The following is a 115,343-nucleotide window of genomic DNA, read 5'->3' as shown; positions in this document are numbered from 1 at the left end:
ATACAAAAGCTCTGCTAAGGCGCTCAGGATGGATTTTACTGCTTTCCTGCCTGTCGGCCCAGGCACAAAACCAGGTAAAAAAGATCGGTAAAATAAATACGGTCAGCATCTCAGGGCAACAGATAAAAATCAGTGCGGAAAACGCGTTCGCGGAAATCACCGTGTACAGTCCTTCTGTGGTCCGTGTAAGAATGGATCAGCATCCGCTTGCGGCAGATTTTTCTTATGCGGTAATTGCCAAACCAACCACCACCCGGTTGCAGACTACACAAAACAACAATGAAATCAATGTAACCACGGATTCCCTTCAACTGCGTATTTCTAAAAATCCTTTTGCCATCCGCTTTCTTACCCTTTCGGGAGAAATGATTAATGAGGATGAAGAAGGATTGACTACTTCCTGGATCGGCGATGAAGTAACCACCTACAAGAAAATGCAGGAAGGGGAACGGTTTATTGGTCTTGGCGAAAAAACCGGTAACCTCGACCGTAAAGGAGAAGGCTATACGAACTGGAACTCTGATAAGTTTGGCTATGCTGCCAACCAGGATCCCATATACGCCACCATCCCTTTTTACGTGGGGATACATCATCATATCAATTACGGTATTTTCTTTGACAATACCTTCCAGAGCGATTTTAACTTCGGCGCCAGCAACAACCGCTTTTCTTCTTTTGGCGCAAGGGGAGGAGAGATGAATTACTATTTCATCTATCACCCACAAATGGCGGATATCATTACGTCTTATACCAATCTTACCGGCCGCATGCCCATGCCGCCGCTGTGGAGCCTCGGATACCAGCAGAACCGCTACAGTTACTACCCCGACACCGAAGTATTACGGATTGCGCAAACCCTGCGGGAGAAAAAAATCCCGGCAGATGGTATTACCCTCGACATCCATTACATGGACGCCTACAAACTGTTTACCTGGAACAAAAACCGTTTCCCCAATCCCCAACAACTCAGCAAACAGCTGAATGATATGGGATTTAAACTTACCGTAATTGTAGATCCAGGCATAAAAGTAGAAGAAGGTTATGCTGCTTACGAGAGTGGAAAAAAAGAAAACATCTTTATCAAATATAGCGACGGACAAAATTATACCGGGCAGGTATGGCCCGGCTGGTGCCACTTCCCGGACTTTACCAGTGGAAAGGGCCGCGACTGGTGGAAAGGCCAGATAAAATCGTATATGCGTGACGGTGTGCGTGGTATATGGAACGACATGAATGAAATTGCCACCTGGGGCCAAAAGATGCCTAACAACGTGATCTTTGATTACGAGGGGCATCCGGTAACCCACCAGCAGGCGCACAATGTATATGGTCTTGAAATGGTACGTGCCAGCTATGAAGGCTCCAGGGAGGAATTAAAGAAACGCCCGTTCCTGTTAACCAGGGCCGCTTACGCAGGCTCGCAGCGCTACAGTGCTATCTGGACCGGCGACAACCGCGCGGAAGAAGATCATATGTTGCTGGGAGTTCGCCTGATGAACAGTTTGGGTGTTAGCGGCATGCCTTTCTCAGGTATGGACATAGGCGGTTTTACCGGCAACGCTACCGTGAGTCTGTATGCCCGCTGGATGCAGATCGGCGCCTTCATTCCTTACTACCGTAACCACACAGGGGTAAATACCAAGTCGTCCGAACCATGGGCATATGGCGAAGAGGTGCTGGAAATTTCCCGCAATTATGTAAACCTGCGTTACCGCTTGCTTCCCTACCTCTACAGTTCGATGTTTGAAGCAACACGTACCGGCATGCCCGTTATGCGTACGCTGGCGCTCACCAATACCTTTGACGCCAATGTTTACGACACCCGTTTCCAGAACCAGTATGGGTACGGGAATGCCTTTATGGTGGCGCCCTTTGAAAGCACAAAAGAATTCGGCTCCATCTATTTCCCGGAGGGAAAATGGTATAACCTTTATAACGACACCATCACCGCCGGGAAGCAGGAAGTTGTTACGCCGCTGAATATAAAATCCCTGCCGGTATATGTAAAAGAAAGCAGTATCATCCCGATGCAATCGTTGATACAAAATACTTCCGAAAAGCCGTCAGATACGCTTTTCCTGCACATCTACAAAGGTGATAAACAAAATACCTTTGTTTATTATGAAGATGACGGAGAAACTTTTGATAACGAGAAAGGAGTGTATTATCAACGGACTATCGCTTATCATCCCGCGGATAAAAAAATTATCCTGGAAAAAGTAAGTGGCAGTTATGCATCGAAATTTCACCACATTAAATTATTACTCCACGGATTTGGGGACCAAAAAAGTATAACCGTTAATGGTAGTCCGCTATCGTTAGTGTCAACTGGTTATTCTTTCCTTTCACCTATATCACGCTTTGATCCGCAAGGATCCTCGATTCCCGCAGAGCGTTGCACTGTACAGCAGGCAACCTTTGATAATGGTAATCAGTTAATTAACGTGGATTTGTAATAATAAGAACGGCCTCCTGGATTTTCCGGGGGGTCTTCTTTATATTTGGGCATGAAATACTTGCCTTTTCTGCTGTTGCTGTTCTTTTCAGCCTGTATATATAGCGCCCGCCAACATAATACAACGGTTACGATCGCAGATGATACCATCCCTTCTGATATAGACTCTCTAATCCATCTTTACAAAGCATTTGAACAGGACACCCTGGAAATTTTACCCGGCGCTTTTGGTGATCCTGACACCTGGCATTTTAAAGGTACTGCCATCGATAGCCAGCTACAGCCGTTGCTGAGCGATCGCAGGTATAATGAAGATTATCTTTTTTACGCCTGCTATAAATTCAACCTGAATGCCAATACAATTGGCCTGGTTACCAGGTCTCCTTCTGAATACGAATCTTCTTCCGTTAAACTGTTTGCTTACCATAAGAAAACCAAAACCATCACCTTTGAAACTGAGCTGGCAGAAGAATTTGGCGACGCCGGTGATGTGCTGATAAAAAAGTCCTGGCTGTATCATTCTCCGGACAATGGCTGGCAGGCGATCCTGGAAAATTTCAGCTCCAGTCAGTATGGGGTTCCCGAAGATACCGTTGCCGTAGAATCCTATGATTACTATCATTTAACCTGGAATGGCAGCAAAATAGATACGCTCAGCACCGATAGTTCCGCCTTGGTGCAGGTATATAAACTGATGCCGGCAAATAAAAAATAGCGCTTGTTTGCTACCGCTTTTTACTATTATATTTGGGATGTCCTGCACCCTTACCTTCACTTTCACCTTAAAGCCGTCAATATGAACTTTAGTATTATCACTCCGGCAGATGGAGCATATGATCAGTGGAACGATCGTGGTGCGAACCTGAGATGGAAGGGGCATCCTTCCGGGATCATTCCTGTAACTACTGTCGATGAACTGAAAGACGCGCTGCAATATGCAGTGGACAATAGCAAGCGGGTAGTGGTACGCGGTGGCGGCCACTGTCTTGAAAATTTTGTAGGTGATCCTGCTGTAGAAATAGTGATTGATATTTCCAACATAAAGGGGATCCGCTATGATGAAGGAATGAATGCGATTGAGGTGATGGCAGGTGCAACATTGGGAGAGGTGTTTGAAACACTGGACCGCGAGTGGGGTGTTTTACTCCCGGCCGGACAGCATCCGGCCATCGGGATAGGAGGGCATATATCCGGAGGGGCTTTTGGCTTTCTGCATCGTCACCATGGGCTGGGAGCCGATTACCTGTATGCAGTAGAAGTGCTTTGGGTAAATAATGAGCGGCAGGTGGAAAAGGTGATTGCTACAAGGGAAGAAACAGATAGTAACCGTGAACTCTGGTGGGCGCATACAGGAGGTGGTACCGGCAATTTCGGGATTGTTACCCGTTATTGGTTCCGGGCACCCGGTGTAACAGCGCGTGATCCTTCCCTGTTACTACCCAAGTCGCCGGAAGTACTGGAAACAATGGAGATGGAATGGGACTGGGATCAGATAGATGAGCGGGTATTTAAACAATTGCTGGACAATTTCGGAGAGTGGGGTAAGATGCACAGCAGTACAGACACGGAGGCCGGCAGGCTGTTTGCCACGCTTTACCTCTCCAATAAGGTGACTGGTAAAATTATGTTGAAGGCTGTGTTATCCGATTGTCCGGAAGAAATAGCAGAAGAATTTGCAGCCGCAGTTTCCGCAGGCATGGGTATAACAGGAAGAGCTATACGAAAACCGATGCGTTGGGTGGAATTTGCGTTACAGCCTTTTCCGGATATTTTCATAGACATGCGGGTTGCTTTCAAAGTAAAAGATGCCTTGCTACGTGCACCCTATACAGCCGCACAAATCGGAACCATATACCGGCATCTGACGGAGCATAATGATGTGCCGGGAGGTTCTGTTGGCGTCGCTTTTTTTGGTGGCAAGATGAATGCTGTAGCGGCGGATGCTACTGCATTCCCACAGCGGGACTCGATTTTAGCCACTGCCTGTACATCCGGCTGGTTAGATGCGGCAGATGAAGCGAAGTCTGTTGCATGGACCCGTAATATTTATCAGGAGCTGTTTGCAGCAACAGGCGGAGCACCTGTACCCGGGGAGCAAACAGGCGGATGTTTGATTGCCCATCCCGATGCTGATATGGCGGATGAACAATTTAATAAATCAGGTGTGCCGTGGCATGTGTTTTACTACCAGGATAATTATGAGCGGCTTCAGCGTGTAAAAAGAAAGTGGGACCCGTGCGGAATATTCCGGCACAGGCTGGGTGTGGAAGGGATATAAGCATCTATTTAAAATTCCTGGCTTCAGAAAATAACGTCGCGGATATTTCATCCGTTTTTGATGGTGGTTGCATTAGCGGAGTTGTTGTTTTTGAAGGAAGTAGCTGACGCAAGAATTTAGACAAATCGTAACAACAGGATACAATAATGTGAACCACCTCGCCTTCGCGTTGCAGGGTACCTTCCACCATCAGCAACCTGGCCTGCAGGATTTCTTTACGATACTTATCAAACAGTTGTTGAAAGACCACCAGGTTACTGCAACCCGTTTCATCTTCGATAGTGATAAAGCAAACACCCTTAGCGGTGCCCGGTCGTTGGCGTACCAGTACAAGACCCGCTACCTTCACTGCTGCGCCATTTTTTACGCCATCCAGTTCTTTTGCGGAGAGGATATGCAGCAACTGTAATTTTTCCCGGACAAAGCTTACAGGATGTGCTTTCAAAGACAAGGTGGTGGTGCTGTAATCGTGTACAACATGTTCTGATACCGTCATTTCCGGTAGCTGCACATGGGTTTCTGCAGCGCTTTCAGATGGCTGGCCTGTGAAAATACCAACAGGTCGGTCGTGAAGTGCGGAGACCTCCCAGAGTGCCTGACGGCGATCAAGTCCCATCGACCGGAAGGCATCTGCATCTGCCAGTTTCTCCAGCGTGATCAATGTAACACCTGCATCCCGCAGTGCATGGATGGTGGTATAGCCTGTACCCCGGCGGTCAATTAATGACTGTACATCCTCCTGGCCGAGGCCTTTTATCTGTCGGAAGCCGAGGCGCAGCGCGCATAATTTCCCTGTTTTTTCTTCCAGTATATTATCCCAGAGAGAAAGATTTACATCTGCAGGTCTTACTTCCACACCATGTTTACGGGCATCAATAACAATTTGTGCCGGCTGATAAAAGCCCATGGGCAAACTGTTTAACAATGCGCAGGCAAAAACATCCGGGTAATGACATTTGAGCCAACTGGAAACGTACACCAGCAGGGCGAAGCTGGCGGCATGGCTTTCAGGGAAACCATAACTTCCAAACCCTTCCAGCTGCTTAAAAACACGTAGGGCAAAATCGGCGTCGTATCCATTTTTCACCATGCCTTTTACCAGTTTTTCCCGGAACCGGCTTACCTGTCCGGCTGCCTTGAAAGTGGCCATGCTTCTCCGGAGTTCATCTGCTTCCGATGGAGTAAAGCCAGCAGCTACTATAGCAATTTTCATCGCCTGTTCCTGGAACAGGGGAACTCCTAACGTTTTTTTTAAAATTTCTTTCAGTTCAGGAGAGGGGTAATCCGGCTTTTCCTCTCCATTGCGACGGCGCAGATAAGGATGCACCATATCGCCCTGGATGGGTCCAGGTCTTACAATCGCTACTTCAATAACCAGGTCATAAAAGCAGGTGGGCTTTAGCCGTGGTAGCATGGATTGTTGCGCACGGCTTTCGATCTGGAATACACCAATAGTATCGGCATGGCCTATCATTTCATACACATCAGGATCATCCTGCGGTACGCTTGCCAGGGTAAGAGGACGATTGTGATGCGTTTTTGCCAGGTCGAAAGCTTTGCGGATACAGGTAAGCATGCCGAGGGCGAGCACATCTATCTTAAGAAAGCCAAGAACATCGATATCATCTTTATTCCATTCAATACAGGTTCTGTTTTCCATGCGTGCATTCAGAATAGGACACAGATCAGAGAGGGCGCCTTGTGTGATAACAAAGCCACCGGTATGCTGCCCCAGCTGACGAGGAAAACCGATGAACTCCTGCGTGAGTTCCAGCATCTTCCGCAGATGCGCATCACTGGGATCAAATCCCTGTTCTGCAAGGCCTTCCCCTTCCAGCCATTTGGCGGTAAAATCCCATACGGAAGCAGAAAGACGATTGATAGTATCAACAGACAAGCCCATTGCTTTTCCTACATCGCGGATAGCCCCCTTTTGTCTTTGTTGGGTAACAGTGGCTACAATGGCGGCGCGGTGGCGACCATACTTTTCATAAATGTATTGAATCACTTCTTCCCTGCGTTCATGTTCGAAATCCACATCAATATCAGGGGGCTCGTTACGGGCGGAGGAAATAAACCGTTCAAACAGCAGGTCAATTTTTGTAGGATCTACAGCAGTAATGCCCAGGCAATAACAAACCGTTGAATTTGCTGCTGAACCGCGGCCCTGGCAAAGAATTCCCTGCTGCCTCGCAAAACGGACGATGTCATATACGGTGAGGAAATAAGATGCGTAATTCATCTCTTTTATAAAAGAGAGTTCATAGTGAATCGCAGTAGTAATTTTTTCAGGGATATCATCTCCGAAGTACTCCCTGGCGCCTTCCCATGCTAAATGTGTAAGTTCTTCCAGTGGTGCGCGGCCATTGCTGGTAATTTCTTCCGGGTATACATATTTAAGTGTATCAAGAGAAAAACAACAGCTTTCTGCAATCTCTTTTGTACGCAGGATCGCATCAGGATATTGCCGGAAGAGGCGTAACATTTCCTGTTGTGGCTTTAAGTATCTTTCTGCGTTTTCATGCAAACGATAACCCGCGGTATAAATGGTACATTTCTCCCTGATACAGGTTACAATATCCTGCAGCTGCCGACGTTCGGGGATATGATAATGTACATCGCCGGTAGCTACTAAAGGAATATTATATTGAGAAGATAACTGTGAAAGACGGTGTAACTTTTTAAAATCATCTCCCTGATAAGAGCGGGTGGCAGCAAGATAGAGGTTTGTTCCCAGTACCTCCCGGTACTCTTTCATAGCTACGCTGAAGGCGTCATCAAATTCAAATCTTTCATTCAGGGTTGCGGGTGGTAATGCAATAAATTTCATGCCGGCGGCATGTTCAAATACATCTGTTTTGTATAAGTGACATTGTCCTTTTTCTGCTCTCAGATTGCCTTTGGTGAGCAATGCAGAAAGGCGTCCGTATGCCTGTGTATCAGTGGGATAAGCAAGTAAGGAAGGTCCATCCAGCAGATCGATCCGGCAGGCGGGTATGATGCGTATCCCGCTGGTTTTTGCAGCTGCATGTCCGCGAACAATACCAGCAAGACTATTTCGGTCTGTAATCGCTATTTCTTTATAACCCAGTGCTGCAGCCTGTTCTACCAGTTCTCCCGGGTGTGACGCGCCTCTTAAAAAGCTAAAGTTGGTGGTGATCTGTAATTCTGTGTAGCTCATATCTCCTCTTTTTTCTCACGCAAAAAAACCATGAATAAACCAGGCATGGGGTTTATCACCGGTATAATGCCCCAGCCTGAACAGCCAGTAACGGCTGCCAGCATCATCTTCCACTACATAATAATCCCGGTGCTGTCCTTGTTGCAGCCACCATTCACTTTCAATCCGTTCAGGGCCATCCGCTTTCTTTACTTTATGTACTTTTCCTTTATAACGGAAATGCATCGGTGGATAATCGGGTATGGGCGCCGCTACTTCTATCGGTTCAGGTTTGGAAAGCAGTTGAATGGGACGGGGCCTGTCTGTTTTCCATGAAGTAGCTGTTTTTTCAATAAGACTGGTAACGGGTTTAACGGACCACTCCGGCCAGTGATGTTCAGCAGGCAGATAGCGGTGAACAGTTCCTTTGCCAGCCTTACCTTCCAGCCGGTCGATCAGCTCCGCGATACCCACATCTTCCAGTCCTCCTGCAGCATTCCAGAATGTTTCCTGCAAGGGCCGCACCTCTTCCACTTTAGGCGCTTCCAGTACAAATAATTCAATCCCCAGGTCTGGTTTGATCGTTGGTATTTTCGCCTCAAACAATTTGAACAGGTGGTTGATATTATGTGATGGATGCCCGGTACCGATCTCCAATTGTTCAATGGCCCCGTCTACCTTATAGCATTTCAGCACAGCGTTCCGGAGTCCTTTTTCCTCCTGGGAAAGGCGGTGGCAAAGGGCTTCCAGCAATCGCCTGAGCGCAATTTCAATACCGGTACCTGTTACAATAGGCTCCAGGCATGGCAGCCGTTCCTGGTAGGGTTCAACCGGCAGCAGGGGTTGAATTACTTCATCTTCCTGTCCGGTGAACTGATCAAGCCGGAGTAGCAGCTCCTGGCCAAAGCGCCGGCGGAGCACTGTTCTGGGCATTCCTATAAAGCTTCCTGCCTCGCGCAGGCCTAATTTCATTAACCTTTCGCAGATAGCGGGTTCCAGTCGTAATGCAGTCGGAGGCATGTCCATTAATGCAGCAGACTGCTCACCCGTGGGAATTACAGACAGTGTTTGACTGAACCGCGGCATGGCCCATGCTGCGCCAATCGTATCGGCCATGCCTGCACGCACCTGGTATCCAATATGCGTAAGTTTGGTCACTATATCTTTCAGATATAATTCTTCGCTGCCCCAAAGGTGTGCACAGCCGGTAACTTCCAGCAGCAGGCCATCGGGGGGATCTGTTGCGGTTACAGGTGTGAAGCGGATAGCCCATTCCCCTAGTGCGTTTAATATGCGGTTCGATTGCCCCGGCTTATCATCAATTACCTCCAGTGTGCCGATGAGCGCGCGTGCATCCGCCACGGCCATTCCCTTTGTGATGCCTTGCAACTGCGCGGCTCTGCTGGCTGCTGTTACAATCATCCGGCCGTGATCGGGAGTAGCCAGCACAAACGCTTCCTGTTGCAACGCCGGGCGGCAACGGATTAACCAATCGGTCATCAGATGAGGAAACCATATGGAAACAAAACGCCTGGCCATACTACCCGATTTTGCGGATCAGTTCCGGTGGTGCGGAAGACAATTGCTCATCCATCAACCTGAACCTGCCGGCTGACCATTCTATTTGCCAGGTGCCAGGCTTACCATTCCGGATCTTTAGCAGATCAACATTCCAGCGGGGATAGCCAACACCAGGCAACCCATCTTCCGGTTCGCTGGCTAATGGTGTAATGCGCCAGCGGGAAACACAGGCGGTGGGATTAACAGCAGTGGATTCCCGGCGAATAATAAACCCTGTTACCCTGCTTTGTTCTACTGCCAGTTGCAGGCGGCGGGAGGCGGTAAAACTGATATCCCTTACTTCCCCGATAACTGCGGCGAGTCCTTCACACTTCAATGCTTCTTCCATTGCCCAGAGTACATCCTTCTCCCGTTTCAGGTCTACAAAAATGATCCGTTCAGGCTCGATACCAAAGGTTTTCAGGGCAGGAGGAAAAAGCGTGCGGCAGGTGCTGATCCATATACAGGCGCCGCCGCCCTGCATTAACGCATTTAATAAACCACCGATAAACCCGGTGGCCGCAGCAGTATGTTCTGCTGCCGCACTCATAAACTCATGTATTGCTCCGGTTGGAAATGTTGCATTCGGAAAAGCAGCTGTAACCCGCCCAAGTCCCATATCCACACTCGTATTACTGGCTTGTTTAAAGCCCTGCAAATGGAGAATATCCCTTTGCAAGCCGGCAATAATAGCTGCTTTATCTGCGGGCATAGTTGACAGCTGGTTTAAATACTCATGACTAATTTATTTAGCAATAATACTAAATAAATTAGTATTTCATCAATATTCTTTCCGGATATATGTAACTTGTGGTCGGCATAATTTAAAGTGCATCGGCATGTTACAGAACAGAGTTGATCCATCCGGTAATATTATCAGGACAGAGGCCAGGGGACTATTTATGGGTAACCGGGGCGTTTTACACAACGACAACAAAGAAATTGTCAGGCCTTATAAGATCAAGATCTGGATTACTTGTATGTTGGCATTTAAAAACAGGAGAAGACCGGTAATGGCTCCTAACCGGTATACAGAACTCTTTTTTATGGATGAAGCAACTTCCTTTGCTGCCGGCCACCGGCCGTGTTTTGAATGCCGCAAAGCAGATGCGCATCAATTTAAATCCCTTTGGTTGAAAGGTAATCCGGATAAAGGGTTTAATGAAAAAACACTTATTAAAGAGATAGATAACATCCTTCATACAGAAAGGATAGATGAGCATAACCTAAAGATTACATTCGGGGAACATCCGGAAAACCTGCCCGACGGCACATTTGTACGCATAGGGGAGGAGCCTTATCTTCTTAATAAGGGGTTGCTGTATTTATGGTCGCCCGGTGGTTATTCAGAAGGCATCCCTTTGCCGGGGAGCGGGAAACTACCTGTTTTAACGCCGGCCTCTGTGGTGAATGCCTTCAGGGCAGGCTATGTTCCTCAAATGGCCATTTAATAGGATTAAGGGCAAGAAACGGGTTCTTTCAGATGGGTGTGGATGGTAAATTTGTATCATCATAAAAAAATAAAAAGATGACATACTATCATAAAAAAATGACTTCTCCCGTAGGGCAGCTTACGCTGATAGCGAGTGACAAAGGTTTGGCCGCAGTGCTGTGGGAAAATGAACTTGCAGACCGCGTACCCATAAGCGCCGGTGCAAACGATATACATCATCCTATCCTTTGCCAGGCAGAAGAACAACTCAATGAATACTTTGCCAAAAAGCGAACTTCTTTTACTGTAGAACTGGACTTTGTGGGAACGGAATTTCAAAAGAAGATATGGAAAGCACTGCTGACAATTCCTTTCGGTGAAACGAGGACCTATGGCCAGATCGCCAAACAAATTGGTGATCCGAAAGCAGTACGTGCTGTTGGTGGTGCAGCCAATAAAAATCCCATTTCTATTATTGCTCCCTGTCACCGGGTGATAGGCGCTTCCGGAAAATTAGTCGGATTTGCAGGTGGTATAGCCAACAAAAACCGCTTACTTCAACTAGAAAACAGTGTTAGTCCTACGTTGTTTTAGGCACTTGCTGACGTGGGGAGTTTATACTATCTTTCCACAAACCTGAAATAAGTGTTGCATACCTTTTCAACAGAAAACTTTCACTCCATCTGTGATCAACTATGTACCCAGGATCCGGAGTTAGCCTTCATTGTGAAAACATATGGCTATCCGCCGATGTGGACAAGACCCAATACATTTGAAAGCCTGATACACATTATCCTGGAACAGCAGGTATCACTGGCTTCCGCCTTAGCGGCGCTCAATAAATTAAGAGAGAAACTCACAAAAATTACACCCGCCAAACTGCTGGAACTCACGGACGAAGAATTAAAAGCCTGTTATTTCAGCCGGCAGAAGATGTCGTATGCCCGGTTTTTAGCCCAGGCCATTCAAAGCAAAGCATTCAACCCTAAAGCCATGGAAAAGCTGCCGGATGAAGAGGTAAGGAAAGCGCTGGTAGCGCTGAAAGGAATCGGCAACTGGACGGCGGATGTATACCTGATGTTTGTATTGCAACGCGCGGATATTTTCCCCATCGGAGACCTGGCCGCCGTAAATGCACTCAAGCAGGTGAAGAAATTACCTAAAGACACTCCTCCAGAGAAACTACTGGGAATATCGGCAGCATGGCAGCCCTACCGAACTGTTGCCACGATGATATTGTGGCATTATTACCTGTCGCTGCGGGTAAAAGATACCTCTGCAGAAACGGAGAAAATAAAGAAGGCGGTGACGCTTTAGGGACGGATCATACCGGGCTTAAGCACGGCTTAAAGGTGGACTTGATCAACATCACTTAGCAGGGCACATGGTAGCTATTTCATCAGCAGCTTTAATACTTCTTCTTTGCGTTGACGGGAAACAGGCACCTGGCTGCCATCTTCCATGGAAATGGCGCCACCTTCTGTTTTTATCCAGGCTGTAATTTTATGGCTGTTGACCAGGTGGGACTGGTGGGTGCGTATAAAATGTTTATCAGCCAGCAGGTCGTTGTATTCTTTCAGGGTTTTACAAACAATCAGTTTTTTTTGACCGGAGATGTATACATGCGTGTAGTTTCCTGCCGCTTCGAGGCGTACGATATCTTCCGGCAGGGCAAAAATAATTTTATCGGCCAGTGGGAATGCAATACGGTTTTCTGCCATGGGCTTGCCCATATTGGCTACCAGTTCCCGTAAACGGCTGTTTTCCTGCTGGGGTACAATCTGTGCGATCGCTTTTTCCACTGCGCCGGAAAGTTCCAGTACATCTATAGGTTTCAGCACATAGTCGATAGCGCAGGCTTTTACTGCCGCAATACCGTAGTGGTCATAGGCTGTAACAAAAATAACTTCAAAGCGCCTGTTGGCAGGAAGTGATTGCAGCAGCTGAAGCCCTGAGCCTCCGGGCATTTCAATGTCGAGGAAAAGAAGGTCTGGTTCCAGTTGCTTGATGAGCCTGAGCGCACTCGCCGCAGAATCGGCTTCCCCGACTATGTCAATAGCCTGACAGTATTCGCCCAGGAGTACGCGCAGGTTATCCCTGCTTTTTGCCTCATCATCTACAAGAATACTTTTTATCTTCATACACTTTCAATTGGAATAGTGAGTAATGCCGTTGTGCCGTTTCCGTTACTGATATGCAAACTGGCTGTTTGTCCGGCGATACTAAAAAGCTGCAGCCTTTCCTGTACCAGTTTTAATCCTACACTTTTATGCGTGCCGTTGCCGGCTTCCGGATGATATCCCTGGCCATTGTCGTACACTGCGATCAGTAATGCCGCGCCTTGTTTCCCCACCGTAATGCGGAGTAAGCCTGCTTTTCCTTTGGAAGAAATACCGTGCAGGATCGCATTTTCCACCAGCGGTTGTAAAATCATGCCGGGGATATCTACCAGGTCAGTAGCCAGTTCTTCAGGGATATCTATTTCAAAGGAGAAATCAAAACGCAGTTGTTCAAGCTCGCAGTAAAGGCGTATGGTAGCCAGTTCATCTGCCAGCGTGATCATATTCTTTTCCACATTATGCAATACACTTCTTAATAACAACGAAAATTTTACAAGATAGGTATTGGCAGCTTTATATTGGCTGGTGTTGATCAACGATTGAATGGAGTTCAGCGCATTAAAAATAAAATGCGGATTCATCTGCGAGCGAATGGCTTTAATTTCCAGCTCCCGGATCGCGGTTTTCATGGCCTCCGCCCGCTTGATCCGCTGAATGCGCACCCGGTAAATCCAGATGCCCACCAGCACAGTAAAGAGGATGGAGCCAAGGCTCCATCCAATAATATTCATCACGCCGGCTTTTTGCAGGACCGAAAAGCGCGGTGCTTTTGCGGCATCATCGATGGCCGTATTCAGGTCATCCCATAAGTTGTCGTCGGAATAGATATGATCTGATATTATTTTTCCCCATTGATCCAGTACAACAACATTTTTCTTGCCCATTTCGGATATCCCGTATACTTCATAGTTTTTATCTCCCTGGTTTTTTATTTCAATACTGTTAAAGTTGGGCAGTGTTGCGAGTTCCGGATCATGTCGGCGGTTAAGGCCAGGCTCATTGATCCATGCGAACACAAAGGTTACTTCGGGATGCTTTTTAACCATTTTAACCAACGCACTATCCTGAAAGTAGCTGGCATGGTCAAATATGAGACAGGTAGTTTTACCATGCTGAGTTTTCAAATCATACGTTTTGCCATTGGCTAGCGATAGGATTGGGTATGGCGCTGTATTACCCGGCGCCCAGTGTTCCATGAACTTCCAATCTTTTATAATGGGTTTAATGATGCTGCTGTCGTCGCAGTTACGAATAAAGTCTTCGAAATAAGGTTTCAGTCGCTGGTTTTTTGCAAAGCTATTTGCTTTCATGCTCTCGTTGATCCCTTTTGATAATTTATAGTACAACGGGTATCCCTTCAGCATAGAAAGCAGGACAAAGTAATTGCTGTAAAAGGAAGATTCTTCTGAACTGCCGCCAGCAGAGAGTCCGATGCGTGACTGCTGATAAATCAGGAGCCAATCGAGGTATTGATGATAGAAGGAGAAGTGATTGTCGTGATAAGAATTCATTGTCACCGGCATGGTATCAATACCGGTGGTAATCATTTCCGGTATGCCCTCAAATGGCCGTTTTTCCGGGGCTACCCGGTAGCCATGATTATACAGAAAAACCAGCCAGTCATCCGCAATACGGTATTGCCAGTTGGTTTTATAGTAGTCGATACTTTCGGGAGATGCTTTCCCCTCATAGCTTTGCAGCACTGCTTTGAATCTGGCATTTGCGCTTTCCTGTGCGGCCAGCACTTCCTGCAATGTTTTGTTTCTGTACATGGTATTCATGCCCTCGTCACCGTAAAAGACGTCATTCACCTCCTCTGCCAGCATGGAACTCCATTGGGCACTACCCGACAGCTTTCTGGGTTGCCGTCCCCGGGAAGTATCGGCATCCGCTTCAATGATCAGCGTATCGCCAGGTGCTAAGAAAACATACCCTCCGTTATTTTCCATAGCAATATACCGGCGTTCCGGTTTTGTTAACAGCAACGGGCAATAAAATTCTCCCCGGCTATTAACAGGAAAGCTGAGGGTGCTGTCTCCCAGTTCAATTTCCACTTGCTTTTTATGAGCGTGTGCCAACGTGCCTTTTATCAATGCATTGCCTGCAACCGGAAAGGACGCGCCGGTAAGCAACTGGGCGTATTGATATTCGGTTTTGGCGGGAATGAGGCCAGGTATGCCGTTATTGGCGCTGCGCCATTTCAGCATCGCTTCTATCGCGGGGCGCAGCTCCTCCGGCGGCATAGGTGAGAAAGTTGAACGGATGGATATGCCGACCTGCTTCTGAGGACTATAACTCGTCATCAGCACCGGCAACGGTGGTTGATCTTTGTCGGTGGTCAATGATACGATTTCGCCGTTGGCTGTAATTTCCAGCAGGAACATCCCTTTAGGCGGCTTTTTGTCTAACCCCTGTTTATAAGGCGGATAATAACTATCGTACCCCATCCAGCCAAACTTCTGATCATATGGAGTATACGCTACCACTCTTTCATGGGTGATGCTGTATTGTTGGTTGCCATTAGGCAGCTGGTTCTGCAACCGGTACCGCAGCACATACCGGCGTTGAAACTGTAATAACGGCTCCATTACCGGATAGTAATTATTATCCTTGTGCTTCGTGATCTGCATATCAAACCAGTCGCCCGGTTTCAGGGCAAAGTAGCCGGGCTTGTCCTGTGCGGGCAGCAGGTAGGGCAGGCAAAGCAGCAACCATAGATAAACTGTTCTTTTCATGATACAATAATTTTATTGTACCAAAGCTATCTTTATCAGACGCCTGGGTTTACATCCACTTAGCAAACGGTAAAGCTGACTGAATATCCGGTGAATATATGACTGAAACGGGTATTTTTTGGGTTCTTTTGGGGTGGGGGTGGTATTTCAGAGAAATGGGAGTAATTGTGATACATAATTTCAATCATTGTGATTGACCGATTCTTTTCCGTAGTATATGGCGAATAGTCAGGCGAAAGCTGAATTGCCTTCGCCTGACGTAATTCTATTCTGGTTAGATCATGTTTACAACTTTAGCCGTTACCCAAAAACCAGTGGAAATATTTCTAGCAAGCTGGATATTTCCATCAGATGTAACGCTGTAAGTATTCACGACACTTGTATAACTATTGTTATCATTGAGTAGTGATTTTATTTTCACGATTCCACTGGTCCTTGAACGGGATATTACCAGGTAGTCGATAAAATAAGAAGTGCCATCTATCTGTGAGAATCCTCTTACAGCAATCATACAGGAAGCGCGTGTAGTTGGCATGGTTAAAATTGTAACCGGAGCAGTACCTGTTACAGCAGTAACCAAACCATTTACTTCCAGAGAATCAAAATGAATACTGTTATAGTTCCTGTTCAACAGGTGAACCTGAGATGGCTGTATTGAATTGGATAAATTGATCTGGGATCTTTTATTGGTAACATCATCACCATCCAGCAAGTTGCTGAGTGTAATAATGTAAATGGGGGTATTGTCTACAGAACCGATGTTGTTGTTGTTGTAGGTTCCAAAGTTAAAAACGCCACCACCAAAGAAAAGGAACCAGGCACCGGCAGCCGTTGGACCTCCACAATTCATAAAGGAATCCAATATTACAACATTCTTGGTATCGAGAAATCCGGTACTGTTGATCCGGAACGGGGCTTGTGTATTATTGGCGTTTAGCGTATTTGTTAGGGCCTCACAGTGAAATCCATCGATATGAATATTTTTCGAGAAAATATCCATGATCTGGCCATTTTGATTCAGCTGGAGGGTTGCGCCCAGATAACCATCATAGGAAGAATCAACAATATAAACATCTGTAGAATAGTAAATTCTATATCCTCTATATCCAACACCTTTTGGAAAAACCGGTTCGTTATTACTGTTCAATCGGTTTACTATAAAGCTTTGAATGCAACATTTTGAAATCCTTATGGTGGTGCTGCCTCCCTGGTTAAAACCACTGGCAATATCAAATCCTATTGCCTGTATGGAGGAAACCCCTTCATAGATATCGAAGTAAATAGATTTAAAATCCAACTGCCAAATCAGGCCGGTATTTGGTGTCGATTTGATACCAGTATGAGCGCCAATAATAGTAAAACACTCAAAAGTGGTGTTGTTCACCTGGTCATTTACGGTGCTGCCACCTTTGTGGAGCCAGATAGCAACGCAGTTCTCGTTGATCTGATCATAGTGTAGGGACTCGAAACTAATATTCAATCCAGTGTAGGTAGATCGGCTAGCCTGTATATTAATGGCGGTAATGGCGCTATCAGGAGCAATTGTCGCACCTTCTCCGATAATCTGCCAAAAAATAGCATTGGTCATATTCAGGGTTTCGGAGATGCGATAACGGCCCCTAGGGAACACCAGTTTGCCTCCATTCGTAAATATCTGTTTGGCGTAGTCAAGACATTTATTGATTGCCGGAGAATCATTAATAGAATTATCACCTTTTGCACCGAACCATTTTACATTTAATTCGCCGTCATGTAGTCTTTTCCAACGACCTGTTGAAGCAATAAAAATTGTTCCTCCATTTTCAGGAGAAGTGGTGTCGCTGCTGTCCCAGTAGAATTCTCCGCCACCGCCATCGTTGGCAGTTGCATAGCCTAAAACGTGGTAAATAGTGTTTGCCTGGGGAGTACTCAGGCTTTTAAGGGCATTAATGGACGTAACTGTCATAAATAAGGGTTTGTGGTTAACAAAGATTTACTTGAAAATAGGCATAGGATATGTACCCTATTTGCGTAATAAAAACTTATTGAGAAATGTTACTGGGTTATAATTCAATAGGCTTCCTTATTGAGGGATGGGATTGGTAATTAAGCGTATTCTATAGAATAATATTAAAATGGGCAGTTAACATGTTTCAAAACATGTATCAAATGAAAAAAGGCTTTCCGCGTCAACCCGCTGAAAGCCTTTTCTGTCTTGTGGTCCCACCTGGGCATGATCCAGGGACCCCCTGATTATGAGTCAGGTGCTCTAACCAACTGAGCTATAGGACCTGTTCCGAAGAACTAATTTCCCCTTTTCAGGGGACGGCAAAATTAATTATTTTATTGAATTAACCTAAATTTTTTTTTAATCCCAACGCTTACGCATATACTTAATAAATTTGCGGCATGCAAGGCATAAAGAACATTATTTTCGACCTGGGTGGTGTTATTCTGAACATCAACTACCAGCTTACCAACGAGGCATTTATTGCTCTTGGCGTGAAGAACTTCAATGAGTTGTATTCACAGTTTCATGGTTCCAGCTTATTTAATGGCCTGGAAACGGGACATGTTTCCGAAGAAGAATTCCTGGCGGAAATGCAGCGTCATGTGCCGGAGGGGGTTACGGGTGAGCAGATAACAGCGGCCTGGAATGCGATGTTGCTCGATTTTCCTTTACAGCGGCTGCAGTTATTACAGCAGTTGCGGCAGCATTATAACCTGTATTTGCTGAGTAATACCAATGCGATACACCTGGAGGCTTTCAACCGGTTGTTGCAGGAAAGCAGGGGAATTCCTTCGCTGGGCAGCTTTTTCGACAGGGCCTACTATTCGCACCTGATGGGACATCGTAAGCCGGACAAGGAGTCGTACCTGATGGTGATGGAGGAAAACGGGTTATTGCCGGAGGAGACGTTGTTTATAGATGATACGTTGCCGAATATAGAAGGAGCGAAGGCGGTAGGGTTGGAAACCATTCATCTGCAGGCGCCCCGAACGATTATGGATATTTTTCAGCCTAAAAAGGTGTTATAAAAAAGGCCGGTGATGCACCGGCCTTTTTCTATTTAACATCTTCAAAATCGAGGTAATCTCCCTTATCCACATTTTTGGGTTGTGGGGTAGGAGGAGGCTGTGGACCTTTTGGTCCGCCGTTTTGCTGTTCATATTGCTGACGCATATGATCCTGCATATCGCTCATTTGTCTGCGCACTTGTTTGGTAACCCTGTAGCCTGGTATGATCAGGTCGAATACCAGTTTGTACAGCAGCCAGGCCAGAAATATAGAAAGAAAAAATTTTAGCATAATGACACGAAGGTAGCGGAATATCCTTTCCGACCTCCTGAAAACCACCTCATTTTAAGGTTTTTTTAACTTTCAGGGAGCGATTAAAGTCCGAGTAAAGCAGCTGATGCCAGGGATTCTTTTTTATTGAACTGCCAGGCCATTTTGCGGGCGTTGATGGCGTCTATAATGGTACCGATGCCGCAGAAACCAAGGGTAATAAAATATACAATTCCCATGGCGATCTGGTCTACCAGGAAGCGTTGCACACCGGCTACGCCTAGGAAACCTATGAGGCTGCAGATAAGGATTGTTTGCGGATCTTTGCGTCTGCCCTGGTATACGGCCAGGAACCGCTGCTTGTTTTCGGCAGAATAGCTCTTGGTCAGTTCCTGTAGCCACATCATTTCCTCGGCTTCAATTCCGGGGAGCATCGCAAATGAAAAGTCGTTCATAGTGTTGGGTTTATGATTGTTTGAAATCAGCATATTGATACCGGGCCAGTTGCACGGTGCGGTACAGCAGCACGGCTACTACCAGGGGAGCAAGCCAGTGGTGTTGGATGGAGGCAGTCCATTGTCCGTGTAAAAAATAGTGGATACCATGACCTAATCCGCAACCGGGGCAAATAGGGAGACCTATATTTTTAAAGAAACACAGGCTGCCGGCATTTTCGTCGGGCGGCATCATATACAGGAGGGTCAGGCCCAGGGGCCATGCCAGCAGTTCGATATTTATTTTTCGCCAGAAAGCGGTCGCCACGTCAGATATTTTAAAAACACATATGAATGATGGCAGAGCATCTTACATAAATATTTACATACAAGTTAAAGAAATAGTTTTTCAATCAAAATAAAATCCTAATTTTGTATAAGGAAAAATGATTCAAACGAAGGGGACGAGATATTGTCCCCTTCGCGCTTTTTGTATGGCAAACGAACACGTGATAAAAACTATCCGGGAAATGGCAGAAGGACTGCTGGCGAATAATCCCGACAATTTTTTGGTAGACATCAGAATTAAGCCCACTAACAATATCAAGCTCTTTCTGGACGGGGATAAAGGGGTGCCGGTGGCTACGCTGGTGTCATTCAACCGTCAGTTATATCCTTTGCTGGAAGCGGCTGAACTGTTCCCAAATAACGATTTCTCCCTGGAAGTTTCGTCCGCAGGCCTGGATGAACCGCTCAAACTGCACAGACAATACCTTAAAAATATTGGACGCAAAGTGGAAGTTACCCTGCTGGATGGCTCTGTAAAAGAGGGCACCCTGCAAACGGTAACCGAAGATGCTATTAACATCGAGGAACTGATTGGCAAGAAAAAAGAAAAGAAGTCAACTGATTTAAAACTTAATGAAATAAAGCACATAAAGGTGTGCATCGTGTTTTAAAATATAACAACTAAACATGGCTAGTATTAACTTGATTGAGTCATTTACCGAGTTCAAGGAGGCGGAAAACATTGACCGTCCTACATTGATGAAGGTCCTGGAGGATGTGTTCAAAACGCTTCTGCGGAAAAAGTATGGCTCAGATGAGAATTTTGACGTGATTGTAAATACCGAAAAAGGTGACCTTGAAATATTACGCCGTCGAACCATCGTAACGGATGGGGAAGTAGAAGATGATAATGCACAGATCGCATATTCCGAAGCTATTAAGGTAGAACCGGATTATCAGGTCGGTGAGGATTTATATGAAGAGGTAGAGATCATGGATTTCGGCCGCAGGGCTATTCTGGCGGCAAAACAAACTTTATCTGCCCGTATCGGCGATCTGAAAAAGAACATCCTGGTAAAGAAATATGCCGACAAAGCAGGTGAAATTGTAAACGGTGAAGTATACCAGGTTTGGAAAAAAGAAGTTTTATTGCTTGATGATGAAGGGAATGAGTTAATTTTGCCTAAGTCTGAACAAATCCCCACAGATTATTTCAAAAAAGGGGAGAACGTAAGAGCGGTGGTGAAGAAGGTAGAAATGAAAAACAATGCCCCACTCATCATTCTCTCCCGCACACATCCATCCTTCCTGGCTAAATTGCTGGAAATTGAGGTGCCTGAGATCTTTGACGGGCTTATAGTGATCAAGAAAATTGTTCGTGAACCGGGAGAAAGAGCCAAAGTGGCTGTTGAATCCTACGATGACCGTATAGATCCGGTAGGAGCCTGTGTGGGTATGAAAGGAAGCCGTATACATGGCATCGTGCGCGAATTGAGAAATGAAAATATAGATATCATTAACTTTACCACCAACATTCAATTGTTGATCCAGCGTTCTTTAACGCCCGCCAGGATCAGCCGCATGGAAGTGGATAACGAAAACAAATACGCTTCCGTTTACCTCAACCCTGACCAGGTATCACTGGCTATCGGTAAAAAAGGAGTAAACATTAAGCTGGCTTGTGAACTGACTGGTTTCGAGATTGATGTATTCCGTGATGAAGCGCAGGAACAGTCTGAATTTGATATCGATCTGGAAGAATTCTCGGATGAAATCGAAGAATGGATAATAGATGAGCTTAAACGAATAGGTTGTGACACTGCCCGCAGCGTATTGGAGCTGACCGTTGAAGAACTGGTTCGCCGTTCGGATCTGGAAGAAGAGACAGTGCAGGATGTAAGAAGAATATTACAGGAAGAGTTTGACAAAGAATAAAGCCGAGCCACAACCCTTCCCAGGTAAAGGCCTTATTAGAAAGGGAATTGATTTTTTCGAGTTATTGTTTAAACGTAAAAAAACATCCCGTTTTGAAGAAACGGGAAACAGGGGAGGCCCGAAATACGATATGCCTGAAACAACAAACAACACACCACGATTGCTGGCTGCAGCCAAAGAGTTTAATATTGGTAAGGAGACCCTCATCGATTTCCTTGGCAATAAAGGCTTTGATATGGACGGCTTTGGTTCTCCCAATGCCCGTCTTACGGCTGTTATGTACACAGCACTGCAGTCGGAGTTCCAGCAGGACAAGGCTAACAAGCGCAAAAGCGACCAGATAGCCCTGCCTAAAGGAAGCGTGTTAGAAACGATGAAGAAGAAAGAGAAGGAGGAAGCGGAAGCGGCGGCTAAAAAGAATACCACCAAAGAAAAAGAAGAGGCTGCTCCTGCTGCTAAACAGGAAGCAAAACCTGAACCTAAACCGGAACCAGTTAAGGAAACCCCTAAACCGGAACCGCAACCACAGGCGAATGTTGCCCAGGCAACTCCGCCTCCCGCAAAGGAAAAAGCTGAACCGAAGCCTGAACCACCCGTTGTTACAGCTCCCCCTGTTGCGGAAGTTCCCAAAGCACCGGCAACGCCTCCTCCGGCAGAACCAGACCCAGTGAAGAAAACGGATTCGCCGAAAATCAACGGCCCTAAAGTGATCACCACTATCGATCTGGACGCATTAAACCGCAATAAAAAACCAGTTGCTAAAAAAGCAGACCAGGAAGAAACTCCGGCTCCGCAACCAGAAGCAGTGAAACCACCGGTAAAAGAAGAAAAACCGGCTCCCGTTACACCCGCTCCCCCAGTTGCTGAAAAACCGGAACCTAAACCCGTTCCTGCCCCTCCCGTACAGGAAGCAACTACAGCACCAACTGAAAAACCAGTTGAGAAAGCTGATAAAGCTGAAAACGTGGAACAGGCCCCTAAAGCCGAAACCACTCCATCAGCAGAGAAAGTAGCGAAAACAGAAAAGACCGATACGACAGACAAAACGGAAAAAGCCGCACCGGTTGAAGATAAACCTGTAGTTAAAAAAGTGGAAGAAGTATTACAAGCCGCAAAACCGGCTGCAGTCAAAGAACCGGCGCACGTTCCTGTTAAACATGTCGTAAAAACGGAAAATCGCAAACCCTCTACTGCCGAAAACACCCCACCAACACCTCCCCCCGCTGCCCCACAGGCACAGGACGAGGCGGCTGGCTCTGCGGTGATCGAAAACATCCAGGCCGAAAAACTGACCGGCCCTAAAGTGATCGGCAAAATTGAGCTGCCAGTTCAGTCTGACAGACGCGATAATAATAAGAACAGCAACTTTAGCCGGGATGAGAAACGCAAACGCAAGCGTATCATCGTGGAAAAGAAACCTGAACCCGTTCAGCCTAAAGACTTTAAAGAAGGTGACCGCAAAGAAGGCGGCGCCCCAGGCGAACACCGCCCGCATCAGCATGGTGGACAAGGCGGCAATCGCCCTCACCACGATAACCGCGGAGGTGGCCATCAGGGCCAGGGCGGCGGAAATCGTCCGCAAGGCGATAACCGTACCCATAACCGTCCAGGTGGCACCAACACAGGTACCGGCGGCGGAGGTAACTACAACAGACCTGCCGGACAAGGCCAGGGTCAGGGCGGAGGCTATAACAGGCCCGCCGGACAAGGCGGTCCAGGCGGCGGAGGTAACAGACCAGCCGGACAAGGCGGCGGTTACAACCGTCCAGGCAGCGGACCAGGTGGTGGCGGCAACAGACCCGGACAAGGCGGTGGCTATAACAGGCCAGGCCAGGGTGGCGGCTACAACAGACCAGGTCAGCACCGCGGCGAGGATAAACGTACTACCGAAGAAAAAGAAATCGATAAGAACGAGATCCAGAATAAGATCAAGGAAACAATGGCCAAGCTCGGTGGCGGCGGTCGCGGTAAAAACGTGAAAGCTAAACACCGTAGAGAAAAACGTGAGGAAAGAGCCAACCAGAAAATTAACCAGGGCGACGGAGACAACAAACTCCAGGTAACAGAATTCGTTTCTGTATCCGAACTGGCTAACCTGATGGATGTAAGCTTCGCGGAAGTAATCTCTAAATGTATGGGCCTCGGTATCATGGTATCTATCAACCAACGCCTCGATGCGGAAGTAATAGAACTGGTGGCCGGCGAATTCGGATACGAAGTTGAATTCATTGGTCTGGAAGATGCAGAAGAAACCGATGATGAAGATGAAGTAGATGATCCTGCAGATCTGGTTCCGCGTGCACCGATCGTAACCATCATGGGTCACGTCGATCACGGTAAAACCTCCCTGCTCGATTACATCCGTAGTGCAAACGTGGTAGCCGGTGAAGCCGGCGGTATCACCCAACACATCGGTGCGTACCAGGTAACAACTGCCAGCGGCAAAAAGATCACCTTCCTCGATACCCCAGGTCACGAAGCGTTTACCGCGATGCGTGCCCGTGGCGCCAAAGCAGCGGATATCGCTGTAATCGTGATCGCTGCTGATGATGCTATCATGCCGCAAACAAAAGAAGCCATCTCCCACTCACAGGCAGCCGGACTACCAATGGTGTTCGCTATCAATAAAGTGGATAAAGAAGGCTCCAACCCTGAGAAAATCAAGGAACAACTGGCCGGCATGAACCTCCTGGTAGAAGACTGGGGCGGTAAATACCAGAGCCAGGAAATATCTGCCAAAAGCGGGTTAAATATTGATGTGCTCCTCGAAAAAATATTACTGGAAGCGGAACTGCTGGAATTGAAAGCCAATCCCGACCGCGAAGCCTCCGGAAGTATCGTGGAAGCTACCCTGGATAAAGGTCGCGGTTACGTTGCCTCCCTCCTGGTACAAAATGGTACCCTCCGTCAGGGCGATACCATCGTATCCGGCTCCTTCTTCGGAAAAATCAAAGCCATGTTCAACGAACGCGGCCAGAAAATGGAAGAAGCAGGACCATCCATGCCAGTACAGGTACTCGGCCTGAATGGTGCACCACAGGCAGGTGAGAAGTTCAAGATGTACTCCGAAGAATCTGAAGCCAAAGAAGTGGCTAACCGCAGAGCACAAATCGTTCGCGAACAAGGTATCCGTACCAAGAAACATATCACCCTGGATGAAATCGGCCGCCGTTTGGCACTGGGTAACTTTAAACAGCTGAACCTCATCATCAAAGCCGACTTTGATGGTTCCGTAGAAGCGTTGAGTGACTCCCTGCAGAAACTGTCTACCGAAGAAATCGTGATCAGCATCGTTCATAAAGCAGTAGGTCAGATTACAGAATCCGACGTATTGCTGGCAACCGCTTCTGACGCCATCATCCTCGGATTCCAGGTACGACCTTCCTCCCAGGCCGCCAAGCTCGCGGAGAAAGAGAATATCGAAATCCGTAACTACTCCATCATCTATGACGCGATCGACGAAATCAAGAGCGCTATGGAAGGTATGCTGGAACCAAAAATCGAGAAGAAAGTGGTGTGCAACGTTCAGGTGCGCGAAACTTACAAATTCGAGAAGGTTACCGTGGCAGGTTGCTTCGTTATCGATGGCAAGCTGACAAGAAACACCCGTATCAACGTGGTGCGCGACGGTATCGTGGTTCACACCGGCGAACTCGGCTCCCTGAAACGTTATAAAGATGACGTGAAAGAAGTGGCCGCTAACATGGAGTGTGGTTTGAGTGTCCGCGGATACAGCGATCTGAGACCTAACGATAACATCGAAGGGTTTGAAGAAGTAGAAGTGAAGAGAACTTTATAAGAAGCCTGTAGCCAAAAACTACCCGCTTTAAAATAACATACAGCGAAGAAAAGAACGATCCGTAGTGTAAAACCTATCATCGTTATTTTCTTCGCTGTTTTTTTGGCTAAGATGCTTATGGCTAAAAGGCGGCAGCTTATCTAAACTTTTGTTAAATCCATCGACATTCCCTATGCTACTGACTTTTAAATGGTTATTTTTGGTTTTTACCGCTTTTGTATGAAGAAACTTTTAGCATTATCCGCAGGCGCTTTGCTGCTATGGCAGGCTTCTACGGCCCAGAAACTGGTGGCAGACAAGATTATCGGCGTTGTAGGGGATAAAATTATCCTCAAATCCGATATGGACGGAGCACTCAGCGATCAGCAACACAACTCACCCGATGGCAATCTGGCGCCTGATGCTGCTTGCAAAACACTGGAAATGCTGATTTCCCAGAAAGTAATGGTGTTACAGGCGGAAAGAGACAGTTTACCGGTAAGTGACGGCGACGTGGAAGCCCAGATGGAAAACCGTATCCGCTACTTCGAATCCATGTACGGCAGTAAGGAGAAAATGAAAGAAGTTACCGGCTACTCCATTTACCAGCTTCGCGAACGCTTCCGTCAGCCTATCAAAGAAGGTTTGCTGGCCCAGGCAATGCGTAACAAAATCATTGAACCGGTAAAAGTAACGCCCTCAGAAGTAAAACGCTTCTTTGACGCTATCCCTAAAGATAGCCTCCATTTTTACGAGTCAGAACTGGAAATAGGTACCCTCGTGCTGCAGCCCAAAGCTACCCGCGAAATGGACCAATACGCCATTGACCGCCTCCTCGATTTCAAAAAACGCGTTCAGAATAAAGAATCAGATTTCGGCTCCCTCGCTATCCTGTACTCCGAAGATCCGGGCGTAAAGGATAACAAAGGTGTGTATACCCTGAACCGTAATGATAAAAATACCTGGGATCCCGACTTCCTGGCATCTGCCTTCCGTTTGAAAGAAGGGGAAATTTCTTCCCCGGTGAAGTCGCAACACGGATATCACCTGATCATGATGCTGAAACGCTCCGGCGATAACGTTACTGTACAACACATCCTCGTAAGAGCCGCAGTAACCAAATCCGACCTGGCCAGCAACACTGCCAAACTGGATTCCATCCGTAAAAGCATCGTAGCAGGCAAAATCACTTTCTCAGAAGCCGTAGCCAAATACAGCGACGCACCAAGCGCCAAATTTGACGGCGGTATGATGCAGTCCAAAACCGGCGACGGAAGCACCCTGATCACCATTGATCAGCTGGATGATCCAACCGAAAGGGATATCGTAATGATGCTCGATACCCTGAAAGCAGGTCAGATTTCCGCCCCTGTACAGTATACAGACGAAAACGGCCGTGCAGCAGTACGGATCGTATACCTGAAAACACGTACCCAGCCACACCGGGAGAACCTTACAGATGATTATTCCCGCATCCAGCAAAGAACACTGGATATCAAACGCGCGGAAGCCATCAACAAATGGCTCATCGAAAAGATCCCGACCTTCTACGTTCACGTAGATGATCAATACAAAGACTGTAACCATATCAGCCAGTGGATGGCTGCCCTGGCCAAGCAATAACAATACTATTTATATAAAGCGGAGATAGGAGCGGAAGCTCTTATCTCCGCTTTTTTATGCCCTGATACTGAATAGGCAAAGGCTGATAGCTTTACAATCGCTTTCTGGTTTTCTCCTTTTTTGGCGTACCTTTGCGACTTCAATTTTCTGCCATGAGTGATGCGATCAAACATGAATGCGGTCTGGCATTTATAAGATTAAGAAAGCCGTTTTCCTACTACCAACAAAAATATGGGAGCGTTTTCTATGGGCTGAACAAACTGTATCTGCTCATGGAAAAACAACACAACAGAGGCCAGGATGGCGCTGGTTTGGCTACTGTGAAACTGAATACCGAACCAGGCGTCCCCTTCATGCACCGTATCCGCAGTGCTGCTCCACAAGCCATCGGAGATATTTTCGCGAAAGTACGTGATGAGATACAGGAGATAGAAAAATATCAGCCGGAAATCACCAAATACCCCGGCCTGATGAAAGGCCATGTTCGTTTTCTCGGTGAACTCATGATGGGACATATCCGTTATGCCACCCAGGGTAAAAACAACGTGGAACTCTGCCATCCCTTCGTACGCTACAATACCATTCCTGCCCGCAACCTCGCCATGGCCGGTAACTTTAACCTGATTAACACGGACGAGCTGTTCGAGTTTTCCAAGGCACAACCCGGCGAAGTACACAAAAACAGTGACCTTGCCGCCATGCTCGAAGTTGTACACCATTTCCTCGCTAAAGAGGACAATGAAGGCAGCAACGACCTGGATATCAAAAAGATCCTGCAACAGGCATTTTCCATGTTTGATGGTGGTTACCATACCTGCGGCCTGATCGGCTCCGGCGATGCTTTCGTGATCCGCGATGCACATGGTATCCGTCCTTCTTACTACTATATTAATGAAGATGTGATTGTAGCCGCCTCCGAAAGGGCCGCTATCCGCACTACTTTCAATGTAGGCGAAAATGAAGTACTGGAACTCATGCCGGGTAATGCGCTGATCGTTAAAAACAACGGCGACTACTCCATCGAACAAATTCTCGAACCTAAAGAACGTAAGGCCTGCAGCTTTGAAAGGATTTACTTCTCCCGTGGTAACGACGAAAAAATATACAAGGAACGCACTGATCTTGGCCGTCATCTGTCCGGCACCGTATTAAAGGCGATCGACAATGACCTCCGCAATACCATCTTCTCTTTTATACCAAATACTGCTGAAGTAGCCTTCTATGGCCTGTTAAAAGGACTGGAAGAATATCTCAACAAAATAAAAGTAGAACGCATCCTTTCCTGGGGTAATGATTTTGATGAGGAAAAGCTCACCGAAATGGTGAACCGCCGTATCCGCATTGATAAAATAGCCACCAAGGACGTAAAAATGCGTACGTTCATCACCGAAGACTCCAGCCGTAATGAAATGGTACAACACGTGTACGATATCACCTACGGTAAGGTAAGACCCGGTATTGACTCGCTGGTGGTGATCGATGATTCAATTGTACGTGGTACCACCCTGAAAGAAAGTATCGTTAAAATGCTGGACCGCTTAGGACCCAAAAAGATCATCATCGTATCTTCTGCCCCGCAGATCCGCTACCCCGATTGCTATGGTATTGATATGAGCAAGATGGGCGATTTCGTAGCCTTCCAGGCCGCTATTGCCCTCCTGAAAGATCATGGCAAGGAACATATCCTGAACGAAGCCTACGGCCTCTGCAAGGAACTGCAACGCACTAATACCCTTCACGCACAAAACGTAGTGAAGAATATCTATAAGCCGTTTACCCCTGAACAGATCTCTGCCAAGATCGCAGAAATCCTCAACCCAGGCGGTATTAAAGCAGAAATAGAAGTCATTTATCAATCTATCGAAAGCCTCCATCTGGCTTGTCCGAACAACCTGGGCGACTGGTACTTTACCGGTAATTACCCTACTCCGGGCGGCAACCGTGTGGTGAATAAAGCATTCATGAACTATATGGAAGGCAAAAACGAAAGAGGATATTAATCGTATAAATAATCAGAGATCTGGTTATTTGGTTATCAGAAGAAATTCTTCTTTTGAGCTGAATAATCAGATCTCTGATTTTTTAAATGACTATTTGTTTTCATGTTAATTTTATCTTAAATAACCCCCTTCCTCCTGACTGTATAAGTCTAACAAGTTAACTTCCTGTAAAATCTGTATTTTCGTAATAGTTAATTATAGGTTTTCAGCCCATGAAAACATTACTACTTATACGTCATGCTAAATCCAGCTGGACCGATCCGGATATGGATGACTTTGACCGGCCCCTCAATAAACGGGGAAAAGCGAACGCGCCCGAAATGGCACAACGCCTTATTACCCGCGGCATGGTGCCGGAATTAATTATTTCCAGCCCGGCCAAAAGAGCCAGAACTACCGCTAAAATAATGGCGAATGAGTGGAGTTATCCCAAACAGGCGATCCTGCTGGAAGAAGAACTGTATCTCTGCTACGCTGCCACCTTTCTGAAGGTAATCACCAAAATTGATGACGATTTCGGCGCCGTGGCCATCTTTGCCCATAACCCAGGCATCACCGATTTTGCCAATTACCTCACCGAAGAAATCAGGATAGATAATGTACCCACTACCGGTATCTTTGGTATCCAGGCAGACACCGATAGTTGGAAAGATTTTGACCTGGCAAAGAAAAAGTTCCTCTTCTTCGAGTATCCCCGTAAAGATTAGTCTTTCACAATTTTATTGTAAGAAGCGGTAATTCCCTTGATCAGGGAAGAACTGAAGCCCTGGTGTTCCATTTCGTTAAGACCGGCAATAGTGCAGCCTTTCGGGGTAGTTACCTTATCGATTTCCTCTTCCGGATGGCGGTTTTCACGGATCAGCAGCTCTGCAGCCCCTTTTACCGTTTGAGCGGCAATTAAACTGGCCGTGCGCACATCAAATCCAATTTCAATACCGCCCTGGATATTTGCCCGGATATAACGCAGCGCAAAGGCGATACCACAGGCGCCCAGCACTGTGGCGGCATCCATCAGTTTCTCATCGATCGTTACGGTAGCTCCGAGCTGATCGAACATGGTTTTTACATACCGGATCTGCTCTTCGGTGGCGTGTTTATGAGAAATACAGGTAATAGACTCCTGTATGGCGATGGCTGTATTAGGCATGGCCCGTACCACCGGCATGCCGGGTACCACATGCTCCAGGTCGTCGATGCTTACGCCGGTAACCACGCTGATCAGTATATGTTTTGCCGGGTTAAAGGACCCTTTGAACTCCTGCAATACTTCCCGCACATTGTACGGTTTTAAAGCTACCACAATAATTTCCGCTTCGCGGATGGCAATATCATTGTCCGTTTCTATCCGCACACCTGCATCACGCAGATCCGTAAGGGTACTGGTGTTACGCTTGGTAACAATGATATCGCCGGCCTTTGAAAACCCGCTCTTCAACAATCCCTGGGCGATGGCCGATCCCAGATTTCCTCCACCTATAATGGCTATTTTTTTGGCTGACATAAAAAATGAAGATTACATTATAAATCGTAAGAAAGGTATAACAAATGCTGCATCCATGCAAACGGCAACGATTCATTAACTTGCGGATATGCAGGCATTACATACAGCAACTGCGTTTTACGCCAGAATAAAAGAAGCCCACAATATTCCTGATACGGAAGATAAAACCCGTCACTATAAACAGATACTGGAAATCCTTTTCCGGGAGCTGACCCGTAAAGAAACCCGCTCTTTCGGAAACCTGTTTGCACGCATGCAGTTTTATTTCGACCGGCAATCCGTGCCACCGGATATCCATCAGCAGTTGACGGCGCTCCGCATACTAACTAATAAGGCTACACGGGGAATGTTTCCCCTACATGACGCCGAACACCTCCTGTGCATCAAAGCCCTTACGGAATCTGTGGCCTGGTGCTACCAAATAGCACCGCCTGCAGAACTCACCGCACTATACGCCTCCGCAGGCTCACATAAACTGTCGCTTGCATGGCAACACCGCCCCGGCAGCCTCGCATTGCTGAAATGTATGGTTACCACAGTAGGCACGCTCACCACCACCACGCTCGGAAAATATACCCTGCTGCTGGATGTAAAAAATGACGAGCAGGGAGCTTTCCAGCTGCTGCTGGAACATATGGATCCCGAAGCGGTAATATCCCTGCATGGACTGCTGCGCCCTTACGACACCATTCACGTACTCCACTGCCGCCAGGGAACCAACGGACATGAATACACCACCACCAGTGAAAGCCAGGTAGTATTGGAGCCGGATCTGCTGATAGATATCAGCGACCTGGCAGAATGTTTCACCCATAAAGGACCCAACCGGTTATTATATCTTGTTAAAAAACTTACTCCCCAGCAATCCAGCCCGGCGGCATTTAAGGGAAACCTGGTAAATGCCCTCCTGGATGAAATGCTCCGCAACAGGGACATAGATTTCAAAAGTTCATTTGTGGAAGCCGTAGCAGAAAACGTGCTGCAGGCGGCCGCTTACGGCCGGGAAAAGATCAACGACATGTTTCGCGATATCCGGCAGCAACACTGGGGTAACCTGCATAATACCGTAAAAGAACTGCAGGATAAACCGGTGAAGATAGAACCCACCTTTTTGTCCGCCCAGTACGGTTTGCAGGGGCGACTGGATCTCATGGCAGAAGATGATACTGATGAATACCGGAAGGAGATTTTTGAGCTGAAAAGCGGGAAATGCCCCGACTTCAATACCTGGAAAAATCACGAAATGCAGGTAGTGGGGTATAATCTCCTGCTGCGCTCTGCTTTTGGCCGTCAACGAAAGGGAGGTTCCGCCATCCTGTACTCTGCCGCCGCCACCAATCCTCTGCGGAACGTGAGCAGTACACATCATACCGAAAATGATTTACTACTGCTGCGTAATGAAGTAGTAGGTATGTTGCTGCGGCTCGCGGGCGGGGAATTTGAAATACTGTCCTCTATCACTACCGCAGCTGCCCTGGGCCTGCCTTCTTTCAGTGCTGCGCATTTCACCACTTTTGAACAGGCCTGGCAAACGGCACCTCCTGTGGCAAAGGCCTATTATCACGAGTTCCTCGCCTTTATGCTGCGGGAATACCTGCAGGCGAAGTGCGGCATGTTTTCAGAAATTAACCGGGAGGAAGATGCAGACGGCTTTGCAGCGCTATGGCTGCAACAGGAAAAAGATAAGCTATCCCGCTTCAATATTATACCAGGGCTCCGCTTCCGGGAGTTTGATACCGTTAACAGCTCCGTGTTATTTGATATAGTCGTTCCCGTTAGCCATAATTTCCGCAAGGGGGATACCGCTATTATTTATCCGCGTACCAGCACTGAACTACAGCCGTTGCAGCAACAGTTGCTGAAAGGCAGGATAGAGGATCTCGGGAAAAATCAGTTAAGCTTTTCTCTGAATAACCGGCAGATGACGCTCGACTTTTTCCGGCAATTTGATGAGTGGATCATAGAGCATGATATTTATGAATCCAACTACTGGATAGCAACGGCGTCGCTTTTTCATGTGATTTCCCCGCTTTACCGTGAGCGTACCAATATGCTGTTGGGGCTTACTACACCCCGCTGGTATCCTTTACAGCACACTACTCCGGCCATGTTTAATCCTAACCAGGAACAGCTGGTAAAGCATGCCTTGGAGGCGCAGGATTATTACCTGTTACAGGGTCCGCCGGGCACCGGTAAAACATCTTCCATGCTTACTACTATAGTGGGGGAGATGGTAAAACAGGATCACCATGTGATCATTGTTGCGTTTACCAACAAGGCGGTGGAAGAAATATGTCATAAGCTGACGGCTAAAAATATTACGCATCTCCGTATGGGTGGGCGTAACTCCTCCGCTTCACTCACGCTCCGGCAATATTGCCTGGAAGGCTCCCTGGATGAGGCGCGGAATTATATTACCAGTCACCGTGTGTTTGTAGCCACAGTCGCTACTATGGCCACCCGGCTGGAGCAGCTTACAATGATGGGGATTCCTACCGATACTTTAGTTGTGGATGAAGCTTCCCAGTTAACCGAGCCACAGCTACTGGGGCTGCTGATGCCATTTCGTAAATTTATCCTGATAGGAGACCAGAACCAGTTGCCGCCGGTGGTGGCGCAGGAAGCGCATTTCTGCCAGGTGAAAGTGCCCTGTTTACAGGAACTGGGTATCGGGGATTTGCGGACCTCTATTTTCGAGCGGCTCATACAACGCTGTAAAACCAGCCAGTGGCGGCATGCCTGGGGCATGTTGAATACCCACTTCCGGATGCATGACAGTATTGCGGCATTGGTAAATCATTACTATGCAGGTCAGTTATCTTCCGGAAGAGAGGAGCAAAAAGCCGGTTTCGATTTATATGGCGGTCATGAGAATTTAGGCTGGGAGCGGGTTTTATCTTTAGGAAGAAAAGTATTTATTGGCAGCCCGTATGAGCCGAGTTCCAAGATGAACAGGACGGAGGCGGCGTGGGTAGTATCGCTGCTGCATCACCTGAAGAACCGTTATGGTGCGGGTTTCAGTAAAGATACCGTGGGGGTGGTAACGCCATGGCGAACGCAGATCAGCTTGATCAGAGAGTTGATTGCGGATGATGAAGCGTTGCAGGACATTAATATTGATACCGTGGAGCGGTTCCAGGGTTCTGAAAACGATATTATCATTGTGTCGCTGGCGGTATATCATGCGGCGCAGGTGCAAACCTTGCAGTGCCTGGGGCAGTTTAACTGGGAAGAAGAGGAGATAGAGGTAGACCGGAAGTTGCTGGTAACGTTGTCGCGTGCACGAAAACAGGTGATATTGCTGGGATACGAGCCAGTGTTGCAGGATAGCGCTCATTACCGTAAGGTATTGGGGGAGATGAGCAGAGGCGTACTCTAACGGCAGGTACTATACGTTGCGGCTCCAAGTAACAATGGCCATACGGTTAGTATGGCCATCGTCAGACAACATCATATATGATCAGTCCTGGTAAACCAGGCTTTAATCCAGTGTAACGTGCCCCCAGTTTTCGCCGCTTTTAATGCGGTAGAGCTGCATTTCACTGATATCGAACTGTTCAGCGATTTGCTTCATTGTTTTCTTGCCGGGCTTATTCAGCAGGCGTTTGATGCTCTTTACTTTGGTAACATTCAGTTTGAGTCCTTTCACGCGGTTGCGTTGCTTTTCTTTGTAGGCGAGCTTGGCGGGACTTTTTTGCTGATGTTCTTCCATTTCCTCCTTGGTGGCCCATTGGAGGTTGGAGGCTTTATTATTTTTTTTATCGTAGTCCAGGTGTATCACATATTTATGTGCCCGTCCTCCTTTTTTGCTGAAAAGTTTGGCCACTTCCCTGTGGAGGTACAGTGACTGGTAGCTGTCTGCGGGCTTTACGTTTAATACCGTATAGCCTTCTACGGTAGACCCCGTGAGCAGCTTACCATCTTCGGTACTTTCATGATAACTGATCACTCTCCCCATGTTTGAAACGGCGTATTTTTTACGCAGGGCAGATTTGTTTTTAATCTGTAAGTCTTTCCAGACTTCATTTTTCAGATTTTTAATTGTGGTCATGTGAAAGTATTTTTTTTTTTTTATATCCTGGGGTTTATCCGTTTATCCGTAAACGTTACAACCGGCCATTTCATTATCAGCCGGCAGAAAATCGTGTGCAGCTAATTGGGGAGCGGCCCGCTCGAATATATGGTCCTTGTATTGTAACACAACCGCGTCTAGTACTTCCTCAATCTCAGCTAATGTATTGTAAGTTACTAATTGTTGTCTGAATTCCTTGATATGCGGCAAACCTTTGAGGTAATTTGTATAATGCCTGCGCATTTCCAGTATGCCTACTACTTCACCTTTCCAGGAAACTGACTGGTGAAGGTGTTTTTTGCAAACTTCTACTCTTTCCAAAACAGTTGGCAGGGGTAAATGTTCGCCTGTCTTCATAAAATGCTTGATCTCCCTGAAAATCCATGGATAGCCGATTGCGGCTCTCCCGATCATAACGCCATCCACGCCATATTTCTGCCTGGCGGCGATTGCCTGTTCCGGCGTACATATATCACCGTTACCAAAGATAGGAATTTGTATGCGGGGATTGTTTTTTACTTTTCCGATGAGGGTCCAGTCAGCGCTGCCTTTATACATCTGTGTACGGGTGCGGCCATGAATAGTAAGGGCTTTGATGCCTACGTCCTGGAGCCTTTCCGCTACATCTTCAATATTTTTGGTGTCGTCGTCCCAACCCAGGCGGGTTTTAATGGTTACCGGCAACCTGGTTGCCTTTACAACGGCAGCCGTAAGTTTTACCATTTTAGGAATATCTTTCAGGATGCCCGCACCGGCGCCTTTACAGGCTACCTTTTTTACCGGGCAGCCGAAGTTAATATCCAGCAGATCGGGATTAGTGGCTTCCACAATTTGTGCGGCCAGCGACAGGGATTCTTCATCTCCGCCGAAAATCTGGATTCCTACCGGACGTTCGTAGTCGAAAATGTCCAGTTTTTTGCGGCTTTTGATGGCATCACGTATCAGTCCTTCCGAAGAAATGAACTCCGTATACATGAGATCGGCCCCATTATCCTTGCACACCGCACGAAAAGGCGGATCGCTCACATCTTCCATGGGCGCCAGTAATAAAGGGAATTCTCCCAATTCAATATTTCCTATCTTCACCATAATTTATATAACCACAGCAGCTTTTGCCGGAGTTATTATTTTAATATTTTATATACTATTTCTTTTACAAGCAGGATTTCTTTGCAGTAACGGCTATCGTTCAGCAGTTGCGGTAAGCGGTAAGCATCTGCAAAAACTTAATTTCGCGCTGTAAATTTACGCAAAAAAATACAGTATCTTCTTATGTCCGGTTATCTGAAGCAGTCTCCCGTTTCATTGCAGTTTGTCTCTTTCCTGGGCTTTTCCTTTGGGTTCTTTGCCCTGTACCTTTATGCGCTTCAGGCAATTACGCCAGGTGTTACCGGTCAAACGCTGGAAGCGCTTCAAACCGGCACGCTTACCGACCCTAACTCGATCGGCTATCTGAAAATAACACAATTCCTTTATACCGTGGTCGCCTTCTTTGTGCCGGCGGCAATTTTTGCCTACCTCTGGCAGCCTTATCCGATGAAATACCTGGGGCTTAAAACGCCCACCGGCTTACAGGTTATACTGGCGCTGCTGGCTATGTACGGCAGTTTACCATTGGCCAGCCTGCTGGGTGAGTGGAACGAAACCTGGCCTATTTCCCAATCGGCCCGCGACCTCCAGGATATGGCGGAAAAGCTGCTGGGCATTATGCTGAAGATGCCTACCCTGAAAGATCTTTTCATTAACATGATACTGGTAGCCATTGTACCGGCTATTGCGGAAGAACTGTTTTTCCGCGGCGTTTTACAGCGGCTCATTATTAAAGCTACCGGAAAGGTATGGCTGAGTGTATTTATCACGGCTATCTTATTCAGCGCCATCCATGGCGAAATGCTGGGGTTTCTGCCCCGCGTGTTAATGGGTTTTGCGCTGGGAGCTATCTACGTGATCAGTGGTAACCTGTGGTTAAGCATCTTTGCCCATATCCTGAACAACGGGCTGCAGGTAACGCTGCTGTACCTGTTCCAGCATGGCATGATAAAAGACGATCCGATGAAAAACACACCCGTGGAATGGTATTATATCGCTTTAAGCGTTCCCGTAACCATTGGACTGTTTTGGGCGTTACGTAAAAAATCCTCCCCCATGCTGATGACAGATCCCGTGGATAAAAAAGAAGGGGAAGAGGTGGATGAAATTGGAACAGACGAAAATTTTTAATCTTAATAAAAGACACTAAAACAATCATTATGGAAAAGGACTGGGTTAAAGTTTTTTCGAGCGACAGGCCATTTGAAGCCGAAATTGTAAAGGGTATGTTACTGGACAACGACATTGAGGCGGTTTTACTCAACCGTCAGTCGTCTTCCTACAATATCACGCTGCCGGGACAGGTGGAACTGTATGTACATGAATCAAAGGAACAATTAGCCAGGGATCTTGTACACAATCACAACAATCTGCCTACCGGCGATCCTAATGAGATAGATGGGGAAGAATAAGTGACAGCTCCCGTGGAATGGCGCCCTCCGGGCAGTTCCAGAACGGGATTTGCTCCGTAGGCTATTTTTATCCATTTTTGCGGGTAGAACTTAATCAACAGATACAACCATAATGAAGACATTTTTCACCCGCACTGCCTCTGCGCTTGTGTTTGTGGCAGTAATGCTGGGAGGGATCCTATGGGCCGACTACACCTTTTTCCTGCTTTTCTTTCTGATAGGCTGTTTTGCCCTGCAGGAGTACTTCAGGCTGCTGCGTGGGATCGATGCAGACTATGCCGGCGTTTCGCCCTGGCATAAATGGGGCGCTACCATCGCGGGAGCCGCCATCCTGCTTACTTTTACCGGAGATAATTTTCAAATAGGCGGCATGCCCACCGGGCTGATTGGCTGGTGGACAGCCGTTATTTTCCTGCTGGTAATGCCTTTGGGAGAAGTATTGATGAGTAAAGATTTTTCTTTAAAGAATATCGGGTATTCGGCTATCGGGCTATTGTATGTGATTATTCCGTTTGGGTTGCTGATCCATATCCGGATGAATGCCATCAACATTCACTATACACCCGAAAACGTAGGCACCGCTCCCGGCTGGCTCATTCCTTTGCTGCTGATCATATTCATCTGGATAAATGATACTATGGCTTATATAGTTGGGTCGCTGATTGGGCGTACCCCTTTTGCCCCGGCTATTTCTCCAAAAAAGACGATTGAAGGGACGGTAGGGGGGATGATCCTCGCGGTAGCTACTGCCGGCACTTATGGCCATTTGTGGGGCTACCAGTACCTGGCCTTACAACACTGGATAGCGCTGGCGCTCATCGCCGCCATATTTGGCACCATTGGCGACCTGATTGAATCGAAACTCAAAAGGATGGCCGGCGTGAAGGATTCCGGCCGGATCATGCCCGGCCATGGCGGCTTTATGGACCGGTTCGATTCGCTGCTGCTGGCGGCACCCTTCGCCTGGATCTATGTTCAGTTTTTTATGATGTAATACGTTAACAAAATATTCGTATTCTAAAAAAATTGAATTAAAGTAACTTTGCACCCAGATTAAACACATAAATCAAACATCTAATAAAAAAACAATGAAGATCCATCGTGAAGGATTTGCTACTATTTCCCTTGTATTCCTGGTACTGGCGTTAATAAACGGAGCAGTATTTTATTGGTTCGGTAACGCGCCGGCGCTATGCTGGACGGTATCCATTATCTCCCTTGCGTTCTTCCTGTTCATCGTTTCATTCTTCCGTATTCCCTCCCGTCAATATACAACAGGTGATTCGCTGGTTGTTTCTCCCTGCGATGGTAAAGTAGTGGTCATTGAAGAAGTATATGAGCCGGAATATTTCAAGGATAAGCGTTTGCAGGTGTCTATTTTTATGAGTCCTGCCAATGTGCATGTAAACCGGAACCCAATCAGGGGTACGGTAAAATTATCGCAATACCACGCCGGCAAATACCTGGTGGCCTGGCATCCAAAGTCTTCCACTGAAAACGAAAGGCATTCCGTAGTAATCGGTAACGGTAAAACGGATATCCTGGTAAAGACAAATTGCCGGTGCACTTGCCCGCAGGATTGTGAACTACCTGAAACCTGGCATGGAAGTAAATCAGAATGAAGAAATGGGCTTTATCAAGTTTGGCTCCCGTGTAGACCTTTACCTGCCTATCGGTACAGAAGTAGCGGTACAGCTGGAACAGGTAGTGCAGGGTGGCATTACGGTTATTGCTAAAATCTAGGTATCTTTAGTAGCTAAACGGCATTATTATGATAAAGAAAGCTTTTACCGGCCTGGCTGCCTTACTGCTGATAGCAGGCGTAGCGCTGGCACAGGAGAAAACCAAAACAGCCGCTAAATCTAAAAAGGATTGTTCGGCTGCCTCGTGTAAAACTACCGCAAAAGGTAAAAGCTGTTGTCAGCAGCCGTCTAAAACCGCCAGCCTGAGAATGGCTGCCGCTACCAAAACAAAAGCGAAAGCACAATAAAGAAAGAAGGAGATGTGGTTATCACATCTCCTTCTTTCTTACAGAATATTTCTCAGCTCCCCAAGGTGCCCGATCACATAGGTAGGTTGAAAGTCAACCGGTGGTTTAGCCGGATTAAAATATACCTGGTCCATTCCCACACCATGGGCACCCTTGATGTCCAGCTCCATGGCATCTCCGATCATAATACTCTCTGTAGCGCTGGTATTGGCTTTCCCGATGGCATAATCAAAAATTTCCCGGTAAGGCTTTAAGCTGCCCGCCACTTCCGATGTAACGATGTGCGTGAAATAGTGGTCGATCCCGGCATTCTTCATTTTCAGCAACTGTGTTTCCTCGAAACCGTTGGTGATCATATGCATAGGGTATTCCTTTGCTGCCAGGTATTCCAGCGTTTCCTTTGCTTCCGGGAATAATGCTTTTTTATATGGCAGTATTTCCAGGAATTCTTCGCTGATTTTCTGGGTCAGTTTTTCATCTCCTATTTTAAAGTCGATCAATGTAAGGCGGAAGCGCTTGTCGCGTAATTCCCGGCGGGTAATGAACCCTTTACGGAAGCGATCCCACAGGCGCTCGTTATGATCCACATAAGAAACGGAAAACGCCTCAAAAGATGGTATTCCCCTGCTCTCTAAACCATGCCTGTTATAAAGCTCCAGCAAGGTTTCCTGTTCATTTGTTTCAAAGTCCCAGAGGGTATGGTCCAGGTCAAAGAAAAGATGTTTGTATTTCATGACGGCGCAAAGGTACAAAATACCTCAGAGATGGGTGGAAGGCGCCGGTGTATTCAAAGTAAATTCCTTATTTTACTGCATCAATGAAAGAAACTATGAATGCAGTAATTACGGGCGCCAGCAAGGGGATTGGAAAGGCTATAGCGGAAAAACTGGCGCTGGAAGGATTTAATGTGGCTATTTGTGCAAGACATGCCGACACGCTGGCTTTGGCCAAAGCGGATATTCAGCGGAAAAACCCGGCAGTAACGGTGCTGGCGGAGGTGGTGGATATGGGAGATAAAGCACAGGTACTGGCTTTTGCAGATAAAATAAATGCGGCATTTCCGCAGGTGGATATCCTGGTGAACAATGCCGGTATTTTTGTACCTGGCGCCCTTCACCAGGAAGAAGAAGGGTTACTCGAAAAGATGATGGCGGTAAATGTATACAGTGCTTATCATCTTACCAGGGCATTATTACCCGCCATGATCACCCGGCGTAAAGGATATATTTTTAACATGTGTTCCACTGCCAGCTACCGCGCATACCCCAATGGCGGCGCTTACAGCATTACCAAATATGCCCTGCTTGGCTTCACCAAAAACCTGAGGGAGGAGCTAAAGGCACACTACATCGGGGTTTCGGCAGTAAGCCCGGGCCCTACCTTAACCGCTTCCTGGGAAGGCTTTGACGCCCCTCCCGACAGAATGATGCCCCCCGAAGATATAGCCAGCGTAATATGGGCCGCATGGACAATGGCCAAACAAACCGTTGTGGAGGAAATTGTACTGAGACCTATGTTGGGAGATATTTAAACATCTTATTATATTGGCTTTTTAGTGGATGGTAATCGTTCTTTCTCCGGATAACTAAATAAGAACATATTAAAAGGTTTTAACTAACTTTTAACGGGGCCTTACAGCGCTTCCGGCGCGGCTTTGGTTAAATTTGTTGACATAATTATGATGTACAGATTTTGCATAAGGAAGTGTATTTACGCCATTTTGATTTGTATAGGACTGGTAGCTTGTGCCCACGCCCAGGATTTCCGCTTTACTACCACTGTGAGCAATAATGCCGTGACGCAGGATGAACCATTCCAGATCCAGTTTATGCTGGAAAACGGCGTAAACGTCTCCAGCTTTACACCACCCAGTTTCAAGGATTTTGAAGTATTACAGGGCCCCTCTCAAATGCAGGGTCAATCTATTTTCAATGGAAAACGGTCTGAATACATTGCACTAAGCTACCTGCTGCAACCAAAGCATGTGGGCAGTTTTACCATCGCCGGCGCCCAGGCCCGTGTAAACGGGAATATCGTAAAATCAAACCCGGTTTTAATTGAAGTCAGAAAGGGCAATGCGCAACAACAGCAGCAGGCCGCACCTCCTTCTGCCGGCTACCCGCCGCATCGCGGCTCCCCCAGTGGTAACGAAGATATCCAGGAAGGTATTTTGAAGAAAGGAGAAGACATCAACGAAAAGCTGAAGAAAAATATTTTCCTGAAAGTAGAAGTAGATAAAACCAATTTATACGAAGGAGAACAACTAACGGCCACGTATAAACTTTTTACACGCCTTCCAACCAATTCCAGTGTAACTAAAGTCCCGGCATTCAAAGGATTTTCTGCCAAGGATATTGAGCTGCCTAACCCGCCACAGGCTACCGAGGAAAGGGTTAACGGCATTCCGTATAAAGTGTTTACCATCCGCAAAACATTGCTTTTCCCACTACAGTCGGGCACCCTGGAACTGGACCCTGTAGAAGTGGACAACCAGGTGCGCCTTGTAAAAATGGTGAGCAAAAAAGGTGGCAGCAGGGGTAGGGATCCCTTTGAAGATTTCTTCAACGATCCCGCATTCAGAGATCCTTTCTTTGATGATTTCTTTAACCGCCCGGAAGTGGAATACCAGGATGTTCCCTACAAAATCCAAAGCAATCCGATAAAGATCAATGTTAAACCGGTTCCGGTCGACGGGCGCCCACTCAGCTACAACGGCGCTGTGGGTAACTTTAACATGACAGCGGTAGTGGATAAGAAGAAGCTTACCACAGATGACGCCCTCACGCTGAAAGTAACCGTTAGCGGGCAAGGAAACGTAAACCTCCTGAACTCTCCAAAGGTGGAAACGCCTACCGGCTTTGAAAAATATGATCCAAAAGTAACAGACGACATTGAAAAGAACAGCAACCCGCTTTCCGGCAGCCGTACTTTTGAATATGTGCTGATGCCGCAGGAAGCCGGCGATCATACCATACCGGCAGTAGAATTCTCTTACTTTGACCCCGCCGCCAACAGCTATAAAACATTGCGTTCCCAACCTTTCGATATCCATATCGAACAGGGCAAACATATTAAGCAGGATAAACAGGATTATGGCGCCGGTAAAAATGAACTGGTGAAAAATGAAACCGGTATCCTCGACTGGACAAAAAATCACAGCTGGTTTATTCTCAGCCCATGGTTCTATATCCTGTTGTTATTGCCGCTGCTGATAGCTGCAGGTATTATTTTCTACAAACGCCGCAAAGACTACAACACCACCAACGCCGCAGTGCTGAAACACCGCTACGCCAATAAGGTAGCCCTGAAACGATTGGAACTGGCTGCGCGTTATCTGAAAGAAGGCAAGGACAAGGCATTTTATGAAGAAACTTCCCGCGCCGTTTGGGGTTATCTCAGTTCCAAACTGAAAATACCAATGGCCGATCTGAGTAAACAACTGATACAGGATAAGCTGAACGCCCGTCATATCAACGGCAGCAATACGCACGACCTGTTTAACCTGATCGATAATTGCGAAGTGGCTTTATATGCACCCGGACAGGATAACCGTAAAATGCAGGGTACATATGAACAGGCGGTGAGCATTATCACCAACCTGGAAGATGCGTTGAAGAACTAACTACTTAACGAAAGGCGAAATGCTGAACTACAGAAAAATGAAACCGGTATTATTGGCTGTTATATGCCTGCTCTCTTTCACCGGAAGCCGCGCACAAACGCCGCCACAGAATCAGCAACAACGGTTTGAAGAAGCGAACAAACTCTTTAACCAGAGCAAGTTTACAGAAGCTGCCAGGCTTTACCAGCAGTTGCTGGATGAAGGTCATACGCAGAAGGCACTTTACTTTAATGCCGGCAATGCCTGGTACAAAGCAGGTAAAACCGGGCAGGCTGTTTATAACTATGAGAAAGCATTGCAGTTGTCGCCCAATGACGCTGCGGTGAAACATAACCTCGCTATTGCCAATCAGAAAGTAAATGGTTTTGTGGAAGAGCTGCCGATGGTATTTTTCCAGCAATGGTGGTTACAATTGCAACATCTTCATAAAGCCAACGGCTGGGCTATTGGCACCATCCTGCTTTTCTGGTTGTTTATTGCCGCCATTATGCTCAATGTATATACCCCCGGATGGAGAAATAAATTTTTGCGCTGGGGCACTTATGTGTTGGGAGTATTGTGTGCCTTATACCTGATCATGTCTGTAGATACTTACCTGTGGTCCAACAACCATGAAGCGGGTGTTGTAATGAACGGTAACATCAGGGCCAAAACGTCGCCTGATGAAAACAGCAAGGATGCCTTTGAAGTGGGAGAGGGCATGAAAGTGCGTATCACCGATGCCACACGCGACTTCTGTAAGATTGAACTGGCCGATGGGAAAAACGGCTGGATCAGTTGTAACTATATCAGGCGGTTATAGTCTTTCGATCCTTTGCAGGAAGTCCTGTTTCTTGTCCCGTGCCAGCGGAACGCTGTAGCCATCGGACATAATGATCTCCCCGCCATCTCCTTTAATATATTTCTCCATAAAAGACAGGTTGATAAGGAAGCTGCTGTGTACGCGGAAAAATCCTTTATCTGCGAGCCATTGCTCCATTTCCACGAGCGTGCGGCATACCATTACGGGCTTTTCCGGCTCCTGTAAATGCAACCGGGTTTGCATGCCCGCACCTTTGCAATAAATAATGTTCTTTGCAACTACCATGCGCAGTCCGTCTGACGTGGGCAATGCCAGCCGTTCGTCCTGGTTGAGGTGCTGTTGCAGAAAGCGGAGAAGGTCTTCTACTTTTCCGGCGGTAATAACGGTGGATTGGGTGCTGGCTTTTTCCACTGCGTCTTTTAATTCCTGGCTATCGATGGGTTTGAGAAGATAATCTAACGCGCTGTGATGAATAGCCTGCAGGGCATACTGATCATAGGCAGTGATGAAAATAACGGCAAAGGAGTGATATTCACTGGCTTCCAGCACCTGAAAACCATCCATTCCCGGCATTTCGATATCCAGGAATACCAGTTCGGGATGTAGTTCATGAATGGCAGTCAGGGCTTCAGGACCACTGCTGCAAACGGCTTGTACAGAAACTTGCGGGCAATATCTCTCCAGCATCATGTGCAGCGCATCCCGACTATGCTTCTCGTCGTCCACGATAATGGTACGCATTTGAGATCAGATTAATGAAAGGTGGTTTCAGATTTACTGTTGTGGAAAGTATATGGTCATTGATTCTATTAATCCATGTAGAAATTAAGCAATTTGCCGGACATTTCCAATTCAGGCTATCCGGCCAGGGACTGCCGGGCGGCAACATGTTGCATGCTGATAATAAGGCGGTTACCGGAGGGTTCACGCTCTTCGTCATACATCTGCAGGGATTTGATGCTGGCCTGCATGTGATATTTCTCGCTCATCATGTACAGCCGTTCCGAAGCGATATCGATGCCGGAGGCCTGCCGTTCGCCGGTGCTGTCGAGCATTTCAGTGATCAGTATCCCATTATCTTCCAGCTGGATCTGGAGCCGGTCATTTTCTTTGGAGATGGTGATCCGGAGCAGTCCGCCTGATTTTTCGGGGCGCAGCAGGATCCTGTGCCAGATGGCATATTGCACATAGGGTTGGATGATCAGGGGAGGGATGAGGGTAAACTGCCGGTTTACTTCCGGCATTATGATGAGCTGGTAATCGAACTGTTCATCAAAGCGCAGCTGTTCCAGCTGGATATACAGTTCCAGGGCATCCAGTTCATCCTGCAGGGAAATCCATTCTTTATTGAAATTACCGATCATGAGGCGCATGAGGCGCGAAAAGCGGGTGAGATAAAGGGAGGCCATGTCCGTACTGGTGGTAAGGATGTAGTGGTGAATAGCATTGAGGCTATTAAAAATAAAATGAGGGTCCATCTGCGCCTGGAAAGCATGTAGCTCCAGGTTAATCAACGCATGGTTCTTGGTGATTTCTTTCGCTGAGGCTCTCCTGATTCTTCTTTCCCGCAGGGTAAAAAATACTATTAGGGTAACGAGACTTAACAAAAAAAACAGCCAGAAGGGCCACTCCGCAGCAAAGACGATATCGGTATAATGTGTCACTAACTAGGTTTATAGGAAGTACTTCTCTACGCTTATAAGCTCAATAAATATCGGCTAATTAATCTCCACTATAAAGTGGGATTTACTACGAGGTCGGATTTTAAAGGAAACTGGGGAGAATGAGGTGAAAAGTGGCTGTTTGCTACAGGTATTTAGCCTTTAGCAAATACAGCAAAGATGGTTATACTTATCTACTGCTGCATTTGCCAAACGGCTGGTATTTAGGCTTCCGTAAACTTATAGCCCACTCCTCTTACGGAGTGGAAATAGCGGGAATTCCGGCTATCTTCTTCAAAATACTTACGGAAATTGAGGATAAAGTTGTCGATGGTCCTGGTAGTAGGATATACGTTATAACCCCAAACCACCTGGAGGATTTTTTCGCGGGTAACTACTTCGCCCTTATTTTCGATGAGCAGTTTCAGCAGCATGGCTTCTTTCTTACTCAGTTCGTAGTGTTTTCCATCTTTACCAACGCATTCCTGCGCGGCAAAGTCGATTACATTATCGCCGAAGCGGTATACGTTGGGTACGCTGTCTTTGTCCTGGATCTTTTTATTTTTTACGATGAGTTTTTCCACCCTTAACAGGAGTTCTTCCAGGTTAAAGGGTTTAGTCATATAGTCATCGCCACCCTTTTTGAGGCCCAGCACGCGATCGGCGCTGCTGTTTTTGGCGCTCAGGAAAAGGATGGGGATTTCATTATTCTGAATACGGATGTTTTCGCATACCGCGATACCATCCATTTCAGGCAGCATAATGTCCAGTATAATGAGATCGAAATATTCGTTTTTTACTGCTTTGAGAGCAGCAGTGCCGTTGTCCACTGCGGTGACCTCGTAACCTTCCAGCTCCAGGTTCAGCTTCAGGGCTTCCTGGAGATTTTCTTCATCCTCCACCAGCAGTATTGATGCCTTTGTCGCTTCCTTCATGTGTTATTGTTTGATTTTACATCGAATCCGGATTCCGGTATTCATCAATCCGTCATCTAATTTACGCCGTTTGAACGGAATATTCAGGCCATGATATTTCAAAGCAGCTGCCGGCAGGTACATTGTCTTTTACTTCAATGCGTCCGTGGTGCTGTTCCACGATTTTAGCGGTCAGGAACAGGCCCAGTCCGGAGCCTTTAGCCTTGCGGGTATTTTCGTTACCCACACGGTAAAATTTCAGGAAGATCCTGCTTTTCTCTTCTTCCGGGATGCCCGGGCCTTCGTCGATCACCTGTAATTTCAGTTGCTGGTTACTTTCAAATAGTTTTACAGAGATGGTGGTATTTTTCGGGGCATATTTCGCGGCATTCTCCACCAGGTTGCTTAGTACAATTTGTAAAGTCAGCTTATCGCCGTCCATCCATACGTCCGGTAAAATATCCGCGATGATCTGATGGGTACCAATGCGGCCATCGAGGTCTTTGATACTGTTTTCTATCAGGGCTGAAAAATCCAGCGGTTCTTTAAACACCTCGTATTTATGTGTTTCCAGTTGCGCCGCCAGCAGGATGTTGTTGCACAGCTGGTCGAGGCGGTTGGTTTCACGGATCGTATTATTGATCAGCTTCAGTTGTTTTTCTTCTTCGAGTTTATGTTTACGGATGGTTTCGAGATTCAGTTTGGCGGCAGCGATGGGTGATTTCAGTTCATGTGTTACCGCCATCATAAAATTCTGTTGCTGCCTGCTGAGCTTCATATATTTCCATACAGCCCGGTATACAAAGAGTGCGCCGAGTAAAATGATCCCTAAAAAGATGAGGCCCTCGCCCAGGTATTTAAAAGAGCGCATACGCTCTTCTTTGTTGATCCGCTCCAGTTGCAGCTGATGTTCTGCCGGTTGTGCGAGGCTGTCTACCCGCAAAGAAAGGTTTTGTTGTTCAAAGCGGCGGATCTGTTCACTTTGCCTGAACAGCAAAATGCCCCACCAAACCAGTGCGGCAATTGTGTACGCCATTACTAAAAAATAAACGAAGGAAACGGATTTCCCTTCCTGCATTTTATTGGAAATTCTTTTCATCATGGCCTTGTGCCGGCTTTCTCAATCCGCAAGCCAACATTCATTACGTGGGGAAGCGGATTTTGCCGCATATTTTGTTCAAAGGTAAACTTATAGGTCCCTGGTTTATTAAAAACAGCCCGTTGCTGAATGAAGATACGATGTTCATAAATATCATCCAGTCCGGTACCGGACCATTTGCCCGTTACATCTGCGAGCGGCAGTTCCACCCGTTGTTCCTTTATGGTGCTGTCGCCTGGATACTGTGTACCTACCAGTAACCAGATATTACTGTATGGATAAGCATCCGTATGCCTTACGTTCACACAGATATTGTAAAGGTACGCAGTATCTTCCGGTTGTATTTTTACTTCAAAAGACGGTTTATAATCATATGCCCACTCATGCCTGGGGATCTCCAGGTTTTTCTCGTAAGTGTCCATTTTAGGCGGCATGCAGGCGGCAGCCAAAAGTAATAAGCCTGCTGTGGCCAGGAAAAGTTTGTTCATACGGTATTCGCCTTACTATAAAACGTTTAATACTTGTTCTTTGGCTTTTTCCAGTTCATCTTTCATCAGCACCACCCATTGCTGTATACCGGCATCATTGGCTTTGGAACCGGTAGTGTTGATTTCACGGCCTATTTCCTGTAACACAAACCCCAGTTTCTTGCCTTTGGCAGAGTCACTGTCTTTCAGTATTTCCGTGAAATAACGGAGGTGGTTTTCCAGGCGGGAGAGTTCTTCAGAGATATCCAGCTTTTCCAGATAGAAGATCAGTTCCTGTTCCAGGCGGTTGCCATCCACATTTTCTTTTCCTACATGCTCGGCCAGCAATCCTTCGAGGCGCTGACGGATACGGTCTTTACGGAGGGGGTCCAGTTCGCGGACCTTCTGCATATAGCTATCGATGTTTTCTATGCGTAGCTGCAGATCGGCTTCCAGCATGAGGCCTTCATCCTGGCGATGTGTATCCAGGTCGATCAGGGCTTCACGCAGTGTATCTTCCACATCTTTCCATTCTTCTTCGGTCATTTGCTCTGAAGCCGGACTTACCACTTCCGGTAATTTCATCAGCACGTTGAGCATATCTCCCTGGGGGAGTTCCAGCTGGTTGGCCAGCATGGTGATAGACTGGTAATAATATTTTGCAAGGTCTGTATTGATCACAACCGGGCGGGTGGCGCCATTCTGGCGGATATTGATCGTTGCATCAAGGGTGCCGCGCTGCAACGTTTGCTGCATTAGGGTACGGATGTCAAATTCATAGGGTCTTAACAAAGGAGAAAACTTCAGATTCACCTCAAACTGCTTTCCATTCAGCGATTTGATCTCCACTACGATACTAGTTTCGCCTCTTGCGCTTTCTGCCCTTCCGAAGCCGGTCATTGATTTCAGCATAATAGAAATTTGTAGGTGACAAACCTAGTTAAAAAAGCTGAAAGCATAAAGCTTAAAGCAAAAAGCGGGTGCAGGAGGACGGGAGCTGCAGCCCCACCTCAGAGGCGCGACTATGCCAATAGTGCGCTGAGAGCCGCCATCACTACTTTGCCCTTAGCTTTAACTTCCTGTAGATCTCTTCTTTGCTCATCTCCACCATCTCTCCTGATTGCATGCCTGCAATGGTGATATCTTCCATGCGGTAACGGACAAGCCTCAACGTAGGAAAGCCAACGGCGGCAGTCATCCGTCGCACCTGCCTGTTTTTGCCTTCCTGCAGCACCATCCTGATCCATGGTGCGGGAATACTTTTACGGAAACGGATGGGCGGGTTCCGTGGCGGCAACAACGGTTCTTCCTCAAATATTTCTGCCCGGCACCGTTTGGTGCGGTACATCTTACCATCTACATTGATCTGCACCCCTGCCGCCAACTGCTCCACCGCCTCCGCAGTTACAGCGCCATCCACCTGCACCCAGTACTCCCGTTCATGGGCATGCTGCGGCAATAGCAGTTGCTGGTTCAATGTCTTATCATTTGTAAGGATCAGCAGCCCTTCGCTGTCGTAATCCAGGCGCCCTACGGGATATACATCCGAAGGAACCTTAAAATAATCCGCCAGGCAGGCCTTGTTACCTTCCGGTGTAAACCGGGTTAACACTTCATATGGTTTATATATAATATAATAATAAAGAGACACGAATGCTTTTGCTTTGGTTAAGGAGCCGTAAATTAGTACTTTTGCAAATTGATTATGGCTACATCGTTCCACAATCCTTCATGTCATCATTGCAAGGATCGCTTCTCATCAATATTCTGCAAGGCGGAACAATGCAATCTCGATCAGATTGCAGAAGCCAAAGTATGCTCCGTATACAGGAAAGGACAGGTTATCTTCCATGAAGGAGCCTATCCCTTCGGTGTGTACTGCGTAAACGACGGTAAAATAAAGCTCTCGCACAGTGGTGATGACGGCCGGGAACAGATTATACGCCTGGTCAAAGACGGCGATATCATGGGCTACAAAGCCCTGCTGAGCAACGAAAGGTACACTGCTACCGCCACAGCCCTCGAAGATTCTTCTATCTGCTTTATACCTAAAGACCTGTTTCTCAATATTCTGCAGAAAGATGCATCCCTGTCATTTGAAATGATGCGCATCTTATCGAGCGAACTGCGCAAAGCCGAATTGAAAATAACCCACCTGGCACAAAAGCCGGTACGGGAACGCCTCGCAGAAACCCTGCTTTTTATCAAAGAAACTTACGGACTGGAAGCAGATGGCCACACCCTCAGCGTACGCCTCTCCCGTGAAGAAATTGCCAACCTCGTAGGCACAGCCACAGAATCCGCTATCAGGCTGCTTTCTGAATTCAAAAAAGATGGCATGATAGAACTGGAAGGCAAAAAGATCCGCCTGCTTGACCTGGCCGAAATTATCAGAACTGCAAACCTGCAGGAGTAGCCCCAATCCTGACAAATATCATATTCCCGCTTGACGCATATCATTGCGCCCTTCTGCCGCGACCGGTACTTTTGCAATAACACAACTATTGACTGATGGCCGTTTCTTCGCATGTTCAAACCAATACCACCTGCTATCACTGCGGGGAAAACTGTACTGACAACGATATCACCCTGCAGGATAAAGTATTCTGCTGTATGGGATGCAAAACGGTATACGAAATACTGAACCAATACGACCTTTGTGAATACTACCATCTTAACAGCAAACCTGGTATCAGTCAGCGGGTAGCCGTGCGAAGCGATAAGTTTGCTTTCCTCGATGACGAAAAAATAGCGCAACAACTCTATCTATTCAGGGATGATACCCACACGCATGTTTCCTTTTACATCCCGCAAATCCATTGCAGTTCCTGTTTATGGCTGCTGGAAAACCTGCACCGGCTGGAGAAAGAGGTACAGCGGGTCACCGTTAATTTTAGTAAGAAAGAGGTATTGATCATCTACTCACATACCGGCACCTCTTTAAGAAGGGTGGCAGAAATATTAACCGCTATCGGGTATGAACCGTACATCAGCCTGCAGGATCTGCAACGCAAAAAACCGGCGGTTAACCGGCAGCTGGTATACCAGCTGGGCGTGGCGGGTTTTTGCTTCGGCAATATCATGTTGCTGAGTTTTCCCGATTATTTTGCCAGCGCCGGTGGTCTTGATGAAATATTTAACCGCCTGTTCCGGTATATGAACCTGGTGCTGGCATTGCCGGTATTGCTTTACAGCGCACAGGCATTTTATAAACCGGCCCGGAACGGGTTAAAGCATGGATTCCTCAATATAGACGTGCCTATTGTGCTCGCCATCTTCGTTACTTTTATACGCAGCTTTGTGGAAGTAATTAACGGTCAGCCGGGGTATTTTGATTCCATGACAGGCATCGTATTTTTTATGCTGATAGGAAGAATATTACAGGATAAAACTTACCAGGGGCTTTCGTTTGACCGGGATTATACTGCCTATTTTCCTATAGCCGTAAGCGTTATAAGGGAAGATAAAGAAATTCCTACCACGCTTCCTGAGCTGAAAACCGGCGATACCATCCGTATTCACAACAATGAACTGGTACCGGCAGATGGCATTATTGTAAGAGGGAAAGCCCTGATAGATTACAGCTTTGTAACCGGAGAATCGGTGCCGGTCAGCAAATCGATCGGGGAAATTATTTATGCCGGCGGCAGACAGCTTAATGGTAACCTCGAAATACTTACCATTAAAGAGGTAGCGCAGAGTTACCTGACCAGCTTATGGAACCGTGATGAACTGAAAAATAAAGCGGAAAAACAAGTGTCTTTTGTTCACCTGCTCAGCCGCTATTTTACGTGGGCGGTGTTGTTGATTGCAGCTGCTACTGCCGCTTACTGGTGGGTGAATGAACCTGCGCGTGTATGGCCTGCTGTTACCGCCATCCTGATCATTGCCTGCCCCTGTGCCCTGCTGCTGGCATCTTCATTTACCAACGGACATATTTTAAGAATCCTCAGCCGGCACCGGTTTTACCTGCGTAATGCACAAGCCATTGAAAACATGGCCAACGCCACACATATTGTATTCGACAAAACCGGCACACTCACCGGCAAAACAGGCAGCTCCGTTATCTACTACGGCAATGCGCTTACACCTATACAGGAAGTGATGATAGCTACCCTTGCAGCGCAGTCCACCCATCCTTTAAGCCGGGCCATTGTTCAGTATTGCGGGGATCCCGCATCGCGGCATATCCACGACTTCCAGCACTTTACAGGCAAAGGTGTATGCGGATGGGTAGATGGATTTTTTATCCGGCTGGGCAATGCAGGCTTCACGGGCGCACACCACAAAAGTGAGCAGGAAGGAAGCGTGGTGTACGTATCTATCAACGAAAAACTGTACGGATTATTTACTATCCGCAGCAGCTACCGGAATGGTTTACGGCAACTGATGCAGCAGCTGCAAACTTCTTACCCATTATCTGTACTATCAGGAGATAATAATCATACGCTCCCGCAATTAGGTCGGTTGATGGGCAACGATGCCACCCTTCTTTTTGAGCAACAACCGGCAGATAAACTCGCTTACATTATCTCCCTCCAAAAAAAAGGAAAAAAGGTAATGATGATTGGTGATGGATTAAATGATGCCGGTGCGCTGAAACAAAGTGATATTGGTATTTCATTAACAGAAGACAGCAACAACTTTACGCCTGCCAGCGATGGTATACTGCATGCGGATCAACTGCCTTTGCTGTTTTCTTTCATCCGCTTATGCAAAGCCAACAAGCGTATTATCCTCTTTAGTTTTGTATTGTCGCTCCTCTATAACATCACCGGTTTATACTTTGCGGTGCAGGGAATTTTATCGCCGCTGGTAGCCGCTGTCCTGATGCCAGCCAGCTCTATCAGCATTATCCTGATCACTTTCGGTTGCAGCGAATGGCAGGGCAAAAAGCTTTACAGCAATGCACTACAGCAAATGAATGATAAAAGTCATATTCCTGATTGAGTAAAGTCATAGTAGTAAAGGTGCACTACTGTTACCTTTGCTATCACATGAAACATACACAATAAATCTAAGCCCAACCTCAGATAAGCCCGGATGAAATGGGCGTGTAAACAGCCGCTGAAAAGGCTGTTTACACGCAACGGGTGAGGCATGCCGGAAAAGAAGTATGGCATTACATCACAATACACCATCCATGAAAGGAATGAACGTAATGCAGATAGCGGGAAATGAAAAAGTGAAGAGTTGTGCTATCCTGAAAACAAAACGCTTTGATGCCACCCTGCTCATTATGCAGCAGGGGCACCAGATTCCGCCGCATACATCGCCGGCCCATGCCATGATCCTTATACTGGAAGGGAGGATCGCATTTATGCTCAACGAAGAAATAACCATCCTGGAATCCGGCGATGTTTTTTCCTTTGGCGCCAACGAAATACATGCCCTGCAGGCGTTGGAAACAGCCAGGTTTATTCTCATTAAATAAATAGCCATGAGCGTTATCATCATTTTACTCGGTGCTAGTTTACTGGTAGCCATAGGGTTCCTGGCAGCATTTATCTGGTCAGTAAAAAACGGGCAGTTTGAAGATGATTTTTCACCGGCGCACCGCATCCTCTTCGAGGACAAGCCAGATAACGTTAACGAATAAACGCATTTATCAACACCTTTAAATACCACTATGTCACTCGAAAAATTTTATTACGACAACCGCACGGTGAAATGGTTTGCCTACGCTTGTATGTTCTGGGGGCTGATAGGCATGCTGGCCGGTTTATGGGCAGCGCTGGAGCTGGTGATCCCCGGCCTTAACATGGGATTTGCCCCCATTACTTTTGGCAGGTTAAGACCCGTACATACCAATGCCGTCATCTTTGCATTTGTGGGCAATGGTATTTTCATGGGAGTATATTATTCCCTGCAACGGCTTTGTAAAGCCCGCATGTTCAGTGATCTGCTGAGTAAAATACATTTCTGGGGCTGGCAGGCCATCATCGCCGGCGGCGCCCTCACCCTGTTCCTGGGCTACACTACCGGCAAAGAATATGCAGAGCTGGAATGGCCCTTTGATATTGCCATCACCCTTATCTGGGTAGTGTTTGGCGCCAACATGCTGGGTACTATCCTGCGCAGGCGCGAATCACATTTATACGTAGCTATCTGGTTCTATATCGGCACCTGGGTAGCTATTGCCATGCTACATATTATTAACTCTTTCGAATTCCCTTTATCCCTGTTCAAGAGTTACAGCTGGTATGCGGGTGTACAGGATGCGCTGGTACAGTGGTGGTACGGACATAATGCGGTGGCGTTTTTTCTCACCACGCCTTACCTGGGGCTGATGTACTATTTTGTACCTAAGGCCGCCAACAGGCCGGTGTACTCGTATCGCTGGTCCATCATCCACTTCTGGTCGCTGATATTTATTTATATCTGGGCCGGCCCGCATCACCTGCTGTACACCGCTTTGCCCGAATGGGCCCAATCGTTGGGAACGGCTTTCAGCATTATGCTGATCGCTCCATCCTGGGGTGGTATGCTCAACGGCCTGCTGACCCTGCGCGGCGCCTGGGACCGGGTGAGGGAGGATGCTATCCTTAAATTTTTTGTGGTAGCGCTTACCTGTTACGGTATGGCCACTTTTGAAGGACCGATGCTGTCACTGAAAAATGTGAATGCCATCAGTCATTACACCGACTGGACCATTGCACACGTTCACGTTGGCGCATTGGGCTGGAATGGGTTCCTCACATTTGGTATCCTTTACTGGATGATCCCGCGCATTTTTGGTACGCAGCTTTTCTCCCGCAAATTGGCCAATACGCATTTCTGGATCGGTACACTGGGCATTATCTTTTATGTAATCCCGCTTTACTGGGCGGCATTTACACAGAGTATGATGTGGAAACAGTTTACCGAAGAAGGACAACTGAAGTACCAGTTCATGGAAACAGTTACCACCATTGTTCCGATGTATGCGCTGCGTGCGGTAGGTGGCATGTTGTATATCAGCGGCCTGATACTGATGATTGTAAACCTTACCAGAACAATCCGCAAAGGTGCATTTATTGCCAACGAAGCAGCGGAAGCACCTGCATTACCCAAAGAGATTGTTACACATGGTAAAGCGCACTGGCACAACTGGATAGAACGCCGCCCTATACAACTGGTGGTATTCAGTTTGGTAGTGGTAGCCGTTGGCGGCCTGCTGGAAATGATGCCCACCTTCCTGATCCGCAGCAATATTCCTACTATCAGCAGCGTAAAACCATATACGCCGCTGGAATTACACGGTCGCGATATTTACCTGAGAGAAGGTTGCTACAACTGCCACTCACAGATGATCCGTCCATTCCGGGATGAAGTGGCCCGCTATGGCGAATACTCCAAAGCCGGCGAATTTATATACGACCATCCTTTCCAATGGGGTTCCAAACGTACGGGTCCCGATCTGGCGCGTATTGGCGGCAAGTATCCGGACTCCTGGCACTTTAATCACATGCTCGATCCTACATCCATGTCGCCGGGTTCTATTATGCCTGCTTATCCCTGGCTCTTTGAAGAAAGAGTGGATAAAAGTAAAACGCCGGCCATGATTAACGTGATGCGGAAACTGGGGGTACCTTATGCAGCCGGCTACGAGCAACAGGCTATTGCCGACCTGGAGAAACAGGCACAGGGCATTGCCGCATCCCTGCAAAAGGATAAGCTGCCCATTAAAGCAGATCGTGAAATTATTGCATTAATAGCCTACCTGCAAAGGATGGGGAAAGATATTAAGTCGGCCCCAAAACCTGCACCGGTAGCCAATAACACTGAATTCTAAACCGCAACGTCATGAAGTTCATTAATTACCTGGGATCTATAGCCGGTATCAGTATTTACCCGATGGCATCGCTGCTGTTGTTTACCACTTTTTTTGTGGCGGCCTCGCTATGGGCTTTTAAAGCCGATAAGAAAATGGTGGATCATATCAGCCGTATTCCTTTAGATAATGACGACACAAATGCCCAATAAAAGAAAAACAATGAATAAACAGTTTATACAGCTACTCACCGGCGGTTTATTATGCAGTATCCCTGCCTTTGCAGATGGCGGAGCGGGGACCCCTTCAGAATTATCTGACCCGGTAGCCCTGGTATTACTGGTGGTAGCAGGAGGACTATTACTGGCTATCGGCATCCTGGCCAATGCGGTGCTGGGCGCTATGGATATTTTCAGGGAAAAGATGAAGAAAGATGCCGGTAAAGCTTTAATAACTGGTGGTGTTGTTATGCTGTCACTCCTGAGCAGCAACGCTTTTGCACAAACGGCCACTACTGCTGCCAGTCCTTATTTTACGAGGCTGTCGCAAACTTCTTTCTACCTGCTGATATCAGTTATTATACTGGAACTGGCGGTGATCATCAGTCTTTTATTCCTGTTGCGCTACCTGGTGGGTATCAAAAGAAAACGTACACCCGCGAAAGCAGTGGCGCCTGGTAAACCCCGGGTATCATGGCTGGAAAAAATCAATAAAACACGGACCGTGGATGCGGTGGCAGAAGCAGAGGAAGACATGGGCCATGATTTTGATGGCATCCATGAACTCAATAACCCTACACCTCCCTGGTGGAAATGGGGATTTGTATTCACCGTTTGCTTTGGCATCGTATACTTCTGGCGTACAGAAGTTACTCACTCGGCGCCCAGCCAGCTGGAAGAGCTGGCGGCAGAAGAAGAAAAAGCGGCTGTTGCCAAACAGGAATACCTGAAAAAAGCCGCCAATAACATCGATGAAAACAATGTAGTCATGCTCACCGATCCGGCTGATATCGCTGCCGGGCAAAAGATGTTCGTTTCCAACTGCGCGCCTTGTCATGGCCCGCAGGGACAGGGTGTAGTAGGGCCCAATCTCACCGACGACTACTGGCTGCATGGCGGCAAACTCAATGACGTGTTTAAAACAATAAAATACGGCGTGGCCGATAAAGGAATGAAATCCTGGCAGGAAGATTTTTCGCCCAAACAACTGGCGCAGGTAGCCTGCTATATCAAAACGTTACGCGGCACTAATCCGCCGAATGCCAAAGAACCACAGGGACAGAAAGAATAAAGCAGCAGTTATGGCTAACAGCACCTTCAGAGATACAATAGCTACCGTTGACGGGCAAGGCAAACGCAACTGGATATACGCAAAGCAGCCGAAAGGCCGCTGGTATAATATCCGCAGTTGGGTGAGTCTCCTGTATTTTAGTGTTTTCTTCAGCCTGCCGTTTATTTCCATAAATGGCCGGCCTTTATTTATGCTGAATGTGGTGGAGGGAAAGTTTATCCTTTGGGGCGCCATCTTCTGGCCGCAGGACTTCTTCATTTTCGGGCTGGCTATGCTGGCATTCATTCTTTTTATTGTAGTGTTTACGATGGCCTTTGGAAGGCTCTTCTGCGGGTGGATGTGCCCACAAACCATTTTTATGGAGCTGTTATTCCGCCGCCTGGAATACTGGATAGAGGGAGATGCCGCTGCGCAAAAAATGCTGCAGCAGTCGCCATGGAATACCAATAAAATCATGCGGAAAACAGGGAAGCACATTGCCTTCTATGCCCTGTCATTTCTCATTGCCAATATATTCCTCTCCTATGTCATCGGGGCTAAAGCGCTGGGTAAGATCATCACCGAGCCGTTATCTGCACACACCGGCGGCTTTATCGCCATCATCATGTTCTCAGGCGTGTTCTATGGCGTATTTGCCTTTATGAGGGAGCAGATCTGCACGATTGTATGTCCGTATGGCCGTTTGCAGGGGGTATTGCTGGACAGGAACTCCATTTTGGTGGCGTACGATTACGAAAGGGGAGAGCCCCGTGGAAAGTTCCGTAAAGACGATTCCAGGGCACACGGCGATTGCATCGACTGTATGCAGTGCGTGAAGGTTTGCCCTACGGGAATAGATATACGGAACGGCACCCAGCTGGAGTGTGTGAACTGCACCGCCTGTATTGATGCATGCGATTTCATGATGGAACAAACCGGCCGGCCGAAAGGACTGATCCGGTATGCTTCCGAAAACGGCATCGCCAGCAAACAAAAGCTGCGGTTTACGCCGCGGCTCAAAGTATACTCCGGGGTATTGGTGGTATTGCTCACTGCCATCAGCTTTATGCTGGGCAGCCGGAAACCGGTGAGCGGCACTATTATGCGCACAGCAGGTATGTTGTACCAGGAAAGAGGCGCTGATAGCTTGTCGAACCTGTACCGTATTAAACTCCTCAATAAAACCGGCCGGGATATTCCGCTCGGGTTGAAACTGGAAAACGAAAACGGAGTGGTGTCCATGATAGGCAATGCCGTGATTCATATAAAGGCCGAAGGGCAGGGGGAGGGTACTTTCTTTATTGTATTGCCCAAAGCTTCCGTGCATCAGCGTAAGTCAACTTTATACATCGGGCTGTATGAACACAACAAAAGGATTACCCGTTTACGCACCACGTTTTTAGGACCGGTACAATAATAAGACAGCTCATTCACATCTTAAAAAATTATTACCATGAACTGGGGACATAAGATCATTATAGTGTTTGTAGTATTTGCCGCCGGCATTCTGACGCTTGTTACCAAAAGCATGCGTACCAGGATTGATATGGTAACGCCTGATTACTACAGCGAAGAATTGAAATACCAGCAGGTAATTGATGGAAAAGAAAATGCCGCAAGGTTATCTGCTCCTGTTACTATATCCCAGGAAGACGCAGGTGTAATGATTTCTCTTCCATCTGAGCTGCGGAACAAAGCGCTCAACGGTAAAGTAACCTTTTACCGGCCTTCTGATTCCGGCAAGGATGTATTGATGCCGCTTCAACCGGATCAATCGGGACGGCAGTTAGTGAGCCGGCAATTATTCATCAGGGGGCCCTATAAAGTGAAGATAGCATGGACGATGAACGACCAGCCATACTACCAGGAACAACTGGTAAATATTAATTGAAATAACGGAGCAGGATAGTTATTTAAAAAATTACAAAAGATATACGCATTATGATCGCTTCATTTATACTTGGTTTTGTGGGCAGCTTTCACTGCATAGGTATGTGTGGTCCTATTGCATCAACGCTGCCGGTACAACATCTTAACGGTATCCGCAAATTAGGGGGCATACTGTTATACAACGCGGGCCGCATCAGTGCTTATGCCATCCTCGGATTGCTTTTTGGATGGCTGGGCAAACAGTTATACCTGGGTGGATTACAGCAATGGTTGTCGATCATCACCGGCAGCTTATTGCTTGTGCTGGTAATATTGAAATACGCCGGCATAAGATTAACAAAAGGCAGGCATCTCCCAGATATTTTCACTTCAAAAATAAAATTCCGGCTGGGCAGCCTGTTAAGGCAACAACGCTTCCATACTTTATATGCCATTGGCTTTCTGAACGGACTCCTTCCATGCGGACTCGTGTACCTCGGTATTGCCGGCGCCGTTGCCTCCGGTGATGTGCTGAAAGGGATGTTGTTCATGGCTGCCTTTGGTGCAGGTACTTTACCTGCAATGGTGGGTATTACCTGGTTCAGTCACCTGGTCAATATGAAGGTGCGCAACCGGATGCGCAGTTTGATACCGGTGGTGATCAGCATCATGGGCGTGTTGCTGATCCTCCGGGGACTAAACCTGGGCATTCCTTACATCAGCCCGGTGCTGACGCCCAATAGTGAACATGTAGTTGAAAATTGTTGTCATAAACCATTACATCATGAGCCTCATCAGTAAATATAACGTAGCCGCACCGCGGTACACCAGTTACCCTACTGTTCCCTATTGGGAAGAGCAAACTTTTCATCCGGAGAAGTGGAAAACGCTGTTGAAAAAATCATTCCTCGAATCGAACGGTAAAGATGGGATCAGCTTATACATTCACCTGCCTTTCTGTGAGAGTATGTGTACGTATTGCGGTTGTAATAAACACATCACCGTTAACCACGGGGTAGAGGGGCCTTATATTGAAACCCTGCTGAAAGAGTGGCAGCTGTATGTGGATACTTTCGGCGGGCGTCCGCGCATCCGGGAAATACATCTTGGCGGAGGCACACCTACCTTTTTCAGTGCAGCGCATCTGGCGATGTTGCTGAATGGCATTTACCGCACTGCGGAGCTATTGCCTGACGCCAGTTTAAGCTTCGAAGGTCATCCGGGCAATACCACACCGGAGCATCTCCAGTCGTTGTATACCCTCGGCTTCCGCAGGATCAGTTTAGGCATACAGGACTTTGATATGCGGGTACAGGAAATCATTAACCGTTTGCAACCTTTTGGAATGGTGGCATCCGTAGTAGAGAACGCCAGGAAGATTGGATTTACCTCCATCAACTTCGACCTGATCTATGGTTTACCGTTGCAAACGCTTACAAGCATGCAGCATACGATTGATAAGGTTGTCCGGTTACGCCCCGACAGGATCTCTTTTTACAGTTATGCACATGTGCCCTGGATAAAGGGAACCGGTCAGCGTCGTTATACAGAAGCGGATCTGCCAAAAGTTGAAGAGAAGCGGCAGTTGTATGAACTGGGTAAGTTACTGTTCGACAGCAATGGTTATACGGAGATTGGTATGGATCATTTCGCGCTGCCGGAAGAGGCATTGCACAAAGCTTTCCTGCAAGGGCGGCTGCACCGGAACTTCATGGGTTATACTGATTCTCCCACATCGTTGCTGGTTGGTTTGGGAGCTTCTTCCATTGGCGACAGCTGGTATGCATATGCACAAAATGAGAAGAAGGTGGATGCTTATCAGGACCTGGTGAACAAAGGGGAGTTTCCGGTTGTACGCGGTCATATCCTGAACGAAGAAGACGGGTTGCTGCGAAAGCATATTCATGAGCTGATGTGTCGATTTGAAACTACCTGGAACAAGGCAGACACGCAGTGTGATGCGATCATTGATGGCCTGCAGCGATTGCAGGAGATGGAGCGCGACGGGCTGGTGCAGGTACTGCCTCAGAAGGTGGTGGTAACGCCTGAGGGGAGGCCTTTTATCCGCAACATTTGTATGGCTTTTGATGCCCGGTTGTGGCGACAAGTACCACATTCACAATTGTTTAGCCACGCCATATAATTTGTCTTTCCCGCTGATTACGCTGATTATACTGATTACTTTGATTTTACTCTTTTGGATTTTATAAAGGATTGAAAAGATTTAGAGAGATATAAGCGAATATCCTCGCTGATATCTCCCCGAATCTTTTATAAATCCAAAAAGTAAAATCAAAGTAATCAGTATAATCAGCGTAATCAGCGGGAAAGACAAAATCCGCGTTTTTTTTTCGCTTTTGGACCGGAAAAACCCAAAATTTGAAAAAACGGGGTTGTCGGCCGGGTTATCCATTTACCGGGAAAAGGGGATGAGAAAGAAGAAGATGTAGTGATGAATTTTAGTGCGATAAAAATGTGATCTGCTGTAACGCTTTATTCATGCGGGTTTCAGAGGCAATAAAAAAAGTCTGACCGTTGGAACAATCAGACTTTCTTGTTATGTGAATGGGTTAGTAAGTACAGGGAAACAAAATTCCCTACACAATATTAAAAAGAATTTCATCACAAAAGAAAAAATTTACAAAAAATTTTATTCACACTACGAAAATAATTGTGGATAACAGCAGATCGAAACTTTCCGATCATCGTTATCATGCCTTCATATTTTGATGGTTGCAATTGCCGATTTACTACCTTTGTTGCTCTTAAACATTATTCAATAATTCAGAGTATATGAAGTTCGAAGCACCTGTTGCAGTAACGGAAATAGCAGCATATATAGGCGCAGAGCTGGTTGGCAACAGCCACCTGATGGCCACTGGCATCAATGAAATACATAAGGTTACACCGGGAGATATTTCCTTTGTTGACTTTGAGAAATACTATAACGCCAGTCTGCAGTCGGCAGCAACCATCATTATCATAAACAAAAAGGTAGATTGTCCGGAAGGCAAGGCGATTTTGGTACTGGACGACCCATTCAGTGCATATGTAAAACTGGTTAAAAGATTCAGGCCTTTTGAGGCGGCAACCAAAGCCATCAGCGACAGCGCCGTGATAGGAGAAGGCACTGTTATCCAACCCAACGTATTCATTGGCAATCATGTGCGCATTGGCCGCAACTGTCTCATTCATCCGAACGTAACGATTTATGACTACTGTGAGATCGGTGACAACGTAATTATTCATGCAGGAACGGTACTCGGGGCAGATGCTTTTTACTTTAAGAAAAGGGCGGAGCGTGAAGTGATCTATGATAAGCTGGAAAGTTGCGGAAGAGTGATCATTGAAAGCGATGTGGAACTTGGCGCCGGCTGTACCATCGACAAAGGCGTAAGCGGCGATACCATCATTGGCCGTGGCACCAAACTGGATAACATGATCCATGTAGGTCACGGTACCGTTATCGGCAGAAATTGCCTCATTGCTGCGCAGGTAGGCATTGCCGGTAAAGCAAAAATTGAAGACAATGTGATCCTGTGGGGACAGGTAGGCGTGAATAAAGATCTTACCATCGGGAAAGGCGCTGTTATTCTCGCACAAAGCGGGGTGCCGGCTTCCGTGGAAGGAGGTAAAACATATTTTGGTTCCCCGGTAGAAGATGCCAGGGTAAAAAAGAAAGAACTTGCCTGGATCAAACGCATCCCCGAGATGTGGGAGAAACTCAAAGAAACCAGGTAATCATCAACGCCGGGAAACAATATCACCTGTTCCCGGCGTTTCAGCATATTCAAAACCACCCGCTTCATGAAGTATTTGTTTGCCGCCTTACTCCCCCTGCTACTTTGGAGTTGCAGCACCACCAAACCCACTGCCGTTAAATCATCCCTATACACCAGCGACCAGGAATGGGCGGTAAAGGTGAAAGACGGCTGGCTTAGCGCTAAAACCATTTCTTTTGGCCTTTATTCCTCTACTTCCCGTAAAAACGGCGTAGCGGAAGCCACCTTCGTTAAAGACCCTAAAAACGCCTTTAATTTTTATCTGAACGGCAACGAGGAACACCTGTTGATACAAACCATGAACACTACAGCCATTGTGTTCTCCAACCGCGACTTGCCGGCTTATTTAAGTAGTTTGCCGGGAGCTACGGACCTTCGCTACACATTGATCAACGGCACCAGGAATGAGCCATTAAAACGCTGGGAAATGATCGTTAAAAGCCCTCATTACCTGGAGCTGAATGAAAACAAACCGGCAGGCGTGTTACGGTCTACGGATACAGATATACGCATTACCGCCCATAACCGTTTTGGTAAGGTAAATTCCTACGAAAGTGTGTGCTACGAGTTTCAATACCGCGGGCAACCCATCGCAGCAGTAATACCAGGCGAAAAACCCCGGGTATGGATGAGCAGGGACGCGCCTCCCGAACTCTCCAAAACACTGGCGGCGGCTATCGCTGCATTCCTTTTTTGAGTGGCGCGCGCGGATGTTGTCTTTCCCGCTGATTACACTGATTTTACTGATTTAGAGATTTGATCATGTTGGATTTAAAATGATTTGGGGAGATAAAAGCGGATATATTCGCTTTTATCTCCCCAAATCATTTTAAAATCCTTTATAAAATCCCAAAAGTATAATCAGGCAAATCAGTAAAATCAGTGTAATCAGCGGGAAAGACAACATACGCGCGGGAAAGACAACATACGCGTTAATCCCGCGAAAAACCAGCTCCGCGCTCCCGGAGGTAGGCGGCGGAAATATGCTGGATTGTTTCTTCCAGTGGCCGGAAACGGAATCCCGGTAAGGCATTTAAGATCTTGTTGTTTTCGTAGTATACTTTGAGCTGGGCAGTACGGGCCGTCTCTTTAGTGATAAGCGGGTGTTTGCCCGTAAGCATTCCCTTCACCTTTTCGAGTCGCCACACTGCTTCGGCCATCCAGGGCTTGGCCGCAATATGCGGCGGCTTTTTACCGAGCGCCTGCGCCATATGGGTGAATAACTGCAGATAACTCCAGTTGTCTGCCGACAGGATAAACCGCTCTTCGTTGATGTCGCTGTCCATTAACCGGATCATGGCAATTACCACATCCTCCACATCAACAAATCCATTTACGCCCTGTGTGTAATAGGGAAATTCTTTCCAGGCATTTTTGATCAGGGTGCCGGAACCCTCCTCCCAGAAGCCTGCACCCAGGATAATGGAAGGGTTTACAATTACCGCATCCAATCCTTCTGCAATACCTCTCCATACTTCCATTTCTCCCTGGAACTTACTGATGCTGTAACGGGAATTATTCTTACTGTCTTCCCATTCACATTCCTCGTTTACGGCCGCACCTGGCTTTGCTCTTCCGATAGCGGCTACAGAGCTTACATACAGGAGCTTTTTAACACCTGCATCCAATGCCATATTCACTATGTTGGCAGTGCCTTCGGCGTTAATTTTCAGCAAGCGGTCTTTATCCGCTGCCTGAAAAGAAACAACTGCAGCACAGTGATATACCTGTGTTACATCCGTCATGGCATCTTCCAGCGAGCACACGTCCAGGATGTCGCCTGGTACCCATTCTATTTTATCTGAAATATCCTGCAACCGGGGTGAAGGTTGTTTACGGTACAATGCTCTCACAGGTTTCCCTGCGGCAACCAATGCCCGGATTAAATGACTACCCAAAAAACCTGTACCGCCGGTGACTAAAATCATGAAGACTAAAATTCTTTTTTCCAAAAAGAGGTTCAAAAATAACTAAAACCTGTTATTGTTCGTACCTGTAAAAACCCAATCCTGTTTTACGTCCCAGCTTACCATCCTTCACTCTTTGTTCCTGCAGCGCATTAGGTTTAAAGCGGGGCGCCTGCTCAAAAGCATCATACAGGGATTGCGTTACCGCCAGGTTGATATCGTTACCTATCAGGTCCATTAATGCAAAAGGACCCATTTTAAACCCGGCTGCTTCCAGCAGCTGGTCAATGGTGCTGAAATCTGCCTGACCCTGTTCCGCAATATGCATGGCTTCCAGGTAATAATGCCTGGCCACCCTGTTCACAATAAAACCGGGAGCATCTTTTACCCTTACCGGCACTTTACCCATCTTTTCCGCCAGTTCATAAATAGTGTCTGCTACTGCTGGTGCTGTTTCCTTTCCGCTTACCACTTCCACCAGTTTCATCAGGTGGGCGGGGTTAAAAAAGTGCATACCCACCACTCTTGATGGATGAACGCTTACAGCCGAGGCTATTTCAGAAACAGACAGGGAAGAGGTATTGGAAGCAAAAATGGTTTCTGCAGTATTGATGGCGGCCAGCTGGTTGAAGAGTGCTGTTTTGGCGGTGATTCTTTCTACAATAGCCTCTATGATCACATCGGCTACACAGTCTTCGATAGCTGCGGTGAAACGGATCCGTTGCAGGATGCTTTCTTTATCTGCAGGAGCCAGCTTTCCTTTTTCCACGGCTACCGTCAGGCTTTTCTCAATCTGTGCTTTTGCCCTGTCCAGGCCGTCCTGCCGGATATCAAACAACAAAGTAGTAAATCCGCTGTAGGCTGCTATCTGTGCTATTCCGGCGCCCATAGTACCTGCGCCGCATACGGCAATAGTTTGAATCACTTTTTTGAGGTTTTTCATCCGGCTATTACATAAATGCAGCGGGAAGTTCCGCTGCATTTATGTAATAGCCAAATAGCCTGGTAATAATATTTATACTGCTCCTTCAAATTGTTCCAGGAAACGGGTATCGTTTTCAGAGAACAGGCGCAGATCTTTAATCTGGTATTTCAGCATGGTAATACGTTCTATTCCCATACCGAAGGCAAAGCCGGAATATTTTTCCGGGTCGATGCCGCAGTTGGCCAGTACTTTCGGATGTACCATTCCGCAACCGAGTATTTCTACCCAGCCGGTTTGTTTACATACATTACAACCGGTGCCTCCGCAAATGAAGCATACAATGTCCATTTCCGCGCTGGGTTCTGTGAACGGGAAATAGGAGGGACGGAAACGGATGCCCGTATTCTCGCCAAACATTTCCTGAACAAAGTGATACAGCGTTTGTTTGAGGTCTGCGAAAGAAACGTTTTCGTCTATGTACAATCCTTCTACCTGGTGGAAGAAGCAGTGTGCACGGGCGGAAATGGTTTCATTACGGTATACTCTTCCCGGGCTGATGATACGGATAGGCAGCTTGCCTTCTTCCATTACCCTTACCTGGGCGGAGGAAGTTTGGGTGCGCAGCAGCCAGTCGGGATTTTTGCTGATAAAGAAAGTATCCTGCATGTCGCGGGCCGGATGATTTTCCGGGAGGTTCAATGCCGTGAAGTTGTGCCAGTCGTCTTCAATTTCTGGTCCTTCGGCAATGGTAAAGCCCAGCCGCTCAAAAATGCGGATGATCTTATTCCTTACCAGGCTGATAGGGTGCCTGGTGCCCAGCCGGTGAGGCGCGGCCGGTAAAGTATAATCTATATCGCCGGTATCGGCGCCACCAGCATCTTTCAGATCGCTGAACTGCTCGTAGCGGGATTCCGCGAGTTGTTTAAATTCGTTTAAAATCTGCCCGAATTCTTTCTTACGGTCATTCGGTACCTGTTTCATCTCCCCGAAAAGAGCTTTCACGATACCTTTTGTACCCAGGAATTTTATGCGGTACTGTTCCAGATCCGCTGCGCCGGCAGGCGTAAAAGCCGCTATTTCTTCTTTGTAGGCTGCTATTTGCTGTACTAACTGTTCCATAAACAACAAAGATAAGCGTTTAGGTGTAAACTGAAGAGGTTTAGCCATTGCTCCTTTTTTCACGGAAATGACGTATATTTTCATGAGCAAATCGAGGGGGTTATGCCTGTCACCACACACACTGTTATGCTGATACTGGCTGCAGCCGGCATTGTCATTTTTTTTCTCCTTTGTCTGCATTACCGTTCCCGTTACCTTCTTCTCAAAGGCAGTAGCGAAGCTTTGATCCAAAACAGCCACCAGCAGGATGCCGCAATGCTCCTTCTCCGCACACAAATTACAGAACTAAAACTGGTGAACCTGAAATCACAGGTGAACCCGCATTTCCAGTTTAATTGCCTAAACGGCATATACACCGCCCTCATGACCGGCGAAACGGCGCTGGCACAGGAATATATTTCCCGTTTTGCCGGCCTGCTCCGGAAAGTGTTAATGCTGGCTGATAAAGATTTTATTCCCCTGCAGGAAGAAGCTGATCTGCTGGAGCAGTACCTCAAACTGGAACAATTGCGCACCAATAACGGGTTTGAGTATACGCTCTATACCGATCCGCAGATCTCTGCGGCGGCCCTGTATGTACCCTGTATGCTGGTACAACCTTTTGTGGAAAACGCGATCTGGCATGGCCTGATGCACAAGCGTACAAACAGGCAGCTACACGTTCAATGGATGCAGCTGGGTCCGGACCTGTATGCGTGCGAGGTAACAGACAACGGTATCGGAAGGGTACAGGCACTGCAATATCATCACGACGGGCTAAAAAGTAACAACCACCATTCCAGGGGCATGGAAATATGTATGGAAAGGGCCACCCTTTACCGCGCCATGTACCATAAACAATTTAACATTGAAATCTCCGATCTGCCGGGAGCGGAGAACACCGTAGAAGGCACCCGTGTGTACATTACTTTTGAATCCGATCCGGCCATGAACCACTAAAAAATCAATTTGTAACCCACTCCCCGGATATTAACGATCTGTACACGGGAATCATCTTTCAAATACCGGCGGAGCTTCGTGATAAATACGTCCATACTGCGGGCGTTGAAAAAATTATCATCTCCCCAAAGATCGAGCAATACAGCTTTCCGCTCCATTACCTCATTTTTGTTATCGTATAACCGCCGTAAAATAGCCGCCTCGCGGTGCGACAGGAACTCGATGGAATTATTGCGGGCAAGGGTTTGCTTGGTGTAGTTGAAAACATATTGCCCGATGGTTACAGCGCCTTCTTCCATTTCCCTGGTGCCGGGGTTATCGCCAAAACGTTTCAGCAGCGCCGTAATACGAACAATCAGCTCGTCCATGCTGAAAGGCTTTTTCAGGTAGTCGTTTCCCCCCAGTTCAAAACCTTTCACCACATCAGCAGTCTGCGATTTGGCGGTCAGGAAAATGATAGGCGTGAATTTATCCTGCTTACGGATTTCTGCCGTAACCGTAAATCCATCCATGTTAGGCATCATGATGTCCAGCACCACCACATCGGGGTGTTCCTGCTGGTATATACGCAGTCCTTCTTTGCCGTCGGCTGCGTACAGCATTTCAAACCCCCGCATCTCAAGGCTGTCTTTCACAATTTGTCCGAGCTGCACTTCATCTTCTATCAATAATACTTTGGGCATAAATCTCTTTTATATGGTTAAGCAGAAGGGATGATAATGGTAAATTCGCTGCCTTTGTCCGGTTCACTTTGCACATGTATGGACCCACCATGCATTTCCACTATTTTCCGCACATAACTTAATCCCAGGCCAAACCCTTTTACGTTGTGCAGGTTGCCGGTAGGCACCCTGAAAAACTTATCAAAGATACTGCCCTGGTATACCTTCGGGATACCAATGCCGCTATCTTTTACCCGGATCTTTAAGATACCGTTTTCCATGCTGGTTTGCAGGTATAATTGTACGTGTTCGCCGGAATATTTAATCGCGTTATCCACGAGATTATTAATCGCGCTGGCCAGGTGTGTTTTATCAACAAATACGGCTTTGCCGGCCAGGTTATTATCATAGCGTAACTGTAGCTGCTTTCCTGCTTTAAGCTGGTGGTTGGAAAGGATGTTGTCAATTACTTCATTCAGGTCTGTTTCCTCCCGGAACAATTCAATATCTTCTTTTTCTTCGGCAGCAATATGCAGTACTTTTTCCACGAGATCTGATAAGCGCTGCAATTCATTTTTTGATATATCCAGGTACGTTTGTGTTTTACGCTGGTCGTTCAGTGCATTGAAGTTCTGTAACGCCTCTACTGCCGCAGATACGGTGGCAATAGGCGTTTTCAGCTCATGCGTCATGTTGTTGATAAAATCGTTTTTTACTTCCGACAGCTTTTTCTGCTTGAGAATTGTTCTGAGCATATAAATAAAACTGAGGGTGGTAAGCACCAGTAATACCAGTGAGCTGAGCAGGGTCCAGATCATCTTCTGTAAAATAAACTGCAGGGGGGAATCGAAGCTGGCCTGTACGAATAAGTTGCTGGCGGGGTTAAAAGGAATTTTCGCCGTTTGCCTGGGCTCCCTCCGGCGGATGCTGTCTCTAAACGTTTCCCTTTCAAAACCGCTGTAGTTCAGATGAAAAGTATCCAGTTCATAGGGCGTGGCTATCTGGCGGTTGGCCAGCTCCACTTTGAAAACAGAGTCCAGTTTTTTAAGATTGGTACTATCGTCGTGTAAGTTGCTGGTAATGAGGAACTCGGAGATCTGCCGGGCCAGTGTATCCACATATATCCTGCTGGAAGAATCGGCCTTAAAAGCAGCTGCCGGAGGTCGCTCGGGGTAGCGGTCGAAATGCTGCCCCTTGAAACGCCTGCCTTTAGGCATGCCTATTTCTTCCAGCTGATCTGCCAGTCCGCGCATAGGCGACTTCAACGAATCTTTATCTTTACCATAGTAACGGATATAGCGGCGCACATCCGAAAACTGCTTATTAAACACAGCCATCCGCAGCGATTCATTGATCTCTTTATTGAACTGTTCCTCTCTTAATTTGTATGAATTGTATAGCCAGTACCCCTGGAACAGAAATATTCCGAGGATACAAACAGACATGAGGATGAGAATATTTCTGATTCTTTGTCGCATGAAAGATTTTAAGATCCTTACAAAACTATCCATTCCACGGGGAAAAGAAGGCAATCCCTTAACAGTAATTAACAGTAAATAAGGAAGATTAACGCTTACAGACAGCCCTTAACAGTAAATAACAGTAAATAAAGCTTTTTAACCCAAAAAATGAAGACGAAGATTCACATTTGTACTAAAATCAATCAGGTATGAACCGAACTATCCGTTTATTCATCGCAGCAGCCACACTGCTATCTGCCACCAGCCAGGTATATGCTCAGCAATCAGGAGTGATAGAATATGAAGTAACCGCCAAAACAGATCCCGAACGCATGCGCGGATTCCAGCGCGGTGGCGACGACGCACCCGAAATTCCGGATGTCATCACCTTCAAACAGGTATTTACTTTCAGCAACAACCTCGGTAAGCTCACCACCGAGCGGCCTGAAGGCGGCGGCTTCGGCGGCAGAAGACAGCGCCCCGACGGAGATACCAGCACCCGGCGCAGACAAGGCCCCGGCGGTATGGGCATGGGCATGGGACGGGGTGGCAACGCACAGTATGTAGACCTTGCCAATAAGAAGTATGAACAGGTGTTCAGCACCTTTGGCGACGATAAAAAAACTTACTACACAGAAGAAGATTTCATCTTTACCGCTAATAACAAGTCGTCCGACAAAACAAAAAAAATTGCAGGATATACATGTAAAAAGGCCACCATACAGCTAAAAGATGATACGTACACCGTTTGGTACACCACCGAATTGCCCTTCACTTTCTCCCCGGTGAACGGATTATTACCCGACAGCAATGCCGTTGTGCTTTCTGCGGAAGGCGGCAAACGCGCCTTCATCGCAAAAAATGTTAGCCTGAAAGCCGTAACAGATAGGGATCTCAGCATACCCGCGGGTGCAGAAAAAGTGAGCCCCGACCAAATGAGAGAAATCAGAAGACAGGAAATGGAGAAATTACGTAAGCGGCAACAACAATAAATAAATTTCATCCTAACTTCCCCCTTTCCTGTTAAATTCATATATGAAGAAACTTATACAACTCTTGCTGGTACTGGGTTTAGGCATTATACATGTCCAGGCCCAGGCACAACAAGGAAAGATTAAAGGCCAACTGACTGACTCTACCTCCAGGGATGCCATGCCCGCTGCCACGGTAGTGTTACTGAATGCAAAAGACTCCAGCGTTGCTACCACCACTATGACAGACAACAAAGGCAACTTTGAACTGACCAACGTCGCCGATGGCGCATACCGGCTGTACGTAAGCTTCCTGGGCTATAAACCTATCAATAAATCATTGCAGATTAACCAGGACCATAAGGAAATATCCCTCGGCAACATCCCTATGATATTAAAAGGAGTAAACCTGAATGCAGTAGAAATACTGGACGAAAAACCACCCATTGTAGTTAAGAAAGATACCCTTGAATTTAATGCCGATGCATTTAAAACCCGCGAAAATGCAGTGGTAGAAGACCTTTTAAAGAAACTTCCAGGCGTTACAGTAGATAAAGACGGCGCTATCACCGCACAGGGAGAAACCGTTACCAGGGTACTGGTAGATGGTAAACCGTTTTTTGGCAACGACCCCAAACTGGCCACCAAAAACCTGCCAGCCAATATTATCGACAAAGTACAGCTGATAGACCGCAAATCAGACCAGGCTCAATTCACACAAATCGACGACGGGCAAACAGAAAAAACGATCAACATCACCATTAAAAAAGATAAAAAGAAAGGACTGTTTGGCCGCGCCACTGCCGGCTATGGTACCGACGACCGCTATGGCGTATCCCTCAGCTTAAACCGCTTCAGGGAAAACCAGCAGATGTCGCTGCTCGGTGGCGGTAACAACGTAAACAATATGGGCTATACCCAACAGGATGCCATGAGCTTCAGTTCTGCCGGTGGCGGAAGAGGAGGTGGTGGCCGCGGCGGCGGAAGAGGTATGCAACAGCTCATGGGTGGCGGCAACAACAGCGGTATCACCCGCAACTGGAACACCGGCCTGAATTTCAACCAGGACTTCAGCAAAAACCTGATCGTGAACGGCAGCTACTTTTTTAATGATACCAAGAATAATACAGAACAAAAAACAGCAAAACAAACATTCAGTACCGATAAACAAGGCAACGCCACCACCAACTACGACAATACCAATTCTACCTCTCAAACAGATAACAGTAACAACCGCTTTTCTGCCAGGGTGGAATATACGATCGACTCCTTTCATTCACTGATCTTTTCACCAACCTATTCCCTTACAAACGGCAACAACTACAGCGTTACAGAAAACCTGTCGCTGAACACCAATAAGGATACATTGAACAGGGGACTCACTTACAATGATGGCCAGGGCAACAATGAAAATTATGGCGGCTCACTGCTGTTCCGCAAACGGTTTAGAAAAGCAGGCCGTACACTGAGCCTTAACTTTAATTACAACAACAGCGATAATGACCAGGAGAACTATGTAAAATCAAGTATCAATTATGTTTCTGCCGACAGCATCGTTAACTTCAACCAGCGCAATCAAATAAATACCAATAGCCGCAACGAAGGCGTAAATGTTACCTACACAGAACCGTTGGGAAGGGATCGCTTCCTCGAAGCAAATTATGGTATCACAAAATACAATAGCACCAGCACAAAATATACTTACGACTATGATGATGCGAAAGGACAGTACAACATCATGAACGACTCACTGAGCAATTCTTTTACCAACAGTACCCTGAACCAGCAGACCGGCTTTGCCATACGCACCAACAAACTGAAATATGATTATTCCATAGGACTGAATGTGCTGTTTAACAGCCTTGATAATAACACGTATTCATTCCTGAAGGGGAAAGACAGCCTGATCACACAAAACACGGTTAACTTCTCTCCGCAGGCATCTTTTAACTACACATTTTCCAAGAACAAACGGTTACGCATAAACTACAACGGTAATACACAGCAACCATCTGTACAACAGCTGGCGCCCGTTCCGGACAACAGTAACCCGTTGTATATACAGCTGGGTAACCCGGACCTGAAACCATCTTTTACCAATAACCTCAGCGTTAACTACAACTCGTTTAACAACATCACCTTCCGGGGAATGTTTGCCCGGTTGAACGGCGGTTATACGGTAAATAAAATTATCAACTCCACTACACTGGATCCTGAAACCGGCAGGCAAACCGTGAGACCGGTAAACGTAAATGGTAATTACAATATTTCGGGTATGGTACACAACTCCATTCCCTTATCAAAAACGCCAGGGCAAAACCTGAACACAGGAACTTCCGTGAGTTATAATAAAGATGTAATTGTGAGCAATGGCATTAACAGCAACACCAATTCGTTGCAGTTATCACAGTCGGCCAACGTAAGCTATATGTACAAGGAATTGTTTGATATTTCACTGGGCGGCAGCATTAATTTCAATGCCACCAACTACTCCCAGGCCAGCGCCGGTGCAAGTGATACCCGCTACCTGGATTACAATATCAACACGGATTTCAATATCAATCTTCCGCTCGGTTTCCTGATAGGCAGCGATATCACCTGTACAATGAACCGTGGTCGGCAGCCGGGTTATAACCTCACCTCCACCATGTGGAACGCCAACGTATCAAAGTATGTATTTCCAAAGAAACAGGGGATGATCAAGATCCAGGGATTTGACCTGTTGCGGCAATATATCAGTGTATCCCGCACCGTGGCAGACAACTACATCCAGGACGTACAGAGCAATGTATTACAGCAATACTTCATGGTGAGCTTCACCTATTTCCTGAATAAGTTTGGCGGTAATAGCGGCAAAGGCGAAAGAGGCAACCGTATGATGGGCTTTCCTCCGGGAGGTGGCCGCGGCGGCATGAGACCAAGAGGCTTCTAAGTTGACCATCTATATAAAAATGGGCATTATTAATCCGTATGATTAATAATGCCCTTGTTATTTAAAGACTAATTTAAATAGACATCGTTCTTCTTGGAGCCGTTACCCGCTTCAGTATCCAGGAAAGAGTAAACGTGGGGATAAAATCTGTACCTGGAAATAATTCCTCCATGAAGTTAAAAACACTACCGAAAGTACCAATCGTGCCACCAAACATACGGTAGAAAATGATGGCAGAAATCGGGGCCCAGATAAAGTCACTGACGTCTCCTAATACCGGAACTGCGTAACTGGCGCATCCTAACACGTCCATCAGGATGCAGATCCATAAACTGGGAGTATATTTTTTTTCCATATCAACCTCCGCTTTTCAATACATAAACAAATTACTTACCAAATTCCAAACTAACTGTAAGTTACTATATAAACGCAGGATGAGCGCGGTTGGTTCTACGGAAAAAATAAAATCCGTATTTCCACGCCCTTTTGCCTTAAAAAGGCGGCAGGAGCTTGTAAGTAAACATAATTTCGCCTACATTGATGGCAGTTTAAAGCAAACCTTTTTTATGCATCAGGAAAACTCACGCCGCGATATGATTAAGAAAGTAGCCACAATGGCATTCGCATCCACCGCGCTATCATCCCTCTCCAGCAGGGTATCTGCACACGATCTGGCAGTAGATGAAAAACTAAAAGGCAAAATCAACCACTCGGTATGTGCCTGGTGTTATAACATTCCACTGGATGAACTGTGTAAAGCTGCTAAACAAATCGGCATTCATTCCATCGACCTCGTTGATCCGAAAGACTTCGACATCCTGAAGAAAAATGACATGATCACCGCTATGGTGGCCAGTAATGGCCCGGATTGGAATATCGGCAAAGGATTTAACACCGTAGCCCACCACGATAAACTGGAAGAATATTTTAAACATTATATAGATGAAACCGCAAAAGCCGGTTTTACCAACCTGATCTGCTTTTCCGGCAACCGTAACGGCATGAGCGATCAGCAGGGCATTGAAAACTGCACCAAAGGCCTGCAACGCATTACCGGCTATGCAGAAAAGAAAAAGGTAACGCTGGTAATGGAACTGCTGAACAGCAAAGTGGATCACCACGACTACCAGTGCGATCATACCGCCTGGGGCGTAGAGCTATGTAAATCAGTGGGTTCTCCCAATTTTAAGCTGCTATACGACATTTACCATATGCAGATCATGGAAGGGGATGTAATCCGTAATATCCGCGACCACCACGATTATATTGCGCATTACCACACCGGCGGGGTACCGGGCCGTCATGAAATTGATGAAACCCAGGAGCTGTACTATCCGGCCATCATGAAAGCGATCTACGAAACCGGCTTTAAAGGCCACGTGGCCCAGGAGTTTATTCCTGTCCATAAAGACCAGATCGCATCGCTCCGCCAGGCAGTAGGAATCTGCGATCTGGCTTAAATTCATAAATATATCCTACTTTCGCGGACCAGTCTACTAAACCAGTAGGGTATATAACATGAACCAAAATTACAAAAAGCCTTTATCATGGCTGCTCAACGAGTCGGCCAGTGAAAGCAAAGATACCCTCAAACGCACGCTGAATGGCTTTCAGCTGCTGATGCTGGGCCTGGGCGTTATTATCGGTGCGGGATTATTTTCCCTTACGGGACCCGCAGCCGGCAATAACGCCGGGCCGGCAGTAACACTCTCCTTTATAGTGGCTGGTGTTGGCTGCGCCTTTGCCGGTCTTTGCTATGCCGAATTTGCCTCCATGATCCCGGTGGCAGGCAGCGCATACACCTACGCCTACACGACAATGGGAGAGCGGCTTGCCTGGATCATAGGCTGGGACCTGGTCCTCGAATTTTCCGTGGGAGCCGCCACCGTGGCTATCAGCTGGTCTAATTACCTGGTAGCATTCCTTGCAGGATATAAAATTTACATTCCCGCACAGTTTTCACACTCCCCGTTTGAAACCATCACGCTGGCAAACGGCGTAACCACCCACGGCTATTTCAATCTCCCTGCAGCATTGGTCATTATCCTCATGTCGGCGATCCTCATGCGTGGCACCAAAGGCTCGGCCATATGGAACGCGATAGTGGTGTCGCTCAAAGTGGGCGTAGTGCTTGTTTTTATCGCCCTCGGCTGGAAGTATATACAGCCGGCTAATCTCACCCCATATATTCCCAAAAACACAGGCACCTTTGGAGAATACGGCGTATCCGGTATTTTGCGGGGAGCAGGTGTCATCTTCTTTGTATATCTCGGTTTTGATATTGTGAGCACAGCCGCCCAGGAAACCAAAAATCCACGGCGTAATATGCCCATAGGCATTCTCGGATCACTGGCGGTATGTACGGTCCTGTTCATTCTTTTTTCCCATGTACTCACCGGACTGGGCGCCCTATAAAGAGTTTAAAAACAGCGCAGCGCCGGTAGCCATTGCCATTGCGCACACGCCCTACAAATGGCTTGGGCAAATGATTATCCTCGCCATCATAGTCGGTTATACTTCCGTAATCCTGGTGGATCTCTGGGGGCAATCGAGAGTATTTTACAGTATGGCTAAAGATGGCCTGCTGCCAAAGATATTTTCGGATGTCCATCCCCGTTACCGTACTCCCTGGAAATCGAATATCCTTTTCTGTGTGTTTGTAAGTTTGTTTGCCGCACTGGTACCGGTAAGGGTAGTAGGGGAGATGACCAGCATTGGTACCCTGCTGGCATTTGTGATCGTATGTGCAGGGGTTTGGATAATGCGGTACTCCATGCCGGATGCACCGCGCGCATTTAAAACACCGTGGGTTCCCTTTGTGCCATTAATGGGCATTATCACCTGTGCCGTTATGATGGCCTTTCTGCCCTGGGATACCTGGTTACGTCTCATCGTATGGATGGCAATAGGCATGGTGATCTATGAATTTTATGGTAAGAAGCACAGTAAAGTGCGTAAGCAGCTGAAAAGCTAATATTTCCAGTCCTGCCGCAGTACACCCATTACCACCATATCCACATACTGCCCGTGCAGTTTGGCGCTGTGACGCAATATTCCTTCTTTGGCAAATCCCAGTCTGATCGGGATTTGCCCGCTACGTTCGTTCTGCAATACAAAGCGGATCTCTATCTTATTCAGGTGGAGTTTTTTGAAGGCAAAGGAAATAAGTCCTTTGCACGCGGCGGTAGCAATGCCTTTCCGCTGGAACTCTTCTCCTATCCAATAACCTATTTCTGCTTTCTGCAACTGGTGGTCCCATCCGTGGAGATCAATGACCCCGCAAAATTGCTCCTTGTACCATACCCCCAGGGCAATGGCTTCCTGTTCTTCAGCTTTGCGTAACATCAACTGTATAAAGCGGAGGGAATGTTCTTCGTTGGTATTATAATCTACCCAGGGTAAAAATCTGCGCAGGCTTTTACGGGATGCATCCAGTTGTTTATATACCAAGGGAGCATCCTGCACCTGGAGCTGCCGGAGGTATATGTTTTCATTAACGGTTATTTCGAACATAACTGGATTTAAAAGGGCGTTAAACTTACACCGATTTCCCGTAAAATCCAACCTGCGGGCAGTAAAATAGCCGCTGACCTTTAGCTTTATTGTATAAAAACTAAGAGCCAGCGGCTGTTTATTCTCTATTTATTACCGTTACTGTTTTGCTAACAACTGTTGTTTAGCCATATCTTTTACTACCTGTTGTGCATATAATACGGCCATTCTTTCCGTTGTTGGCGGATCGAAAGACTGTGATTGTACAGAGTACAACATTTGTCCGCTCTTCATATCATACAGGTTGGCTTCCCATTGATACTTGGTATTGTAAGTATAATATCCGGGAGCATACATCCTGGATGACCACATAGAGTAATAGGGCCAGAAGCCATAATAACCGTAAGGTGAGTAACTGGGAACAAAGTTTCTTTCCCTGCCTTTATCCAGCATTACAATGGTCATGATCTGGTTTACATCACTTCCCTGTAATTGCTTCAACACCTGCTTTTCCGTCATTTTAGCCATGTCGTTGGGGCCATAGGTCTGCAGTGCAGACATGGCATTATATCCCTTTCTTCTCAGTTCCGATACGGTGTAATTTTCCATCTGGCTGCGCAGGGTACGATCTCTCTGAGGTACCAGCGCCATTACCATTATTTTATTATCCTTTTGCAGTTGCTGTGCATCATTGGAACGCCAGGAAGACGTTACTTTGGTGCTTGAACAGGCTGCCATGGCGATGATTGCAAATCCTGCCATGATAAGACCCAGCTTTTTCATATTCCCTCCTTTAGTTTGATTAGTTAGTTTGTATCTGTTAGACGTGGAACAGAGCGATTTGTAACATCACCCCGGCAGTTTTAACAAATCTTTGAGACTTGTTAATAATTTGCTAATGAATAGTTTATGCACAACGGAGGTTGTCTTACTCAGGATTACGCTGATTAGCTTTTGGAGATTTGGGGGAGAATTTAGCGTAGGTTGTCTTTGACACTGATTACGCTGATTTTGCTGATTACTATTTTGATTTTTAGAAGGATTTTGGAAGATGAATGTACTGGCCGGATTTTAATTTAATATCCGGCAGTTTCTATGGAATATTGGTATGTTTTTAGCTTTTTATAGGATTTTCGGAAAATTCAGTGAATTTAAACGGCTTTCCGAGTTGCTATTTCTTAAATAATTTAAGAAGATGAGCGGCATTTAACAGCAAAAATTTACTGAATGCCGTTCAATCACTTTCACCGGTATATTGGCGTACCGTTTCTCTGATGGGGTAGTATTGCGTATAACGCCCGAAAAAATTTCGCCCGTAAAGCCCTGTGGTAAGCGATCCTGGCATCAAGTCCACGTCACCTCCACATCACCTCCGTGTTAACTGCATGTATTAAGCATGTACTAAGCATATAATAAGCATATAATAAGTATAAACGACGCATTTCACCGTCTATCTTTAAGCAATCTTTATTCACCCCCTTGTTATCCTCCACCAATCTCCTCAAATCACAAAAATCTAATCAGTAAAATCAGCATAATCAGTGTCAAAGACAACCTCCGCTAAATTCTCCCCGAATCTCCAAAAGCTAATCAGCAAAATCAGCGTAATCAGTGTCCAAGACAACCTCCGCTGCATTAGTAGTTGATCACCTGCTCTTCGATAGCAGCAGGCAGCTCTCTGAATTTGTACAGTTGCGTACGTAACTGCGGTTCAAAACCAGCTTCGCGGATCGCCTCCTGCATAGACAGGTAGGTAAAGCGATGCGGGGCGCCGGCAGCGCTTACCACGTTTTCCTCGATCATGATAGAGCCAAAATCGTTGGCGCCGGCGTGCAGGCAAAGTTGCGCCACCTGTTTACCTACGGTTAACCAGGATGCCTGGATATTTTTAATATTCGGCAGCATGATGCGGCTCATGGCGATCATGCGGATATATTCTTCCGAGGTAGTCATGTTGTGTACGCCACGGATCCTTGCCAGCAGGGTATCCACATCCTGGAAAGTCCAGGGAATAAACGCGGTAAAGCCATAGTGTCCTTCCGGCTTTTCGCTTTGTACCTGCCGGATATCCACCAGGTGCTCAAAACGTTCCAGCACGGTTTCCACGTGACCAAACATCATGGTTGCCGAAGAGGCAATGTTCAGCTTGTGTGCCGCACGCATTACATCCAACCACTCCTGTGCACCGCACTTTCCTTTGGAGATAAGGCGGCGTACGCGGTCGTTCAGTATTTCAGCACCGGCGCCGGGAAGACTGTCCATACCCGCTTCCTGCAGGGCACGGAGCACTTCTATATGGGTGCTTTTTTCCAGTTTGGTGATATGTGCAACTTCGGGGGGCCCGAGGGTATGTAATTTTAATGCAGGATATAATTGTTTTAGTTCCCTGAAGAGATTTACGTAGAAGCTGAGACCCAGTTCCGGGTGGTGCCCGCCTTGTAACAGCAGCTGATCGCCGCCATACTTAAGGGTTTCCTCGATCTTCTTTTTGTACTCTTCAATTGGCGTAATATAGGCCTCTTTATGGCCGGGAATGCGGTAAAAGTTACAAAACTTGCAGTTGGCCGTGCATACATTGGTGGTATTTACGTTCCTGTCGATCTGCCAGGTTACCTTTCCATGCGGAACCTGTTGCTTGCGTAACTCGTTGGCTATTTCCATCAATTCTGCCAGCGGGGCATTTTCAAACAGGTAAACGCCCTCTGCTGCTGTCAGAAACTCAAAGTTCTGCGCCTTTTTGTATAAATCCTGAAGTTCCATGTGCTATATTTCTAACCCTGAATAACTTTGACAAAGGTAGTATTTAGGCAATTAACCGCCTGTAATAAAAATATTTTATACGAACACTATTTAATGTTAAATTTATAGGTATACACATCCCCTGCATCAACCAAGTATGCTTAGACCAATTCTGTTACACGTTATGCTGCTTCTGGCAGCCGCCGGTATATCGATGAGCACCCAAGCCGGAAATGCCACGCCTGAAAACGATAGTACTCGCGAAGCCATGCTGCTCACGCGCTTCCACTTCAAACAATATTACGGGGGAGTAGTAGTCATCCAGGCACTGGTCAGCAATTATCCGGACACGCTTCAGTTCATTCTCGACACCGGCAGCGCAGGCATTTCACTTGATACCACCACCTGCCTCAGGCTGGGAATAAGCATGGAACCTTCCGACCGGATCATAAAAGGGCTGGGCAGTTCCAAACCGGTATCCTTTGCACGGCGTCACTCACTGAAACTCCCGGGATTAAAGGTAGACAGCCTTGATTTCCACATTAACGATTATGAACTGATCAGCCAGGTGTACGGTATACAGGTAGATGGCATCATCGGGTATAGCTTACTGAGCCGGTATATTGTTACAATAGATTACGATACAGAAGAAATTATTATTTATTCCAAAGGAAAATATACTTATCCCCGGGGAGGTCAACTGCTACGTCCTTCTCTCACGCAGATCCCGTTGATATCTGCTCCGCTGAAGAACGCTGTGCGCACCATCACCAACCGCTATTATTTCGATACCGGCGCCGGTATGTGCCTGTTGCTGTCATCCCAGTTTGTAAACGACAGCAGCGTATTACAAGGCAAAAAACGCCGCACCAAAAAGATCATACAAACAGAAGCACAGGGCCTGGGAGGGAAGATGACCATGTCGCTCACTACGGTAAATGAATTCCGCATCGGCAACTATAGTTTCCGGAATGTGCCCACTTATGTGTTTGACGATAAAAGCAACGTTACCGCTTATCCTTTTCTTGGCGGAATGATAGGGAACGATTTGCTTCGCCGTTTCAATATCACCCTCAACTACAGCAAAAAGGAAATATACATGCTGCCTAACACGCATTTCCGTGATATGTTCGACTATTCTTACACCGGTTTGATCATCTACCTGATCGACGGAAAGGTAGAAGTAACCGATATTATCAAGGGATCACCTGCGGAAAAAGCCGGCTTCCGGACAGGCGATATTATCATGGGCATCAATAATAACCTGGGCCCAAATCTTCAGCTGTTCCGCGAATTACTGAAAAACATCGGCACACGCGCTACCTGCCTGGTGAGCCGGGATAAAGAACTCCTCATTAAAAAATTGCCAATAAAAAGTATTCTTTGACGTTATTTGTGTCATGTGGCGCTTTTTATTGACAGTAACCATCATATTCAGCTATGCCCTAATGCCTGCCCATGCCCAGCGCAGAGGCTCGTCAGCAGCAGCAACAGATAACAGCAAACCGGTAGCCGTCATTCCTTTTGAACTGGTAAACCGCCAGTTGATCATTCCCGTTACCGTTTCCGGTAGTACGGATACCCTGCATTTTATTTTCGACAGCGGAGCAGAAGTAACGGTAATGAATCTCGCTACTGCCGCTAAACTACAGCTGAGAAATGCCGGCAATGCCTTTTTAACCGGCACCAACAATGCGATGGCCAAAACAGAACTGGCTACACTAAATGCCCTTTATCTCAAAGAACTCCGGTTACCCTATGTGAAAGTATACCTGGAAAACCTCAGTACCCTGGGGCCGGTGGACGGCATCATAGGAATCGCTTTGCTAAAGCTATACATCGTTAAAATAGACTACCGGGCCAAACAACTCGTACTGTACAAGGCCGGCAAAACCCCCACCGGCAATACCGGCAGGCTGCTGCATTTTCAGCTTAATTTCAGCACCCCGGTTATTGACGCCTCCATCCAGCTGCCCGATGGTCGCCGGTTACCCGGCCACTATCACATCACCACCGGCGGCGACTACGGCATCCTTTTTAACTGGCCCTATGTAGATAAATACAAACTCAATACCCTGCTCCCCACCATCAATACAGACCGCGTACAGGATATGCTGAAGGTATTGTACTACATCAATAGTTCGGTGCCCTCACTGGAAATGGGCGGCCGCAGTATCCCCAACGTGCCGGTGAGCTACAGCAAGGATATAGACGACCTCGGCGTATTTACAGAAGTAGCCGGCTCTATTGGTTATGATATCTGGAAGGACTACACGCTTACCATTAATTACGACAAGAAGGAACTGTACCTGGAGTAGCTTTTTGCCGCTTTGAGCTGAAAGCTTACCGTAATTCCCTATTTTTACCGTATTGACCAATAAAAAGATATGATCCATTATAATAAGTTTACGCTGGCAAACGGACTGAGGGTAATTGTTCACGAAGACCATACGACGCCGATGGCGGTAATAAATGTGCTGTATGATGTGGGAGCGAGAGATGAAAATCCGGCACAAACGGGCTTCGCCCACCTGTTTGAACACCTGATGTTTGGTGGGTCCATCAATATTCCCTCATACGATGAGCCGTTACAAATGGCCGGTGGCGAAAATAATGCATACACCACCAGCGATCTGACCAACTACTACATTCAGCTTCCGGCAGAAAATATTGAAACCGGTTTCTGGCTGGAAAGTGACCGCATGCTCTCCCTGGCCTTTGATGAAAAAAGCCTGGATGTGCAACGCAAAGTTGTATCGGAAGAGTTTAAAGAACATTATATCAATAAACCTTATGGAGATGTATGGCACAAAATGCGCGAGCTGTCGTACACTACCCATCCCTATCGCTGGATGACCATCGGTAAAGAATTATCACATATTGAGAATGCTAAACTGGAAGATGTAAAAGCATTTTTCTTTAAGTACTACCGCCCGGTAAACGCGATCCTCTCTGTAGGCGGCAACGTTACCGTGGAGCAGGTGAAAGCGCTCGCAGAAAAATGGTTCGGCGATATCCCTTCCGGCGAAAAGTATTATCGCAACCTGCCGGTTGAACCCGCCCAAACAGCAGCACATAAACTGGAAGTAAAAGCCAATGTACCTCTGGATGCACTGTATAAATGCTACCACATGTACGCCCGCACCGACAAACGTTACTATGCAGCGGATCTCATCTCCGACATCCTTGGTGGTGGCAGCTCCTCCCGCCTGAACCAGGTACTGGTAAAAGAAAAAAAGCTATTCAGCAATATTGAATGCTATCATTTTGGCAGCCTCGATGCCGGCTTACTAACCATAGAAGGTAAACTGGTAAAAGGAGTAAAAATGAAAGATGCAGAAAAAGCTATTCAGCAGGAATTGGAAAAACTGCAACAGGAAGTCATCTCAGAAAGAGAACTGCAAAAAGTAAAAAACCGCGTGGAAAGCTTGCTGGCCTTTGAAGACATGAGCTTACTCAACCGTGCCAATAACCTGGCATTTTACGAACTGCTGGGCGATGCCGCACTGATGAACCACGAATTTGAAAATTATGAAGTGGTAACCGCAGCAGAAATACATGAGGAAGCGAAACTGCTTTTTGATGAGAAGAATTCAAATACCATTTACTATTACGCTGCAAATTAGTGCAGTGGCTTGTTTTCGGCCCTCACCCTTTAAATAAGACACGATGAACAGAACGATTGCCCCTCCCATTAAAGATGCGGTGGATTTCGATATAAAACTGAAGCCATATGAACAGTTCACCCTGGACAATGGCATCCCGGTATACGTAATGAAATCTGACGAACAGGAAACATTACAGCTGGAGCTGGTATTTCCTGCAGGCAGCTGGTATGAAAGCGAAAGCCTGGAAGCTACAGCTACCAACTTTCTCATGAAAAACGGTACCAGCAAACATACGTCGCAACAAATCAATGAAAACATCGACTATCACGGCGCTTACCTGAACCGTAATGCATACCATGAAAATGCAACCTATACGCTTCACTGCCTCACCAAGCACACGGAAGTACTGCTGCCCATGCTGCAGGAAGTGATCCTGGACCCAATATTCCCGGAAGAAGAACTGAACCTGTATAAGCAGAACCAGAAACAAAAGCTGGCAGTAAACCTGCTTAAATGCGATTTTGTAGGCAACCGTTTCATTGATAAATACCTGTTCGGGGAGTTCCATCCGTATGGCCGCGTAAGCTCCATGATGGCATATGATGCATTGCAATCTGAAGGACTGCAGGCGTTCTATAAAAAGCATTATACTTACAACAACTGTAAGATCTTTGTGGCTGGTAACCTGCCCGCCAACATGATCCCGTTGCTGAACCAATATTTTGGCACCACCCAATGGAACGGGGATACTCACCTGGTTAAACTCGATCTGCCAATACAGCCGGCAGAAGAGAAAAAATTCAGGATCTTTAATGACGAAAATGGGGTACAGGGCGCCGTGCGTGTGGCCCGTCATTTCCCGAACCGTTACCATCCCGATTTCCCGAAGATGCTGGTGTTAAACACCATCTTTGGCGGTTACTTTGGTTCCCGCCTGATGAGCAACATCCGGGAAGAAAAAGGGTATACCTACGGCATTTATTCACAGCTGTATAACTTCCGTCAAACCAGTGCCCTGAATATTCAAACAGAGGCCGGCCGCGATGTTTGCGAAGCTACCATCGATGAAATTTACAAGGAACTGCTCCGCCTGCAGAACGAACCGGTGCCCAAAGAGGAATTGGACCTCGTTCGCAACTATATGATCGGTTCCATCCTCGGCGACCTGGATGGCGCTTTCCAGCTGATCCAACGCTGGAAAAACCTCATCCTGAACGACCTGGACGAGAATTACTTCTATAATAACATCAAAACTATTAAAACCATTACCGCGGAAGAATTGCAGCAGCTGGCAAAACAATATTTCACGCCAGGCGATTTTTATGAGCTGGTAGTGATTTAAAAAGAAATATCCCGCTAAAAAATAAAAGGTTTCCATTAACGGAAACCTTTTATTTTTGGATAACCTGTATTATCCCTTCCACCAGGAATCAAAGAACTTTTAAGGTACCCTTTAAATACTATGGTCATGGACCCATTGCCTGATTATCTTTCAACAAACAAAGAGCTCTGGAATAAACGTACAGGCGTTCACGTTAAGTCTGATTTTTATGACCTGCCCGGCTTCCTCGGTGGAAAAAATTCACTGAAAGAGATAGAATTGCGGTTACTTGAAACGGTACAGGAAAAGGAGATCCTTCATCTGCAATGCCACTTCGGACAAGATACCTTATCTCTTGCCAGGATGGGCGCCACGGTAACAGGAGTGGACCTTTCCGATGCAGCCATTACTTTGGCAAACGAACTCGCTATTAAATCCGGATTGGAGAAAAAAGCCCGCTTCATTTGCTGCGACCTTTATAGCACACCCCATCACCTGGAAGGCGCTTTCGACATCGTATTCACCTCTTACGGTACTATTGGCTGGCTGCCAGACCTCGACAAATGGGCCGCTGTAGTAAATCATTTTCTGAAGCCCGGCGGGTCATTCGTGATGGCGGATTTTCATCCTGTTATATGGATGTTTGACGACAACATTAAAGAGATCATCTACAGTTATTTTAACACCCAAACCATTGTGGAAGAAACAACCGGAACTTATACCGATGGCGGCAGCGGCATCCGGCATACTTCCTATTCCTGGAACCATCCGCTGAGTGAAATAGTTACGGCATTAACCGCGCAGGGATTGCAGTTGCAGGTATTCCAGGAATTTGATTATTCTCCCTATAACTGTTTCAGTAACACAATTGAAAAAGATGGCCGTTTCTATATCCGGGGAATGGAAGAAAAACTGCCAATGGTATATGCTTTTAAATTCTTCAAACCTTTATAACATGAAATCTCTTATTCTTTTTCTTTTATTGATTACAGGCAGCATGGCCGCCTTTTCACAGTCACAGTCAGAAATGAATAAACAAGCCGGCCAGGAATATAAGGAGGCCGACAAGAAGCTGAATGATATTTACCAGCTGATCCTGAAAGACTATGCAGCCAACAAAGCATTCATTAAAAACCTGAAAGACGCGCAGCGGCTCTGGATACAATTCCGCGATGCGCAGGTACAGGCAATGTACCCCGCTGCAGCCAAAAGCTATGGCAGCGCATTTCCCATGTGCCGCGCCGGTTACCTCACCGAACTGACGAATCAGCGTACCGAATCCCTGAGAGTCTGGCTGAACGGGCTGCCACAGGGAGATATCTGTACCGGCTCTATCGGTGATAAACTGGGCAATTAATAAGCTCCCTGGTTGAGAAGGATTACTGATACTAGTATATTATTAAATATAATTTGTATATTTGATGATCACACAGTCCCTATGCGAAACCTGATCATCCTTCTCGCGGTATTCCTGTGCACGAAAGCGTATTCCCAATCACAACAAACAGCGCTGGACACACTTGAAAACCGCTACCAGCAATGCCTTGGCAACAGCCACAACATGTACAACTGTGCTGTTACCTACTATAAACAACTGGATAGTTTACTGAATACCACCCTCCGGCATCTCTATTCCAGCCTGAATACCGGGCGGCAGCAAAAGCTCCAGGTAGAACAGCTGGCGTGGGAAACAAAGAAAGAAGAATATTTTAGGAAGATAGATGAGCGGGTAGAAAAGATGCATAAACGCACGATGGAAGGATTGGATGATGAAATGATTTCTACCGATCATAAAGCAGCTTTCATCAAAGAGAGATTAACTACCCTTCTCAATATTTAGTGTTTTCCCCGTACAGGGAACATTCCTGTACGGAGAAAACAACGGTCAGAGTCTTTCCTGGTGACGCAACCAGCGTTCCGGCATTTCATTGTTGCTGGCCATCAGGTAGTCGTTATACGCACACGGCACAAATTCCCGGTCGGGGAGCTGCATCCACCAGCGGCCTGTTTTCTTGCTCTTCAGAAAAACTGTTTCTATATCGGAGAAGGCTATATGAAATTCCCAGAAAGCATCGCGGTCGTCCAGCAGGGCTTCTTTATTTTTCACGGCGCGTCCGTCCATAAAGTACCACATCATCTGGGAAATTTGCCGGGCGGTGAGATGTTCTTTATCTTTTTCGGGGCGGTAGCCGTAAATACCAAAAGAGGAGAGGCGGCTGCTCATGCCGGCGTATCTGGCCAGGGAACAGGCTTCTTCACCGCTGAATCCATTTGGTGAAAGCTGGTTAGCCGGTGCATCGGTGTGCCGGATGATATTGATATCAAGACTGAACAGGTCTGAATGGCGCAGTACCGGTTCCGCTTCTTCCATGTTTTCACGGATGCGGCCAAGACGGTAGCAGTCGAAGCGAAGTTTATCCAGCGTTTCTAACATCCGCGGATGTACAAAATAACTCTGGAAACCGATATGATTGTAGTGGCGCAGGTAGTTGGGTTGCTCCGTGAGTATGTCCATTAAAAAGCGTTCGCTGCGGATACTGGAGTCTTCTTTCAGGTCTATCAGCGCATCAGCAACAGTGGCTTCAATAATTAATTGCTGCGCCGCATAGGCCTTATATTGCGGGTAGGTAAGATCGTGTGAACCGCCCAGGATGATGACGGTTTTATTAGCGGCTAATAATTCAGCAACAACAGTTTTCATGGCTGCATATGCGTCGGCAAGAAATGCACCTGGCAACAAATTGCCAACATCTGCGAGTTTAATATCGCGGTGCCAGTTGTACAAGCGGAAAAATTCGCGGCGGATGGCATCAGGACCGTGTGTATCCGTTTTGCCGGATGCACTGCCTCTTTCTTCTCCTACACCCAGCAGAATAATATCTGCTGCGTCTATATCCGGATGATGGTCATCTTCGTATGCGTCAATTACACCGCCCACCTGGAATGGATCGTATTCCTGGTCATCGTTTAAAAATGCCTTTGAAACAGGATGTAGGAAATCCTGCAGATGCGAAAAATCTGCCATCAGTAAATTGCGTTTATTTGATGGCAAACGTACAACAAGAATTTAAAAAAAAGCAAAACCAGGCAGATAAGGGCAGCGGGTCAAAGCTACTATAACGGGAATTTGTAGAGGTAAGGCTACTAGTTCTTGTGAATAATAAATTCGAAAGGCTTATGCGACTTACGTGAAATTGCTTTTTCCAGCACGGTTCGTTTGCTGGTAATCCGGCTTTTGTTACAATCCATAACTTCCATAACTGCACAGAGATAATCCATCGTCTCAATCAACGAAAGCATTTCGCTGATTTGTCTCACCGCAGATTGAATCTGCTGTTCCGTGTACCTATCTTCATGTAGCAGGATTAATAAATCTCTATCTACAGGTTTCATGAATAAAAAATTTGACTGTTCCCCGAAATATTGTTTGGCCAGGTATCAAAGGATAGTTCAAAAAGATAAGGCAAAAATTGTTTAGTTGTCAGTCGTTGTCAAAGTCGTCGTTGCTATCAAACAGATCGTCGTATTAGTGCATTCTTTTTTTATTCATGGTAGGACAACCGCAATCGTTTTTCTTAAAAACTTTACACCCTTCCATCACCAGGCATCCGCAAAGAAAAAAGACTACGATCCATTTTATACTTTTCATACTGCTAATTATATACTGGCTATTTTTGAATACCTTCCTGAAGTGTTTACCTTTTCTTAACAATGCCCTTTTGTAATTTAAGCTAAATTCGTAAAAAATTTTAAAATATTTGTCCACAATTATTTCGTCCCGAAAAATTTTAATCGTTCCCCTGGATTGGGGCCTTGGACACGCCACCCGGGATATTCCGCTCATCCGTGAAATGCTAAACGCAGGTTGTCAGGTTTTTATTGCGGCTGAAGGCAAACACGCGGCCCTGTTACAGCAGGAATTCCCGCAACTGACCATACTTCCGCTCCCCGGCTACCGTATCCAATATGCACAAAAAGGACAGTTTTTTGGACTGAAAATCATTCAGCAAATACCTAAAATTTTCCGTGCGGTAAACTATGAACAACGATGGCTGAAGAAGATAGTCGCTGAGTATCAAATCAATGCAGTTATTTCAGACAACCGTTTCGGTTTATATCATAAAAATATCCCCACTGTTTTCATTACCCACCAACTGCTGATTAAAACACCTTTTGGCGGTTGGATAGAGCGGACCCTGCAAAAAATAAATTATCGTTTCATTAACAAATACAGCGCCTGCTGGATTCCCGATTATCCCGGCAGTAACAATCTCTCCGGCGAACTGGCGCATCCCGGCCAATTACCTGCGCATACCACTTATATCGGTTGTCTTAGCCGGTTTGAGCAAAAACCGGGCGTGGAAAAAAAGTACGATCTGCTGGTGCTGATTTCCGGGCCGGAGCCACAACGCACCAACCTGGAAAAACTGATCCTGGACCAGATCAAATCCTTGTCCATCACCGCACTGATCGTAAGCGGAAAACCCGGCATCCCGCAACATGAACAGGTGGCCCCCGGTGTTACACAAATTAATCACCTCAACGCCAGCGAATTAAACGATGCCATGCTGGCATCAGATATGGTATTAAGCCGCTCCGGGTATACCACCCTCATGGATCTGGCCAAATTGAATAAAAAAGCAATTCTTATCCCTACACCCGGACAATCAGAGCAGGTATACCTGGGTGAATACCTGATGGAGAAAGGGTACTTCTATTCGCTTCCGCAGGAACGTTTTCACCTGAAAACGGCACTGGACGAAGCAGCCCGCTTCCCCTTCCGGTCTTTTCACCATGAACAGGATATGAACCAGTACAAACAGGTCGTACAACAGTTCGTACAATCCCTCTGAGATTATTAAAAAAGGGATGGCTGAATTCAGCCGTCCCTTTTTTCTTCAGTATCCATAAAATGTTCTCCTGCTAAATATTTTTCACCTCCGCACCGGTATAGATCTTTCCGCCGGTAATAGCCACCGGGCGTTTCAGAAAAGAATACTCCTGTAATATCAGGCTGCGGTAATCATCTTCCGTTAAATTCTTTTCATGCAGTCCCATCGGCCTGTACTGCTGCGATCTGCGGCTGAATAAAGATTCATAATTGCCGGAAAGCGCCTTCATTTCATCCAGCTGCGCCGGCGTGATCTTATCTTTCTTGATGTCCTGCAAAATAAATCCGCGCTCCTTTGCCTTCGTTTCTTCCAGGATTTTCTTACAGGTTCCGCAGGTCGACAAATGATAAATTTTATTCATTCTTTTTTGATTTTTTTTATTTGTAAAGTTACATCCTCACCGTATATGGTAGTACTATCTTAATTTTGCAGATTCAAATTAAATCTTGTAGGTTTAGCAATGGAAAAGAAATTATTTTTACTGGACGCCATGGCACTGATTTACAGGGCTTATTACGCCCTGATCAGGAATCCCCGCATCACCAGTGCGGGTCGAAATACCAATGCGCAGTTTGGTTTTACCACTACTTTACTGGACCTCATTAATAAAGAAAAGCCTACTCACATAGCCGTTGCGTTTGACACGCACGCGCCTACCGAGCGTCATACCACTTATACTGACTATAAAGCCAACCGGGAAGATGCCCCGGAAGACCTGCTGGATGCATTACCGGATATCAAGCGGATCATTGAAGGCTTCAATATTCCCGTAGTAGAGCTGGATGGCTATGAAGCGGACGACGTAATAGGTACACTCGCATGGCAGGCCGCAGATGCAGGCTACACCGTTTATATGGTAACCCCGGATAAAGATTACGGGCAACTGGTCCGTGATAATATCTTTATCTACAAGCCCCCATACATGGGCAACAAGGAAGAAATCATGGGGCCCAAGGAAGTGTGTGAAAAATGGCAGATCAAAGATGTACACCAGGTGATTGATATCCTCGGCCTTATGGGTGATGCAGTGGACAATATCCCCGGTATTGCAGGCATCGGTGAAAAAACAGCGATGAAATTACTGGCACAATATCACACCCTTGAAAATGTGCTGGATAACGCCGATACCATTGGCGGTAAAATGGGAGAGAAAATCAAAGCCGGTCGTGAAAATGCCCTGCTGTCCAAAGAACTGGCGACTATCATCACAAATGTTCCGGTTACCTTCCATGAAGAAGATTTCTGTATCAAAGATTGCGATAAAGGAAAGCTCACCGACATTTTCATGGAGCTGGAATTTAAAACACTTGGTAAAAGAATACTGGGAGATGGTTTTGCCGGCAGCGCCAGTGTGGAAGCTAAAGCGCGGGTGGTACAAACAGATCTCTTCGGCACTGTTGTTACAGAAGAAGTAACCGTCACCACAGAAACAGTGGAAACCGGCAACATCCTGCTGGCAGATAAAAATATTCACAACACCCCGCATGAATACGAGGTAATTGATACCCTGGAAAAAAGAACGGCCCTGCTGCAGCAATTACTGCAACAGTCAGAAGTGTCTTTTGATACCGAAACAACCGGCACCGACGCCAATGATGCGGAAATTGTAGGTATGAGCTTTTCCTTTAAAAAAGGTTCGGCGTATTACATTCCCATGCCGGCAGACAACACTGCTGCCCGTGCCATCATTCATGAATTTACACCGCTGTTCCAGCACCCCTCCATTGTACTCATCGGGCAGAATATCAAGTATGATATGCTGATCCTGAAATGGTACGGCATGGAAATTACCACCACCCTGTTTGACACCATGCTGGCCCACTACCTGATTGAGCCGGAAGGCCGCAGGAGCATGGATGTGCTGAGCGCGCAATACCTTCAGTATGAGCCGGTTTCCATAGAATCCCTGATTGGCAAAAAAGGAAAAGGACAGGGCAGCATGCGGGATGTGGAAATAGAAAAGATCAAAGAATATGCTGCGGAAGATGCCGACATAACATTGCAGCTGAAAGAAAGATTTGCGCCGCTGTTGCCCGAAAAGGCTGTGGACAAAGTATTCTACGATATTGAAAACCCACTCGTGAAAGTTCTTGCCGACATGGAGTACGAAGGCATTGCCCTCGATACTACAGCGCTGGCAGACTATTCAAAGGAGCTGGAAATAGAAATCAAACGGGCAGAAGAAAGTGTGTACGAACAGGCAGGCGTTCGTTTCAAACTGGCGTCGCCCAAGCAATTGGGAGAAGTGTTGTTTGAAAAATTACAACTGGACCCGAAAGCAAAGAAAACACGTACCGGCCAGTATGCCACCGGTGAAGATGTCCTTCAAAAGCTTTCCAGCAAACATAAAATAGTAGAGGATATCCTTATTTTCAGAGAGCTTAGTAAACTGAAATCCACTTACGTAGATTCGTTGCCGTTATTGCTGAATAGACGTACCAACCGGATACACACCTCCTATAACCAGGCAGTGGCAGTAACCGGCCGTTTAAGCTCCAATAACCCCAACCTTCAGAACATCCCAATTCGTACAGACAGGGGTCGCGAAATAAGGAAGGCCTTCATTCCGCGCAACGAGGAATTTGTGTTGCTGTCTGCCGATTATTCGCAGATTGAGCTGCGCATTATTGCCGCCATCAGCGAAGACAAAGAAATGATGGCCGCGTTTCAGCAGGGAATAGACATCCACGCGGCTACGGCAGCAAAAGTGTATAACGTTCCCCTGGAAGAAGTTACGTCCGATATGCGCCGCAATTCTAAAAGCGTAAACTTCGGCATCATCTATGGCGTAAGCGCCTTTGGTTTGTCGGAAAACCTGGGCATTCCGCGCAGTGAGGCCAAAATGCTGATTGATAACTATTTTGCACAGTATCCATCTATCAAAAAATATATGGATGACCAGATAAAATTTGCGTCAGAAAATGGTTATGTTCAAACCCTGCTGGGACGCAAACGCTGGTTAAAGGACATCAACTCCTCTAACGCGGTGGTACGTGGCTTTGCCGAAAGGAACGCCATTAACATGCCTATCCAGGGTACTGCTGCAGATATGATTAAACTGGCGATGATCGCTATACATAAAGCATTCAAAGAACGAAACCTCAAGTCCCGCATGCTGTTGCAGGTACATGATGAATTGGTTTTTGATGCGCACCGTTCTGAACTGGAGATTATTAAACCCCTTATATTAGATCTTATGCGTAACGCCTTACCGCTGTCGGTTCCGGTTGAAGCGGAAATGGGCACCGGTAATAACTGGCTGGAGGCGCACTAAATTCGGCTGTGGCAATTAGCTTTTAGCAGGTAACATCTGATTCGCGGGAATATTTCCCCGGCGGGATTGTTAAATGCTAAAAGCTAATGAATTAAATGCTAAAAGCCGCTATTGTTTTTCCCAAAACAGTTTACTAGTTTTCAAACATGATCCAAACACCTCGACTACAATTGTTGCCGTGCTCACTGGAGCATTTCGAATTGCTATTACAGGGCAACGATCACCTGGCCGACCTGCTTGGCATTTCTGTTCCGGAAGGTTGGACGGAGTATCCCGAAATGGTTCTGGTGGCGTATGATAAATTACGCAACGACCCCGCCATGCTTGGCTGGTTCTTTTACCTGGTGATTCACCGCGCCGATAAACGGCTGATTGGCGCCGGCGGCTTCAAAGGCAAGCCCAATGAAGATGGGCTTGTGGAAATGGGGTATGAAATAACAGCCGCCTACCGGGAAAAAGGATTGGGCACTGAAATGGCTGAAGGCCTTATCCGCTTTGCCTTCGGACATTCTTATGTGCACCGGGTCATTGCCCACACCGAAGAAGAATATAACGCCTCCGTTAAAATATTACAAAAAGCGGGGATGCGATTTGTAGGTACATTTAAAAATAAAGAAGGAGAAGACCTCTGGGAATGGGAAATCACCCGCAATCATTACCAGGAGAAATAACTGTAATTCACGTGAACAATCTTTAAAAGTAGCTGTAGCAAGCCCCGTTCATCCATCTTTTCGTCTGTCAAATACCCGCTTTCCCTTATTTTTGGTCCTTTGTTTTAAACCAATCATTGATATACTCATGAAGAAATGGATAATGTGTGCAGCCATGCTTTGCAGCGTAGGCGCATATGCACAAAGCAGTACCAACACAGAGGGAAGCCACTATCAGTTTACCGTTTTAAAGAACCTGGACGCAGGTGATGTGCAAAACCAGGGCCGTACCGGCACCTGCTGGTCTTTTTCCGGCCTGTCTTTCTTTGAATCAGAAATACTTCGCACCGGTAAAAATAAAGGACTGAACCTCAGTGAAATGTACGTGGTACGCAAAATGTATCCGCTGAAAGCCGCTAACTATGTACGCATGCATGGAAAAGCCAACTTCGGTGAAGGCGGCGGTTTCCCGGATGACCTGCTCTGCCTCCGTGAATATGGACTGGTGCCACAAACAGCCTACGATGGCAATAAAGGTAAAATGTACAACCACGCTGAAATGGAAAGCCTCCTGGAAGGTATGGTGAATAAAATAGGCAATGCACAGGGCACTATCAACCCCGACTGGTCAAAAGCTTTCGACGGCGTGTTGAATGCCTATATGGGCGACGCTCCGGAAAAATTCCAGTATAACGGTAAAACCTATACGCCGCAGACCTTCGCAAAAGAACTGGGCCTGAACGCCGATGATTACGTACTGATTTCTTCCTTCACACACCACCCGTACAATTCACAGTTTGTACTGGAAGTACCGGATAACTGGAACTGGGAAAAAGTATATAACGTAAACCTGAATGACTTTACCGCCATCGCTGAAAATGCTATCATGAACGGCTATTCCATTGCATGGGCCGCTGATGTAAGCGAAAAAGGATTCAATTTTAAAGACGGACTGGCTATCGTTCCTGAAAAAGACTGGACGGATATGACCGCCGAAGAAAGAAAAAATGCTTTCCTGGAACCAGGCAAAGAAAAAACAATCACCCCTGAAGTACGCCAACAGGCTTTCGATAACTTCGAAACACAGGATGATCACGGTATGCATATTGTAGGCCTGGTAAAAGATCAGAACGGAAACAAATACTTCCGCGTGAAAAACTCCTGGGGTACCGATAATCCGGGTCAGGGATATTTCTACGCTTCTGAGCCTTACTTTGCCTATAAAACCACCTGTTACATGGTAAACAAAAAAGCCTTACCGGCAGATGTTGCAAAGAAACTGGGGATTAAATAATTAGGGATCGCCTCCGGCGATTTTAAATTGTCTTGGAGCACTGATTACGCTGATTATACTGATTTGCTTGATTTGGTCATTTTTGATTTTAAAAGATTTGGGGAGATATAAGCGGATATATTCGCTTTTATCTCCCCAAAATATTTATCAGAATATCCGTTCAGTAGGCTTTTTCACCCTGGTTAATCATATTTCTCTTTTTAAAATATATTTGCCCTGGTCAACTAATAATTATTGACTTCGTCAATTATTATCTTCCAAAACAAATACAGTAAAAGAAATTAACGTTTTCCTTCCTGTTGCTGGGCGTAAGAATAGCTTCCTAAACGGAACTTGAGCGGCACGCCTGTTTGTTTTTGCCAAACCCATTCTTTCTTACAAAAAAAACCAAAGTGCTGCTGGTAATATGCATCGGCTGCAAGACGGTAAACCGGGGCAGCTACAGGAACCGGGGTCGGGAATTTCCGGGTGGAAGCGGAAAGCAGTGTTGCCGGTTTTAACAGGAATCCGGTAGTATCACACAACGTAAACGACAGTGGCTTCACTGCCACCGACAACACCGGGGCTGCCGGTTTCAATGTAAGCGTTTGCGCCCCGGCTATCATGCCGGGGAATAAACAAACCACACTTATCCACCATCGCTGCATATATCAGGATATTTCTTCAAAACTGCCAATGCCTTCACGGACCAACACCGGTTCTGCACCGGTACAATCCACAACGGTAGAAAAACCCATACCGCCGGGTCCTCCGTCTATTACAATATCTACCTGGTTGCCGAATTTCTCATAAATGATCTCCGGGTCCGTATATTCTTCCACGTAATCTTCTATCGGCAACGTAGTACTCATAATGGGATTGCCAAGTTCTTTTACAATAGTGCGGCAAATATTATTATCCGGTACCCTGATACCCACAGTGTCTTTCTTCGTTTTTAATAATTTGGGCACCATGCGGCTGGCAGGCAAAATAAAGGTGTACGGACCAGGCAATGCCTTTTTCAGCATACGGAAAATGGGCGTATCCACACTTTTCGCGTAGTCCGACAAATGACTCAGGTCGTAACAGATAAAGGAAAAGTTTGCTTTTTTCGGATCTATCTGTTTAATCCTCGCAATACGTTCTATGGCCTTGTGTTGGGTAATATCACAGCCTAAACCATAAACCGTATCAGTTGGATAAATAATAATTCCCCCGTCTTTTAAACATTCAATAATCGTTTTTAAATGACGGGGATTCGGGTTATCCGGGTGTACGTTTAATAGCATATATAAAGTTAACGATTGTGTTTCACTTTCAGGTTTTTAGCCTACCTTTCGTCCCGATTTTTCTAAACCTACGCAATGAATTTAAAAGGCATTGTTCCCAGAACGTGGAGGAGACTGAAGAGAGTAGTACTGGTTTTAATTGTTGCACAATTTTTATACATCCTCTTGCTGAAATGGGTGAACCCGCCTATTACCATTACAGAAATCTCCAGCTGGTTCAGCCTTTGGGGAACAGATAAAAAACTTCAGAAATCCTGGGTGAATTACGATGAAATATCCCAACACGCCAAACTGGCCGTGATAGCCAGCGAGGACCAGCTTTTTACAGATCATAATGGTTTCGACTTCAAATCCATCGAAAAGGCGATGAAGCACAACCAGCAAAGCAAAAAAATCAAAGGCGCCAGCACGATCAGTCAGCAGGTAGCAAAAAATGTTTTCCTCTGGCAGGGACGCAGCTGGTTCCGCAAAGGGCTGGAAGTATACTTCACTTTCATGATTGAAAAAATTTGGGGTAAGCAGCGTATCCTTGAAGTGTACCTGAATGTGGCAGAAATGGGAGAGGGCGTGTTTGGGGTGGAAGCGGCGGCCCAGGCCAACTATCAAAAAAGCGCCGCCAGCCTTAACAGGGAAGAAGCCGCTATGATTGCCGCCTGTTTACCTAACCCGCTTAAATATACCATTAATCCGCCTGCGCGGATCACGGCTTACCGGCAGCGTAAGATACTGGTGCAAATGCGTAACCTCTCGCCGGACCCTGATATTATGGAGTTGGTTACCGGCAGAAAATAATCAGGGCCGGTTAAGCAACTGCTGCACGGCAGCTATTGCCAGGGCTTCCCGCTCTTCATAAGTACCCCTGATATCTTCCCATTCAACACCGGAATTGCTGACGATTTCCCGGTAAATGTCATAAAAATAATGGCGCATTTCCGGGTCGGGATATTCCCGCTGCGGATCTTCTTCCCACGGCAAATCAACATAGGTGAGCAGGTACAAATCGCACTGCTGGCGGGCAATTTGCTGTAAAATCCGCGGATCACAGCGGCCGTATTTATGTTCGCTCCATACCTTAATTACATACAGGTCGGTGTCACAGATCAACACCCCATTGGCCTGCCGGGCCATATGCTGCTCCAGCGCTATCTGGCCGGCGGCAATTTCCAGCAGATCGGATTCTTCGTACGGCCGTTGGAGTTGATCAAGATACTCACGCGCATATTCCGGCGTCCATACGGTATTAAAATGTGCCGCCAGCTTTTCGCTGAGGGTGCTCTTCCCGGTAGATTCAGGTCCTATAACAACTACTTTCTTCATTTATGAGACATTTCTCTTTGCAACACTTCTTTTCTCCAGCTAAGATACCCGAATATGGCAATGGTAAATAAAAAGACGGTTAACCCGGCAGTAAGATACAAATGCTTATATATTAACAGCGGGATGGCTACCAGGTTGGAAATATTGAGGAATATCCAGTTTTCCAGTTTCCGCCTGGCCAGCAACCACATACCCGCGCAGGCAGTAGCGGATACAAAGGCATCCATCACCGGCACATTGGAATCGGAAAAACGGCTTAGCAGGAAATAAAAAATCCCCCAGCCGGCCAGTGCAATGAAAACCGCGGTGGTCAATTCTTTACTGGTACTGCGCATTACTGGCGTTGCCGGCTCCTCCGGGCCTTTTTTTGCCCAATAGATCCAGCCGTATACGCTCATCACCAGGTAATACGCGTTCAGCGCGGCATCGGCATATAGCTTGAAATGCTCTCTCGACAGGAGATAGGTATAAATACCCGTGCTCACGATGCCGGTAGGGTATACCAGTATGTTATTATTTTTTTGAAAGATGACCGACAAGACAGCAAAAAAAACAGCTACTGCTTCCAGCCAGGTCATCTGGTGAAGACCTTCTAATATGCCCTGGTATAAATCGTTCATAGTGCGAAAGTGGATAAATAATTCCGGATTATGACATCCGGGATACAGCAGATACAGCATCCCGGAAAAATTATTTTTTATCTCCGATCAGTGTACCTGATACGTTCCAGAAGCTCTGGCTGGTCCCTTCCGGCTTTCCCTGCGGAATAGCCACCTGTATGGTATGCTGTCCGGGAGTGATATCTGGCAGCGAGATGAACACCGGTGAAGTAAGCGTGCCCGGGCACCAGTTGGAACGGCTTAGATCAGAGGAGGAAAGCCCGTTGCCAAAGTTGCCGGATGCCGGGTTAGATAAACGATAGGTAGCACAATCTGTGCGCCACGGAATAAAATGATACACCCGTTTCCCATCTACAAAAATTTCATTCTGTTTAGGATTAAACTCATCGCCTCCGCCCCAGCCACCATGGCCGGTAGTCAGGAACCTTAACTGAATATTTTTAACCCCTTCCGGAATGGTGACGGTTACTTTCAGGGAGTCTTTATCAAACAGGGTAGCATACTCCTGCCCGGCCATTTCCATTAGGTTGGTGGTATTGAAAACCGGGTATATCCAGTTGGCTGACGGCCGGTTTTCATCTTCCGGATCGCCGGGGTAATATTTAAGACTAAGACTTACTTTATGCCCGCCTTTATCGTAATTGCCAATATATACGCCCAGCCACACATCGCCCTGAAGGCGGCTGTGCAGCTCTGTGATGTCTTGTTTGTAAATCACAGAGTCCGCCCAGTTGTAACCGGCAATCTTTACCTGATTGTTAAACTGCCGTACGCCGAATGGCGTAAAAAAGCGCAATACTTCCAGTGCCGGCAAATAATTATCAGTGGCCACCATGCCCTGGTATTGCTTGCCGTTTTTAGCCGTAAATAATGGTAACGTCCCAACGCCCTTTTGCAAACCATCCAGGAAAGAGATGGCTTTATCTGCGGGGATCATAAATACGGAACCGGTTCTGTCGTACGCATCCCCGTTGGAGTATTGCCTGAGTTCCGCAAATAATGTCTGGCCCTTCTTCACTGCCGGCAGGCTTACTTTTTTAAGGATCACGGTGCCACCCGCGAAATGATAGGTTTGGTTCAGTTGCTCACCGGGAGGGTTAGGCGTATTATTGCCCCAGCTGATCTGTTCCTGGTTAAACACGGGGAGGGTGGTATAGCGACTGTCTATTACCTGCCGTGTATACGCGGCATCGTTTACCAGGGTACCGGTATTGGATGGCCAGGCCAGTTCTTCAGCCGTTATTTTACGCCAGGTAATTTTCTTTGCAACCGTTTCGCTGTTGCCGTTACGTACCGTTTTAAGCACCAGGCCCAGGCCGGGCGCAATAGTAAGATTGGGAGTGCCTTTCAGCGGGAGATCATTGGTATACCATACTTCTATGGTATTGGAACGGATAAGCAGCTTTGCCTTTTTACATACATATCCGAGGATGGTAGCGGTATCCGGCAGTAACTCCGGGGTGGTATATCCAGAAAAGGCTTTTTTTAACGTATATACTTCCCCGTTGGGAAGACTTAACACCTGCAGGGTAGCCTGCTCCTGCAATTCCAGGAACTGCTCTTCTTTTTGTTTCCTGCCACCGCTAACAATGTGTGCACGGTGATGATCAATCATCAATTGCAGTTCGTTGCCGGGGATGGCTTTCCCATTGCTGCTGAAACCATAGGTAATAACAGCCGATGCGCTGTCCACGTTCTTCTTTTTTTGCGCCTGTACCGGTTGCAGGGCGAGGGCGATGCCGGTAACGATCAGTAGTAATTTTCTCATTGTAGCTGTTTGCTTGTGTTGTATAGGAGTAGCTGGCATTTATTTCCCGGTTAAACGCCAAAAAAAAGCACAGCCATAAAGACTGTGCTTTCGTTTAACACTATCATTCACTCAACTATGGCTTATTCTGCTTCTGCCACAACTTCCTTCACTTCAGGGATCATACGCTTCATCATGCCTTCAATGCCGGCTTTCAGTGTAATCATGGAGGAGGGGCAGCCTGAGCAGGAACCTTGCAACATCAGTGTAACCGTACCATTTTCATAGTCCTTGAACTGAATGGCGCCGCCATCCATTTCAACCGCAGGTTTCACATAGTTTTCAAGTAATTCCTTAATCCGTTTTACCACATCTGTATCGTCTGCACTCACTTCATTGCTCGCGGTAGATTTGGTAATAATCACCTCATCTTCGTTGATAACAGGACGGGAGTCTTCCAGGTATTCTTTCAGGAAGGCCTTAACAGTAGGAATTATATCGTTCCAGTCAGTTTCGCTGGTTTTTGTAAGCGTAATAAAGTTAGCCATAATAAATACGCCTCTGATGAAAGGGAAGCTAAACAGCTCTATGGCTAAAGGAGACGGTTTGGCACTGGCTTCATCCGGGAAATCAATGCTTTTGCCAGGGTACAGAAGCTTGTTTGCCACAAACTTCATGGTTTCCGGGTTTGGCGTCATCTCCGTATATATGCTGATGATTGGATTTCCTGTTTTAATCATTTTATCCTAATTTACTTATGCAAAGGTAGCATTTTTCAGGCAGATTTCCGGGATGCATCTAAATGTAGTCTATCGAAATTTACAATCCCGGTATAGTTCCCGGTGATATCCCCGTCACACCTCGATCTTCTTCATATTATACAAATTTTTCATTATGTTATTGAAAGAACTCTCTCCAAAAATTTATGACGCACTGAACCAGCAGGTGGAAATGGAAGCAGCCTCCTCCCAATATTACCTGGCAATGGCCTCCTGGTCAGAGGTGCAGGGGTACAATGGCGTGGCCCAGTTCCTGTACCGCCATTCCGATGAAGAAAGGGCCCACATGCTGAAGCTCCTGAAATTTATTAACGAAAGAGGTGGTCATGGCCTGGTTCCTGCATTAAAGCAGCCTACCGTGAAATTCAAAAGCATACATGCCATTTTTGAACAAGTGTTTAGTCATGAGTTGCTGGTTTCCAAAGAGATTAACAACCTCGTGGATTTGTGCCTCAGCGAAAAGGACTATGCCACTCACAATTTCCTGCAATGGTATGTGACCGAACAAATTGAAGAAGAACGCCTGGCCCGGCATATTCTTGATAAATTAAAACTGATCGGGGAAGACAAGGGCGGTCTTTACATTTTTGACCGCGACCTGGCTGTTCTGGACGGCAACGATAAACACTAACATTAGATTTAATTATTGCGCGTCACTTATTACTTTTGTGGTCACATATGCAAACATCAAAAGTTTTAAAAGCCCGCAAAAGAATTGCCCTCATCGCTCACGACCACAAAAAGGCGGAGTTAATTGAATGGGCCACTTATAATAAAACGGTACTGAGCCGCCATGAACTGTATGCAACCGGCACTACCGGTCTGCTGATAGAACAGGCGCTGGATGTATCTGTAAGAAAACTCCTGAGTGGCCCGCTGGGCGGCGATCAGCAAATTGGCGCCCTCGTGGCCACCGGGGAACTCGATGTAATCATTTTCTTCTGGGACCCAATGGAAGCCCTGCCTCATGACCCGGATATCAAAGCCCTGCTGCGCTTAGGTGTGGTGTGGAATATCCCGATGGCGAGCAACCGCGCATCTGCCGACTTCCTCCTCACATCCCCGCTCATGCACCGGGAATACGAAGCAAGTTTGCCGGACTACAGCCAGTATACAAAAAGGAAGATATAGGCGTTTTACTACCCGGATTTTCCGTACATTAAAGAAAAGCTCCGGGAATGAAAACTGCTTTTACCCTCTACTTTATTACCATTCTGACTGGTTTGGCTTTGCTGTGCAACGCACAAAATGATAGCAGCAAGGCCACCCGCGACTCCCTCACAAACTCACAACTGATCCTTACCACCCGCCTGCTCCGGGAAAACGATTCTCTCCAGAAAGCGGATGACGAACAGAAAAAACAGCTGCAGCAACAACTGCTGCTGATCAGTAACGACAACGACAACCGCAAAAAAGAACTGCAACAGAAACTCTCCGCTTTTGAACAGGCCGATTCCCTGAAAAAAGTAGCTGCCCGCCAGCGGATTATCCAGCTGAAAGCTACCAGCAAAGGCATTCCCGTAGTACCCTTCCGCCGTGATACCCTCTTCTATATTTATAACAAACTGGGACCACTGAACCCAAGCGACCGTGCAGCAAACATTGAACATAAACTGTCGCAGCTGGCCGACGATCCCTTTTTTATACCTGATTCAATTAAAGTTATACCCAACGAAAACAATATAGACGTTACCTATAATGAACTGGTGCTGCTAAGCGTAACAAATGACGACGCTCTTTGGCTGGACCAGGAAAAAGAGCCCGTTGCGCAAAAGTATGCCGCCGCTGTACGCAACGCGATATTACAGGAAAAGAAAGACAGCAGCCTGCAGAATGTCCTTGTCAGGATCGCCTGGCTATTACTGATCATCGTTATATTTTCCGCTATCGTATACGGCATCAACCGCTTGTTCAAACGGCTGCGAAAAAAGATCGTCCGTGAAAAAGACCGCTATTTCAAAGGCGTAAAAGTAAAAGATTACGCTTTGCTGAACCAGCAAAAGCAGATCGGTATTGTTTTTAACGCGTTGCGTATAGTAAGGATCGTGGCTATTCTTTTTGTCTTTTATATTACGCTGCCCTTTGTATTCAGCATCTTTCCATGGACAAAAGGCATCGCCGATAAACTGATCAACTGGACATTATCGCCCATCAAATCCATCCTGGTGGGCTTCCTGCATTATCTTCCCAAATTACTCACCATCATCGTAATTTACCTTATCACGCGGTACCTGGTAAAACTGGTGAACTATCTCTCGGAAGAAGTGGCCACCGGCAACCTCTCGCTCAAGGGTTTTTATGCCGATTGGGCAAGACCCACCGGAAGCGGGATCAAGTTCCTGCTGTACGCCTTTATGTTCGTTGTCATATTTCCTTATTTGCCCGGATCAGATTCAAAAATATTCCAGGGCGTTTCTGTTTTCCTCGGCATCTTGTTTTCATTGGGTTCTTCTTCCGCCATTTCCAATGTGATAGCGGGTTTTGTAATTACGTACATGCGCCCTTTTAAGATCGGAGACCGGGTAAAAATCGGGGAAATTACGGGAGATGTAATTGAAAAGAACCTGCTGGTAACCAGGCTGCGCACGATTAAGAACGAAGAAATTACGGTGCCCAACGCCAGCATATTAAGTGGCCATACCATTAACTTCACCACATCCAGCAAAGACCTTGGCCTCATCTTACATACTACCGTTACTATAGGCTATGAAGTGCCCTGGAAAAAAGTACATGAAATGCTGATCAAGGCTGCTATAGAAACAGACGGCGTTATGAAAGACAAACCGCCCTTTGTTTTACAAACCAGCCTGGATGATTTTGCCATCGCTTACGAAATCAATGTATATACCGATCATTCCCATAAAATGGCAGTCATCTATTCTGATCTGCACCGGCATATCATAGATGAGTTTAATGCTGCGGGTATTGAAATTATGTCGCCGCATTTCATTGCACACCGCGATGGAAATATGACCACGGTCCCAACAGAATATTTGCCGGAAGATTACCAGGCGCCTGCTACGAAGCTGAAGATGGAGAAAGATTAGTTCCCTATCTTCATAAGAATCACATATTTGTATCGGATCAGCCCTGCTTTTTGCTATTTTCGCATCTTACGGTTAAAAAGTCAGGCTGATGTTGAAGCAATTTATAGCAGGCGCAATACTATTGATTATCGGAATGCAGCAGGCATGGGCGCAATTGCCACCCAAACGCGAGCTAAGAGCGGTGTGGATTGCCACTGTGGAAAATATTGACTGGCCATCGCGGCGGGGCCTGAGTACAGAGCAGCAAAAGCAGGAATTCATTGCCATACTCGACCAGCAACAGCGAAATGGTATGAATGCGGTAGTGGTGCAGGTGCGCCCGGCTACCGACGCCTTTTATCCATCTCCATATGAGCCCTGGTCTGAATACCTCACGGGCGTGCAGGGGCAGGCGCCAAACCCGTACTATGATCCGTTACAGTTCATGGTGGAAGAAACGCATAAACGCGGCATGGAATTTCATGCCTGGTTTAACCCATACAGGGCTGTATTTAATACAAGCCGCAGCAGCGTGGCAGCCAATCATATTACCCGCCTGAAACCACAATGGTTCGTTGTTTACGACAATAAAAAATATTTTGATCCGGGCATTCCGGAAGTGCGCGAATATGTAACGATGGTTATCCGCGACGTGGTAAAACGCTACGATATCGACGCCGTACACTTCGATGATTATTTTTATCCTTACCGGGTTCCGGGAAAAGAATTCCCGGATAACAGCTCCTACCGCCTGTATGGCAACAATATGATGAAAGATGACTGGCGCCGCGCCAATACAGATGCCATCATAAAAATGCTGAGCGTAGCCATCAAAGCAGAAAAACCCTGGGTAAAGTTTGGTGTCAGTCCCTTTGGCGTTTGGCGTAACAAAGACAAAGACCAGGAAGGATCCTATACCAAAGGCGGTCAAACCAACTACGACGATCTGTTTGCCGATATCCTGAAATGGCTGAAAAACGGCTGGATCGATTATGTGGCGCCGCAGATCTATTGGGAGCGCGGACACCGGCTGGCCGACTACGAAATATTGCTGAACTGGTGGAGCCAACATGGCTATGGCCGCCACGTGTATATTGGCCACGGCGTGTACCGGATTGGCAGCAATGCGGCCTGGAAAAATCCAAATGAATTACCGGCACAAATAGAAGAAGCGAGAACACTGAACACTATCCAGGGCAGTATTTTTTACAGTGCGGCCTCTTTCCGCGGCAACCCGCTGGGCATTGAAGATGCGTTGCGTACCCGTCTTTATAAGTACCATGCATTACGGCCTATTATGCCGTGGCTGCCAAAGGAAACACCCGAAGCGCCTTACTTTATTGATGCCTTTGAACGGCCGGGAGGACTGGAAATACACTGGGCAGATGATGATACCAGCGGCCACACCAAACAGTATGTCCTGTACCGGTTTGAGCAAAACGAAGCGATTAACGTCAGCGACCCTACGAAAATTATCAGTATCCTGTCGCAGTCGTCCGATCCTGAATTTAAGGACCTCACTTATGTGAAAGGGAAGCTGTATACCTACATCGTCACCGCGCTCGACAGATTACAGAATGAGAGTCATATCAGCGAGCCACTGCGTATGCGGCAGTTAAATGGAAAAGTACAATTCCTTTTCGAGCCATAGCAGCGGGAAACAGGCGCATTAAAAAATCAGTGCGCCTGTTTCCATATCTATCGCGGTGGCTTCTGCAGGAAGTTTTAATTCCGGGAAGGCATCTGTGTGCTGCAGTGCAACAGTAGACCCCAGCAACCCGCCGGCAACGCCGCCCATTAAGGCCCCGCCTATAATAGCGCTTTGCCTCCTTTCATAGGCCGACAAATAAGAAGTGATCACATAGCCATAACCGCTGCGGGAAAGCCCTACCAGTGATTTATCATTGTATTTAAACACTGCCCCGTTTTTTACCACACCCCATAAGGCAGGAACAATTGTTTTCTGGCCATCGCCGGGAATAGCATACACCTTTACTTTGCCCGCTTTCCCTTTTGTTTCATATTGCAGGATATCAGGCTTGTTCTCCAGGAAACTGGCGAATGACAGGTATATACCATCGTTCATAACAGGGTCCTTCAGCGCCGGCAGTTCCCGCTTTTTTGCATAAATTCCTGTGGTCGCGGCATAGGAGAGTCCCGGCCCGGCGTCCGCCAGCACTGAATCCAGGACCCCGGCGCCGGCCGCATAAAATTCCTTGAATGCATTTGAGATATTGTTCCGGTGCTGGTGGGTTACATCAAAGCCATTGTTCAAATGTGTTATATCCATGGCTTTCAGCAATTTGTAGGTGTCGTCGCCAGTTTGTACGTAGGCGGTTGCTTTTACACGGACATAGGCTTTTTCTCCCATCATCTGGGTACGTTCCCCAATGCGAAGATCTTCTACCACCCATATAAGCCGGGGCTTACCGGGGGTGAATATGCCTCCGAAGGTATTGTTTACGAACTCCTGCAGGTACCTGCCCATTTCCTTATCGGGGATGGCTTCTGCCTTATTGTTGAAAAGCCCGGTTTGTAAAAAGCCAATGCGGGCAGTATCCCATACCGCGCTGACAATGGCAATTCCGGATACTTTCGCCTGCAGGCTGTCGGCGGTAAAGGGGGAGGCCTTCGCCAGGCTTACTTTTTTTTGTGAGATGGCAGCCGGCGCTTCGGCGGCATCCTGTGCGCGGGCCGGCAGCAGAAATCCGGCAGACACTAAAAACGCACTCATGAATAGCTTTGGGAGCATAAAATTGGTATAGGCGTTTATGTTAGTAAAGGGTATCCTTCAAATATAATACAGGGCGGTTGAAAAAGCACCTCGCACAAAAGTGTTATAATCCGGGTCGCTTTAAAGATGCCGGCCTGAGCCTTAAAATGGAACCAATTTGTCCTGAGGGAGCAGCCATTTTTTCAAATATTCTAACAATTACCGCCATCTTTTTATGTTTTTCTAAATTTTAACCGTCTAACAAAAGTTTATACAAAAAATACCGCGTTCCTTTAGTATCTTTAAACCGTTCCCGAATTATATCGTACACCATCACCCGCGGCGCAAGTCAGAAGGGAAGGGTGTGCCAAAGCAAAAAATCTAAACCAAATGGATGAAGTGAAGCAAACGCAAGGTTTATACCGTCCGGAATTTGAACATGATGCCTGCGGAACAGGTTTTACTGCCCACATCAAGGGTCGTAAATCCCACCATATTATACGTGATGCCTTAACCATGCTGGAAAACATGGAACACCGCGGAGCCTGCGGTTGTGAGCAGAACACGGGAGATGGTGCAGGAATACTGTTTCAAACGCCCCATGAGTTCCTGTATGATGAATGCCTGAAACTGGGCATCGCCTTACCGGAGTTTGGAAAATACGGTGTAGGCATGGTCTTCTTTCCGAAAGAGCCACGCTGGCGTGAAGAATGCCGTGAAATATTTCAACGCAGCGCAGAGAAACTGGGCCTGGAAATTCTGGGTTACCGTAAAGTACCGGTACGCCCGGATGGTATTGGTGAATCAGCCCTTTCTGTAGAACCGGAAATTGAACAGGTATTTATTGCCTGCCCTTATCATATCAGCGATCCGGAAATTTTTGAGCGCAAACTGTTTGTGCTCCGTAACTACGTTTCCAAAACCGTTCGCAATACCGTTCCTAAAGAGAAATCGCTGTTTTACATTGCGTCCCTCTCTTATAAAACAATTGTATATAAAGGTCAGCTGACCACCTACCAGGTGCGTCATTATTATACAGACCTCAGCGATGAGAAAATGGTGTCGGCTTTTGCCCTCATCCACTCCCGGTTTGCCACCAACACCTTCCCCAGCTGGAGATTGGCCCACCCTTACAGGTACATTGCCCACAACGGGGAAATCAATACGCTGAAAGGTAACCTTAACTGGCTCCGCGCCGGCGAAAGGGACTTTATTTCCAAATATTTCAGCAAAGAAGAGATGGAAATGCTGCTTCCCATCGTGGAAGAAGGCCAGTCCGACTCTGCCAGCCTGGATAATGTGATTGAGCTGCTCACCATGACCGGCCGCTCCCTGCCGCATGTAATGATGATGCTGGTACCGGAAGCCTGGGACGGCAACGAAGACATGGGCGAAGAAAAGAAAGCGTTCTATGAATATCATGCCTCCCTCATGGAGCCATGGGATGGTCCTGCTTCCATTTCTTTCACTGATGGTAAAATTATTGGCGCTACCCTGGATCGTAACGGTTTACGTCCGAGCCGCTTCGTGGTAACAAAAGACGATCGCGTAATCATGGCTTCTGAAGCCGGTGTATTGCCCATCGATCCAAAAAATGTTAAAGAGAAAGGCCGCCTGCAACCTGGTAAAATGTTTATCGTAGACATGGACCAGGGCCGCATCATAGGTGATGAAGAGTTGAAACAACAGATCTGCTCCCAGCAACCTTATGGCGAATGGCTGAATAAATATAAGATCCGCCTGGAAGAACTGCCGGAACCAAGAGTAACCTTTACTCACCTGGAACACGACCAGATCTTTAAATACCAGCGCGCTTTCGGTTACAGCACAGAAGACCTGGATCACATCATTGCCCCAATGGCAATTGATGGCAAGGAACCTGTTGGCTCTATGGGTACAGATACCCCGCTGGCAGTACTGAGCAATCAGCCACAACATCTCTGTAACTATTTCAAACAATTATTTGCACAGGTAACCAACCCGCCGATTGATCCTATCAGGGAAAGACTGGTGATGTCGCTGGCTACTTTTGTAGGCAACAACGGTAACCTGCTGGATGAAGATCCGCTGCACTGCCATGGTTTGGCGCTGCGCCACCCGATCCTCAACAACCACGAACTGGAAAAGATCCGCAGTATCGATACCGGCTTATTCCAGGCCAAAACATTGCATACCTATTTCAAGGCAGACGGTAAGCCCGGCTCCCTGGAAAAAGGATTGGCCCGCTTATGCCGCTACGCGGTAGACGCCGTGGAAGACGGTTTTGAAGTGATCATCCTTTCTGACCGTGCTATCGACTCAGAACACGCCGCCATTCCATCTATCCTGGCTGCATCCGCCGTTCACCACCACCTGATCCGCAAGGGTTACCGTGGTCAGGTAGGACTGATCGTGGAAGCCGGTGATGTTTGGGAAGTACACCACTTTGCCTGCCTGCTGGGCTTTGGCGTAACCGCCATCAACCCATACCTGGCCCTCAGCACCATCCGCGATATGAAGCTGAATGGCAAACTGGACACCGCGCTCGACGTAGATAAACTGAAGAAAAATTATATCAAAGCTATCTGTGACGGCCTTCTGAAAGTATTCTCAAAGATGGGCATCTCCACCCTGCAATCATATCAGGGTGCACAGATCTTCGAAATATTGGGTATCAACCAGGCAACTGTTGATAAATATTTCACCGGCGCCGTTTCCCGTATCCAGGGATTGGGACTCGATGAAATTGCCCGTGAAACACTGGCTAAACACTGGATGGGCTACGGTCGTAAAGAAACACCGGTGCAGCGTTTAACAGAAGGTGGCGTATATCAGTGGAAACGTAAAGGAGAATTCCATCTCTTTAACCCCACTACTATTCACTACCTGCAACTGGCTACCCGTATGGGCGACTATGCTGCTTTCAAAAAGTATTCAAAAGCAGTAAACGATCAAAGCGAAAAAGCAGCCACTTTACGGAGCCTGTTTACGTTTAAAAAGAATCGTCCTTCTATTTCCATTGATGAAGTAGAACCAGCATCCAGCATCTTCAAGCGTTTTGCTACCGGTGCTATGAGCTTTGGATCTATTTCCCATGAGGCACACTCTACACTGGCCATTGCCATGAACCGTATCGGCGCAAAAAGCAATACCGGTGAGGGTGGGGAAGATGAGCTGCGTTATGAATTGCTGGAAAACGGCGACTCTATGCGTTCTGCCATCAAACAGGTTGCCAGCGCCCGTTTCGGGGTTACCAGCTACTACCTGACCAATGCCGACGAATTACAGATTAAAATGGCGCAGGGTGCAAAACCCGGCGAAGGCGGGCAGTTGCCCGGCCATAAAGTGGATGAGTGGATCGCAAAAGTAAGGCACTCCACACCCGGTGTGGGCCTCATTTCTCCGCCTCCTCACCACGATATTTATTCTATTGAGGATCTGGCACAGCTGATCTATGACCTGAAAAATGCTAACCGTGCCGCCCGTATCAGCGTGAAGCTGGTATCCAAGGCTGGTGTTGGTACTATCGCTGCCGGTGTTGCAAAAGCACACGCCGATGTGGTACTGGTTTCAGGTTTCGATGGCGGTACCGGCGCTTCTCCTGAAAGCTCCATCAAACACGCAGGTTTGCCATGGGAGCTCGGTTTGGCCGAATCACACCAGACCCTCGTAAAAAATAAGCTCCGCAGCAGGGTAGTACTGCAAACAGATGGCCAGCTGAAAACCGGCCGCGACATTGCGATTGCTACCTTATTAGGTGCTGAAGAATGGGGTGTTGCTACCGCTGCCCTCGTGGTAGAAGGTTGTATCATGATGCGTAAATGCCATGTAAACACCTGTCCTGTTGGTGTGGCTACACAGGATCCTGAACTGCGCAAACGCTTCACCGGCGATCCGCAGCACGTGGTAAACCTGTTCACCTATCTCGTGGAAGAACTCCGCGAAATCATGGCTGACCTGGGCTTCCGCACCATCAATGAAATGGTGGGTCAGGTAGAATGCCTCCAGATGCGTGATAACATCACCAACTGGAAAACACAAAAACTGGATCTGTCACCGATCTTATATAAAGAAGAAGCTTCTGCCGAAACCGGCCTGTACAAACAGGAAGAACAGGATCACGGCATCAGCGAAGTAATCGACTGGCAACTGCTGAAGGCTGCACAGCCTGCACTGGAAAAGAAAGCCAGGGTATATCAGCAGTTCCCTGTAAAAAATACAGATCGTACCATCGGCACCATCTTGTCTAACGAAATATCCAAATGCTACAAGAGCGAAGGATTACCGGAAGACACCCTGCATTTCAAATTTATCGGATCTGCAGGCCAGAGCTTCGGCGCTTTCACCACCAAAGGGTTAACGCTGGAACTGGAAGGGGAAGCCAATGACTACTTCGGTAAAGGCTTGTCTGGCTCCAAACTGATCCTTTATCCACACGGAGAAGCAGGATTCAAGGCGGAAGAAAATATCATCGCAGGTAACGTTTGCTTCTATGGAGCAACTTCCGGTGAAGCTTTCATCCGCGGTAAGGCTGGCGAGCGTTTCTGTGTACGTAACTCCGGCGCTACCGTAGTAGTAGAAGGAGTGGGTGATCACGGATGTGAATACATGACCGGTGGTAAAGCGGTGATACTGGGTGAAACCGGCCGCAACTTCGGAGCAGGTATGAGCGGTGGTATTGCCTTTGTATACGATGTGAAAGGCACTTTCGCCAACTACTGCAACCGGGATATGATTGACCTCGATCCGCTGGATCAGGCAGATGTAGCCATGTTGCAGGATCTGATCACAAAACATCTCGCCTACACAAACAGCACCGTGGCGAAGTTTATCCTGAAAGACTGGGAAAACCAACTGCGTCATTTTGTGAAAGTGTTCCCGAAAGAATACAAGGCAGCGTTGAAATCAGACAAAGTACAGGGTCAGAAAGTAGGTCACTAATTGAACAATTAACATTCATCATCAAAATATCCCTTGCAGGTAAGGGACTTGTGGAGGAAAATTATGGGTAAACCTACAGGATTCCTGGAATTTACACGCGAGCTGCCCGGGAAAGCGGATCCCCGGGAAAGGGTTGGTCACTATAATGAATTTGTAGAACGCTTCCCCGATAATAAATTAAATCAGCAAGCAGCCCGCTGTATGAACTGCGGCGTGCCTTTTTGCCACAGCGGATGCCCGCTGGGTAATGTGATACCGGAATTTAACGATGCCGTATACCGCCAGGATTGGAAAGAAGCGTATGATATACTGTCCTCGACCAATAACTTCCCGGAATTTACCGGACGTATTTGCCCGGCTCCCTGCGAAAGCGCCTGTGTGCTCGGTATTAACCAGCCCCCGGTAGCTATCGAGGAAATAGAAAAACACATCATTGAAGTAGCTTTCGATAAAGGTCTGGTACAGGCAAAAGCGCCCCGTATGCGTACCGGCAAAAAAATAGCTGTTATTGGTTCCGGCCCCGCCGGTTTAGCCGCAGCAGCACAGTTGAACTATGCCGGCCATACCGTTACCGTGTTTGAACGCGATGATGCACCTGGCGGACTTTTACGCTACGGTATTCCGGACTTCAAACTGGAAAAATGGGTAGTAGACCGCCGTGTGAAACTGATGGAAGAAGAAGGCGTGGTGTTTCAATGCAATGCCAATGTAGGCGTTAACGTTAGTACCAATGATCTGCTGAGAGAATACAACGCAATTGTACTGGCTGGTGGTTCCACCATTCCACGCGACCTCCCTATCCAGGGCCGTGAGCTGAAAGGCGTACACTATGCGATGGACTTCCTGAAGCAGCAGAATAAAAGAGTAAGCAATATTGCAGTAGAAGGCAGCGATATACTGGCAACCGGCAAAAATGTAATTGTAATTGGTGGTGGTGATACCGGCTCCGATTGTGTGGGAACCAGTAACCGTCATGGCGCCAACAGCGTTACACAGCTGGAGTTATTACCAAAACCTCCGGGCGAACGTACGCCGTATATGCCATGGCCTACCTACCCGATGGTCTTAAAAACATCGTCTTCCCACGAAGAGGGAGCAGACCGTAAATGGGCCATCGCTACCAAATCCTTTATCGGGGATGATAACGGCCACCTGAAAGCCCTGCGCCTGGTAGACCTGCAATGGACCGCCAGCGCCGACGGCAGACCGGCAAAATTCACGGAAGTACCCGGATCAGAAAGAGATGTACCCTGCGAACTGGCCTTACTGGCTATGGGCTTCGTACATCCGCAGCATACCGGCTTACTGGATCAGCTGGAAGTGGAAAGAGATGAACGCGGTAATGTAAAAGCTACCGAAAAAGACTACCTGACATCTATTCCTAAAGTGTTCACTGCCGGCGATATGCGCCGCGGACAGTCACTGGTGGTATGGGCAATAAGCGAAGGTCGTGAGTGCGCAAGAAAAGTGGACGAATTCCTGATGGGCAGCTCCCAACTGGAAAGCAAAGACCATTCACTACAGGCAATGGCTTTATAATTCAATTATGTAAATCAAATTTTTTCTCATAAGCAGGTTTAGATTTTGTTGTAACCTTCAGCCGGGCCGGGTTTTTACCCGGCCTATATTTTTTTTAAAAAGACAGGATTCCCTCCCGGAAAGCAACCTGCTTCTGCTTAATGCCTGCCATTAATGCCACCCCTCTCGTGATTTTAAAGACATAATTCAAACATCAGCAGAAACAAAGCCGGTGTTCAGCTATTTCCGGCGAACCTCACTCCCTAAACCCAATACATTTGTTTATTATGAAACAACTGTTGTGTTTTTGGAACCTGCTGTTGCTCGGTATTTCCGTAGCAGCGCAAAATGTGCTGATTACAGACGCACCTCAACTAAAGAAAGGCCTGTATAAAACCTTTGAGGAATTTCAATCAAATAATCCTTCGGAAGAGGGAGACCTGGTAATAAAAAACCGCAGCTCCGCCGCGCAGATCTATCTGCTGGCCAACAGGAATGAATTGGTGCTCCGGGATGGCGCCGGCCAGGAACACAAACTGAAAAACTACTGGGGCTTTTGCGACGGAAGGAACATCTACATCAAAGACAACGGTCTTAATAAACTACAGGAAATCGGCTACTACTGCATATATGCCTTACACGGCATCCAGCCCTCCCGGGGATATTTAAACCAGGCGGATATGACAACAAACAGCATCAGCACACCGGTAGTGCTCAAAAAAGTGCTGAATGTGGTGACAGGCCAGATACTGGAACTATCTGCCTACAATCTCAAAAAATATATTCTCCCCCAGGACAGCGTATTGCTCGATGAATTCAGGGGCGACAGGGAAAAGAAAGATCAGCTGGAGTATTATATCTTCCGGTTTAATCAACGGAATAAACCCGGAATAAAGTAATTATTCTTCTTTCAAAATGATACTGTTTAAGTTTCGTTAACCCACTGCTGTTATGGCTTTGGTATATTGTGCCTATCACAATATTGTAAGATAAATAAACATTTTTTTCATGAAAAAAGAATTGATCGAAGCGTTGTTTAAACAATTTGAACAGGCTTGTTATGAACACAAAGGTATCGAATGCTGGAGCGCCAGGGAATTGCAGCAAATTCTTGGCTATTTAAGATGGGAAAATTTTTTCAAAGTCATTGAAAAGGCAAAGAATTCCTGCGAAAACAGTGGGATTATTGTTTCCGATCATTTTCGTGATATCACGAAAACGATCGCTGTTCCCAAAGGAGGCCAAAGGCAACTTCAGGACATCGCACTTACCCGCTACGCCTGCTACCTGATCGCTCAAAGTGGCGACACCCAAAAAGATCCGATTGCATTTGCACAAACCTACTTTGCCGTGCAAACCCGCAAACAGGAAATTGTTGAAAAAAGATTGCTGGATATTGACCGTATTAATGCCCGGGAAAAGCTATCGAAGTCAGAAAAGGCATTATCCGGTATTATTTACGAAAGAGGGGTGGACGATAAAGGATTTGCCCGGATCCGTTCGAAGGGCGATGAGGCTCTTTTCGGAGGATTTACCACCCGCGATATGAAGAGAAAACTGGTCATTCCCGAAAACAGGGCATTGGCCGACTTCCTTCCCACTATTACCATTAGCAAAAGACCTCGCCACAGAACTCACCAGTCATAATGTACTGGAAAAAGACCTGAAAGGAGAAGAGGATATTACCGAAGAACATGTTGACAACAATACCGCCGTTAGAAATGTGCTCCTGGAAAGAGGTGTAAAACCAGAAAGCCTTCCTCCGGCAGAAGATGTGGATAAAGTAAAAAGAAGAATTGAAAAAGAAGATAAAAATGCCCTGAATCAGGATAACTAAGTAATAAAAAACAACCCGTCCGGTCCATTTCCTTTTCGCCAATCTGTGCATATTACTACTCACCCCATTCTGTTTCCATCGCCAAAAAAAGTATGTCCGTTACCGTATTTGATGTATTCTTGCAATAACGATTCGTTGCCGGTACCTGAGGTATGGATTTTGTTGTACCCGCAGGCATGCGCCCGGTTGCACTATCCTGCCGGCAAAGTAAACCATAAACGTGCTTTTGCGTTTATATTCAGTAATTTACTTTTGTAATACATCATAGTGACAGAACCAGCAGAAACCGGAGAAAAACACGGCCGCCCCTGGTGGCGATGGCTTATATGGATTATTGTTGCGGTGCTCCTATTGCCCGTAATGGCTGTTTTATTATTACAACTGAACGGCGTCCAGAATTACTTAAGAGAACAGGGAGAATTATACCTCCGGAAAAAACTGCACACCAAAGTGCAGATCGGATACCTGCGCGCACGTGGCTGGCAGTACCTGGAATTACGGAATGTATATGTGGCCGACACCGCCAACCAGGCACTTTTTTACACCGGCTCCCTCAAAGTACATTACAACCTCCTGTCGCTGATCAGCAATGAACTGAAAATAGATAAACTCGAGTGGGACACCCTGCTGGTAAATGCCTACCGGCACCCCGGCGATTCCGCCTTTAATTACCAGTTTGCCATAGATGCCTTTGTAACCCCTTCCGGGGATAAGGATACCCTGGCGCCGGAAACCGGCACCACCTTGCAATTCCGGCTGAAAGACATTTCATTTCGTAAAGTGAAAGTAAGCTATGAAGATGCGCAGGGCGGCATGTCTGCAGTGCTCACCTGGGATAGTTTACACATTGATCCGGACGACCTCCTCATAGATGATGGCATTTACGCGTTCAGGGGCATCACCCTCGATGGACTGAAAGGCTTTTTCCGGCAAAAGTACATCGCCCCGGCTGTTACCTCTGCCGCCCCGCCGCCACCACCGGCCGATACCAGCAGCGCATCACTCCATCTGCTCCTGAAAAAACTACAGATCAACAACAGTCATT

The 115,343-nt window shown here is 46.9% G+C and carries 102 protein-coding genes and 1 tRNA gene (2 of these 103 cut by a window edge); 63 read left to right on the top strand and 40 right to left on the bottom strand.

What is annotated here, in order from left to right; genetic code table 11:
* The 3 genes from QFZ51_RS03915 to QFZ51_RS03905 all read left to right on the top strand — a co-directional run.
* Positions 1–2,456: the 3' portion of a TIM-barrel domain-containing protein gene (locus QFZ51_RS03915; protein ID WP_429043367.1), read on the top strand. 4 nt of this gene lie to the left of the window's left edge; only the last 2,456 of its 2,460 coding nucleotides appear in the window; its start codon lies beyond the left edge, outside the window; the stop codon is at positions 2,454–2,456.
* A gap of 51 nt (positions 2,457–2,507) precedes the next feature.
* A complete protein-coding gene (locus QFZ51_RS03910) occupies positions 2,508–3,170 on the top strand; it encodes a hypothetical protein (protein ID WP_429043365.1) in 663 nt (220 codons plus the stop codon).
* A gap of 81 nt (positions 3,171–3,251) precedes the next feature.
* Positions 3,252–4,733 (top strand): FAD-binding protein, encoded by a 1,482-nt coding sequence (locus QFZ51_RS03905; RefSeq protein WP_429043362.1) that lies wholly within the window; start codon positions 3,252–3,254, stop codon positions 4,731–4,733.
* Between the two features lie 4 nt (positions 4,734–4,737).
* On the opposite strand, the gene QFZ51_RS03900 is transcribed toward QFZ51_RS03905, so the two are convergent.
* From QFZ51_RS03900 to QFZ51_RS03890, 3 genes are read right to left on the bottom strand one after another with little or no spacing between them, the layout of a single operon-like run.
* Complete coding sequence (locus tag QFZ51_RS03900) at positions 4,738–7,914, bottom strand: error-prone DNA polymerase (protein WP_429043359.1); 3,177 nt, start codon at positions 7,912–7,914, stop codon at positions 4,738–4,740.
* 15 nt (positions 7,915–7,929) lie between these two features.
* A complete protein-coding gene (locus tag QFZ51_RS03895) occupies positions 7,930–9,432 on the bottom strand; it encodes a Y-family DNA polymerase (protein WP_429043357.1) in 1,503 nt (500 codons plus the stop codon).
* 1 nt (position 9,433) lies between these two features.
* Positions 9,434–10,165 (bottom strand): ImuA family protein, encoded by a 732-nt coding sequence (locus QFZ51_RS03890; protein ID WP_429043354.1) that lies wholly within the window; start codon positions 10,163–10,165, stop codon positions 9,434–9,436.
* A 127-nt stretch (positions 10,166–10,292) separates the two neighbouring features.
* Here QFZ51_RS03890 and QFZ51_RS03885 point away from each other — a divergent pair, with 127 nt between their 5' ends.
* From QFZ51_RS03885 to QFZ51_RS03875, 3 genes are all read left to right on the top strand, one after another.
* Positions 10,293–10,904 carry a hypothetical protein gene (locus tag QFZ51_RS03885; RefSeq protein WP_429043351.1) on the top strand — a complete coding sequence of 204 codons (612 nt, stop codon included), beginning with the start codon at positions 10,293–10,295 and terminating at the stop codon, positions 10,902–10,904.
* 77 nt (positions 10,905–10,981) lie between these two features.
* Positions 10,982–11,479, top strand: a complete 498-nt coding sequence (locus tag QFZ51_RS03880; RefSeq protein ID WP_429043349.1) for a methylated-DNA--[protein]-cysteine S-methyltransferase — start codon at positions 10,982–10,984, stop codon at positions 11,477–11,479.
* 51 nt (positions 11,480–11,530) lie between these two features.
* Positions 11,531–12,202, top strand: coding sequence for a DNA-3-methyladenine glycosylase family protein (locus QFZ51_RS03875; protein WP_429043346.1), 672 nt, complete (start codon positions 11,531–11,533; stop codon positions 12,200–12,202).
* A gap of 74 nt (positions 12,203–12,276) precedes the next feature.
* Here the strand turns inward: QFZ51_RS03875 and QFZ51_RS03870 are convergent, their stop codons facing one another.
* From QFZ51_RS03870 to QFZ51_RS03855, 4 genes are all read right to left on the bottom strand, one after another.
* On the bottom strand, positions 12,277–13,026 hold the full coding sequence (locus QFZ51_RS03870; RefSeq protein WP_429043344.1) for a LytR/AlgR family response regulator transcription factor: 750 nt from the start codon (positions 13,024–13,026) through the stop codon (positions 12,277–12,279).
* Positions 13,023–15,740, bottom strand: a complete 2,718-nt coding sequence (locus tag QFZ51_RS03865) for a sensor histidine kinase (RefSeq protein WP_429043341.1) — start codon at positions 15,738–15,740, stop codon at positions 13,023–13,025. Before QFZ51_RS03865 ends, QFZ51_RS03870 begins: the two co-directional genes overlap by 4 nt.
* Positions 15,741–16,014: 274 nt before the next feature.
* Complete coding sequence (locus QFZ51_RS03860; RefSeq protein WP_429043339.1) at positions 16,015–17,685, bottom strand: glycosyl hydrolase family 28-related protein; 1,671 nt, start codon at positions 17,683–17,685, stop codon at positions 16,015–16,017.
* 252 nt (positions 17,686–17,937) lie between these two features.
* Positions 17,938–18,011, bottom strand: a tRNA-Ile gene (locus QFZ51_RS03855).
* A gap of 117 nt (positions 18,012–18,128) precedes the next feature.
* On the opposite strand from QFZ51_RS03855, the gene QFZ51_RS03850 reads away from it, so the two are divergent.
* A complete protein-coding gene (locus QFZ51_RS03850; protein WP_429043337.1) occupies positions 18,129–18,758 on the top strand; it encodes an HAD family hydrolase in 630 nt (209 codons plus the stop codon).
* Positions 18,759–18,786: 28 nt separating this feature from the next.
* On the opposite strand, the gene QFZ51_RS03845 is transcribed toward QFZ51_RS03850, so the two are convergent.
* The 3 genes from QFZ51_RS03845 to QFZ51_RS03835 all read right to left on the bottom strand — a co-directional run bounded on the left by QFZ51_RS03845 (position 18,787) and on the right by QFZ51_RS03835 (position 19,770).
* The gene (locus tag QFZ51_RS03845; protein ID WP_429043336.1) at positions 18,787–19,029 is read right to left on the bottom strand and encodes a hypothetical protein; all 243 of its coding nucleotides are present in this window, start codon (positions 19,027–19,029) and stop codon (positions 18,787–18,789) included.
* A gap of 83 nt (positions 19,030–19,112) precedes the next feature.
* The gene (locus QFZ51_RS03840; protein WP_370908959.1) at positions 19,113–19,463 is read right to left on the bottom strand and encodes a TM2 domain-containing protein; all 351 of its coding nucleotides are present in this window, start codon (positions 19,461–19,463) and stop codon (positions 19,113–19,115) included.
* A gap of 10 nt (positions 19,464–19,473) precedes the next feature.
* Positions 19,474–19,770 (bottom strand): DUF2752 domain-containing protein, encoded by a 297-nt coding sequence (locus QFZ51_RS03835; RefSeq protein ID WP_370908958.1) that lies wholly within the window; start codon positions 19,768–19,770, stop codon positions 19,474–19,476.
* Positions 19,771–19,936: 166 nt separating this feature from the next.
* Here QFZ51_RS03835 and rimP point away from each other — a divergent pair, with 166 nt between their 5' ends.
* From rimP to QFZ51_RS03805, 6 genes are all read left to right on the top strand, one after another.
* Positions 19,937–20,401 carry a ribosome maturation factor RimP gene (gene rimP / locus QFZ51_RS03830; RefSeq protein WP_370908957.1) on the top strand — a complete coding sequence of 155 codons (465 nt, stop codon included), beginning with the start codon at positions 19,937–19,939 and terminating at the stop codon, positions 20,399–20,401.
* Between the two features lie 16 nt (positions 20,402–20,417).
* Positions 20,418–21,665 (top strand): transcription termination factor NusA, encoded by a 1,248-nt coding sequence (gene nusA, locus QFZ51_RS03825; RefSeq protein ID WP_079471571.1) that lies wholly within the window; start codon positions 20,418–20,420, stop codon positions 21,663–21,665.
* Entirely contained in the window at positions 21,652–25,464 is a 3,813-nt protein-coding gene (infB, locus tag QFZ51_RS03820; protein WP_429043333.1) for a translation initiation factor IF-2, read from the top strand. The genes nusA and infB overlap by 14 nt, the downstream gene beginning before the upstream one ends.
* Before the next feature lie 219 nt (positions 25,465–25,683).
* The gene (locus QFZ51_RS03815; RefSeq protein ID WP_370908955.1) at positions 25,684–27,066 is read left to right on the top strand and encodes a peptidylprolyl isomerase; all 1,383 of its coding nucleotides are present in this window, start codon (positions 25,684–25,686) and stop codon (positions 27,064–27,066) included.
* A gap of 272 nt (positions 27,067–27,338) precedes the next feature.
* Positions 27,339–29,066, top strand: coding sequence for an amidophosphoribosyltransferase (locus tag QFZ51_RS03810; RefSeq protein ID WP_429043331.1), 1,728 nt, complete (start codon positions 27,339–27,341; stop codon positions 29,064–29,066).
* A gap of 212 nt (positions 29,067–29,278) precedes the next feature.
* The gene (locus tag QFZ51_RS03805) at positions 29,279–29,773 is read left to right on the top strand and encodes a SixA phosphatase family protein (RefSeq protein WP_370908953.1); all 495 of its coding nucleotides are present in this window, start codon (positions 29,279–29,281) and stop codon (positions 29,771–29,773) included.
* On the opposite strand, the gene proC is transcribed toward QFZ51_RS03805, so the two are convergent.
* Entirely contained in the window at positions 29,770–30,567 is a 798-nt protein-coding gene (gene proC, locus QFZ51_RS03800; RefSeq protein WP_429043329.1) for a pyrroline-5-carboxylate reductase, read from the bottom strand. The genes QFZ51_RS03805 and proC overlap by 4 nt on opposite strands.
* Positions 30,568–30,655: 88 nt before the next feature.
* Here proC and QFZ51_RS03795 point away from each other — a divergent pair, with 88 nt between their 5' ends.
* On the top strand, positions 30,656–33,946 hold the full coding sequence (locus QFZ51_RS03795; protein ID WP_429043327.1) for an AAA domain-containing protein: 3,291 nt from the start codon (positions 30,656–30,658) through the stop codon (positions 33,944–33,946).
* A gap of 102 nt (positions 33,947–34,048) precedes the next feature.
* On the opposite strand, the gene QFZ51_RS03790 is transcribed toward QFZ51_RS03795, so the two are convergent.
* A complete protein-coding gene (locus tag QFZ51_RS03790) occupies positions 34,049–34,618 on the bottom strand; it encodes an NUMOD4 domain-containing protein (protein ID WP_079471790.1) in 570 nt (189 codons plus the stop codon).
* A 42-nt stretch (positions 34,619–34,660) separates the two neighbouring features.
* The gene (gene dusB / locus QFZ51_RS03785; RefSeq protein WP_370908950.1) at positions 34,661–35,728 is read right to left on the bottom strand and encodes a tRNA dihydrouridine synthase DusB; all 1,068 of its coding nucleotides are present in this window, start codon (positions 35,726–35,728) and stop codon (positions 34,661–34,663) included.
* A 183-nt stretch (positions 35,729–35,911) separates the two neighbouring features.
* On the opposite strand from dusB, the gene QFZ51_RS03780 reads away from it, so the two are divergent.
* The 6 genes from QFZ51_RS03780 to QFZ51_RS03755 all read left to right on the top strand — a co-directional run bounded on the left by QFZ51_RS03780 (position 35,912) and on the right by QFZ51_RS03755 (position 39,130).
* Complete coding sequence (locus QFZ51_RS03780) at positions 35,912–36,859, top strand: CPBP family intramembrane glutamic endopeptidase (RefSeq protein ID WP_429043325.1); 948 nt, start codon at positions 35,912–35,914, stop codon at positions 36,857–36,859.
* Positions 36,860–36,888: 29 nt separating this feature from the next.
* Complete coding sequence (locus QFZ51_RS03775; RefSeq protein ID WP_429043322.1) at positions 36,889–37,140, top strand: DUF2007 domain-containing protein; 252 nt, start codon at positions 36,889–36,891, stop codon at positions 37,138–37,140.
* 112 nt (positions 37,141–37,252) lie between these two features.
* On the top strand, positions 37,253–38,134 hold the full coding sequence (locus QFZ51_RS03770) for a phosphatidate cytidylyltransferase (protein ID WP_429043319.1): 882 nt from the start codon (positions 37,253–37,255) through the stop codon (positions 38,132–38,134).
* Between the two features lie 94 nt (positions 38,135–38,228).
* Entirely contained in the window at positions 38,229–38,762 is a 534-nt protein-coding gene (locus tag QFZ51_RS03765) for a phosphatidylserine decarboxylase (RefSeq protein ID WP_429043316.1), read from the top strand.
* On the top strand, positions 38,743–38,883 hold the full coding sequence (locus QFZ51_RS03760) for a phosphatidylserine decarboxylase (protein WP_429043313.1): 141 nt from the start codon (positions 38,743–38,745) through the stop codon (positions 38,881–38,883). The genes QFZ51_RS03765 and QFZ51_RS03760 overlap by 20 nt, the downstream gene beginning before the upstream one ends.
* A 28-nt stretch (positions 38,884–38,911) precedes the next feature.
* The gene (locus tag QFZ51_RS03755; RefSeq protein ID WP_429043311.1) at positions 38,912–39,130 is read left to right on the top strand and encodes a hypothetical protein; all 219 of its coding nucleotides are present in this window, start codon (positions 38,912–38,914) and stop codon (positions 39,128–39,130) included.
* 38 nt (positions 39,131–39,168) lie between these two features.
* Here the strand turns inward: QFZ51_RS03755 and QFZ51_RS03750 are convergent, their stop codons facing one another.
* Entirely contained in the window at positions 39,169–39,864 is a 696-nt protein-coding gene (locus tag QFZ51_RS03750; RefSeq protein WP_429043310.1) for a YjjG family noncanonical pyrimidine nucleotidase, read from the bottom strand.
* A 95-nt stretch (positions 39,865–39,959) separates the two neighbouring features.
* Between QFZ51_RS03750 and QFZ51_RS03745 the strand changes: the two genes are divergently transcribed.
* The 3 genes from QFZ51_RS03745 to QFZ51_RS03735 all read left to right on the top strand — a co-directional run bounded on the left by QFZ51_RS03745 (position 39,960) and on the right by QFZ51_RS03735 (position 43,554).
* Positions 39,960–40,661, top strand: coding sequence for an SDR family oxidoreductase (locus tag QFZ51_RS03745; RefSeq protein WP_429043307.1), 702 nt, complete (start codon positions 39,960–39,962; stop codon positions 40,659–40,661).
* Positions 40,662–40,808: 147 nt separating this feature from the next.
* Positions 40,809–42,752, top strand: a complete 1,944-nt coding sequence (locus QFZ51_RS03740; RefSeq protein ID WP_429043306.1) for a BatD family protein — start codon at positions 40,809–40,811, stop codon at positions 42,750–42,752.
* A 19-nt stretch (positions 42,753–42,771) separates the two neighbouring features.
* The gene (locus QFZ51_RS03735) at positions 42,772–43,554 is read left to right on the top strand and encodes a tetratricopeptide repeat protein (protein ID WP_429043303.1); all 783 of its coding nucleotides are present in this window, start codon (positions 42,772–42,774) and stop codon (positions 43,552–43,554) included.
* On the opposite strand, the gene QFZ51_RS03730 is transcribed toward QFZ51_RS03735, so the two are convergent.
* From QFZ51_RS03730 to QFZ51_RS03700, 7 genes are all read right to left on the bottom strand, one after another.
* Positions 43,549–44,295, bottom strand: coding sequence for a LytR/AlgR family response regulator transcription factor (locus tag QFZ51_RS03730; RefSeq protein WP_429043301.1), 747 nt, complete (start codon positions 44,293–44,295; stop codon positions 43,549–43,551). The genes QFZ51_RS03735 and QFZ51_RS03730 overlap by 6 nt on opposite strands.
* A gap of 116 nt (positions 44,296–44,411) precedes the next feature.
* The gene (locus QFZ51_RS03725; RefSeq protein ID WP_429043299.1) at positions 44,412–45,218 is read right to left on the bottom strand and encodes a sensor histidine kinase; all 807 of its coding nucleotides are present in this window, start codon (positions 45,216–45,218) and stop codon (positions 44,412–44,414) included.
* A gap of 221 nt (positions 45,219–45,439) precedes the next feature.
* Positions 45,440–46,150, bottom strand: coding sequence for a response regulator transcription factor (locus QFZ51_RS03720; RefSeq protein WP_079471554.1), 711 nt, complete (start codon positions 46,148–46,150; stop codon positions 45,440–45,442).
* Between the two features lie 61 nt (positions 46,151–46,211).
* Positions 46,212–47,231, bottom strand: coding sequence for a sensor histidine kinase (locus QFZ51_RS03715; RefSeq protein WP_429043296.1), 1,020 nt, complete (start codon positions 47,229–47,231; stop codon positions 46,212–46,214).
* Complete coding sequence (locus tag QFZ51_RS03710) at positions 47,228–47,716, bottom strand: gliding motility lipoprotein GldH (protein ID WP_429043293.1); 489 nt, start codon at positions 47,714–47,716, stop codon at positions 47,228–47,230. Before QFZ51_RS03710 ends, QFZ51_RS03715 begins: the two co-directional genes overlap by 4 nt.
* 15 nt (positions 47,717–47,731) lie before the next feature.
* Positions 47,732–48,607, bottom strand: coding sequence for a YicC/YloC family endoribonuclease (locus tag QFZ51_RS03705; RefSeq protein ID WP_429043290.1), 876 nt, complete (start codon positions 48,605–48,607; stop codon positions 47,732–47,734).
* A gap of 142 nt (positions 48,608–48,749) precedes the next feature.
* A complete protein-coding gene (locus QFZ51_RS03700; RefSeq protein WP_429043287.1) occupies positions 48,750–49,346 on the bottom strand; it encodes a pseudouridine synthase in 597 nt (198 codons plus the stop codon).
* A 54-nt stretch (positions 49,347–49,400) separates the two neighbouring features.
* Between QFZ51_RS03700 and QFZ51_RS03695 the strand changes: the two genes are divergently transcribed.
* The 13 genes from QFZ51_RS03695 to QFZ51_RS03635 all read left to right on the top strand — a co-directional run bounded on the left by QFZ51_RS03695 (position 49,401) and on the right by QFZ51_RS03635 (position 63,065).
* A complete protein-coding gene (locus tag QFZ51_RS03695) occupies positions 49,401–50,111 on the top strand; it encodes a Crp/Fnr family transcriptional regulator (RefSeq protein WP_429043284.1) in 711 nt (236 codons plus the stop codon).
* A 95-nt stretch (positions 50,112–50,206) separates the two neighbouring features.
* Positions 50,207–52,645: a heavy metal translocating P-type ATPase gene (locus QFZ51_RS03690; RefSeq protein WP_429043280.1), complete on the top strand. Its 2,439-nt coding sequence runs from the start codon at positions 50,207–50,209 to the stop codon at positions 52,643–52,645.
* A 166-nt stretch (positions 52,646–52,811) separates the two neighbouring features.
* Complete coding sequence (locus tag QFZ51_RS03685; protein ID WP_429043277.1) at positions 52,812–53,129, top strand: cupin domain-containing protein; 318 nt, start codon at positions 52,812–52,814, stop codon at positions 53,127–53,129.
* A 6-nt stretch (positions 53,130–53,135) separates the two neighbouring features.
* A complete protein-coding gene (ccoS, locus tag QFZ51_RS03680; RefSeq protein ID WP_429043275.1) occupies positions 53,136–53,294 on the top strand; it encodes a cbb3-type cytochrome oxidase assembly protein CcoS in 159 nt (52 codons plus the stop codon).
* A 30-nt stretch (positions 53,295–53,324) separates the two neighbouring features.
* Positions 53,325–55,469, top strand: a complete 2,145-nt coding sequence (gene ccoN, locus QFZ51_RS03675; protein WP_429043272.1) for a cytochrome-c oxidase, cbb3-type subunit I — start codon at positions 53,325–53,327, stop codon at positions 55,467–55,469.
* A gap of 11 nt (positions 55,470–55,480) precedes the next feature.
* A complete protein-coding gene (locus QFZ51_RS03670; RefSeq protein ID WP_370908929.1) occupies positions 55,481–55,660 on the top strand; it encodes a CcoQ/FixQ family Cbb3-type cytochrome c oxidase assembly chaperone in 180 nt (59 codons plus the stop codon).
* A 10-nt stretch (positions 55,661–55,670) separates the two neighbouring features.
* On the top strand, positions 55,671–56,738 hold the full coding sequence (locus QFZ51_RS03665) for a cbb3-type cytochrome c oxidase N-terminal domain-containing protein (RefSeq protein ID WP_429043269.1): 1,068 nt from the start codon (positions 55,671–55,673) through the stop codon (positions 56,736–56,738).
* 10 nt (positions 56,739–56,748) lie between these two features.
* Entirely contained in the window at positions 56,749–58,134 is a 1,386-nt protein-coding gene (gene ccoG / locus QFZ51_RS03660; RefSeq protein ID WP_429043267.1) for a cytochrome c oxidase accessory protein CcoG, read from the top strand.
* A gap of 36 nt (positions 58,135–58,170) precedes the next feature.
* Positions 58,171–58,608 (top strand): FixH family protein, encoded by a 438-nt coding sequence (locus QFZ51_RS03655; protein WP_429043263.1) that lies wholly within the window; start codon positions 58,171–58,173, stop codon positions 58,606–58,608.
* A 50-nt stretch (positions 58,609–58,658) separates the two neighbouring features.
* Positions 58,659–59,387 carry a sulfite exporter TauE/SafE family protein gene (locus QFZ51_RS03650; protein WP_429043260.1) on the top strand — a complete coding sequence of 243 codons (729 nt, stop codon included), beginning with the start codon at positions 58,659–58,661 and terminating at the stop codon, positions 59,385–59,387.
* Positions 59,371–60,729, top strand: a complete 1,359-nt coding sequence (hemN, locus tag QFZ51_RS03645; RefSeq protein WP_429043257.1) for an oxygen-independent coproporphyrinogen III oxidase — start codon at positions 59,371–59,373, stop codon at positions 60,727–60,729. Before QFZ51_RS03650 ends, hemN begins: the two co-directional genes overlap by 17 nt.
* 650 nt (positions 60,730–61,379) lie before the next feature.
* Positions 61,380–62,327, top strand: coding sequence for a UDP-3-O-(3-hydroxymyristoyl)glucosamine N-acyltransferase (locus QFZ51_RS03640; protein WP_429043254.1), 948 nt, complete (start codon positions 61,380–61,382; stop codon positions 62,325–62,327).
* 66 nt (positions 62,328–62,393) lie between these two features.
* A complete protein-coding gene (locus QFZ51_RS03635; RefSeq protein ID WP_429043251.1) occupies positions 62,394–63,065 on the top strand; it encodes a hypothetical protein in 672 nt (223 codons plus the stop codon).
* Between the two features lie 235 nt (positions 63,066–63,300).
* Here the strand turns inward: QFZ51_RS03635 and QFZ51_RS03630 are convergent, their stop codons facing one another.
* The 3 genes from QFZ51_RS03630 to pheS all read right to left on the bottom strand — a co-directional run bounded on the left by QFZ51_RS03630 (position 63,301) and on the right by pheS (position 66,319).
* Positions 63,301–64,296: an NAD-dependent epimerase/dehydratase family protein gene (locus QFZ51_RS03630; RefSeq protein WP_429043248.1), complete on the bottom strand. Its 996-nt coding sequence runs from the start codon at positions 64,294–64,296 to the stop codon at positions 63,301–63,303.
* 52 nt (positions 64,297–64,348) lie between these two features.
* The gene (locus QFZ51_RS03625; protein WP_429043245.1) at positions 64,349–65,218 is read right to left on the bottom strand and encodes a 3-hydroxyacyl-CoA dehydrogenase NAD-binding domain-containing protein; all 870 of its coding nucleotides are present in this window, start codon (positions 65,216–65,218) and stop codon (positions 64,349–64,351) included.
* Positions 65,219–65,290: 72 nt separating this feature from the next.
* Positions 65,291–66,319 (bottom strand): phenylalanine--tRNA ligase subunit alpha, encoded by a 1,029-nt coding sequence (gene pheS / locus QFZ51_RS03620; protein WP_429043243.1) that lies wholly within the window; start codon positions 66,317–66,319, stop codon positions 65,291–65,293.
* Between the two features lie 102 nt (positions 66,320–66,421).
* Here pheS and QFZ51_RS03615 point away from each other — a divergent pair, with 102 nt between their 5' ends.
* Positions 66,422–67,258 (top strand): sensor histidine kinase, encoded by an 837-nt coding sequence (locus tag QFZ51_RS03615; RefSeq protein ID WP_429043240.1) that lies wholly within the window; start codon positions 66,422–66,424, stop codon positions 67,256–67,258.
* Here the strand turns inward: QFZ51_RS03615 and QFZ51_RS03610 are convergent.
* Together QFZ51_RS03610 and QFZ51_RS03605 are read right to left on the bottom strand one after the other, a co-directional pair.
* Positions 67,255–67,941 carry a response regulator transcription factor gene (locus tag QFZ51_RS03610; RefSeq protein WP_370908918.1) on the bottom strand — a complete coding sequence of 229 codons (687 nt, stop codon included), beginning with the start codon at positions 67,939–67,941 and terminating at the stop codon, positions 67,255–67,257. The two genes, QFZ51_RS03615 and QFZ51_RS03610, sit on opposite strands and share 4 nt — an antisense overlap.
* Positions 67,942–67,958: 17 nt before the next feature.
* A complete protein-coding gene (locus tag QFZ51_RS03605; RefSeq protein WP_429043237.1) occupies positions 67,959–69,398 on the bottom strand; it encodes a sensor histidine kinase in 1,440 nt (479 codons plus the stop codon).
* A gap of 191 nt (positions 69,399–69,589) precedes the next feature.
* Here QFZ51_RS03605 and QFZ51_RS03600 point away from each other — a divergent pair, with 191 nt between their 5' ends.
* Entirely contained in the window at positions 69,590–70,372 is a 783-nt protein-coding gene (locus QFZ51_RS03600; protein ID WP_429043235.1) for a hypothetical protein, read from the top strand.
* 43 nt (positions 70,373–70,415) lie between these two features.
* Positions 70,416–73,283 (top strand): outer membrane beta-barrel protein, encoded by a 2,868-nt coding sequence (locus QFZ51_RS03595; protein ID WP_429043232.1) that lies wholly within the window; start codon positions 70,416–70,418, stop codon positions 73,281–73,283.
* Positions 73,284–73,356: 73 nt separating this feature from the next.
* On the opposite strand, the gene QFZ51_RS03590 is transcribed toward QFZ51_RS03595, so the two are convergent.
* Positions 73,357–73,638 carry a hypothetical protein gene (locus tag QFZ51_RS03590; protein WP_429043229.1) on the bottom strand — a complete coding sequence of 94 codons (282 nt, stop codon included), beginning with the start codon at positions 73,636–73,638 and terminating at the stop codon, positions 73,357–73,359.
* Between the two features lie 211 nt (positions 73,639–73,849).
* Between QFZ51_RS03590 and QFZ51_RS03585 the strand changes: the two genes are divergently transcribed.
* From QFZ51_RS03585 to QFZ51_RS03575, 3 genes are read left to right on the top strand one after another with little or no spacing between them, the layout of a single operon-like run.
* Positions 73,850–74,743: a hydroxypyruvate isomerase family protein gene (locus QFZ51_RS03585; protein WP_429043227.1), complete on the top strand. Its 894-nt coding sequence runs from the start codon at positions 73,850–73,852 to the stop codon at positions 74,741–74,743.
* 58 nt (positions 74,744–74,801) lie between these two features.
* Positions 74,802–75,698: an amino acid permease gene (locus tag QFZ51_RS03580; RefSeq protein ID WP_429043225.1), complete on the top strand. Its 897-nt coding sequence runs from the start codon at positions 74,802–74,804 to the stop codon at positions 75,696–75,698.
* The gene (locus QFZ51_RS03575) at positions 75,670–76,257 is read left to right on the top strand and encodes an APC family permease (RefSeq protein WP_429043222.1); all 588 of its coding nucleotides are present in this window, start codon (positions 75,670–75,672) and stop codon (positions 76,255–76,257) included. The genes QFZ51_RS03580 and QFZ51_RS03575 overlap by 29 nt, the downstream gene beginning before the upstream one ends.
* Here the strand turns inward: QFZ51_RS03575 and QFZ51_RS03570 are convergent.
* From QFZ51_RS03570 to mqnC, 3 genes are all read right to left on the bottom strand, one after another.
* The gene (locus QFZ51_RS03570; RefSeq protein ID WP_429043219.1) at positions 76,254–76,796 is read right to left on the bottom strand and encodes a GNAT family N-acetyltransferase; all 543 of its coding nucleotides are present in this window, start codon (positions 76,794–76,796) and stop codon (positions 76,254–76,256) included. The two genes, QFZ51_RS03575 and QFZ51_RS03570, sit on opposite strands and share 4 nt — an antisense overlap.
* A 138-nt stretch (positions 76,797–76,934) precedes the next feature.
* Positions 76,935–77,537 carry a hypothetical protein gene (locus tag QFZ51_RS03565; protein ID WP_370908910.1) on the bottom strand — a complete coding sequence of 201 codons (603 nt, stop codon included), beginning with the start codon at positions 77,535–77,537 and terminating at the stop codon, positions 76,935–76,937.
* A gap of 873 nt (positions 77,538–78,410) precedes the next feature.
* Positions 78,411–79,535 (bottom strand): cyclic dehypoxanthinyl futalosine synthase, encoded by a 1,125-nt coding sequence (gene mqnC / locus QFZ51_RS03560; protein WP_370908909.1) that lies wholly within the window; start codon positions 79,533–79,535, stop codon positions 78,411–78,413.
* Positions 79,536–79,698: 163 nt separating this feature from the next.
* Here mqnC and QFZ51_RS03555 point away from each other — a divergent pair, with 163 nt between their 5' ends.
* The 7 genes from QFZ51_RS03555 (at position 79,699) to QFZ51_RS03525 (ending at position 86,283) form a co-directional block, all read left to right on the top strand.
* A complete protein-coding gene (locus QFZ51_RS03555) occupies positions 79,699–80,901 on the top strand; it encodes an aspartyl protease family protein (protein ID WP_429043215.1) in 1,203 nt (400 codons plus the stop codon).
* A gap of 13 nt (positions 80,902–80,914) precedes the next feature.
* Positions 80,915–81,832 carry an aspartyl protease family protein gene (locus QFZ51_RS03550; RefSeq protein ID WP_429043213.1) on the top strand — a complete coding sequence of 306 codons (918 nt, stop codon included), beginning with the start codon at positions 80,915–80,917 and terminating at the stop codon, positions 81,830–81,832.
* Between the two features lie 69 nt (positions 81,833–81,901).
* Positions 81,902–83,140 carry a M16 family metallopeptidase gene (locus QFZ51_RS03545; protein WP_429043211.1) on the top strand — a complete coding sequence of 413 codons (1,239 nt, stop codon included), beginning with the start codon at positions 81,902–81,904 and terminating at the stop codon, positions 83,138–83,140.
* Positions 83,141–83,183: 43 nt separating this feature from the next.
* Entirely contained in the window at positions 83,184–84,464 is a 1,281-nt protein-coding gene (locus QFZ51_RS03540; RefSeq protein ID WP_370908905.1) for a M16 family metallopeptidase, read from the top strand.
* Between the two features lie 126 nt (positions 84,465–84,590).
* Positions 84,591–85,397: a class I SAM-dependent methyltransferase gene (locus tag QFZ51_RS03535; protein WP_429043207.1), complete on the top strand. Its 807-nt coding sequence runs from the start codon at positions 84,591–84,593 to the stop codon at positions 85,395–85,397.
* Position 85,398: 1 nt separating this feature from the next.
* Positions 85,399–85,800, top strand: coding sequence for a lysozyme inhibitor LprI family protein (locus QFZ51_RS03530; protein WP_429043205.1), 402 nt, complete (start codon positions 85,399–85,401; stop codon positions 85,798–85,800).
* Between the two features lie 81 nt (positions 85,801–85,881).
* Positions 85,882–86,283, top strand: a complete 402-nt coding sequence (locus QFZ51_RS03525) for a lysozyme inhibitor LprI family protein (protein WP_429043203.1) — start codon at positions 85,882–85,884, stop codon at positions 86,281–86,283.
* A gap of 45 nt (positions 86,284–86,328) precedes the next feature.
* Here QFZ51_RS03525 and QFZ51_RS03520 read toward each other — a convergent pair whose 3' ends face one another.
* Together QFZ51_RS03520 and QFZ51_RS03515 are read right to left on the bottom strand one after the other, a co-directional pair.
* On the bottom strand, positions 86,329–87,468 hold the full coding sequence (locus tag QFZ51_RS03520; protein WP_429043200.1) for a formimidoylglutamase: 1,140 nt from the start codon (positions 87,466–87,468) through the stop codon (positions 86,329–86,331).
* A 119-nt stretch (positions 87,469–87,587) separates the two neighbouring features.
* Positions 87,588–87,836 (bottom strand): hypothetical protein, encoded by a 249-nt coding sequence (locus QFZ51_RS03515; RefSeq protein ID WP_079471515.1) that lies wholly within the window; start codon positions 87,834–87,836, stop codon positions 87,588–87,590.
* A 365-nt stretch (positions 87,837–88,201) separates the two neighbouring features.
* Here QFZ51_RS03515 and QFZ51_RS03510 point away from each other — a divergent pair, with 365 nt between their 5' ends.
* Entirely contained in the window at positions 88,202–89,296 is a 1,095-nt protein-coding gene (locus tag QFZ51_RS03510) for a glycosyltransferase (RefSeq protein ID WP_429043196.1), read from the top strand.
* Between the two features lie 70 nt (positions 89,297–89,366).
* On the opposite strand, the gene QFZ51_RS03505 is transcribed toward QFZ51_RS03510, so the two are convergent.
* Complete coding sequence (locus tag QFZ51_RS03505; RefSeq protein WP_429043194.1) at positions 89,367–89,696, bottom strand: arsenate reductase family protein; 330 nt, start codon at positions 89,694–89,696, stop codon at positions 89,367–89,369.
* A gap of 99 nt (positions 89,697–89,795) precedes the next feature.
* Here QFZ51_RS03505 and polA point away from each other — a divergent pair, with 99 nt between their 5' ends.
* From polA to QFZ51_RS03490, 3 genes are all read left to right on the top strand, one after another.
* Positions 89,796–92,609, top strand: a complete 2,814-nt coding sequence (polA, locus tag QFZ51_RS03500; RefSeq protein WP_429043192.1) for a DNA polymerase I — start codon at positions 89,796–89,798, stop codon at positions 92,607–92,609.
* Positions 92,610–92,755: 146 nt separating this feature from the next.
* Complete coding sequence (locus QFZ51_RS03495; protein ID WP_370908897.1) at positions 92,756–93,280, top strand: GNAT family N-acetyltransferase; 525 nt, start codon at positions 92,756–92,758, stop codon at positions 93,278–93,280.
* Positions 93,281–93,407: 127 nt separating this feature from the next.
* The gene (locus QFZ51_RS03490; RefSeq protein WP_429043189.1) at positions 93,408–94,553 is read left to right on the top strand and encodes an aminopeptidase C; all 1,146 of its coding nucleotides are present in this window, start codon (positions 93,408–93,410) and stop codon (positions 94,551–94,553) included.
* A gap of 281 nt (positions 94,554–94,834) precedes the next feature.
* On the opposite strand, the gene QFZ51_RS03485 is transcribed toward QFZ51_RS03490, so the two are convergent.
* Both QFZ51_RS03485 and QFZ51_RS03480 read right to left on the bottom strand, forming a co-directional pair.
* Complete coding sequence (locus tag QFZ51_RS03485) at positions 94,835–95,200, bottom strand: hypothetical protein (RefSeq protein WP_429043186.1); 366 nt, start codon at positions 95,198–95,200, stop codon at positions 94,835–94,837.
* Positions 95,201–95,203: 3 nt separating this feature from the next.
* Positions 95,204–95,821 carry an L-threonylcarbamoyladenylate synthase gene (locus tag QFZ51_RS03480; RefSeq protein ID WP_370908894.1) on the bottom strand — a complete coding sequence of 206 codons (618 nt, stop codon included), beginning with the start codon at positions 95,819–95,821 and terminating at the stop codon, positions 95,204–95,206.
* A 75-nt stretch (positions 95,822–95,896) separates the two neighbouring features.
* Between QFZ51_RS03480 and mtgA the strand changes: the two genes are divergently transcribed.
* Entirely contained in the window at positions 95,897–96,613 is a 717-nt protein-coding gene (gene mtgA, locus QFZ51_RS03475) for a monofunctional biosynthetic peptidoglycan transglycosylase (RefSeq protein WP_429043183.1), read from the top strand.
* Here the strand turns inward: mtgA and QFZ51_RS03470 are convergent, their stop codons facing one another.
* From QFZ51_RS03470 to QFZ51_RS03455, 4 genes are all read right to left on the bottom strand, one after another.
* Complete coding sequence (locus QFZ51_RS03470; RefSeq protein WP_429043180.1) at positions 96,614–97,138, bottom strand: AAA family ATPase; 525 nt, start codon at positions 97,136–97,138, stop codon at positions 96,614–96,616. It abuts the gene before it with no gap.
* Complete coding sequence (gene pnuC / locus QFZ51_RS03465; protein ID WP_429043177.1) at positions 97,135–97,758, bottom strand: nicotinamide riboside transporter PnuC; 624 nt, start codon at positions 97,756–97,758, stop codon at positions 97,135–97,137. The genes QFZ51_RS03470 and pnuC overlap by 4 nt, the downstream gene beginning before the upstream one ends.
* Positions 97,759–97,828: 70 nt before the next feature.
* Entirely contained in the window at positions 97,829–99,526 is a 1,698-nt protein-coding gene (locus QFZ51_RS03460; RefSeq protein ID WP_429043175.1) for a PNGase F N-terminal domain-containing protein, read from the bottom strand.
* Positions 99,527–99,648: 122 nt separating this feature from the next.
* On the bottom strand, positions 99,649–100,245 hold the full coding sequence (locus QFZ51_RS03455; protein WP_370908889.1) for a NifU family protein: 597 nt from the start codon (positions 100,243–100,245) through the stop codon (positions 99,649–99,651).
* Positions 100,246–100,399: 154 nt separating this feature from the next.
* Here QFZ51_RS03455 and QFZ51_RS03450 point away from each other — a divergent pair, with 154 nt between their 5' ends.
* From QFZ51_RS03450 to QFZ51_RS03435, 4 genes are all read left to right on the top strand, one after another.
* Positions 100,400–100,915 carry a ferritin gene (locus QFZ51_RS03450; protein ID WP_429043172.1) on the top strand — a complete coding sequence of 172 codons (516 nt, stop codon included), beginning with the start codon at positions 100,400–100,402 and terminating at the stop codon, positions 100,913–100,915.
* 47 nt (positions 100,916–100,962) lie between these two features.
* The gene (locus QFZ51_RS03445) at positions 100,963–101,415 is read left to right on the top strand and encodes a methylglyoxal synthase (RefSeq protein WP_429043170.1); all 453 of its coding nucleotides are present in this window, start codon (positions 100,963–100,965) and stop codon (positions 101,413–101,415) included.
* 47 nt (positions 101,416–101,462) lie between these two features.
* The gene (locus QFZ51_RS03440; RefSeq protein WP_429043167.1) at positions 101,463–103,331 is read left to right on the top strand and encodes a mechanosensitive ion channel family protein; all 1,869 of its coding nucleotides are present in this window, start codon (positions 101,463–101,465) and stop codon (positions 103,329–103,331) included.
* Positions 103,332–103,419: 88 nt separating this feature from the next.
* Positions 103,420–104,961 (top strand): family 10 glycosylhydrolase, encoded by a 1,542-nt coding sequence (locus QFZ51_RS03435; RefSeq protein WP_429043165.1) that lies wholly within the window; start codon positions 103,420–103,422, stop codon positions 104,959–104,961.
* Positions 104,962–104,979: 18 nt separating this feature from the next.
* Here QFZ51_RS03435 and QFZ51_RS03430 read toward each other — a convergent pair whose 3' ends face one another.
* Positions 104,980–106,044 carry a hypothetical protein gene (locus tag QFZ51_RS03430; protein ID WP_429043164.1) on the bottom strand — a complete coding sequence of 355 codons (1,065 nt, stop codon included), beginning with the start codon at positions 106,042–106,044 and terminating at the stop codon, positions 104,980–104,982.
* A 369-nt stretch (positions 106,045–106,413) separates the two neighbouring features.
* On the opposite strand from QFZ51_RS03430, the gene gltB reads away from it, so the two are divergent.
* From gltB to QFZ51_RS03405, 5 genes are all read left to right on the top strand, one after another.
* Positions 106,414–110,943, top strand: coding sequence for a glutamate synthase large subunit (gene gltB / locus QFZ51_RS03425; RefSeq protein WP_429043162.1), 4,530 nt, complete (start codon positions 106,414–106,416; stop codon positions 110,941–110,943).
* A gap of 63 nt (positions 110,944–111,006) precedes the next feature.
* Complete coding sequence (locus QFZ51_RS03420) at positions 111,007–112,482, top strand: glutamate synthase subunit beta (RefSeq protein WP_079471497.1); 1,476 nt, start codon at positions 111,007–111,009, stop codon at positions 112,480–112,482.
* Between the two features lie 266 nt (positions 112,483–112,748).
* A complete protein-coding gene (locus tag QFZ51_RS03415) occupies positions 112,749–113,360 on the top strand; it encodes a hypothetical protein (RefSeq protein WP_429043160.1) in 612 nt (203 codons plus the stop codon).
* Positions 113,361–113,469: 109 nt separating this feature from the next.
* Positions 113,470–114,108 carry a DNA damage-inducible protein D gene (dinD, locus tag QFZ51_RS03410; protein WP_429043157.1) on the top strand — a complete coding sequence of 213 codons (639 nt, stop codon included), beginning with the start codon at positions 113,470–113,472 and terminating at the stop codon, positions 114,106–114,108.
* A 457-nt stretch (positions 114,109–114,565) separates the two neighbouring features.
* Positions 114,566–115,343, top strand: the beginning of a protein-coding gene (locus tag QFZ51_RS03405) for a translocation/assembly module TamB domain-containing protein (RefSeq protein WP_429043155.1). It continues 4,301 nt past the right edge of the window; 778 of the gene's 5,079 nt are visible here — the first part of the coding sequence; the start codon lies at positions 114,566–114,568; its stop codon lies off the right edge, out of view.

The organism is Chitinophaga sp. W3I9, from assembly GCF_050434025.1.
Lineage (GTDB): Bacteria > Bacteroidota > Bacteroidia > Chitinophagales > Chitinophagaceae > Chitinophaga.
The sequence above is the reverse complement of the archived record's forward strand: the minus strand, read 5'-3'. Positions and strand labels throughout refer to the sequence as shown.

Bases quoted from the DNA above. Each gene is read 5' to 3' on its own strand.
- QFZ51_RS03910 (WP_429043365.1), top strand. From the start codon at position 2,508: ATGAAATACTTGCCTTTTCTGCTGTTGCTGTTCTTTTCAGCCTGTATA.
- QFZ51_RS03905 (WP_429043362.1), top strand. From the start codon at position 3,252: ATGAACTTTAGTATTATCACTCCGGCAGATGGAGCATATGATCAGTGG.
- QFZ51_RS03900 (WP_429043359.1), bottom strand. From the start codon at position 7,914: ATGAGCTACACAGAATTACAGATCACCACCAACTTTAGCTTTTTAAGA.
- QFZ51_RS03895 (WP_429043357.1), bottom strand. From the start codon at position 9,432: ATGGCCAGGCGTTTTGTTTCCATATGGTTTCCTCATCTGATGACCGAT.
- QFZ51_RS03890 (WP_429043354.1), bottom strand. From the start codon at position 10,165: ATGCCCGCAGATAAAGCAGCTATTATTGCCGGCTTGCAAAGGGATATT.
- QFZ51_RS03885 (WP_429043351.1), top strand. From the start codon at position 10,293: ATGTTACAGAACAGAGTTGATCCATCCGGTAATATTATCAGGACAGAG.
- QFZ51_RS03880 (WP_429043349.1), top strand. From the start codon at position 10,982: ATGACATACTATCATAAAAAAATGACTTCTCCCGTAGGGCAGCTTACG.
- QFZ51_RS03870 (WP_429043344.1), bottom strand. From the start codon at position 13,026: ATGAAGATAAAAAGTATTCTTGTAGATGATGAGGCAAAAAGCAGGGAT.
- QFZ51_RS03865 (WP_429043341.1), bottom strand. From the start codon at position 15,740: ATGAAAAGAACAGTTTATCTATGGTTGCTGCTTTGCCTGCCCTACCTG.
- QFZ51_RS03860 (WP_429043339.1), bottom strand. From the start codon at position 17,685: ATGACAGTTACGTCCATTAATGCCCTTAAAAGCCTGAGTACTCCCCAG.
- QFZ51_RS03850 (WP_429043337.1), top strand. From the start codon at position 18,129: ATGCAAGGCATAAAGAACATTATTTTCGACCTGGGTGGTGTTATTCTG.
- QFZ51_RS03845 (WP_429043336.1), bottom strand. From the start codon at position 19,029: ATGCTAAAATTTTTTCTTTCTATATTTCTGGCCTGGCTGCTGTACAAA.
- QFZ51_RS03840 (WP_370908959.1), bottom strand. From the start codon at position 19,463: ATGAACGACTTTTCATTTGCGATGCTCCCCGGAATTGAAGCCGAGGAA.
- rimP (WP_370908957.1), top strand. From the start codon at position 19,937: ATGGCAAACGAACACGTGATAAAAACTATCCGGGAAATGGCAGAAGGA.
- nusA (WP_079471571.1), top strand. From the start codon at position 20,418: ATGGCTAGTATTAACTTGATTGAGTCATTTACCGAGTTCAAGGAGGCG.
- QFZ51_RS03815 (WP_370908955.1), top strand. From the start codon at position 25,684: ATGAAGAAACTTTTAGCATTATCCGCAGGCGCTTTGCTGCTATGGCAG.
- QFZ51_RS03810 (WP_429043331.1), top strand. From the start codon at position 27,339: ATGGAAAAACAACACAACAGAGGCCAGGATGGCGCTGGTTTGGCTACT.
- QFZ51_RS03805 (WP_370908953.1), top strand. From the start codon at position 29,279: ATGAAAACATTACTACTTATACGTCATGCTAAATCCAGCTGGACCGAT.
- proC (WP_429043329.1), bottom strand. From the start codon at position 30,567: ATGTCAGCCAAAAAAATAGCCATTATAGGTGGAGGAAATCTGGGATCG.
- QFZ51_RS03795 (WP_429043327.1), top strand. From the start codon at position 30,656: ATGCAGGCATTACATACAGCAACTGCGTTTTACGCCAGAATAAAAGAA.
- QFZ51_RS03790 (WP_079471790.1), bottom strand. From the start codon at position 34,618: ATGACCACAATTAAAAATCTGAAAAATGAAGTCTGGAAAGACTTACAG.
- dusB (WP_370908950.1), bottom strand. From the start codon at position 35,728: ATGGTGAAGATAGGAAATATTGAATTGGGAGAATTCCCTTTATTACTG.
- QFZ51_RS03780 (WP_429043325.1), top strand. From the start codon at position 35,912: ATGTCCGGTTATCTGAAGCAGTCTCCCGTTTCATTGCAGTTTGTCTCT.
- QFZ51_RS03775 (WP_429043322.1), top strand. From the start codon at position 36,889: ATGGAAAAGGACTGGGTTAAAGTTTTTTCGAGCGACAGGCCATTTGAA.
- QFZ51_RS03770 (WP_429043319.1), top strand. From the start codon at position 37,253: ATGAAGACATTTTTCACCCGCACTGCCTCTGCGCTTGTGTTTGTGGCA.
- QFZ51_RS03765 (WP_429043316.1), top strand. From the start codon at position 38,229: ATGAAGATCCATCGTGAAGGATTTGCTACTATTTCCCTTGTATTCCTG.
- QFZ51_RS03760 (WP_429043313.1), top strand. From the start codon at position 38,743: ATGGAAGTAAATCAGAATGAAGAAATGGGCTTTATCAAGTTTGGCTCC.
- QFZ51_RS03755 (WP_429043311.1), top strand. From the start codon at position 38,912: ATGATAAAGAAAGCTTTTACCGGCCTGGCTGCCTTACTGCTGATAGCA.
- QFZ51_RS03750 (WP_429043310.1), bottom strand. From the start codon at position 39,864: ATGAAATACAAACATCTTTTCTTTGACCTGGACCATACCCTCTGGGAC.
- QFZ51_RS03745 (WP_429043307.1), top strand. From the start codon at position 39,960: ATGAATGCAGTAATTACGGGCGCCAGCAAGGGGATTGGAAAGGCTATA.
- QFZ51_RS03740 (WP_429043306.1), top strand. From the start codon at position 40,809: ATGATGTACAGATTTTGCATAAGGAAGTGTATTTACGCCATTTTGATT.
- QFZ51_RS03735 (WP_429043303.1), top strand. From the start codon at position 42,772: ATGCTGAACTACAGAAAAATGAAACCGGTATTATTGGCTGTTATATGC.
- QFZ51_RS03730 (WP_429043301.1), bottom strand. From the start codon at position 44,295: ATGCGTACCATTATCGTGGACGACGAGAAGCATAGTCGGGATGCGCTG.
- QFZ51_RS03720 (WP_079471554.1), bottom strand. From the start codon at position 46,150: ATGAAGGAAGCGACAAAGGCATCAATACTGCTGGTGGAGGATGAAGAA.
- QFZ51_RS03715 (WP_429043296.1), bottom strand. From the start codon at position 47,231: ATGATGAAAAGAATTTCCAATAAAATGCAGGAAGGGAAATCCGTTTCC.
- QFZ51_RS03710 (WP_429043293.1), bottom strand. From the start codon at position 47,716: ATGAACAAACTTTTCCTGGCCACAGCAGGCTTATTACTTTTGGCTGCC.
- QFZ51_RS03705 (WP_429043290.1), bottom strand. From the start codon at position 48,607: ATGCTGAAATCAATGACCGGCTTCGGAAGGGCAGAAAGCGCAAGAGGC.
- QFZ51_RS03695 (WP_429043284.1), top strand. From the start codon at position 49,401: ATGGCTACATCGTTCCACAATCCTTCATGTCATCATTGCAAGGATCGC.
- QFZ51_RS03690 (WP_429043280.1), top strand. From the start codon at position 50,207: ATGGCCGTTTCTTCGCATGTTCAAACCAATACCACCTGCTATCACTGC.
- QFZ51_RS03685 (WP_429043277.1), top strand. From the start codon at position 52,812: ATGGCATTACATCACAATACACCATCCATGAAAGGAATGAACGTAATG.
- ccoS (WP_429043275.1), top strand. From the start codon at position 53,136: ATGAGCGTTATCATCATTTTACTCGGTGCTAGTTTACTGGTAGCCATA.
- ccoN (WP_429043272.1), top strand. From the start codon at position 53,325: ATGTCACTCGAAAAATTTTATTACGACAACCGCACGGTGAAATGGTTT.
- QFZ51_RS03670 (WP_370908929.1), top strand. From the start codon at position 55,481: ATGAAGTTCATTAATTACCTGGGATCTATAGCCGGTATCAGTATTTAC.
- QFZ51_RS03665 (WP_429043269.1), top strand. From the start codon at position 55,671: ATGAATAAACAGTTTATACAGCTACTCACCGGCGGTTTATTATGCAGT.
- ccoG (WP_429043267.1), top strand. From the start codon at position 56,749: ATGGCTAACAGCACCTTCAGAGATACAATAGCTACCGTTGACGGGCAA.
- QFZ51_RS03655 (WP_429043263.1), top strand. From the start codon at position 58,171: ATGAACTGGGGACATAAGATCATTATAGTGTTTGTAGTATTTGCCGCC.
- QFZ51_RS03650 (WP_429043260.1), top strand. From the start codon at position 58,659: ATGATCGCTTCATTTATACTTGGTTTTGTGGGCAGCTTTCACTGCATA.
- hemN (WP_429043257.1), top strand. From the start codon at position 59,371: ATGAGCCTCATCAGTAAATATAACGTAGCCGCACCGCGGTACACCAGT.
- QFZ51_RS03640 (WP_429043254.1), top strand. From the start codon at position 61,380: ATGAAGTTCGAAGCACCTGTTGCAGTAACGGAAATAGCAGCATATATA.
- QFZ51_RS03635 (WP_429043251.1), top strand. From the start codon at position 62,394: ATGAAGTATTTGTTTGCCGCCTTACTCCCCCTGCTACTTTGGAGTTGC.
- QFZ51_RS03630 (WP_429043248.1), bottom strand. From the start codon at position 64,296: ATGATTTTAGTCACCGGCGGTACAGGTTTTTTGGGTAGTCATTTAATC.
- QFZ51_RS03625 (WP_429043245.1), bottom strand. From the start codon at position 65,218: ATGAAAAACCTCAAAAAAGTGATTCAAACTATTGCCGTATGCGGCGCA.
- pheS (WP_429043243.1), bottom strand. From the start codon at position 66,319: ATGGAACAGTTAGTACAGCAAATAGCAGCCTACAAAGAAGAAATAGCG.
- QFZ51_RS03615 (WP_429043240.1), top strand. From the start codon at position 66,422: ATGCCTGTCACCACACACACTGTTATGCTGATACTGGCTGCAGCCGGC.
- QFZ51_RS03610 (WP_370908918.1), bottom strand. From the start codon at position 67,941: ATGCCCAAAGTATTATTGATAGAAGATGAAGTGCAGCTCGGACAAATT.
- QFZ51_RS03605 (WP_429043237.1), bottom strand. From the start codon at position 69,398: ATGCGACAAAGAATCAGAAATATTCTCATCCTCATGTCTGTTTGTATC.
- QFZ51_RS03600 (WP_429043235.1), top strand. From the start codon at position 69,590: ATGAACCGAACTATCCGTTTATTCATCGCAGCAGCCACACTGCTATCT.
- QFZ51_RS03595 (WP_429043232.1), top strand. From the start codon at position 70,416: ATGAAGAAACTTATACAACTCTTGCTGGTACTGGGTTTAGGCATTATA.
- QFZ51_RS03590 (WP_429043229.1), bottom strand. From the start codon at position 73,638: ATGGAAAAAAAATATACTCCCAGTTTATGGATCTGCATCCTGATGGAC.
- QFZ51_RS03585 (WP_429043227.1), top strand. From the start codon at position 73,850: ATGCATCAGGAAAACTCACGCCGCGATATGATTAAGAAAGTAGCCACA.
- QFZ51_RS03580 (WP_429043225.1), top strand. From the start codon at position 74,802: ATGAACCAAAATTACAAAAAGCCTTTATCATGGCTGCTCAACGAGTCG.
- QFZ51_RS03575 (WP_429043222.1), top strand. From the start codon at position 75,670: ATGTACTCACCGGACTGGGCGCCCTATAAAGAGTTTAAAAACAGCGCA.
- QFZ51_RS03570 (WP_429043219.1), bottom strand. From the start codon at position 76,796: ATGTTCGAAATAACCGTTAATGAAAACATATACCTCCGGCAGCTCCAG.
- QFZ51_RS03565 (WP_370908910.1), bottom strand. From the start codon at position 77,537: ATGGCAGGATTTGCAATCATCGCCATGGCAGCCTGTTCAAGCACCAAA.
- mqnC (WP_370908909.1), bottom strand. From the start codon at position 79,535: ATGGAACTTCAGGATTTATACAAAAAGGCGCAGAACTTTGAGTTTCTG.
- QFZ51_RS03555 (WP_429043215.1), top strand. From the start codon at position 79,699: ATGCTGCTTCTGGCAGCCGCCGGTATATCGATGAGCACCCAAGCCGGA.
- QFZ51_RS03550 (WP_429043213.1), top strand. From the start codon at position 80,915: ATGTGGCGCTTTTTATTGACAGTAACCATCATATTCAGCTATGCCCTA.
- QFZ51_RS03545 (WP_429043211.1), top strand. From the start codon at position 81,902: ATGATCCATTATAATAAGTTTACGCTGGCAAACGGACTGAGGGTAATT.
- QFZ51_RS03540 (WP_370908905.1), top strand. From the start codon at position 83,184: ATGAACAGAACGATTGCCCCTCCCATTAAAGATGCGGTGGATTTCGAT.
- QFZ51_RS03535 (WP_429043207.1), top strand. From the start codon at position 84,591: ATGGACCCATTGCCTGATTATCTTTCAACAAACAAAGAGCTCTGGAAT.
- QFZ51_RS03530 (WP_429043205.1), top strand. From the start codon at position 85,399: ATGAAATCTCTTATTCTTTTTCTTTTATTGATTACAGGCAGCATGGCC.
- QFZ51_RS03525 (WP_429043203.1), top strand. From the start codon at position 85,882: ATGCGAAACCTGATCATCCTTCTCGCGGTATTCCTGTGCACGAAAGCG.
- QFZ51_RS03520 (WP_429043200.1), bottom strand. From the start codon at position 87,468: ATGGCAGATTTTTCGCATCTGCAGGATTTCCTACATCCTGTTTCAAAG.
- QFZ51_RS03515 (WP_079471515.1), bottom strand. From the start codon at position 87,836: ATGAAACCTGTAGATAGAGATTTATTAATCCTGCTACATGAAGATAGG.
- QFZ51_RS03505 (WP_429043194.1), bottom strand. From the start codon at position 89,696: ATGAATAAAATTTATCATTTGTCGACCTGCGGAACCTGTAAGAAAATC.
- polA (WP_429043192.1), top strand. From the start codon at position 89,796: ATGGAAAAGAAATTATTTTTACTGGACGCCATGGCACTGATTTACAGG.
- QFZ51_RS03495 (WP_370908897.1), top strand. From the start codon at position 92,756: ATGATCCAAACACCTCGACTACAATTGTTGCCGTGCTCACTGGAGCAT.
- QFZ51_RS03490 (WP_429043189.1), top strand. From the start codon at position 93,408: ATGAAGAAATGGATAATGTGTGCAGCCATGCTTTGCAGCGTAGGCGCA.
- QFZ51_RS03485 (WP_429043186.1), bottom strand. From the start codon at position 95,200: ATGCAGCGATGGTGGATAAGTGTGGTTTGTTTATTCCCCGGCATGATA.
- QFZ51_RS03480 (WP_370908894.1), bottom strand. From the start codon at position 95,821: ATGCTATTAAACGTACACCCGGATAACCCGAATCCCCGTCATTTAAAA.
- mtgA (WP_429043183.1), top strand. From the start codon at position 95,897: ATGAATTTAAAAGGCATTGTTCCCAGAACGTGGAGGAGACTGAAGAGA.
- QFZ51_RS03470 (WP_429043180.1), bottom strand. From the start codon at position 97,138: ATGAAGAAAGTAGTTGTTATAGGACCTGAATCTACCGGGAAGAGCACC.
- pnuC (WP_429043177.1), bottom strand. From the start codon at position 97,758: ATGAACGATTTATACCAGGGCATATTAGAAGGTCTTCACCAGATGACC.
- QFZ51_RS03460 (WP_429043175.1), bottom strand. From the start codon at position 99,526: ATGAGAAAATTACTACTGATCGTTACCGGCATCGCCCTCGCCCTGCAA.
- QFZ51_RS03455 (WP_370908889.1), bottom strand. From the start codon at position 100,245: ATGATTAAAACAGGAAATCCAATCATCAGCATATATACGGAGATGACG.
- QFZ51_RS03450 (WP_429043172.1), top strand. From the start codon at position 100,400: ATGTTATTGAAAGAACTCTCTCCAAAAATTTATGACGCACTGAACCAG.
- QFZ51_RS03445 (WP_429043170.1), top strand. From the start codon at position 100,963: ATGCAAACATCAAAAGTTTTAAAAGCCCGCAAAAGAATTGCCCTCATC.
- QFZ51_RS03440 (WP_429043167.1), top strand. From the start codon at position 101,463: ATGAAAACTGCTTTTACCCTCTACTTTATTACCATTCTGACTGGTTTG.
- QFZ51_RS03435 (WP_429043165.1), top strand. From the start codon at position 103,420: ATGTTGAAGCAATTTATAGCAGGCGCAATACTATTGATTATCGGAATG.
- QFZ51_RS03430 (WP_429043164.1), bottom strand. From the start codon at position 106,044: ATGAGTGCGTTTTTAGTGTCTGCCGGATTTCTGCTGCCGGCCCGCGCA.
- gltB (WP_429043162.1), top strand. From the start codon at position 106,414: ATGGATGAAGTGAAGCAAACGCAAGGTTTATACCGTCCGGAATTTGAA.
- QFZ51_RS03420 (WP_079471497.1), top strand. From the start codon at position 111,007: ATGGGTAAACCTACAGGATTCCTGGAATTTACACGCGAGCTGCCCGGG.
- QFZ51_RS03415 (WP_429043160.1), top strand. From the start codon at position 112,749: ATGAAACAACTGTTGTGTTTTTGGAACCTGCTGTTGCTCGGTATTTCC.
- dinD (WP_429043157.1), top strand. From the start codon at position 113,470: ATGAAAAAAGAATTGATCGAAGCGTTGTTTAAACAATTTGAACAGGCT.